We start from the raw sequence: 111,065 nt of genomic DNA on the forward strand, positions 1-111,065 counted from the left end.
TCGGCCGCCGCCGCCGCGCAGGCCAACGACGCGGCCAATGCCGCCCGTGAAACCGCGACCCGGGCCGAGACCGCCGCCAACGAAGCACGCGACACCGCAGGCCGGGCCGAAACGGCCGCAACCTCCGCCCAGTCCGCCGCGCAGAACGCGCAGCAGGCCGCGCAGAACGCCCAGACCGCCGCCAACGACACGCGCGAAGCCGTGAACGGCTTCGGCTCGCGCGTCCAGTCGATCGAGGAATCCAACCGCCGCGCCGCCATCGCGCTTTCGGCCGCCGGGCTGAAGGGGGCGATCGACAGCGGCCGGCCCTTCATGCAGGAGCTGGAAAGCTTCGCCGGCGCCAGCGGCAATGGCGGGGAATCCGTCGCCTCCCTGCGCAACTTCGCCGCCTCCGGCGTGCCCACCGTCTCGGCCCTCGCGGCCGAATGGAACGAGGCCGAGACGCGCATTCTCGCCGCGCTTCGCCCGGTGGATTCCACCGCCGATGTCGGCACGCAGGTCCTTTCGGGGCTTCGCTCGCTCGTCACCGTGCGCCCCGCCGGCTCCAGCGTCGGCACGGATGCGCCGGGGCCGGAATCGGCCGTCGCCCGCATGGACAAGGCCATCGAGGGCGGCGACTTCGCCGCCTGGCTGAAGGAATGGGACACGCTCCCGGAGGCCGCCAAGTCGGCCTCGCAGACCTTCGCCGACAAGGTTCGCGCCCGCGCCAATGCGGACGATCTGATTCGCCAGACCATCAACAGCGCCGTCGGCGCTTCCGCGTCGCAGGGCTGACATGCTGCGTATCCTCGCATTCTTCCTCGTCGTACTCGCGGGTGGCCTGGGCTTCGCCTGGCTGGCCGACCATCCCGGATCGGTCTCGATCCTCTGGCAGGGCCAGGAGGTCGGCACGAGCTTCACGGTCTTCGTGATCCTGCAGCTCGCGCTTCTCGTCGCCGCGATCCTCCTGTTCTGGCTGGTGCGCGGCTTCTTCAAGGCGCCGGACCGGGTTTCCCGTTTCTTCTCCGGCCGTCGGCGGGACAAGGGCTACCGCGCCCTGTCGGCCGGCATGATCGCGGCCGGGGCGGGCGATGCCGTCACCGCGCGCCGCCTCGTCAAGCAGGCGCAGAAGCAGCTCGCCAACCGGCGCGAGCCGATGGTGCGCTTCCTCGACGCGCAGACCGCCTTGATCGAGGGCGACCACGCCAAGGCGCGCTCGCTGTTCGAAACGCTGGAAGGCGATCCCGAAACCCGTCTCGTCGGCCTTCGCGGCCTTTATCTCGAAGCCGAGCGGCTGGGAGACCGGGAAGCGGCGCGCGGCTATGCCGAGCGGGCCGTCCGCATCGCGCCGCATGTGCCTTGGGCCGGCGGCGCCGTGCTCGACCTCAAGGCCGCGCAGGGCGACTATGACGGTGCGCTCGCCATCCTGGAAGCGCAGCGCGACTCGCGCCTTGTGGACAAGGCCGAGAGCCGCCGCCTGCGGGCCGTTCTGCTCACCGGCAAGGCACAGGAGCTCGCCGACAGCGATCCGACGGGCGCGCGCAACGCCGCGCGCGAGGCGCAGAAGCTGGCGCCCGATCTGGTGCCGGCAGCCGTGATCGCGGCGCGCGCCATGGTTCGCCTCAACGAGCACCGTCAGGCGCAGAAGGCGCTGGAGGCGGGCTGGAAGGCGCAGCCGCATCCCGAGCTCGCCGCGCTTTACATCCACCTGTGGCCCGGCGACGGCGTCGCCGAGCGGCTGAAGCGCGCGCGCCATCTGGCGAGCCTCAATCCCGGCCATGTCGAGTCGCGCCTGGCGCTGGCTCGCGCAGCGCTGGATGCGCGCGAGTTCGGCACGGCCCGGGTCGAGGCCATGGCCGCGGCCGAGGATGCGCCGCGCGAATCGGCCTATCTCCTGCTCGCCGACATCGAGGACGCCGAGACCGGCAACGACGCGCTGGTGCGCCAGTGGATGAGTCGCGCCCTTCATGCGCCGAAGGACCCGTCCTGGAGCGTCGACGGTGCCCCGGCCGAGGGCTGGCGTGCGGTTTCGCCCACCACGGGCCGGCTCGACGCCTATACGTGGTCGGTGCCCCACGAGGGCGACCCGGAACTGGTGCAGCGGGTCGGGCGCATGCTGCGCGGCATGCAGCCGGCGCCGAGCAACGACCCCGGCCGACGCGTCTTCATCGACGCCCGCCTGCCGCCGGAAGAACAGGCCGCCGCGTCCGCGCCGGCCACCGACCTCGGGAAAGACGAGCTTCCGCGCAAGGACGAGACGCCCCTGGAGCGCAGCCCCGCCGCCTGAAGGCGCAAGAGCCAGCCGCCCAGCGCGGCAGACACGACACACACGGCCCGGAGCGCAAACGCTCCGGGCCGTTTTCGTTTGCATGTGCGAGAACCCCAGGCGAAAGTTTTGAACTCGCTTCCGTTCAGGCCGTTTCACCGGGGCGAGGGCTTCTCCCGCCCGCTCGAATCCTTCGACAGCCAATCCGGACGCCGCCCATGCTCGACGCCTTCAAGGACTTCCTGCGCTCTCTCTCGGGCGAGCCGATCGGCCGGGGCGGCAACGAGGACGACCCGCTGGTCGCGGCGGCGGCGCTCCTGTTTCACGTGGCCGAGGCGGACGGGACCTTGAGCGAGGTGGAAGGCGCCAAGCTGCGCGATCTCCTGACCCGCGAATATGGGCTCGACCCCTGGCGCGCCGAGCAGGTGCGCCGCGCCGGGCGCGAGGCCGATGCCGAGGCGGTGGACCTCTTCCGCTTCACCAATGTCCTCATGCGCCATTGGAGCGCGGAGGAGCGCGTGCGCTTCGTGGAGCTTCTCTGGGAGGTCGTCTTCGCCGATGGCGAGGTGCACGAGTTGGAGGACAACACGATCTGGCGCGTCGCCGAGCTTCTCGGCGTGTCCGGGCGCGAGCGGATGCTCGCCAAGCGCGAGGCGCAGACAAGAGTGCAGACGCAAGAGCATGGCTGATCATCTTCCCTCCTTTCGGCCGGAATCCGCCCTTGAGGGCGGCGCCGACGCCGCGCCCGAGAGCGGTTCGAGGTCGCAGGCCGCAGCCCCTCTGAAGCGCTTCACGCTGCGCGATCCCGGCGAGGCGAGGCCGGTTCTGGTGGTCCTGCATCAGGAAACCTCGACGCCCGGCCGCATCGGGCAGATCCTGGAAGCGGCCGGCGTTCCGCTCGACATCCGCCGCCCGGTCCTGGGCGAATCGCTGCCCCGGACGCTGGACGCGCATCGCGGCGCCGTGGTCTTCGGCGGGCCGCCGAGCGCCAACGACCAGGAGCCGCATCTGCGCCAGGAGATCGACTGGCTCGACGTGCCGCTGCGCGAGGACCGTCCCTTTCTCGGCATCTGCCTCGGCGCGCAGATGCTGGCCAAGCATCTCGGCGCGACCGTCGCGCCGAACCCGGACGGGCTGGTGGAGGTCGGCTACTATCCCATGCAGGCGACGTCGGCGGGGCGCGCGCTCATGCCGGGCTGGCCCGGCATGGTCTATCAATGGCACCGCGAGGGCTTCACCCTGCCCCACGGCGCGACGCTGCTGGCGGAGGGCGGCGACGCCTTTCCCAACCAGGCCATGCGCTATGGCGATAAGGCGTATGGCGTGCAGTTCCATGCCGAGTTGACGCTCGCCATGCTGCATCGCTGGACCACGCACGGCCATTCCCGCCTGTCGCTGCCCGGCGCGCAGGCCCGGCGAGAGCACTTCACCGGCCGCGCCATCCACGACGCGCCGGTCAAGCGCTGGCTGGAGCAATTCCTCGCACTGATCTTCGGCCGCGAGACGAGCGGCGACACGCTGGCCGAGCCGCCGCGCGGCTAGACGAGGCCCGGTGGATCGGGAGCGGCCCGCCGAGCGGGCTCCCCATCCTCGGTGTTGCAGGTCTAGGGCGCCTGCCGCCTATTTCGCGGCGGGGCTGTTCGCTTCGGTGGGCAGGCTTTGGAGGGCGGGGCCGGCTCGGCCCGGGCCGTCAGCGGACCAGATCGGCCATCGCGCAGCCCAGCGCCGCCATCAGGTCGGCGGGGCGGAGGCGGATCTGGAGGCCGCGCTGGCCGCCGTTCAGATAGATCTCGTCATGGAGCACCGCCAACTCGTCGAGAATGGTCGGAACGGGCTTGCGCTGACCCAGAGGGCTGATGCCGCCGACCTTGTAGCCGGTCAGGCGCTCGGCCTCGGTCGGCTTCATCATATGCGCCGCCTTGCCGCCCAAAGCCGACGCGAGCTTCTTCATGTTCACCTCCTCGTCGGAGGGCACGATGACGCAGACCGGCTTGCCGTCGAGCTCCGCCATCAACGTCTTGAACACCTGCGAGGGCGGCGCGCCGATGGCCTCGGCGGCCTGCAGCCCCACCCGTTCGGCATCGGGGTCGTAGTCATAGGTCACGAGGGCGAAGGCGACGCCCGCTCGGGTCAGGGCCAAAGTGGCCGGGGTGCTCTTGGACATGGCGTTTCCGCTTGTGCTGCCGGGCGACGGGCTCTCAGCGAAGCCGCGTGCGCCGAGCCATGGCTTAAAGCCTGTCACGGACCCTCGGCAAGGCTTGGCGGCGGTGAAGCGGGATCGATCGTCGCACCCCACGGCCTCCCAGTTCCCCCACGCAGGGGCTTTCCATCGGACGGCTTGCGGCGAGCGGATCGGGTGCGTTCGGGAGCAGTGAAGCTGCTAGAGCCTTCACACGGCGCTCGGGCGCAGACGGCCATCATCGCGAGAAGGGCCAGCGCCTCGGCGTCCGACGCCAAGCGCCCGGGCCGGCCTTTACGCGTGCTTTGCACAAGCGGGTGTATGAAGGGACTTGAGAGAATGCGGACCAGGCCGGCCGGCGCGCACGCGGCCGCTTTTTGAGCAGAATGCGAGGCTTCATGTCGACCTACGACCTCATCGTGATCGGAAGCGGCCCTTCGGGTCGCCGGGCGGCCGTGCAGGCGGCCAAGCTCGGGCGCTCCGTGCTCGTGGTGGAGCGCAACCGCCGGGTCGGCGGCGTGTCCGTCCACACCGGCACCATCCCGTCCAAGACCATGCGCGAGACCGTGCTCAATCTTTCGGGCTGGCGCGAGCGCGGCTTTTACGGTCGGGCCTACCGGGTGAAGCAGGACATTTCCGCCGCCGACATCCGCGCGCGCATGGAGAAGACGCTGGAGCACGAGGTCGACGTACTCGACCACCAGTTCGCCCGCAACGGCGTGAAGGTCATGCGCGGCGAAGCGTCGTTTCGCTCGGCGCACGAACTGGTGATCCGCAGCGAGGGCGAGGACGAGCGTGTCGTCTCCGCCCATTTCATTCTGATTGCGGTCGGCACCAAGCCCTTCCGGCCGGACTACGTGCCCTTCAACGGCACCAATGTCTTCGATTCCGACGAGATCGTCGCGGTGCCCAAGCTGCCGCGCTCCATGACGGTGATCGGCGCCGGCGTCATCGGCGTCGAATATGCCACGATCTTCTCCGCGCTAGAGGTGCAGGTGACGCTGGTCGAGCCGCGCGCCACCTTCCTCGACTTCGTCGATAAGGAGCTGATGGAGGATTTCGTCCACGACCTGCGCGACCGCAACGTGTCGCTGCGCCTGGGCGCCGAGGTGACGAAGATCGAGTTCGACGGCGCCGGACGCCCGGTCTGCCGCATCGCCACGGGCCGCGACGTGACGAGCGACATGCTGCTCTTCGCCGCCGGCCGCATGGGCGCGACGGACGATCTGAACCTGGCCGCGGCCGGGCTGGAGGTGGACCGGCGTGGGCGCATCGCGGTGAACGAGAAGACGCTGCAGACCGCCGTGCCGCATATCTACGCCGCCGGCGACGTGATCGGCTTTCCCTCGCTCGCCTCGACCTCGATGGAGCAGGGGCGTCTGGCCGCCTGCCACGCCTTCGGCCTGGAGCCGCCCCCGGCGCCCGAGTTCTTTCCCTATGGCATCTATTCCGTGCCGGAAATCTCGACGGTCGGCATGAGCGAGGAAGAGGTGCGCAAGCGCGGCATTCCCTACGAATGCGGCATCGCGCGCTTCCGCGAAACCTCGCGCGGCCACATCATGGGCCTCGACCGGGGCATGATGAAGATGATCTTCTCCAAGAAGACGCGCCGGCTGCTCGGCGTCCACATCGTGGGCGAGGGCGCGACCGAGCTGATCCATATCGGTCAGGCCGTCCTCAACCTGAAGGGGACGATCGACTATTTCATGGACAACACGTTCAACTACCCGACCCTCGCCGAGGCCTACAAGATCGCTTCGCTCGACGCCTGGAACCGCGCCTTCGCGCCCGGCCCCGGCGTCGCCGCCCATGCGGTGAGCGAGGCGGAGGCGCATGAGCGCCAGGAGGAGCACGAGGCGCAGGAACTCGGCGAGGCCGTCCACTGACACGCGACTGAGACAGGCGAGCCCATCATGAAAAAGGCCGGAGCGGGGATGCCGCTCCGGCCTTTTTCGGTTTCTGGCGCCCTGAAGCCGAGACTCAGCCGAGCGGCACGGCGCCCGTCAGCACGGCGCCCACCAGCATGAAGCCGGCGAGGAGGGCGGCGAAGGGCAGGGCGAAGCGCTGCAGGGAGCCGGTCTCAACCTCCGAAAGGTTGGTCAGCACGTAGAGCGCCGGCACGAGCGGGCTCAGCATGTGCATGGGCTGGCCGACCAGCGAGGCGCGGGCGATGACGTCGGCCGGAATGCCATAGGCCCGCGCCGCTTCCGCCAGAACCGGAACCACGCCGAAATAGAAGGCATCGTTCGACAGGAAGAAGGTGAAGGGCCCGCTCACCACCGCCGTGATCAACGGGATATAGGTGCCCGCCGATTCGGGGATGAGATAGATCACGCTCTTGGCGAGCGCGTCGGTCATGCCCGTGCCCTGCAGGATGCCGGTGAAGACGCCGGCGCCGAAGATCACGGCCACCACCGACAGGGCGCTGCCGGCATGGGCCTCGATGCGCTCGCGCTGGTCGCGGATGCGCGGGAAGTTCACGGTGATGCCGATCGCGAAGGCGATCATGAACACCAGCGCCAGCGGCAGGATGTCGGCCACCAGAAGCACGAGAAGCGCGGCGGTCAGCCCCAGGTTGAAGAGCTGGAGCCAGAGCGGTCGGCTCACCACGGCGCGGCGCGCGGCAAGAATCTGGCTCATCGGCGTCTGCTCGTCCGAGACCGCCATGCCGCCGGCCCCGGCGAGGCGGCGGCGCTCCTTGAGGCCGAAATAGAAGGCGATCATCACCGCGCCGCAGCAGGCGAGCACGATGGCCGGGATCAGCGGCACGAAGACCTGGCTCGGCTCCAGATGCAGCGAGGCCATGACGCGCGCCGTCGGCCCGCCCCAGGGGGCGATGTTGATGATCGCGTTGGGCAGGATCGTCACCGCCGGCAGGATCAGCGGATTGATGCCGAGACTGCGATGCAGCGGCATCATGGCGGTGACGCAGATCAGGAACGTGGTGGAGCCGTCGCCATCGAGCGAAACCACCATGGCGAGCAGCGCCGAGCCGACAATGACCCGGAGCGGATCGCCGTGGCAGATGCGCACCACGAGCCGCACCAGCGGATCGAACAGGCCGACATCGATCATCAGCCCGAAATAGAGAATGGCGAAGAGCAGGAGCGCGGCGGTCGGCGCGATGCGGCGCAGCCCGTCCACCACCATGGTCGGAATCTCCGGCCCGAAACCGCCGATCAGGGCGAAGAGCATGGGAATGAGAATGAGCGCGATCAGCGCGGACAGGCGATTGCTCATGACCGCGGTCATGAACACCGCGATCATCGCATAGGCGAGAAGGGTCAACATATCCGGTTCGTTCGGTGCGCCGCCGAGGGGAAGGGTCCCCGGCGGCATCGGGTGAAAGGAAGCGTCTTTGGAACGTGTCCAGACTCCCTAGCCGATCCTGTCGCACCTATCTATTGCGCCGCACCATTTTGGAAGCGGGCGAGGCGTCCCGGCCACCCCGCGTCCGACCCGCCTCGCCGAGACAAACTCCTGCCCGACTTCGCCTGCGCCTATTCGCGCGCCGCGAGGCTGCGCGCCTGCCGCAGCTGCGGGAAGGCGGCGGACCAGACGGCGGCGACGGCGACCGTCGCCAAACCGCCGATGACCACCGCCGGCACGGCCCCGAGCCAGGCCGCCATGAGCCCGGCACGGAACTCGCCGAGTTCGTTGGAGGCGCCGACGAAGATGCCGTTCACCGCGTTGACGCGTCCGCGCACCTCGTCCGGCGTCCAGAGCTGAAGCAGCGTTTCGCGGATATAGACCGAGATCATGTCGGCCGCGCCCATCAGCGCCAGCGCGACCACCGACAGCCAGGGCGTGACGGAAAGGCCGAACAGGACGGTGAAGACGCCGAACAGGGCGACGAACAGGAACATCACATGCCCGGCGCGGTCGCGCACGGGATGGGCGGCGAGCCAGGCGGCGGTGGCGATCGCGCCGACGCCCGGCGCGGCGCGCAGAAGCCCCGCGCCCCAGGGGCCGACGGCGAGCACGTCATGGGCGAAGACCGGCATCAACGCCACCGCCCCGCCGAGCAGCACGGCGAAGAGATCGAGCGAGATCGCGCCGAGCACGACCTTTTCCCGGAAGATGAAGCGGAAGCCGGCGACCACGGTGCGAAGATTGGCCGGCTCGCCCGACACATGCTGCGCGGGTGCGGGGATCGACAGGACGAGACCCGAGCCGACCAGAAACAGAACCAGCGCCGTGCCGTATGCGCCGCTCGGCGACAGGCCGTAGAGAAGGCCGCCGGCGACCGGGCCGACGATCGAGGCGATCTGCCAAGAGGAGGAATTCCAAGCCACCGCGTTGGCCAGCTCGTCCCGGCTCACGAGATTGACCACGAGCGAGGAGGCGGCGGGGCCGAAAAAGGCGCGGGCGATGCCGAAGACCACGAGAATGGCGAAGACCGGCAGGGGCGAGACGAGACCCGTCAGCGTGAGGCCGAGCAGCACGGCCGCCCCGCAAGCCTCGCCCAGGATCGACAGGCCCATGATCCAGCGCCGTGAATAGCGGTCCGCCACCGGCCCGGTGACGAGAACCAGCGCCAGCGCGGGCAGGAACTGGCACAGGCCGACGAGGCCGAGGTCGAACGGATCGCGCGTCAGCGCGTAGATCTGCCACGTCACCGACACGGAGACGATCTGCACCGCGAAGGCGGCAAAGAAGCGGGCCAGCCAGTATCGAAGAAACCGGCGGTTGCGAAAGGCGGCGAAGCGATCCTCGACCGGCGCGTGGACCGGCGCTTCGGCCGGATCGGGAGAAAGGGTCTCGTCGCTCTGCATCAGCGGATTCCGGCCCGTTCTCTCGCGTTTCGGCCCGGCGGTTTGGCCGACCTCCCGCGCGCCCTTGGGGGCTCTTGCCGGGGTCGGGGCGCGGGCTTCATCGGAGCGGCCGCCTTTCGAAGAAAATGAGGGTCCGACAGCGCGGGCGAAGGGCGCCGGCTTCCGGGAGGGAAGACGACGGGGTGTTCTCGGGCGCGACCGCGCTCGCCCGAAAGGCGGACGCGGCTGCGGCACAAGCTCATAAGCTCACAGTCGGCGTCAAGTCTCGATGGCCCGTTCGATTCGGCGCCGACGCAATATCGAACGAAGAGGGAAACGCCGAAGGCGAGGAGGCTCCGGCGGACCGACTCGATTCGGAAACGTGGCCAAGGCTGAGCCCGTCCGGGTTGAATCGATTAGCCTTGAATCTGTGGTTCTACGCCAACTTCCTGCACTGGTTGTCGCCCGAGCAATTTGGCAATGAGTCAAGCCCAGCGCGACATAAGGAAGCATTCACCGCGTTCCGAGGTCTCGCCCGGGCTTCACCGATTGGCAGTCTTCTTGGGACTTCATGGGCCCAACAGAGGGGAGACTGCAGGCCGATGAGACTTTCGATCCGGACGAAGCTGGCGGGCGCCTTTGCGCTGACGGTGGGGATGAGCTTGGCGCTGGGAGCCGTGGGCGCCTATAATCTGACGGCCGCCAGTGCGCGCCTGGAAGAGCTGCGGTCCGGCCCGATGCAGCAGAACGAGCGGCTCATGACCGTTCGCGCCTATGTGTCCGACATCGGCCGTCTTCTCAACACGATGGACTCGGTCGATAACGACGGCGTCTTCAAGGACATGGAGTCCTCGGTCGCCGAGCGCGGCAAGTCCACCCTGGACATGCTGGCCGAGTATCGCGCCGCCGCGCCCAAGACCGAACTTCCCTCCGTGGATTCGCTCAAAGGCGCGGTGGAGACTTATCTCGGCATGTCCCGGCAGGTCATGGACCTCCTGCGCACGGCGCGCGCCGACCCGGCCGGGCAGGCGGACGCGGCGGCAAACGCCCGCTCCCTGATGGGCGGCGGCATGCAGCCGAGCATGGCCTCGATGATCAACCAACTGAAGACGCAGCTCGGCCGCGAGAAGAAGCGCACGGACGCGCTCGCAGCGCAGACCGATGCCAACTCCCGCCTCGCCTTGATGCAGATGTTGGCGCTGGTCGCCGGCGCGGTGGTGCTGGGTCTCGTCGTGGCGACCTGGCTTGGCCTGTCGATCTCTCGCGGCCTGAAGCGCTCGGTCGATCTCGCCCGCCAGATCGGCTCGGGTGACTTGACGCACACGATCCGGGCCAAGGGCTCGGACGAGATCGCCGAGCTGCAGCGCGCCATGAGCGACATGACCACCAAGCTCTCCGAGATCGTCTCGGGCGTGCGCGCCTCCTCCTCGCTGGTGGCCGCCGGCTCGGCCCGCTCGGCCGAAACCGCCGACCGCCTGTCGTCCGGCTCCACCGAGCAGGCCGCCGCCTCCGAGCAGGCGTCCGCCGCGATCGAGGAGATGACCGCCAACATCCGCCAGAACGCCGACAACGCCTCCACCACCGAGAAGATCGCCGCCCAGGCCGCCGAGCATGCCGGCACCACGGGCGCAGCGGTGGCGCAGTCCACCGAGGCCATGCGCGCCATCGCCGAGAAGATCGCCGTGGTGCAGGAGATCGCCCGTCAGACCGACCTCCTGGCCCTCAACGCCGCGATCGAGGCGGCTCGTGCCGGCCAGCACGGCAAGGGGTTCGCGGTGGTGGCCTCGGAGGTGCGCAAGCTCGCCGAGCGCAGCCAGACGGCGGCGGCCGAGATCGGCGAACTCTCGTCCCGCACGCTGGTCGTGGCGGAAGATGCCGGGGCGCGGTTGGAGCGGTTGGTTCCGGACATTCGCAAGACGGCGGAGCTGGTGTCGGAGATTTCGGCGGCGTGCCGGGAGCAGTCGATCGGCATCGAGCAGATCAACCAGGCGATCGGGCAGCTGGATCAGGTGACGCAGTCGAACGCCGGGGCGGCCAACGAGATGGCGGCCACCGCCGACCAGCTGTCGACCGAGGCGGGCCGGCTGGAGGAGCGGGCGGGCTACTTCCGCATGACCGACGCCGAGCGCGAGCGCCTGCTGCAGGACGAGGCGGTGGAGATCGAGGCGACGAACCGGCAGGCGGAACGGCAGAAGACGCGCGGCGAGGGCGGCGCGGCCAAGCCAGCCTCGGCCCCGGCAGCGGGCAAGGCGGCCCCGAAGTCCGCCCCGACGTCTGCCAAGCCAAACGCGCCCAAGACCACGCGGGTGCTGGGCAAGACCCCGGTGGCGGTGAGCGCGGAAACGGACCAGGACCTGTTCGAGACCGGCGCGGGCGAGAACCCCGTTCACAGCTTGCAGGCCCAGGCGGCCAGCGCTCTGGCGCGGCCGGCGCCAGCGGGCGCGGGCAAGGGCGGCTTCTCGCTGGATCTGGGCGGCGACGAAGGCTTCGAGCGCATGAGCCGCTGAGCCAAGGCTGCCTCAAATCAATCGACAGGAAAAAGCCCGGCGCGAGACATCTCTCGCGCCGGGCTTTTCGCGACTGGAGTCCAACAGGCTGAGGCTGCGGCCGCTGGGGCGATGCCTCCCCCTGCGCCAGCAAGGCAACTGGCCGATGTTTCCGCGTCCTCTTCCCAGCCTTTCGAGTCGGCACATCACATGGAGACCACGTGTGGTTGCCAAGCGTGAAGCCGAGCTGCGGCGCGGGGTTCATCTGGCCATGAGCGACCAATGGCGGTGACGACGTACAGGCTTTGCGTGCTCGCTATGATGGCCGAGGCACAATCTGCGACTTGCCGATGGTCGAGGGTTTTGCGGCTCGCGATGGAAATAGGTGCGGTCGACAACCGCAACTGCGCTTGGCCTCTGCGGCGAAGCGAGAGCGCAAACGACGCGATCGGCCGTTTTCTCGATTCTTATCGCGAGTTCCAAGCAACAGAGAGAGCTTGGCGAAAGCGAAACACGGTCTCGGGTGCTTGAGGCCGCGATTCAGCGACCACGGCCGAGCGAAGGCCGCAACGTCTGGCGCGGATCGCTCGCGACCAATAGCCGGGCAAGCGCGCGAAGGCTCGATAAAACCAATCGAAGTTTTACAGAAAACGCCGGTGATTGGTGGAGCTGAGCGGGATCGAACCGCTGACCTCGTCATTGCGAACGACGCGCTCTCCCAACTGAGCTACAGCCCCGTCCACCGGTGAGCGGCATTTAGATCGGCGGCGGGGTGGCTGTCAAGCGGGCGGTCTCGATTTGGGTCTACGCGGCGCGCACTCGTCAAATCAGCGGCATGGGGGTGCCAAACGTTAGGGAAATCCCCATCTCCCTGGCCGATTGTGCGATAGCACAGTGGTCCACCATCCAAAGGCTCCCCATGCTCGCCGTCGTTCAAGTCGTCCTCCTGGTCCTCAACATTCTCTGGTGGATCATCATCGTCTCGGCGATCCTGTCATGGCTGCTCGCCTTCAACATTCTGGACTATCGCAACAATTTCGTGCGCACGGTCAGCGATACGCTCTATCGTTTGACGGAGCCGCTCTACCGGCCGATCCGCCGCATTCTGCCCAATCTCGGCGGGCTCGATCTTTCGCCGCTCGTCGTGCTGATCGCGATCTTCTTCCTGCAGCAGATCATCTATCTTTATGTCGTGCCCGCGATCTACCGCGCCGGCATCTGATGCTCCTGTCCGTGCGCCTGACGCCTCGTGCGTCGAGCGACCGGGTGGACGGGATCGAGCTGTCGCCCGACGGCTGGCGGATCGAGGCGCGGGTCCGCGCCGTGCCGGAAAAGGGTCTCGCCAACGAGGCCCTGATCCGTCTTCTGGCCGAGGCGCTGGGCGTGCCCAAATCCACGCTCTCGCTCGCCTCTGGCTCCAAGGGGCGCGAAAAGCGCGTGCGCTTTGCGGGCGACGAGACTAGCCTCGGCCATGCTCTTCGCGCTCACCCTTGCTTCCGCCCTGCTGGGATCGCCTGACGCACTGCCCCCGCCGTCCCAAGCGCGCGCCGAGCCGACCGGGGCGGCAAGCCCCGTCATTCCCAGCCTCTGCGTCTCTTCGGGCGAGGGCGAGGGCGAGGTGCTGCGCTGCGCCGCGCTGCCGGGCGTCGATCTCTTCCTGAAAGGGCCGCCCGAGCGGCGAAGCGTGTCGCTGGGGTCGCCCGACGGTTTCATTTCACCACCGCCCGAGCCCATGGCGCTCGGCTCCACCGCCCGCTGGCGCATGCTCGGCTCCCGCCCGCTCGCCGCGATCCTGCGCTACGCGCTGCCGGGCGCGCCGGGCGAGGTTCTCCTCGTGGTGGTCAAGGCGCCGAGCGGCGAAGCGCCGGGTTGCCTCGTCGCCATTCTGGCCGGCATCGCAGGGGGCGAGAACGCGGAAGCCGACGCTGTGGCGGACGGGCGCGCGGCGGCATTCCGCTGCGGGGTCGACCGGCCGACATTCCTGGGCGAGCGCGCCGGCGCCGCTCTCCAGCGCGCGGGGCTGGCCTGGGTCGGCCAGCGATAGGGGCCGGCATTTCCGGCTTCATCAAGTTTATGATTTCGCTGCGTCACCCCAGGCGAAGCCGATCCGCTTCACCTGAAAATACCCCAGCCCAAACAAAAAGGCGCGGGTCCCTCGCGGAACCCACGCCTCTCATTCGTCCGGCCACGAGGACCGCAAGCCGTGGTGTCAGGCGTTTTCCTGGCCGACCGGCGTCTTGTTCTTTTCCTTCTCGGAGGCTTCGTCGTAGCGAACGACGGCCTCGAGGATCAGCCTACGCGCCTCGGCGGCATCGCCCCAGCCGCCGATCTTCACCCACTTGCCGGGCTCCAGATCCTTGTAGTGCTCGAAGAAATGCTCGATCTGCTTGGTCGTGATCTCGGGCAGGTCGGTGTATTCCTCGACCTTGATGTAGCGCTGCGTCAGGGCCGGCGAGGGGACGGCGATGACCTTCTCGTCCACGCCGCTGTTGTCCTCCATCTTGAGGACGCCGATCGGGCGGCAATTGATGACGCAGCCGGGGAAGAGCGGGCGCGTCGAGCAGACCAGGACGTCGATCGGATCGCCGTCGTCCGACAGCGTGTGCGGAACGAAGCCGTAGTTCCCGGGATAGGTCATCGGCGTGTACAAGAAGCGGTCCACGAAGAGCGCGCCGGATTCCTTGTCCATCTCGTACTTGATCGGGTGGCCGCCGACGGGCACCTCGATGATGACGTTGATGTCCTCGGGCGGATTCTTGCCCCGGGCGATGGCGTCGATGCGCATGGGAGGTCTCCTCGAAATCGTCGGGCGTGTCTAACCCGCTTGCGGCCTCCGAGGCAATTGGACGGCTCAAATTCCCTGACGAAGGGTTAAAACTTGTGGTGACAATCGACGGTGGATCGGAGCCCTATGCGCCGCGGGAGTCAGGGAAAGGTGAAGGCCAGCTTGCGCAGCGTCACCCCTTCAAATGTCTCGGTGCCGGTCGCAACGTCGATGCCCCCCGCGGCCTCGTAGAAATGCACCGCGCCGGGATTGTCCTCCAGCGCCCAGACCGCCGTGCCGTTCAATCCGCGCGAGCGGATCAGCATGCGCGCGGCGGAAAACAGGCGTTGGCCGAAGCCGATGCCTTGGAACTCGGGGCGCAGATAGAGCTCGTAGACCTCGCCCTCGACGCCGAGCGCGCGGGTGCGGTTGCGTCCCAGCGTGGCGTAGCCGCCCATTTCGCCGCCATATTGAAGGACGAGGATCGTCGCCTGGTTCGCGATCGCGCTTTCCCACCAGGCGGCGTTGCGCCGCTCGATCATGCGCGTCAGCGTTCGATGCGGGATAAGACCGGCATAGGCGCCCCGCCAGGACGCTTCGTGCACGCGGCTCAAACCCACCGCATCGCGGGCTTCGGCCAGTCGGATCTCTGCGGCGATCGTCTTCATGGCCGGTTAACCATGTTGGACGACTTCCGATCCAACGCGAGTGTAAAAATCACGCGGTGATTCGGCAGGGGCATGTGTCATTGGCACGGGTCGTACCCCCTCGCAGGCGTGGCGGCAACGTCTTGACGGGGGCGAAAAGCGCGTGATCGCGAATCGGTGTTCGAGCCCGGCCGAACGACAGCACGGGGCCGCGCCATCCGGGCCGGCCCAAGCGTAGCAAGTCCGCAGCGCAGGCGCCTAGCGGCCGAGGACGCCGCCGGCCAGGGCCTTCTGGATGCCGCTCAGATTGGCGCCGCGCGACAGGTTCTGAAGGAAGGGCTGCGGCTGGCCGGAGACCCAGATCCGCAGTTCGGCGTCCGTGTCGAAGGAGCCGGCGGTCTCCACCGAGAACATGGTGACGGCGCGATAGGGGATGGAGTGGTACTGTCGCTTGCGTCCGGTCATGCCCTGCTTGTCGATCAGGATGACGCGGCGGTCGGTGAAGACGATCTGGTCGCGCACCAGCTGGAAGGCGATCTCGATCCCCTCGTGGGGCAAGAGGACGGGTTCGAGTTCCGCCGCGAGCGCGCCGACGTCGAGGTCGCTGGCAAGGCCGAGAAGGCCGCTGAGAAATCCCATTCCCTTGTCTCCCAAAGCCCTCATCCCCGGCGAAGCGGGATCGCCTCGCCGGGAATGGGGCACAAATGCAAGATGTTCGAGTCTTCCCGGGAATCCGGGCTCAGGCCGCCGGCCAGCCGGCGATCACCAGCTTGCCGAGGCTGGCGCCGCGTTCGCTGATGCGGTGACCCTCACGCACCGTCTCGGCCGAGATCGGCGAAAGGGTCTGCGTCCGGGTGGAGTGGAGCCGGCCCGCGTCGACGAGGCGCGAGATCTCCGACAGGAGTCGGTGCTGCTCGATCATGTCGGCGGTCTGGAAGACCGGGCGGGTGAACATGTATTCGAAATGCAGCGACACCGACTTCTGCCGGATGGGCGCGAGATCGAGCGCCGCGCTGTCGATCACGCACAAGTCCCCGAAGGGGCGGATCAGCGCGCCGATATCGGCCATGTGCTGGGGCGTGTGGGTCAAAGCGAAGACATAGTCCACCGGCTTGAAGCCGAGGGCGGCGAGCTGCGGCGCCATGGGGCTGGAATGGTCGATCACATGGTGGCAGCCGTTGCGCAGCGCGAACTCGCGTGTTTCCGGCCGCGAGGCCGTGCCGATCACCGTCAGCGCCGTCAGCTGGCGGGCCAGCTGGGTGGCGATCGAGCCGACACCGCCTGCCGCGCCGATCACCAGCAGCGTGCCGCGCTCGGTCTCGTCGGGCTGGATGCGGAAGCGGTCGAACAGGGTTTCCCAGGCGGTGATGGCCGTCAGCGGCAGGGCGGCGGCCTCGGTGAAGTCGAGCCGGTCCGGCTTGCGCGCCACGATGCGCTCGTCCACCAGCTGGAACTCGGCGTTCGAACCGGGCCGGTCCACCGCCCCGGCGTAAAACACCGCGTCTCCGGGGCGAAACAGCGTCGCGTCGTCGCCCGCCGCTTCCACCACGCCGCTGGCGTCGAAGCCGAGGACGCGGGGGAAGCGCGCGGGGTCGGCCAGCGGCCCGCGCTGCTTGGTGTCCACCGGATTGATCGACACCGCCTCGACCCGCACCAGAAGGTCACGCCCCGAAGGGGTGGGGCGGGGCAGGTCGAGATCCGTCAGATGCTCCACGCCCGCGTCGGGCGGCGATGCCCGGTAGCCTACAGCCCGCATGTCCGCTCTCCCCGTCCTGACGGCGCGAGGCCTGATCTACCGCGCCGGCCCGCGCCATCAAGACGTGTCGACGGCTTGGCGCCTCAGGTGGCGAGGCCGAGCTCCTGGAGGAGCGCCCCGATCCGGGCCTGCTCGGCGGTGAGGAAGGTGCTGAACTCGGCCGCGTTCATGTAGAGATTTTCCCAGCCGCGCGTGCGGCAGACCTCGTTCCACTGGTCGCTGCGGGCCATCTCGCCCATCGCCTCGTCCAGGGCGGCGAGATCCGCGCCGGCAAGGCCCGGGGCGCCCATGAAGCCGCGCCAGTTCACGAGGTCGGTGGCCACGCCCTGCTCGCGGAAGGTCGGGATGTCGACGCCGGGCAGGCGCTGGGGCGAGGAGATGCCGAGCGCGCGCAGCGCCCCGGTCTTGATGAGATCGGCGAACTCGCCATAGCCGCCGGTCGCCACCGTCACGCGGTTGGTGAGCACCAGCGGCAGCATCTCGGAGCCGGCACCGACCACGATATAGTTCATCTTCGACACGTCGTTGCCGCTCGCCTTGATGACGAGGGCGCTGACGAAATGATCGGGGCTGCCGAGCCCGAAGCCGCCCCAGGAAACCGAGCCCGGATTCTCCCGGTACATGGCGAGGAGATCGTCCAGCGTCTTCAGCGGGGAGGCGGCGGCGACCACGAGCGGCTGATACTCGCCCTGGAGCCGAGCGACGGGCGTCACGTCGGCGAGCGTCACCGGGCTCTTGTTGATGGCGACCGCGCCGACCATGCCGAGGCCGGCGGTCAGAAGCTGGTCGCGGCGCGCGGCGTTGACGAACTGGGCAAGGCCCACCGTGCCGCCCGCGCCGGGCACGTTGGCGACCTCGACATTGTCGATGATTGCGCGGTCCTGAAGGATGGTCTGCGCGGTGCGCGCCAGCGTGTCGTAGCCGCCGCCCGTGGAGGCCGCCGCCAGGATGCTGGCGTCCTCGAGCTTCGCCGCGAGGGCCGGTCTAAGCGAGCCGAAGCCCATCGCGCCCATCGCTCCGCCAACCGCCAGCCATTTGGAAAGATCGCGCCGCGTCCAGTTCATTCGCATGCCTCCCGCTTGCGCCGCCCTCCCGGCGGCGGGCAAAGCTTAGGAAAGCCCGAGGGCCGGGTCGAGAAAGCGCACCAACGAAAAAGGGCGCGGCCGAAGCCGCACCCTTTCAACATGTCGTGACTGGAGCCTGCGATGGCGCCCGATCAGGCGACCTTGCGGCTCTTCTCGAAGCGCTTGCGCTCGTTCGGGTCGAGATAGAGCTTGCGCAGGCGGATGTTCTTGGGCGTGACCTCGACCAGCTCGTCGTCCTGAATCCAGGACAGGGCGCGGTCGAGCGTCATGCGGATCGGCGTGGTCAGGCGAACCGCCTCGTCCTTACCGGCGGCGCGGATGTTGGTCAGCTGCTTGCCCTTGAGGACGTTGACCTCAAGATCGTTGTCGCGCTGGTGGATGCCGATGATCATGCCGGCATAGACCTTGACGCCCGGGTCGATGACCATGGGCCCGCGATCTTCCAGGTTGAACATGGCGTAGGCCACGGCCTCGCCCGCCGCGTTGGCGATGAGAACGCCGTTGGTGCGGCCGGCTAGCTCGCCCTTATAGGGGGCGTAGGAGTGGAACAGGCGGTTCATGATCGCCGTGCCGCGCGTGTCGGTCAGGAGTTCCGACTGGTAGCCGATCAGGCCGCGCGTCGGCGCCAGGAAGACCAGACGCTGGCGACCGCCGCCCGAGGGGCGCAGCTCCTTCATCTCGCCCTTGCGCTCGCTCATCTTCTGAACGACGACGCCCGAATGCTCCTCGTCGACGTCGATCACGACCTCTTCGATCGGCTCCAGCGTCTCGCCGCTCGCCTCGTCCTTCTGCATGACGACGCGGGGACGCGACACGCCGAGCTCGAAGCCTTCGCGGCGCATGGTCTCGATCAGAACGGCGAGCTGCAGTTCGCCGCGGCCCGACACGAAGAAGGAGTCCTTGTCCTCGGACTCTTCGATCTTGAGCGCGACGTTGCCCTCGGCCTCCTTGAACAGACGGTCGCGGATCACGCGGCTCGTCACCTTATCGCCCTCGGTGCCCGCGAGCGGGCTATCGTTGACGATAAAGCTCATGGTCACGGTCGGCGGGTCGATCGGCTGCGCGACGAGCGGCTCGTTCACCTGCGGGTCGCAGAACGTGTCGGCGACGGTGCCCTTCTGCAGGCCCGCGATGGCGACGATGTCGCCGGCCTCGGCGTAGTCGATCGGCGTGCGCTCCAGGCCCCGGAAGGCGAGGATCTTGGAGATGCGGCCGCTTTCGAGAAGCTGGCCTTCGCCGTTCAGAACCTTGACGGCCTGGTTCGGCTTGATCGAGCCGGACTGGATGCGGCCCGTGATGAGACGGCCGAGGAAGGGGTTGGCCTCGAGGATCGTGCCGATCATCTTGAAGGGCTCGTCCTTGCCGGCGGTGTCCGGCTCGGGAACATGCTTCAGGATAAGGTCGAACAGGGGCTCCAGGCCCTTGTCCTGCGGGCCATCCGGCGCGTCGGCCATCCAGCCGCCGCGGCCCGAGCCGTAGACGACGGGGAAGTCGAGCTGCTCTTCGGTGGCGTCGAGATTGACGAAGAGATCGAAGATCTCGTTCAGAACCTCTTCATGGCGCTCGTCCGGGCGGTCGATCTTGTTGATCGCGACGATCGGCTTCAAACCGACCTTGAGCGCCTTGCCGAGCACGAACTTGGTCTGCGGCATCGGGCCTTCCGAGGCGTCGACGAGGATCACCGCGCCGTCCACCATGTTCAGGATGCGCTCCACCTCGCCGCCGAAATCGGCGTGGCCCGGGGTGTCCACGATGTTGATCCGCACGTCCTTCCACACCACCGACGTCGCCTTGGCGAGAATGGTGATGCCGCGCTCCTTTTCCAGATCGTTGGAGTCCATCGCGCGCTCTTCGGTGCGCTGGTTCTCGCGGAACGAGCCGGACTGCGAGAGGAGCTTGTCCACCAGGGTCGTCTTGCCATGGTCGACGTGCGCGATGATCGCGATGTTGCGGAGCTTCATAAAGGGTCACCGAAAGGAGTTGGAACGCGTGAGAGGGCACGTCTCAAGGGAAACGGCCCGGGAAATTCGCGGTCATTGGGCGGTCTCATAACGGATTTTTCGCAAAAGCGAAAGGGAGGGTCCGCAAAGACCCTCCCTTTTGGATTCGCAAACACCAAATTTTCAGCGCTCAGGCCGCAAAGCCCCGCTTGCGCATCATGGCGTCGGGGTCTGGCTGGCGGCCCCTGAAGCGCTCGTAGAGCTCGGCGGGGTCGCGGCTGTTGCCCGCCGAATAGACGAAGTCGCGAAGGCGCTTCGCCGTCTCGGGGTGGAACGGGTCGCCCGCCTCCTCGAAGGCCTCGAAGGCGTCGGCGTCCAAGACCTCGGACCACATGTAGGAATAGTAGCCGGCGGAATAGCCGTCGCCCGAGAAGACATGGGCGAAATGCGGCGAGCGATGGCGCATCACCATCTCGGCCGGCATGCCGAGCCGGTCCAAGATTTCGCGCTCGCGCGCCATCGGATCGGCTGGGACCTCGCCCTCCTGGTGGAACAGGAGATCGACCAGGGCCGAGGACGTGTATTCCACCGTGTTGAAGCCTGCGTCGTAAGTGCGCGCGGCCTTCAGCTTCTCGGCCTCGGCCTCCGGCAGCGGCTCGCCCGTCACGGCATGGAGCGCGTGGCGCTCCAAGATGGCGGGCACGTCCAGCCAATGCTCGAAGAGCTGCGAGGGCAGTTCCACGAAGTCGCGCGAGACGGCGGTGCCGGCGAGCGAGGGATAGGTCACGTCCGACAGAAGCCCGTGCAAGGCGTGGCCGAACTCGTGGAACAGCGTGCGCGCGTCGTCCACCGACAGGAGCGCCGGCTCGCCGCGCGCGGGCTTGGCGAAGTTGCAGACATTGTAGATCACCGGCAGCTGGCCGCCGTCGATTCCGTGCTGGGAGCGCAGCGCGCTCATCCAGGCGCCCGAGCGCTTGGAGGACCGGGCGAAATAATCGCCGACGAAAAGCCCGCGCGGGGCGCCGTCGGCATCCAAGACGCGCCAGGCGCGGGCGTCGGGGTGCCAGGCGGTCAGGCCGGGCAGCGGCTCGAACCGGAGGCCGAAGAGCCGGTTCGCCACGTCGAACGCGGCGTCGATCATCCGGTCCAGCGTGAAATAGCTCTTCAGAGCGCTTTCATCGATGGCGAACTCGGCATGGCGGCGGCGCTCCGACCAGTAGCGCCAGTCCGCCGCCGTGAAGGGGGCGTTGTCGCCACTCGCCGCCGCCAAGGCGCGCAACGTTTCGGCGTCCTGCAGCGCGGCTTCCCGTGCCTTGTCCCAGACGCGGGTCAGCAGTGCCTCGACATGGCCCGGAGTCTTGGCCATCGTATCGTCGAGCTTGTAGTGGGCGAAGCTCGCAAAGCCCAGAAGCCGGGCCTTCTCGGCGCGAAGGCTGAGCATCTCGGCTATGATCGGCCGGTTGTCGTGGGCGGGGTCCATCTCGCCGCGCCGCGTCCAGGCCGAGAACAGTTCCTCGCGAAGCGCCGCGTTGGGGCAGAAGGTTAGGAAGGGCACGATCACCGAGCGCGACAGGGTGACGACGGGGCCGCCGGCGCCGCGCTCCTCGCCCGCATCCCGCATGGAGGAGACGAGAAAGCCCGGCAGGCCCGACAGATCCGCCTCGTCCACGGGGCGCGCGAAGGAGCGCTCGTCGTGCAGGACGTTTTGCGAAAAGGCGGTGCCGAGTTCGGCGAGCCGGGCGTTGATGTCCGCAAGGCGCTCGCGCGCCGCGCCTTCGAGCTTGGCGCCCGAGCGCACGAAGCCGGCATGGGTGCGCTCCAGAAGCCGCAGCGCCTCGCCCGAAAGGCCGAGCGCGGCGCGCTTCTCGAACACGGCGTCGATGCGCGCGAAAAGGTCGGCGTTCAGCGTGATGCGAGAGGAATGGCGCGAGAGCTTGGGCGAGACTTCGCGCTCCACGCCCTGCAGCTCGTCGTTCGTGTGGGCGCCGGCCAGGGCGTAGAACAAGGAGGCGACGCGGCCCAGCGGGCGCCCGGCGCGCTCCATGGCCAGGATCGTGTTGTCGAAGTCCGGCTCGGCCGGGTCGGCGGCGATGGCCTCGACCTCCGCCGCGTGCAGCGCGATGGCCCGCTCGAAGTCCGCCGCGAAGTCCGCCGGGGTCAGGGCCTCGAACTGGGGCAGCGTCTCTTCCGATCCGAACGCCAGTCGGGCGTCGAATTGCGAAAGCTTTTGCTCGAGCGCGGATTGTTGTGGCATTTGCGGTCTTCTCTTTGTGAGGGAACACAGATAGGTGATAATCCGCCTTCCCTAGAGAAGTCTCGGGCAAACTGCCCGACTGGGGAAGACTAGAGCCATTCATACCTAAACCGGATCGTGATGGTCTGGAATAAAACCCGATCCCGTAGAGGCCAGTAGCGACGTGTCAGAGCTTACAACCGGAAATATGTTCGGCTTTCTGCTGACGGATACGTCGCGGCTATTTCGTCAGTATTTCGAACGAATGGTGACGGAAAACGGTTTTGGTCTGACGCCCGGCGAAATCCGGGCCCTGGGTTACGTCATCCGCTTTCGCGGCTCGCGTCAGGCGCTGCTGGCCGAGCGCATGGGCGTCGAGCCGATGACGCTCTCGGCCTATCTCGATCGCCTGGAAGGGCGCAGCCTCATCCGCCGGACGATGGACACCAGCGACCGGCGCGCCAAGCTGATAGAGCCGACCGAGGACGCCTACGCCGTGATGCGCGAGCTCGACCCGCTCTTCACGCGCATCTACCAGCAGCTGACGCAGGGGCTCGACGCCGACGAGATGGCCGTCGTCGCCCAGTCGCTGGAAAAGCTGCGCGCCAACCTGACCAGCGATCCGCAGATCAAGGCGCCGTTCAATCTGATCGACCCCAGCGACGCCGCGACCCGGACCGACGGTCCCTGCTGAGCGAACCGGGCATGGCGTCACCCGCGCCCGGCCTCGGCGAGAGCGTAGTGGCGCCTCGGCCGTAAACGCCACCGCTATTCCGCCGCCTGCGAATGCGACGACGCCTCGCCGCCGAGCGCCAACATGGCTTCGGCGGCAATCGCGAAGGAGCGAACGCGCGCCCGGTGATCGTGGATCTGCCCGGTCAGGATGATCTCGTCCGGCTGGTAGCGGGCGATCAACCCCGCCAACCCGGCGCGCACATTGGTGGGCGAGCCTACAACCGATACGCGCAAGGCCTCGTCGACGCCCGGCCGGAAGGCGGGGTCGATCACGTCCTCGATTGCCTCCACCGGGCGCGGCAGCGGGCCGGGGTGGCCGGAGCGCAGATTGGCGAAGGCCTGCTGCATCGAGCTCTGGAGTCGTTTGGCTTCCGCGTCCGTCTCGGCCGCGAAGACATTGGCCGCCAGCATGAAATAGGGTTTGTCCAGCGTTTCGGAGGGCCGGAAGGTCTGGCGATAGACCTCGATCGCATCGTCCAGCGCGCCCGGCGCGAAATGCGAGGCGAAGGCATAAGGCAGGCCGAGATGGGCCGCGAGCTGCGCGCCGTAGAGGCTGGAGCCGAGAATCCAGACCGGCACCTGCGTGCCCACGCCCGGCACGGCGCGAAGCCGCTGGTTGGGCGCGGCGTCCGCGAAATAGCTCATCAGCTCCACGACATCCTGCGGGAAGTTGTCGGAACTTTCCAGGTTTCGGCGCAGGGCGCGGGCGGTCAGCATGTCGGTGCCCGGCGCGCGGCCGAGGCCGAGATCGATGCGGCCGGGATGAAGCGTGGCGAGCGTGCCGAACTGCTCGGCAATCACCAGCGGCGCGTGGTTCGGCAGCATGATGCCGCCGGCGCCGACGCGGATGCGCTGCGTGCCCGCCGCCACATGGCCGATCACCACCGCCGTCGCGGCGCTGGCAATGCCGGTCATGTTGTGATGCTCGGCCAGCCAGAAGCGATTGTAGCCCAGCCGCTCGGCCTCTTGGGCGAGGTGGAGCGTGTTGCGAAGCGCGTCGGCCGCCGTCGCGCCTTCGGGGATGGGCGACAGGTCGAGAACGGAATAGGGGATCATCGTTCGGTATCCTTGGCTTTTTCCTCATCTGGTTGCCAGGATGCCAAAAGTGAAGGGCCGAGGCGCTCGGCCGCCCGGCGGATCGCCCCGCCGGGCCGTCTCGTCCAGCCGTCTTTTAGAGACCGTTGCGCTTGGCCAGCGTGCGCAGGCGCAGGGCGTTCAGCTTGATGAAGCCGGCAGCGTCCTTCTGATCGTAGGCGCCCTGGTCGTCCTCGAAGGTCACGAGCTTATCGGAATAGAGCGACTTGGGGCTGGCGCGGCCGGTCACCATGACATTGCCCTTGTAGAGCTTCAGCGTGACCTCGCCCTCGACATGCTCCTGGCTGCGGTCGATCAGCGCCTGCAGCATCTCGCGCTCGGGGCTGAACCAGAAGCCGTAGTAGATGAGCTCGGCGTAGCGCGGCATGAGCTCGTCCTTCAGATGCGCCGCGCCGCGATCGAGCGTGATGCTCTCGATGGCGCGGTGCGCGGCCAGAAGGATCGTGCCGCCGGGCGTCTCGTAGACGCCGCGCGACTTCATGCCGACGAAGCGGTTTTCCACGAGGTCGAGACGGCCGATACCGTTGTCGCGGCCGTAGTCGTTGAGCTTGGCCAGAAGCGTCGCGGGCGACAGGCGCTCGCCGTTGATCGACACGGCGTCGCCGCGCTCGAATCCGACGGTGATGACGGTCGGCTTGTCGGGCGCGGCCTCGGGCGAGATCGTGCGCATATGGACATATTCCGGCGCCTCGACGCTCGGATCTTCCAGCACCTTGCCCTCGGAGGAGGAGTGGAGAAGGTTGGCGTCGACCGAGAAGGGCGCCTCGCCCTTCTTGTCCTTGGCGACCGGGATCTGGTGCTTCTCGGCGAAATCGAGAAGGTCGGTGCGCGACTTGAAGCTCCAGTCGCGCCAGGGGGCGATGATCTTGATGTCCGGGTTCAGCGCGTAGGCCGAGAGCTCGAAGCGGACCTGGTCGTTGCCCTTGCCGGTGGCGCCGTGGGCGATGGCGTCCGCGCCGGTGCGCTTGGCGATCTCGATCAGGTGCTTGGAGATCAGCGGCCGGGCGATCGAAGTGCCGAGGAGATAGACGCCCTCATAGACCGCGTTGGCGCGGAACATGGGGAACACGAAGTCGCGCACGAACTCCTCGCGCACGTCCTCGACGAAGATTTCCTTGATGCCGAGCATCTCGGCCTTCCGGCGGGCCGGCTCCAGTTCCTCGCCCTGGCCGAGATCGGCGGTGAAGGTGACGACCTCCGCGCCCAGCTCCGTCTGGAGCCACTTCAGGATGATGGACGTGTCGAGGCCGCCGGAATAGGCGAGAACGACTTTCTTGATACCGCTCGGAAGGGCCATGCTTCGGAAAGTCCCCGAAAAAGAGAGGAAACGCTCCTGGAGCCTGGAGCCTGTTCGGGCACTCGGTCGGGTCGGTCCGACGGTGCTTTTCGCCGCCCCTTCGTCGCCTGTCCTCGCGGATGCGCGCTCGCATCGCTCGAGGCCGGCGCCTCGCGGCGTCGAAAAATCCCTCGACGGCCCCCCGCCGACGAATGTCCAATCAGGCTCTTAGCTCAGGCCGCCGCACGAAGAAAGAGTGCGCGCGCCTGCACCGCCGCATCGCGCCCGAACACCCGCAGCCGCTTGAGCGCGCGGGCGAGCGGCGCGCGCCAGCGCCCGTCGATGCCGCCGTCGATCGCCGCCGCATGCCGCGCGAAGACGCGGCCGAGAAGGAGCGCCGTCAGCGCGACGACGAGCCAGGACACCAAGACGTCGGACAGGAAATGGCTGCCGAAGGCCACGCGATTCAGCGAGAAGACCAGCATGGGAAGAAGCAGCGTGAGGCCGGCGCGAAGCCGCAGCCCGCGCGGCGCGAGCATCGCCAGCGCCATCATCGCCATGGCGGAGGCCGCTTCGCCGGAGGAAAAGGAGCAATTGGTCCGGCAGGCGTCGGAGAACTGCCAGGCGACGGTGAAGCGGTCCTCGCCGCCGAAGGCCAGAATGTGCTCGGGCCGGGCGCGGCCGACCGTGTTCTTCAGCATATGCACGATGCCAAGACAGGCGACGAGATAGACCGATAGGACATGCAGGATCGCATGGGGCGGGGGGAGGAAGCGCCGCGCGCCCCAGAGCCCGCGCGCCAGAAGAAGCAGGGCGAGCGCAGAGGCGATCCAGATCGGCAGCACCCGGTTGAGGTCGCGGATCGCCAGCAATCCTTCGTCGCGCGACAGCGGAAAGCCCTGGCCCGGCACCGCGAAAAGGCCGGACACGGCAAGGTCGAGATGCGGAAAGGCGGCGAAGGCGAGACTGACTAGAACGAGAAGCGCGAAAAGGGCGCTAGCCGGGCGGTCGCGCACAAGGCTCCGGCCGCGCGCCAAGGCATCCTCGAATCGGCCCGGTCGCGCCAAGCTTCGGCGCCGATCGAAATTCGAGGTCCCAGTCCAAACCACGCGCTGCTCCCACGTCATGTTCGATTCGCGCGCGGATCCATGGGGAGGGCGCACGTCCATTGCCGTATCGGCGCGGATGATGACGAGGACTTGTTGAATTTATGTCGCGGCTATGAAAATTATATTCCAAGGGGGAATGAAATTTAGGGTGTCTTACTAATAAGAATGCTTCGATACTTGGCGCCTTGCAGTCGATGCCTCGGAGATTGTTTGGCAACTCGCTCGGGTCGGTCCGCCGTCGCCCGTCCGCACGGACCGTTGCCGATCCTCGCCGATGGCATAGGCATCACTCAGGTTTGGCGCGCCGTGAACGCATGAAAAACTCCTCGACGGCTTTCCTCCGCCGGGTCGTCGAACAGTCTCTTGAAAACCGGCTTGTTTTCCTTTCGGCTTCGGGCGACATCGAAGGGCACGCGCCCGAAAGACGGTGGCCCATGACCTTTCTGCCCGACGCTTCCGCCCTCCTCGCCTTCACGCTCGCCGCGATCGTGCTCACGATCACGCCGGGGCCGGACATGACGCTGTTTCTGGGGCGCACGCTGGCGCAGGGGCGGCGGGCCGGGATCGCGGCCATGCTGGGGGCCTGCTCGGGCGTCCTCGTTCACACCACGCTCGCCTCGATCGGCCTGTCCGCCCTGGTGGCCGCTTCGCCGGAGGCCTTCCTGGCGCTGAAGGTGGCGGGCGCGGCCTATCTCGCCTGGCTCGCCTTCGCCGCCATCCGCAACGGCTCGTCCTTTTCGCTGGAGCGGGAGGCGATGGCGCCGCAGCCCTTTCTGCGAAATTGGCTGACGGGGGTCGGGATCAATCTTCTCAACCCGAAGATCATCCTCTTCTTCGTCACCTTCCTGCCGCCCTTCGTGGCGGCGAACGATCCCTACGCCGGGCAGAAGCTGTTCTTCCTCGGCGTTTATTTCATCGTGATCGCGGTGCCCATGTCGATCGGCATGATCTTCGCGGCTGACCGGATCGCCACGACCCTCAAGAAGAAGCCCAGCGTGATGCGCGCGATCGACTGGGTCTTCGCCTCGGTCTTCTCGGCCTTCGCCGTCCATATCCTTCTCGCCCGCGTCTGAGGCGGGGCGGGGATGATGCGGCAAAGGGTCAGGGCTAAGAGCCTGTTTGGAAACTCGGTCGGGCCGGTCCGACGGTTCTTTTTCGCCATCACTTCGTTGCCAATCCTCGCCGATGCCGCCGGCATCACTAAAGTTTGGCGCCTCGCGAACGGCGAAAAGTCGCTCGCCGGCCCTCCGCCGCCGAGTTTCCAAACAGCCTCCAAGCCGGCGGCGCTCTGATGGGCTGGCTCGGCTGGGCGCTCGCCTCGGCGGCGTTCGCCGCGCTCACCGCCATCTTCGGCAAGATCGGCGTCACCGGCGTCCAGTCCGACTACGCCACCTTTCTGCGCACGCTGGTGATCCTCGCTCTGATCGCCGGCATCGTGACGGTCGGCGGCCATTGGCGCAGCCCCGCCGGATTGCCCGGGCGCTCGCTCGCCTTTCTCGTCCTGTCGGGCCTTGCCACCGGCGCGTCCTGGCTCTGCTACTACCGCGCCCTGCAACTCGGCCAGGCGGCCGAGGTCGCGCCGATCGACAAGCTTTCCGTGGTTCTGGTCGCCCTGTTCGGCACGCTCTTTCTGTCGGAGCGACTGAGCCTCACGGGCTGGGCCGGCATCGCCCTGATCGCCACCGGCACGGTGCTCGTCGCCTGGCGCTGAGCCGTCTCACTCAGGCATAGGCATAGGGCCCGCCGCGCTCCAGCGCGCGGATATAGGCCGGGCGGGCGTGGATGCGCTCCAGGAAGGCCGCCAAGTGCAGCCGTCCGCCGAAGCCGACGCGCGAGCCCGCCGCTTCCAGCGGGAAGCTCATCATGATGTCGGCCAGCGTCGGCTCCGCGCCGGCGAACCAGCCGGTCTCGGCCAGCGCGCCGTCCCAATAGTCGAGAAGCTCGGCCAGCCGGGGCTGCAGCAGGTGCCGGTCGACGCCGCGCATCAGCGCCTTGGCCACCGGGCGCATGAGAAGCGGGGCCTGGCCCGGAATGCGGCGGAACACCAGCGTCATGAAAAGCGGCGGCATGGCCGAGCCCTCGGCATGGTGCAGGAAATGCTGCATCCGCCACCAGTCCGCCGAGCCGCGCTCGGGCTGGAGCCGGCCCTCGCCATAGGTGTCCGCGAGATAGGCGGCGATGGCGCCGGTCTCGGCCAGCGTCAGCGCGCCGTCGGTGAGGATGGGCGACTTGCCGAGCGGGTGGATGCGCTTGAGCTCCGGCGGGGCGGCGAGCGAGGGCAGGCGCTCGTAGCGCTTCACCTCGTAGGGAACGCCCAGTTCCTCCAGCAGCCAGAGCACGCGCTGCGAGCGGGAGTTTTCCAGATGGTGGAGCGTGATCATGCCAGCCTCGGCTTGCGGTTTTCGCCAGGCGTGACGGAAGGCCGGCGGTCTCGATGCGGCAGACCTAGCGCGGCAGGGGGCGGGGAACAGGCACCCGTCGTCTCTCCCACTGAGCGTCATCGCGTCGACGCTCGCGGCACCTGCGTCGGGGTGCCTGCATCTTCAGCGCTTGCGTCGGGGCGCGTTCCGGCCGATCCCTCGGACATGAGCGACCCCGCCCCCTTCCAGCTTCGCCCCGCTACGGATGCCGACCGCGAGGCGGTGAACGCGCTGTGGCACGCCAGCGCCGGCCTGCCCTCGGTCGGGGTTCCCGCCCTGCCGAGCCGCGAAGCGCTGCGCAAGCGGCTGGACGCGGAATGGGACGGCCCCTGGCGCGTGACGCTGGCCGTGCGGGACGCGGCGATCCTCGGCTTTGCCGCCTTGAAGCCGGCGGAGCGGATTCTCGATCAGCTCTTCGTCCACCCCGACGCGCTGGGGCGCGGCGTCAGCTCGGCGCTGCTGGCCCATGCCAAGGCCGAGATGCCGGAGGGTTTCACGCTTCACACGCTGTCGGCCAACGCGCTGGCGCGAGGCTTCTACGAAGCCTCGGGGCTGACGCTCCTGCGCCACGGCGCGCTGCCGGCCACCGGCACGCCGATCACCTATTATGGCTGGGGCGGCGCAGCGGGCTGAAACGGCGAGGGGCTCGGTCCTTATGTCATGGGCATCGCGAACGATCGGGCTTCGCGCCCGCACATTCCTCGAACTTCGCTTCTCGCGCCGGGGCAACCATCCATCGCCTGTGACAGCGTCGAGCGCTCTTGGAACGCGGAGCAAGACCTGCGGACGGAGGATGGGCGAGTTTTTCGTCCAGAGACGAGGAGCGAAGCTTAAGTGATGCCTGCGGCAGGCCTAAAGCATCGCGACGACGCCCTCGGCGAAAAGACCCCTCCAGCCGCACCACGACGTTTTGTTGGCTGCTTCGGGTGATGCCTGCGGCTTAGCTCAAGCCTTCGCGGCGAGGGGAGCGGGTAAACGCCCCATGCAGCCGACACCACAGCTTTTGTCGCAGGGTCTCAGTCGAGCCCGACCGCCTTGCGCAGGGCGGCGTTGATGCGGTCCTGCCAGCCCGGCCCGTCTTCCTGAAAGCGCTCCAGAACCTCGGCGTCGAGGCGCAGCGTCACGCTTTCGCGCGCGCCGGGAATGCGCGGCGCTTCCGCGACGCGGGCGGCTGGCTTGGCGGTGGCGGCCTTGAACGCGGCTTCCGCGGCGTCGCGCGGGTTGACGGGGCGTCGTGACATGGGATCAGTCCTTTGCCGGCTGGACCGGGATGGGCGAAGGGGACGGGCGCCGGGGGCGACCGGCGCGGTGGCCGGCCAGGACCCAATAGGTCAGCGCGAAGGCAAGGCCCGCGACGATCGTCGCCGTCTGCAGGCGCATGTCGCCCACCGCCGGCCCGGCATGGGCGGCCACCGCGCCGCCGACGAGCCCGGCGAGAAGGTGGATCAGCACCGAGCGCAGCCGCAGCGCCTCGCTCAGCACGAGAAAGATCAGGAAGGGCACGAAGGCCACCCAGCCGATCCCGGCGGCCATGGTGGTGAAGCCCATCGCCAGCTGGATCGTCTGCAGCGGGTCTGTGAAGGTCGCCCAGCCGATGTCCAGAAACGGCCAGAGCAGCGCGAAGGCCGCCGCGCAGCAGGCCAGCATGAAGCCGATCGGGACCAGGAAGAGGATGCGAAGAACGGTGCTCACACGGCGACCGCCGCCTCCAGAGCCAGACGATCGCCGCGCTTCATCCGCTCGGACTCCGATTTCAGCTGGCCGCAGGCGGCGAAGATGTCGCGCCCGCGCGGCGTACGGATCGGCGAGGCATAGCCAGCCTGGTTCACCAGCTCGGCGAAGCGCTCGATCTGCTCCCAGTCGGAGCATTCATAAGGCGAGCCGGGCCAGGGGTTGAACGGGATCAGGTTGATCTTGGCCGGAATGCCCTTGAGGAGCCGCACCAGCTCGCGCGCGTCGGCCAAAGAGTCGTTGACGCCCTTCAGCATCACGTATTCGAAGGTGATGCGGCGCGCGTTGGACAGGCCGGGATAGGTGCGGCAGGCGTCCATCAGCTCCTTGATCGGGTATTTCTTGTTGATCGGCACGAGCACGTCGCGCAGCTCGTCCGTCACCGCATGGAGCGAGATGGCGAGCATGACGCCCATCTCGTCGCCGGTCTTGCCGATCATCGGCACGACGCCGGAGGTGGACAGCGTGATGCGGCGGCGCGACAGGGCGAGCCCGTCGCCGTCCGACACCACGGCCAGCGCGGCCTTGACGTTGTCGTAATTGTAGAGCGGCTCGCCCATGCCCATCATCACGACATTGGACACAAGGCGCCCTTCGGAGGGCACGATCGCGCCCTGCGGCGTCGAGGCTTCGGGGAAGTCGCCCAAGCGCTCGCGCGCGGTCAGAACCTGCCCGACGATCTCGGACGGCTCCAGATTGCGCACGAGGCGCTGCGTGCCGGTGTGGCAGAAGGTGCAGGTCAGCGTGCAGCCGACCTGGGAGGACACGCAGAGCGTGCCGCGCCCTTCCTCGGGGATATAGACGGTCTCGATCTCCACCGGGCGCCCGGCGCCGCGCGAGGGAAAGCGGAACAGCCACTTGCGCGTGCCGTCCACCGAGATCTGCTCCTCGACGATTTCCGGCCGGCGGATCTCGAAGCGCTCGTCCAGCGCGGCGCGCAGGTCCTTGGAGACATTCGCCATCTGGCTGAAGTCGGAAACGCCGCGCACATAGAGCCAGTGCCAGAGCTGCTGGACGCGCATCTTGGCCTGCTTGGCGGGAATGCCGGCCTCGACCAGCGCCGCGCCCATCTCCTCGCGCGAAAGGCCGAGCAGCGAGCGCTTGGGCGCGGAGGCCGAGGTCTCGGGCGCCGCGGCCGGGCGCGGGCGGGTGGTGGCGTCGGAAAGGTCGATCGTCGCGCTCATTGGGCAAACCCCGTCGCGCGGCGTCGGATACGCCCCGCATGGTGCTGAATGGTCATTTGGCTTCGGATCGAAGTCAAATGAGCCCAAATGCCGGAAATCGCAACCCCTTGGCGGGCGGAAGGCGAGGGCGAACGGCGAAAATGCCGGCTTGAGGGCCGGCATGGAGGAGCGAACCTTCGCCCAGACGCCTCAGTGAGCGGCGCGGATGGGCGAGGCGGTGGGGCGGGCAGGAGGTCTGCCGCGCCGCCATCGGTCGATCGGTCAGGCGCTCAACGCCCGCCCGACCTCGCCGAGCCCCGTCTCACTTGCACTTGGCGATGGAGTTCAGCGCCGCCGTCACGCCGGCCAGCGAATAGGTGTAGTTCGTGGCGGTGCCGCGCTGCGAGGTCGCGTCCACCTTCATCGACTTGCCGTTCTTGAGCGCGGCGACGAGCTGAGGCTCTTCGGCGGCATTCTCCATCCAGGCGCTTTCGCCGCGCGTGAACATGGAGAACTTCTTGGTGTCGATGGTGACCACGACCTTGGAGCCGTCGCGCATGGGATAGCCCATCACCACCTGCGGCTCGTAGGTCGGCTTGGCGCCGGGCTTCTGCGACACGAGGAAGAAGATGTCGCCATGGTCGACGCTGGCCGGTTGCATGGTCTTGGGCGTCGACAGGACGTAGCAGACCTTGCCGCCGCTCGCGTCGTAGGAATAGCTGCCCCAATCGTTGAACTGGTTCATGCGCGTCGGCGTCTGCGCGGCGCTCGCCGCGCCCGAGAGCAGGAGCAGTGCCGCTGCAGCCGTCAGTACATGTTTCATGGAGATCCTCTCCCGTCGCAAACCCGATCGCCGCGCGCCTCGATCCCGTCGAAACCGCACGAATTCATGAGCGGCATGGTGAACGAAAGCCCTTTCCACAGGGTAAACGATCTGCAAACCAAACCGCTGGAATGCGCGGCAAATGGCTTTTCGATGCGTTCGGCTCGGTTCACCAGCCCGATCGCTGGAGTCTCGCGTCGAGGGCGGCAGTGGCCCGTGGAAACGGGTAAATGGGGCAGGAGTGTGTTGCCTACCGGGTCGAATCGCGGCCCGCGCCCAGCCAAGCCGTTCGAGCACGGCGCGGCGACGGCGCGATCACGAAACGGTTCACGCCTTGTGAGGCGGGGCGTCGGGCGTCGCCTCGGCGGGGGCGTCCGAGGCCACTTTGGTCTTCAACACTTCGCGCGCCCGGTCGTAATGCTCGGGGCGGATGTTGTTGCGCACCGCCGCCAGCGCGGCGAGCAGCACTGCCGCGTCGTCGGTATAGCCGAGCCCGGCGATGAAATCGGGAATCGCGTCGAAGGGCAGCACGAAATAGGCGAGCGCGGCGAGCAGGATGCCGCGCGAGGCGGCCGGCGTCTGGCGGTCCAGCGCGCAGTAGTAGGAGGCGACCACGTCCTCCGCGAAGGGAATGTGCCGGATGGCGCGCTTCAGCGTGGAAAAGAATCCGCGTCGGACCTTCTCCTCCTGCCGGCGCTGCTCGGTCTCGGTGCCGGGCAGCAGGATCTCGCCTTCCAGCCCCTTGGGCAGGGGCGCCAGGGCGGTCTCGCCCGCCGTCTCGCCGGCGGGGCTGTCCGACATCTCGTCGCGTCGATCCGTCATTCGGAGCGTCTCCATCGGGGGAACCGGCCCGATATGGGGCCGGTTCCGGCGTTTCGAAAGCGGGCGGAGCCCGTTCGCCCGGAAAACCCGTTCGCTCGAACCCGTTCGCCCGGAAAAGACGCGTCAGCGGAAGGCGGGTTCCAGCAAGGCTCCGGCCTGTGCGGCCTCGCGCGCGCCGGACGAGCCGATCAGCGGGAAGGCCTCTTCCAGGACATAGGGGCCGCCGCCCACCGAATCGCGCGAGGAGAACAGGACGAAGCGGCCGACCGTGAAGGGCGGCGTGCGGAAGTCGCCCCGTCCGGCGAGATAGCGCGCCACGTCCTCGGCCTTGGGGTTGCGCAGGCGCGCCAGCGTGACATGGGGCGTGAAGCGGCGCGGATCGGCCGGCAGGGCGATGCGCCGCGCCACCTTGTCGATCTCGGCATGGAGAAGGTCGAGCGGGCGTGAGGGCTCCACCCCGGCATAGACCGAATGCGGCTTCTTGGAGCCGAACGCGTCCACGCCGCGCAGCGCCAGCGTGAAGGGCGCCTGCCGCACCCGGTCGAGCCCGGCCACCAGCTCGTCGGCCGTGCGCGCGTCGACATCGCCGAAGAAGCGCAGCGTGATGTGGAAGTTCTCCGCGTCGATCCAGCGCGCGGAGGGCAGGCCGCCGCGCAGGAAGGACAGGCTCATCGCGGCATCGCGCGGGATCTCGAGGGCGGTGAAAAGTCGCGGCATGAGAGATCCTTCCCGCTATGGGCCCTCGCTCGCCAAGCCGTTCTCCGGCGTTCCGCGAGCCTTGGGACCGGGTGCCTTTACACGCTTATGATGTTCATCACATGGGGCTGACTTCAAGGTGACGCATGGCACCCATGCGTGTCCTCCCGTTGCTGTTGCTGCGCTGCACACTTAACCAAGGGTTGACCCGGCGATGACGCCGACGCCCCTCTTGTGCCGTTTGCGATGTCCCTCACTCATTCGTCCGACCGTTCCGCCCCGTGGGAGAACAGGAGCCACATCCGGCGCCTGCGCCGCTCCGATCGCGCCGACTTCGCCGCCCATCTCCTGCGGCTCGACGCCGAATCCCGGCGCATGCGCTTCGGCTCGGCTGTCGGCGACGCCGTGCTTGCGCGCTATGCCGAAGGCGCGCTTGGCGACGACAGCGTGCTGAAGGGCGTCTTCATGGACGGCACGCTGCGCGGCGCGGCGGAACTGCGGGCCATCCGCTCCCCGCTGCCCGAGGCCGCCTTCAGCCTGGAGCAGCCTTGGCAGGGGCAGGGGCATGGCGCGCGGCTCTTCGCCAGTCTGGTGGACACGGCCCGCAATTCCGGCCTGCGCCGCTTCACGCTTCAATGCCTCAGCGGCAATGTCGCGATGCAGAAGATCGCGCGCCGGTATCAGGCGCAGCTGCATTTCGAGGACGGCGAGGTGACGGCCGAGCTTCGCCATCCCGGTGGCGACATGGCCTCGCTCACCCGCGAAGCGGCCGAGGAGCGCTTCGCTCAGAGCCTGGCCGCTGCCGACCGTGCTCTCTACCGCCTCGCCACCGAAGTCGGCGTCGACCTGCGCTTGCGTCGGGTCTGAGGTTCACGTTTTGCTTTCCGCCACGTGAGGCGGAAAGGCGACCGGCCGTTTTCGAACTCGTGAGCGAGCCGACGCGGTTGTTCGCTCTGCGTCGTCGCAAAGGAGCCGGATCGAAAAGCAGGGGGGACACCCCGAAGCGGGAGGGCTTCGCGGTCGTCAGTTCCCGCGCGAGTCCGGGGTCGCGTTCGGTCCTAGTTTGACGGCCCTTCGAATGCCGTCCAAGTCCACGCTCACGATGGGACTGGGGATGTTGTAGAGGGATTCCGGTCCTGTCCCCGCGATGCTCTGGAACGTGCTGCCGGCACGGCCCGATGCCGACGCGGTGCGACCGCCGATCGTCGTGGCCGCGCCGAAATTCCCGGATCTCGCCACGGCATCGGCATTGGCACTGCTGACGGAACTCGATCCCTCGGTCGCTCGCTGCTGCGTCGAGCCGCGTTCGGAACCGACGACATTGGTGGCGTTCCCCAAGGAAGGGGGCCATGGCGATGGAGGCCAGCTGCCGCCGGGCGCGGAAGAGCCGGTAATGCTACTTTGAATGCCGCTACCGCCGGAAGAAGAGGTTCCGAGCCCGCTGGACGTTCCAAGCGCCTGAGCCTGTGCGGGGACGACGCCCGCACCCAAGGCAAACCCCAGCCAGACTATTGATGATGCCTGCATGCCTGCCTCCCACATCTTCATGGAACAGGTTCGGTCGGCAAATGCGGAAAGATGCAAAACCGGCTTTGCTGGATAGTTTCGCGGCACTATGAATTCATCTTACCGCATGACAGCAGTGCCATAGAAGCGACGTCGAACCTTTTGTCAGCAGACCGAGCGAAGAGGGTTCGAGACCCGCCGGTCGGCGCGCTCGCCCCAGCCCCTCAGCCCTTCGGCTTCGCCAGCGTCTCGCGCACCAGCGGCAGCATGCGCTCCACCACGATCGCCACGCCGTCCTTGTTGGGGTGCATGTAGTCGGCCTGGTTCAGCGCCGCGACGGAGGCGACGCCGTCGAGGAAGAAAGGGTAATAGGCAACGGCGTATTTCTGCGCGAGTTCGGCATAGATCGGGTTGAAGCGCTTGGCATAATCCTCGCCCATGTTGGGCGGGGCGATCATGCCGGCGAGAAGGACGCGGGTGCCCGGCCGCGCGCTGAGACGCTTCAGGATCTCGTCCAGATTGCGCTTGGTGACGTCGGGCGAAATGCCGCGGAGCGCATCGTTGGCACCGAGCTCCACGATCACGAGGTCGGCACTCTGGGGCACCGACCAGTCGAGGCGCGCGAGGCCTCCCGTGGTCGTGTCGCCCGAGACGCCGGCATTGGCGACCACGGCCTCGACGCCCGCCTTGCCGAGCGCCGCCTGCAGCTGCTCGGGAAAGGATTCGCCGGGGCCGACGCCATAGCCCGCCGAGAGGCTGTCGCCGAAGGCGACGATCTCCGCCGGCGCGGCCCGGGCGGGCGCGAGAGCGCCGCAGACCCCGAGGCCGATCGTCACGAAGGCGAGAAGCGATTGGAACCGACCCATCTGCCATCCATATCTTAGCAACTGCGAGATTTCGTCGAACGCGCCAAGCGGCCCCAAGGCGTTGGCTCGCATCGGCATATAGGAAGGCAAGGCGCGTGGCAGAACCGGCGATCCGATTACGAAAGGTTCATCTGACGCTCGGCCAGGGCCGGGGCGCGGTGCATGTGCTGAAGGGCATCGACCTCGACGTGGCGGCCGGCGAAAGCGTCGGCATCGTCGGCCCCTCCGGCTCGGGCAAGTCGACCTTGCTCATGGTGCTGGCCGGGCTGGAGCGCGCCGACGAGGGCGAGGTGGTGATTTCCGGCCAGTCGCTGCGATCCTTGAGCGAAGACAGGCTCGCCGCCTTTCGCGGCCGCCATGTCGGCATCGTCTTCCAGTCCTTCCATCTCATTCCCAACATGACGGCGCTTGAAAACGTCGCGGTGCCCCTGGAACTCGCGGGCCGGGCCAACGCCTTCGAGCGCGCCGAGGCCGAGCTTCGCGCCGTGGGTCTCGGCGCGCGCGTCACGCACTATCCCGGCGAATTGTCGGGCGGCGAGCAGCAGCGCGTGGCGCTGGCCCGCGCGCTCGCCCCCGAGCCGGCGCTCTTGATCGCCGACGAGCCGACCGGCAATCTCGACGCCGAGACCGGCGCTCAGATCGCCGACCTTCTCTTTGCCGAGCAGAAGCGGCGCGGCATGACCATGATCCTCGTCACCCATGACAAGACGCTGGCGGCGCGCTGCGGGCGCGAGGTCGCGGTGCGGTCGGGCGTCATCGAAAGCGGGGGCGCCGCGCCGGCCCGGCCGGAAGCCGCCGTCGCGGGGCCGGCCCTGTGAGCCGCGCGTACGTCGCCCCGGCGGGTCTTGCCGCGTCCGGGGAGAGCCGCCCGGCCGGCTCGCTGAAGCTCGCCTGGCGCTTTGCCCTGCGCGAGATGCGCGGTGGCGTGCGCGGCTTCGTCATTTTTCTTCTGTGCCTGACGCTCGGTGTCGCCTCCATCGCGGCGGTCAATTCCGTGTCCGAGATGATGACCACGGGCATCGAGCGCGAGGGTCGCACGATTCTCGGCGGCGACATGCGCTTCGGCCTCAACGGGCGTGAGGCCGGTGAGGCGGAGCAGGCGTTCCTCGCCCGCTTCGGCACCGTGGCGCAGAGCGCCAATCTGCGCTCCATGGCGCGGCTGCCGGACGGCACGAACCAGACCCTGTCCGAGATCAAGGCAGTGGACGCGCGCTACCCGCTCTATGGCGCGGTGGAAAGCGCGTCCGCTGCCCCCCTCGCCGATCTTCTGGCCGAGCGGAACGGGCGCTATGGCGCGCTCGCCGCACCGGAATTCTTCGATCGGCTCGGCATCGAGCCCGGCGCGACGGTGCTGATCGGCGGTCTCGAGGTCGAACTGCGCGGGCGGCTCCTGCGCGAGCCCGACGTCCTGTCGGACGGCTTCATCTTCGCCCCGCGCCTTCTGGTCGCCAACGAGGCGCTGAAGGCGAGCGGCCTGATCCAGCCGGGCTCGCTGGTGGAATACGACTACAAGCTGCGCTTCGCTGACCCGAACACCGACCCGGCCGATGTGGAAGCGCAGGCCAACGCCGCCTTTCCGCAGGCGGGATGGAGCATCCGCGACGCGCGCGAAGCCGCTCCCTCGCTTCAGCGCAGCATCGACCGCTTCTCGCAGTTCCTGACGCTGGTCGGCCTCACCGCGCTGATCGTCGGGGGCGTCGGCATCGCCAATGCCGTCTCGGCCTATCTCGACGGCAAGCGGCAGGTCATCGCCACGTTCAAGAGTCTGGGCGCCGGCGGCGGCTTCGTGGTCTGGATCTATCTCATCCAGATCGGGCTTCTGGCGGCGGTCGGCATCGCGGCGGGCCTCGTCTTGGGCGCGCTCGCGCCCTTCGCGGCGGCGGGCTTTCTGGAAGCCTATATCCCGGTCTCGACGCAGCCCTCGGTCTATCCCGGCGCGCTGCTGCTCGCCACCGCCTTCGGCTTCCTCACCGCCTTCGCCTTCGCCATCCTGCCGCTCGGCCGCACGCGCGACGTGGCGGCCACCGCCCTGTTCCGATCCAACGAGGGGCCGGGCGCGCTGCGCACACGCCTCATCTATGCGCTGGCGGCGGGCGTCCTGGCGCTGGGCCTTGCCGGTCTCGCCTTCCTGATGGCGAGCGACAAGCGCATTGCCGGCGTCTTCCTCGTCGCCACGGCCGTCGCCTTCGTGATTCTGCGCCTCGTCTCGGTCGCCATCCGCGCGATCGCCGCGCGCCTGCCGCGCGTGCGCTCCACGCCGCTGCGGCTTGCCATCGGCAATATCCACCGGCCCGGCGCGCTCACCCATTCCGTGGTCCTGTCGCTCGGCCTCGGGCTGACGCTGCTCGTCACGCTGGCGACGATCGACACGGCGCTGCGCCGCGAGATCGGCACGGGGCTGGCCGCGCGGGCGCCGAACTTCTTCTTCGTGGACATCCAGTCCGCCGAGGTCGATCCGTTCCGCCAGCGCATTCAAGAACTCGCGCCGGGTTCGACGCTCGACGCCGTGCCCATGCTGCGCGGGCGCATCGTGAAGCTGAACGGCACGGACGTGGCGCAGCTTCAGGTGCCGCCCGAAGGCGCCTGGGTCCTGCGCGGCGACCGGGGCGTCACCTATTCCGCCGCCCCGCCCGAGAACACGACGCTGACGCAAGGGGTCTGGTGGCCCGCCGACTATACCGGCGAGCCACAGGTTTCCTTTTCCGCCAAGGAGGGAGGGGAGCTCGGCCTGAAGCTCGGCGAGACGGTGACCGTCAACGTGCTCGGCCGAGAGATTACGGCGCGCATCGCCAATTTCCGTGCGGTGGAATGGGAATCGCTGTCGATCAACTTCGTCATGGTCTTCTCGCCCAACACGTTCGCCGGCGCGCCCCATGCGTGGCTGGCGACGCTGGACATGCCGCAGGCTTCCAGCGAGGGCGAGCGCGCCGTTCTGCGCGGCATTTCCAACAGCTTCCCGGCGGTGACGACGGTGCGGGTGAAGGACGCGCTGGACGCGGTGAACGCCCTTGTCGCACAGCTGGCGCTCGCCATCCGCGCGGCAGCTGCGGTGGCGCTGGTGGCCTCGGTTCTCGTTCTGTCGGGCGCGCTCGCGGCGGGCAACCGGACGCGCGTCCACGACGCCGTGGTTCTGAAGACGTTGGGCGCGACGCGCTCGGTCCTGATCCGCGCCTATGTCACGGAATATCTGACGCTGGGCGCGGCCACGGCCCTGTTTGCCATCGGCGCCGGGGCGCTCGCGGCCTGGTACGTGCTTGCCCGCGTGATGCAGCTGCCCTTCAGCTTCGACGGCGGCATCGCGCTCACCGTTCTCGTCGTGGCGCTGGTTCTGACCGTCGGCTTCGGCCTCGCCGGCACATGGCGGGTGCTCGGCCAAAAGGCGGCGCCCGTCCTGCGGGAGTTGTAGAATGCGCCGGTTTGGAGCCGAAACCAGCCGAATGACGGAAATTTAATGGCACTGGGGCGCCGAATCCGCCGCCCTGAGCGTTGCGTCTCTTGTGAGCGAGGCCGATGCTTCGCATATTTGGGGCCAAGGGCTTGCTGGGCGTCCCGCCAGCGGAGCCAGGCTTTTCGAGGCCGACCCCCACGGGACCCCGGACAACACGGGACACCGAAAAAGGAGACTGTCCATGGCTGACAAGTGGAACAGCGGCGTTCGCAGCGTCCCCCTGTCGCGGGGCCGCGCCGACGTCGCCATCGACCAGGGCCTCCGGAGCTACATGCTCCGGGTCTACAATCTCATGGCCATCGGCCTCGCCTTGACCGGCATCGCCGCCTACGGCCTCTTCTCCGCCGCGACCACGAGCGATCCTTCGCTGGCGGTCGGCGCGGTCAACGGCGTGATGCTGACGCAGCTCGGCGCCACCGTCTTCACCACGCCGCTGCGCTGGGTGCTGATGTTCGCGCCCCTCGCGCTGGTGATGTTCCTGTCCTTCCGCATCCACCGCATGAGCACGGGGGCCGCGCAGGCGACCTTCTGGTCCTATGCCGCGCTGGTCGGCCTGTCGCTCTCCACGATCTTCCTCGTCTACACGCAGGAATCGATCGTGCAGGTCTTCTTCGTCACGGCCGCCGCCTTCGGCGCGCTATCGCTCTTCGGCTACACGACGAAGCGGGACCTGTCGGGCATGGGCTCGTTCCTGGTGATGGGCCTCTTCGGCCTCATCATCGCCATGCTGGTGAACGTCTTCCTCGCCTCCTCGGCGCTGGGCTTCGCCATCTCGGCCGTGGGCGTGCTCGTCTTTGCCGGCCTCACGGCCTGGGACACGCAGCGCATCAAGGACATGTACTTCGAAGGCGACGACACGCTGGTCGCGGGCCGCAAGGCCATCATGGGCGCGCTGTCGCTCTACCTGAACTTCATCAACATGTTCATGTTCCTGCTTCAGTTCCTCGGCTCCAGCCGCAACTGAGCGGCTAAGTCGACAGGATCGATACGGTGAAAGGGCGGCTCTCGGGCCGCCCTTTTTCGTGCGCGTTCGACGCCCCAGCCTCCGTCATTCGACGCATTGAGCCGGCGGGCCGCCGCGCCTATGGTCGCGCCGTTTCGAATGAGTAAGGCATCCCCTCCATGAGCGCGTTCACCCTTCGCGAAGCCAGCCTGGCCGATATTCCCGCGATCTGCCGGATCTACGAGCACGCCGTCTTGCACGGCACGGCGACCTACGAGCTGGTTCCCCCCGACGAGACGGAGATGACGGCGCGCTTTCTCGGCCTGACGCGGCAGGACTATCCCTATCTCGTCGCCTGCGACGCGGCTGGCGAGGTCGTCGCCTATGCCTATGCCGGCCCGTTCCGGGCTCGGCCGGCCTATCGTTGGTCGGTGGAGGATTCGATCTATCTCGCGCCCGAGGCGCAGGGGCAGGGCATCGGCACGGCGCTGCTCGGCCGGCTCTTGGAGCTTTGCCAGGCGAAGGGCTTCCGCCAGATGATCGCGGTGATCGGCGGGGCCGACAATCATGGCTCGATCCGTCTGCACGAGAAGCTCGGCTTCGCGCGGATCGGCCTGTTCGAGGGCTCCGGCTTCAAGTTCGGCCGCTGGATCGACACGGTGCTGATGCAGTACCCACTGAACGGCGGCAAGAGCACGCTGCCGGACGAAAGCGTCTATCCCGGCACCCTGTCGTAATCCGAGAGGTTTTGATCGCCCCGGCCGCGCCTCGCGCGGCTTGAACCCCGCGCGCCGGATTCGCTCGCTGCGGGCGGGGGAGGCCGGGCGTCAGGCCGCGTCGGCGACGAGCGGTTGGCTCTCTCGCAGGCGCGGCTCGGGGCGGCCGAGCAGATACCCCTGGCCGGCGTCGCAGCCGATGCGGCGCAGGAGCGCCAGCTGCGTTTCCGTCTCGATGCCTTCCGCCAGCGTCGGGATGGACAGCGCCCTGCCGAGCTGGACGATGGCGGTGAGCACCGCCAGCGAGTTCGCGTCGGTGTCGGCGCTCGCCACGAAGGACCGGTCGATCTTGATCCGGTCGAGCGGGAAGTCGCGGAGATGGGCGAGCGAGGAGAAGCCCGTTCCGAAATCGTCCATCGCCACGCGAATGCCCATCTCCCGCAGCGAGGCGAGCATATGGGCGATGGCCGGACCGTCCTCGACCATGGCGGTCTCGGTCAGCTCCACCTCCAGCCGCGCCGCCGTCAGGCCGCTGGCCGCCAGCGCCCGCGTCACATGCGCCATGAGCTGCGGCGAGCGCAGCTGCACGGGCGAGACGTTGACCGAGATGTGCAGCGCGCTGTCCCAGGTCGCGGCCTCGCGGCAGGCTTCCCGCAGCACCCATTCGCCGATCCCGACGATGAGGCCGATCTCCTCGGCGAGCGGAATGAAGCGCGCGGGCGAGATGGGGCCGAGGGTCGGATGGTTCCAGCGGATCAACGCCTCGTAACCGATCACCGCATCGCTCGAAAGCGAAAGGAGCGGCTGGTAGGCGAGATGGAAGGCGCCCTGCGCCAGCGCCTGGCGCATGTCGCGCTCCAGCTGGTTGCGCTCAGCAACCGCCTCCATCATGCCGGAGAGATAGGCGACCGCGCAGCCACGGCCCTGGCGCTTGGCCTCGTAGAGCGCGATGTCGGTCTGCTGCATGAGAAGGTCGGCGTCGGCCGCCTCGTGCGCACCGCAGATGCCGATCGAGCAGCCGATGGACAGCATCGTGTCGCCCACCATGAAGGGCACGGACAGCGTGGAGACGACGCCTTCCGCCGTTTCGCGCGCCGTCGCGGCGTCTCCCGCCAGGAGGATGGCCAGCTCGTCGCCGCCGATGCGGGCGACGAAGTCGGCCTCGGCCAGGATCACCCGAAGGCGCCCGGCGACCTGCACGAGGAGTTGGTCGCCCATCGCATGGCCATAGGTGTCGTTCACTGGCTTGAAGCGATCGAGATCGAGAAGCAGGAGATGCCACCGCTCGGCGGGCTCCAGCCCCGCCTCCATACGCGCCTGCAGGCCGCGCCGGTTGGCGAGGCCCGTCAGCGGGTCGTGGAAGACCATATGCGAGATCTGCTGCTGCGCTTTTCGGGTGCTCGTCACGTCGTCGAAGATCAGCACCGTGCCGCCGCCCTGCACCGGGCGGCTTTCGATTTCCAGAATGCGCCCGCCGGACATGGCGCATTCCGTGCGCCGCAGCGTGCCGGAGCGAATGCGCTCCAGAATGCGCTGGTTCACGTCGGTCTGCTTGTCGGCCGACCAGTTGTTGGCCCGCCCGACCACGCTGAGAAAGGACAGGACCGACATGCCGTTGCTGAGGGAACGCTCGCCCAGGGCGAACAGCTCGAGGAAGCGCGTGTTGAACAGGCCGATCCGGTTCTGGTTGTCGATGAAGACCAGCCCGTTCGACATGTTGTGGAGCGCTGTGGAGAGAATCTGCGCATGCGCGAGCTTCTGTTCCTCGAAGCGCCGCGCCGTCAGAAGGGCCAGGATGGCGCCGACGAAAAGAACCACGGCGCCAGCGGCGGTGAAGATGCTGAGCGTGACGTTCTCGCCCGCGATCGCCAGCCGGTCGCCATGAGGCATGAGCGAGACGCCGGCGATCGAGATGAAATGCGCGCCGCAGACCCCGAGTGTGACGAGAAGGCAGACCAGGGCGGGATGACGCATCGCGCGGGGCAGGCCGCGAGCCGTCGCAAGGCACAGGCCGCCCATGCCGTAGGCGAGCACCACCACGGGTCCCGCGATCGCCTGCGAGCAGCCTTCGATCGCGGACATGCCGGCATAGTGCATGGCGCCGATGCCCAAGCCCCCGAGCGCGCCGAGGAGAACCCGCGCGCGGAGCGACGAAAAGGAGACCGAAAGCGCCAGCGGCACGCCCACGGCGAGAACCGAAATGAGCGCCGACAGGGCCGTTTCCGACCCGTTGTAGCTGAGCAGCAGATCGGCGCGGTAGCCGAGCATGGCGATGAAATGCGTGGTCCAGACGCCGAGCCCGGCCACGGTCGCCACGGCCCATTGCCAGCGGCGGCGAACCGCACCTTCGCCCGCCTCGGCCGCATCCAGAAGCACCGCCAGAAGCCAACCCGCCACCACGCAGATGGCGGCGGCCGTCAGGACGAATCCGAGGGAATGCTGCGATGCGAGAAGGGTGAAGGCTGCCATACCGAAAGCCATAGGGGACCAACGGTATCCACAGCCTCAATCCGGATGGTGAAGAAGCGTTGAATCTCACCCTCGGGAGAGCCGGCCTTGTGGGCCGGGATGACAGGCGCGCCGCCGAAACCCCGATTTCACTGCGGGTTCGGGCTCCCGGACCATTGGCCGGCATGGCCAGCGACATCGCGCCGCTCCCCGGCCGGGCCGGCGCGCGACCATCCTGGCCGAACCGGCCCGCCGACGAGACGTGTCTTCAGCTTTCCGTGAGCTTCAACGCCTTATCGAAGACGCGCAGCACCTGCGACAGCTCGTGGCCGCGCTTCATGACGAGGCCGCCGGCGGCATGCACGCTGTAGGCGCCCTGGCGCCGCGCGAGCTTGGGGTCCTTCTCGATGCGGAAGAGCGGCATTTCCGAGGCGCGGCGGAAGATCGAGAACACGGCGCGATCGCGCAGCGTGTCGATCGCATAGTCCCGCCATTCCCCGGCCGCCACCATGCGCCCGTAGATGCGAAGGATCTCTCCCAGTTCGTGGCGGTCGAAGCTGACGATCGGCAGGCTGTTGGCGCTGCGCACCTCCGCCAGATTGATCAGCGAGGCGGAGCGTTCGGCTGCAGGTTCGGTCAATCGCTGTCCCTCCGAGGCGCGGCGCGGGGGAGGCGCGGCGCTTCATCATCCTGTCATGGAAATGGGACCGGGCGAAGGGCGTTGCAACGGGACCGCCATGCCGGGGCAAGGCTTGCGGCGCGCCGGGCGTGGCTTGTGCGCAGCCGCGTCCGAGGGCGATTCAGGCCCCGGGTCTAGGAAGCTGGCGCTATCTTCTTGTGAAAAGGGATGTTTTCCAATTGGAGAGTCGCTCGAAGAAACGTCAGAAGCGCAGCGCCGCCGCCGCTAGGATGCGGCCCGGCCGGTCGTCCTTATCCATGGCCTGGATCAACGCCACGCAGCCGCCCGCCTCGGCGTCGGGATCGGCCAGGAGTCCAAGCGGCATGTCCACCGACAGGCGCCCGTCCGGGCCGATCACCCCGACCGCGCGCCAGTCGCGCACGGCATGGGTGTTGAGAAGCTGGCGGCCCTGGTTCTCGCCGCGCGCGACCTGCGTGCTGGTGGTCTTGGCATAGGTCGCAAGGATCAGCGCCGGGGGGCGGGCGCCTTCCGGTTGCGGACCGGCGGCGACGCGAAGGCTCAGCGTGTCGCCGGACAGGCGCATCTCGATGGTGGGCTGGCCGTCGGCGCCGGGCAAGGGCGCGGCGCCGACGGCGCGCTCGATCGCCGCCTCGTCCGCGCCGCCGAGCGCGGCCTGTCCGTTGACGATGGCCTGGGGCGTCGAAAGCCCGCCCAGCCGCATCGCCTTGCTGTATCCCTTCTGCCGCTCGGCGTTGCGGCGCGAGCCGAGCGGGTCCTCCCAGCCGATATAGTCCCAATAGTCGACGTGATAGGCCAGCGCCACGTAGTCCGGCCGCGCGGCAAGGCGCGCCAGAACCGCGTCGGCCTTGGGGCATTCGGCGCAGCCCTGGCTGGTGAAGAGCTCCACGATGCCGCGCACCGTCCGGCTCGTCGCCTCGGCGCCGCTTTCGTCCGCGCGCGCGCTGGGGGCGCTGACAAGCGCGGCGGCGGCGAAGGCCAGGGCGGCAAGGCTCGGCGGGGTCATGGGGCGGGGTCTCCTCGGCTTCGGGGCCTGCCCGAAAACAGATGGGACCATGCGGGAGGAACCCCAGGGAACGCGAGCCTTCCCCCGTTCAATTGAGGGTGAAGCTTGCGCGAGGGCGCGCGCATGAAAACGCCGCCGCCCCTGCGTGCAGGAGCGGCGGCGCAAAAAGTGGCCCGGCCCGCGAAGGGGCCGGGCGGATGGGACGTGACCTCAGGCGGCGAGCTGGCGCAGCACGTAGTGCAGGATGCCGCCGTTCTTGAAGTATTCCAGCTCGTCCAGCGTATCGATGCGGCAGAGCAGGGGAACGGTCAGCACTTCGCCATTGGCGCGGGTGATGACGGCGTTCATGGTCTGGCGCGGCTTGACCTCGGTCAGGCCCTCGATCGTCACCGTCTCGTCGCCGACGAGACCGAGCGTCTGCCAGCTCGTGCCTTCCTGGAAGACGAAGGGCACGACGCCCATGCCGACGAGGTTGGAGCGGTGGATGCGCTCGAAGCTCTGCGCGATCACGGCGCGAACGCCGAGCAGAACCGTGCCCTTGGCCGCCCAGTCGCGCGACGAGCCGGTGCCATACTCCTTGCCGGCGAAGACGACCAGCGGCACTTCGTCCTGCTGGTACTTCATCGCCGCGTCGTAGATCGCCAGCTGCTCTCCCGAGGGGAAGTGCTTGGTGATGCCGCCTTCCACGCCCGGAACCATCTGGTTCTTGATGCGGATGTTGGCGAAGGTGCCGCGCATCATGACTTCATGGTTGCCGCGGCGCGCGCCGTAGGAGTTGAAGTCGATCGGGCGCACCTGATGCGAGACGAGATATTCGCCCGCCGGGCCGTTCTTCTTGATCGAGCCGGCCGGGGAAATGTGGTCGGTGGTGATCGAGTCGAGGAAGAGCGAGAGGATGCGCGCGTTCTTGATGTCGGTAACAGCTTCCGGCGTCATCGACATGCCCTCGAAGTAGGGCGGGTTCTGCACGTAGGTCGAACGGTCGTCCCACTCGTAGGTCAGGCCGCCCGAGACGTCGATCTTCTGCCAGTGCTCGTCGCCCCGGAAGACGTCGGAATAGCGGCTCTCGAAGAGATCGCGCGTCACCGTCTTGCGGACGATCTCGCTGATCTCCTGCGTGGTCGGCCAGATGTCCTTGAGGAAGACATCGCGGCCGTCCTTGTCCTGGCCGAGCGGCTCCTTGGTGATGTCCACGAACATCGAGCCGGCGATGGCGTAGGCGACGACGAGCGGGGGCGAGGCGAGATAGTTCGCCCGCACGTCCGGGTTCACGCGGCCTTCGAAGTTGCGGTTGCCCGACAGCACCGAGACGGCCACGAGGTCGTTCTTGTTGATCGCCTCGGAGATCGCCTCCGGCAGCGGGCCAGAATTGCCGATGCAGGTCGTGCAGCCGTAGCCGACGAGGTTGAAGCCCATCGCGTCGAGATCGGTCTGGAGACCGGCCTTTTCGAGATATTCGGTGACGACCTGGGAGCCGGGGGCCAGCGAGGTCTTCACCCAGGGCTTCACCTTGAGGCCGAGCGCGTGCGCCTTGCGGGCGACGAGGCCGGCGGCGACCAGCACGTTCGGGTTCGACGTGTTGGTGCAGGAGGTGATGGCGGCGATCACGACGTCGCCGTCCGAGATGCCGTGGTCCGCGCCCTCGACGGGGTGGCGCACGGTCTCGGGCGTCTGGCCGGGCTGCGTGGCGCCCTCGTCCATGAAGCGCGAATCACCGGTGGAAGCGGGAAGCTCGCTCTTCTTGCGGCCGCCCTGCAGCTCGGTCAGCGCGGTGCGGAACTTCGGCGCGGCCTCGGTGAGGGCGACGCGGTCCTGCGGGCGCTTGGGGCCGGCGAGCGAGGGAACGACGGTGGAAAGGTCGAGCGAGAGCGTGTCGGTGAAGATCGGCTCTTCCGACGAGGCGTCGAAGAACATCCCTTGAGCCTTGGCATAGGCTTCCACCAGCGCGATGCGGTGCTTGTCGCGCCCCGTCGCCTCGAGATAGGCGATCGTGTCCTTGTCGACCGGGAAGAAGCCGCAGGTCGCGCCGTATTCCGGCGCCATGTTGGCGATGGTCGCCTGGTCTTCCAGCGTGAGGTTGGCAAGGCCCGGTCCGTAGAACTCCACGAACTTGCCGACGACGCCCTTCTTGCGCAGCATCTCGGTGACGGTGAGCACGAGGTCGGTCGCCGTGGTGCCCTCGGGCAGCTTGCCGTCGATGCGGAAGCCGATGACCTCGGGGATCAGCATGGAGATCGGCTGGCCGAGCATGGCCGCCTCGGCCTCGATGCCGCCGACGCCCCAGCCCAGAACCGCGAGGCCGTTGACCATCGTGGTGTGCGAGTCGGTGCCGACCAGCGTGTCGGGATAGGCGATCGTCTCGCCGTTCTCTTCCTTCGTCCACACGGTCTGGGCGAGGTATTCGAGATTGACCTGGTGGCAGATGCCGGTGCCGGGAGGCACGACGCGGAAGTTCTGGAAGGCGCCCGAACCCCAGCGCAGGAACGTGTAGCGCTCGCCGTTGCGGTCGTACTCGACGCCGACATTCTTCTCGAACGAATCGGGCTTGCCGAAATAGTCCACCATGACCGAGTGGTCGATCACGAGATCGACGGGCACGAGCGGGTTGATCTTCTTGGGGTCGGCGCCGAGATGGGCGGTCGCGTCGCGCATGGCGGCCAGATCCACCACCGCCGGAACGCCGGTGAAGTCCTGCATCAGGACGCGGGCCGGGCGATAGGCGATCTCGTGGCCGGCCGAACCCTTGTCGTTCAGCCATTGCACCACGGCGCGGATGTCGTCGGCCAGAACCGTGCGGCCGTCCTCGTTGCGCAGGAGGTTCTCGAGAATGACCTTCATCGAGTAGGGCAGGCGCGAGGCACCCGAAAGGCCGTTCCGCTCGGCTTCCTTCAGGTCGAAATAGACATAGGGCTTCCCGTCGACCGAGAGGGTCTTGCGGCTTTTGAAGCTGTCGGGGTGGGACATAGGGTTCTCGTTCCTTCTCGAACCAAAAAATGTCCGAAAGGCGAACGACCGCGGCACGCCAAAGCGTGCTTCGGAAAATGCGGGTGCGACCATTTCCGCCCGTCCGCCTCAGTCCTCGCCGGGGAGGCGGGGCACGTGAGATCGGCGCTATGTGATCCACGCCGGTCGCTGGAGTGGGTGAGCGCCTTATAGGCAAGTTTGTAATCGCTATAAAGGGGCTTCGCGCATTCGCCGCGTCGCAATCGACCCGGCGCTCCCGCCTCGCTCCATTTTCGCCGATCACGACCCCTTGCCCGGTGACGGACGATCCCGTGCTGCCGCTTGCCTTTCGTCTCCCGCCTCTCCACAACGAAGCTTCGGGATGTTCGGCGCCTGTCATAGCGCGGGAAGATTGAGGAGTGGTTCCGGCGTGGCGGGCAGGCTCGTGATCGAAGGGCTGGCCTGTGGCCGGGCCGGCCGGCTCGTGGTGCCGCCCCTGACCCTCGCGCTCGCCCCCGGCGAGGCCGTGCTCGTCACCGGCGAGAACGGCGCCGGCAAGTCGACCCTCCTGCGCACGCTGGCCGGCCTCCTGCCGCCGCTGGCGGGAGCGGTTCGCGTCGAGGGCTTCGCTGTAGCCAGTGGCGAGCCCGCCCGATCCGCATCCGAAATCGCCCATTATCTCGGTCATCGCAACGCCCTCAAGGGCGGGCGCACGGCGGGCGCCGAACTCGGCTTCTGGCAGGGCTATCTCGGCGGCCGGGCGCTGTCGCCGCAAGAGGCGCTGGAGGCAGTGGGCCTCCCTGGCGCTGCGCCCTTCCGCTGTCACGATCTGTCCGCCGGCCAGGCTCGCCGCGCCGCGCTCGCCCGGCTTCTCGTCGCGCATCGCCCGCTCTGGCTTTTGGACGAGCCGACCACGGCGCTGGACGCCAAGGCCCAGGACGATTTCGCCAGGCTTTGCCGGCTGCATCTCGCCGAGGGCGGGTTGATTCTCGCCGCCACGCACCAGCCGATCGATCTCGGACCCGACGCGCGAACGCTCCGTCTTGAGCCTCCGGCGCCCTCGACAGCGGCCGATCTCGAATCATCCATCGAGAGCGACGAGACCTGGGAGGCGATCGGCTGATGGGCGCGCTGTTTCGGCGCGACCTCGCGCTGCTTCTCTCCGGGTCGGGCGGCGGCGCGCCGGGCGTCGTGTTCTTTCTGGCGGTGGTGGCCGTCATTCCCTTCGGCGTCGGGCCGGATCTCCAGCTCCTGTCGCGCATCGGCCCGGCCTTTCTCTGGATCGGCGCGCTGCTTTCCACGCTTCTCTCGCTCGACCGCCTGTTCCAGGCCGATCGCGAGGACGGCACGCTCGACCTGCTGCTCGCCGGCCCGCTGCCGCTGCCGCTGGTGGTGCTGGCCAAATCCGCCGCGCTCTGGGTCGCGTCCTGCCTGCCGCTGGTGCTCGCCGCGCCTTTTCTCGGCCTGCTCCTGGCGCTGCCGCCGCTGGCGCTGGGCGCCACGGCGCTAACGCTTCTCGTCGGCACGCCCGCCCTGGTGCTGATCGGGGCGGTGGGCGCGGCGGTGGCGGCCAGCCTGCCGCGCGGCGGCGTGCTCGTTTCCGTGCTCACCCTGCCGCTCGCCATTCCCGTGCTGATCTTCGGCGTCGCGGCCACCAACGGGGCGATCGGTGACCTCGCGCCGTTTCGCGCGCCCTTCCTAATCCTTTGCGCCCTCACGCTTTTCTACGGCGTGCTCGGCCCGCTCGCAGCCGCGCTCGCCCTTCGCCAATCCGCCGACTGACCGACGAGAGACCCATGCCTCGCTTCGACCCCGCGCTCTATTCCTTCCATCGCGAGACGCCGGAGGCCGACGACTATCGCCGCCTTCGCGCCGTGTCCGGCCTCAGCCCCAAGAGCGAGGAGGCCGCGCGGCGCGGGCTGCCGAACACGCTCCACGCCGTGGTGGTGCGTTTCGAGGACCGGGCCGTCGCTATGGGCCGGGTGGTCGGCGATGGCGGCGCCTTCTTCCAGATCGTGGACATGGCGGTGGAGCCTGCGCACCAAGGGCGGGGGATCGGCAAGGCGATCTTCGCCGCGCTGATGGACTGGCTCCACGAAAACGCCCCGGACAGCGCCTATGTCAGCCTGATCGCCGACGGCGCCGCCCGGCATCTCTACGCCCAGTTCGGCTTCGAGCCCGTCATGCCCGCCTCGATCGGCATGGCGCTGCGCGTCCAGGCGCGCTGAAAGCGCACATCCGGGGGCAAGCGGGGCGGTTTGCCGCCGCCTGCGAACCGTTCTAGAAAGGCCCTATGAGCGATCTTGCCGCCCGCCCCTCGCGCTTCGCGCTTCTGGCCAACCCGACGCGGTTCCTGGACCTGTCGGGCCGCGTCCAGCCCTGGCTCTATGCCGTGGCGCTGGGCCTCCTGGCCGTCGGGCTGACGATGGGCCTCCGGGCGCCGGAGGATTATCAGCAGGGCGCCACGGTGCGCATTCTCTTCATCCACGTGCCCTTCGCCTGGATCGCGATGATGGGCTGGACGGTCATGTCGGCCTCGGCGCTCGGTCTTCTCGTCTGGCGCCATCCGATCGCCGAAGTCTCGATCCGCGCCGCCGCGCCGATCGGCGCCGTGTTCACGTTTTTGTGCCTCTTCACCGGCTCGGTCTGGGGCCGGCCGATGTGGGGGACGTGGTGGGTCTGGGACGCGCGGCTGACCTCGGTCTTCGTCCTGTTCCTGCTTTATCTCGGGCTGATCGCGCTGACCCGCGCCTTCGAGGAGCCCCAGCGGGCCGGCCGCATGGCGGCGGTCTTCGTGCTGGTCGGCTTCCTCCTGATCCCGGTCATCAAGTTCTCGGTGGACTGGTGGTCGACGCTGCACCAGCCCGCCAGCGTCCTGCGCCTAGGCGGCTCGACGCTGGACGCGGCCTATCTCCATCCGCTGCTCGTTTGCGCCGCCGGCTTCTCGACCCTCTTCTTCGCGCTGCATCTCACCGCCATGCGCACGGAAATCCGCCGCCGCCGCCTGCGCAATCTCGAGCGCCGCCGCCTCGGCCAGACGGGAGCCTGACCCCAGCATGCAGGCCAGCTATTTCGGCTTCATCGCCGCCGCCTATGCCATGGCGGCCTTGGCCCTCGGTGGGCTCGGGCTCTGGATCTTTCTCGACGCGCGGCAGGTGGCCCGCCGACTGAAGGGTTTCGAGGGCGAGGGGCGGGGCGCGAAGCGATGAGCGAGGCCACCCCCACGAGCCCCGAGGCGTCGCCCGCGCCAACCCCGGCCCCTTCCGCGCCGCGCCGCCGCCGGCCGCTTCTGGTGGCGCTGCCGCTTCTCGTCTTCGGCGGTCTGGCGGGCCTGTTCCTGACGCAGCTTCTGTCCGGCCACGACCCCGCGCAGATCCCCTCCGCGCTGATCGGTCAGGCCGCGCCCGCCACGGCCCTGCCGCCGCTGGCCGGCCTCCGCTCGCCGGACGGCCAGCCCGTGCCGGGCCTCGGCGGAGAGCGGGACGGCGTGCCGCGCCTCGTCAACGTCTTCGCCTCCTGGTGCGCGCCCTGCCGCGAGGAGCATCCGATGCTGCTGGCGCTGGCGCGCGACCCCGCAGTCCAGGCCTCCGGCCTGCGCATCGAGGGCCTGAACTACAAGGACAAGCCGGACCAGGCGCTCGGATTCCTTTCTGCCCTCGGCAACCCCTATGCCCGCGTCGGCACCGACGAGCGCGGCACGGCGGCGATCGACTGGGGCGTCTACGGCGTGCCGGAGACCTTTCTCGTCGGCGCGGACGGGCGCATTCTCTGGAAGCAGACCGGGCCGCTGAGCGAACGCGCCATTCGGGAAGGTCTGCTGCCGGCGCTGGCCGGCGCGCGCTGAGAGAATCGGAGCGCGGGCGGCGGACCTCCTGCGCCCGCCGAGTTGGGCCGATCGCCAACCCTCCGCCCACCGTTGAAGCGCCCCGCAGACACTGAAGAAGCTGAGCGCGTTGCCGCGGCAGGGAACACGCGCGCCATTGCTGCAAGACATCCAGCAGACGACATTCAACGAGCCAACGCCCCATAGAGAAACGGGCGCAGCGCCCTGCGTGGCGTCCTTTCATCCCTCTTGCGCGCTTCCGGCGTGACGGCGTCTCGAAATCGCCGGCCCATGTCCGAGTCTCCATTCTTCCCTTTGCCCGGCTCGCTAACCCAGCCTCCCTTTGGCCTCCGAACCGCCCTCTTCGCCGGCCAAACGGGAGGCAGACGATCAGCGGAGAAAAGCATGTCGCCCCTTCTCACCCGCCGCCGATTCGGTGCCCTTGCCGGCGCCGGTCTCGCCTCCGGTTTCCTCCCGGCCTTCGCCGGTCCGGCGAGGGCCGAGGACGCGTTGAACGCGCTTCTGGCCGATATCGAAAAGCGCTTCTCGGCCCGGCTCGGCGCCTTCGTTCACGACACCGGCTCGGGTCGGCGCTGGGCGCGGCGGGCGGACGAGCGCTTTCCCCTGTGCTCGACCTTCAAGGTCGTCGCGGCGGGGGGCCTGCTGGCACAGGTGGACCGGGGCGAGGCGGACCTGTCGCGCCGCGTGGTGATCGCGAAGTCCGACCTTGTCACCTATTCGCCCGTGACCGAGAAGCAGGTCGGCGGCGAGGGCATGACGCTGGCCGAGATCTGCGCGGCCGCGATCACCCGAAGCGACAACACGGCCGGCAACGTCCTGATCGACCAGCTCGGCGGGCCGGAGGGCGTCACGCGCTTCGCCCGCTCGCTCGGCGACGAGACCTTCCGGCTCGACCGGCGCGAGACCGACCTCAACGAGGCGACGCCCGGCGACCCCCGCGACACGACCAGCCCCGCCGCGATGACGAAGACGCTGCACGCGCTCCTGTTCGAGGACCATCTCAAGGACGTCTCGCGCTGGCGACTCGCCGAGTGGATGGTGGCCAACCAGACGGGCGGCGCCAAGCTTCGCGCCGGTCTGCCCAAGAGTTGGCACATCGGCGACAAGACCGGCGGCGGCGACCACGGCACGATGAACGACATCGCCGTGCTCTGGCCCCCCGAGGGCGCGCCGATCGTGGCGAGCCTTTATCTCACGGAAACCGAGGCTTCCTTCGACGAGCGCAACGCCGCCTTCGCCGAGATCGGCAACGCGCTGGCCAGGATCGTGCGGAGATAGGCGGCCAAAGGCGCCGAGCGGGACTGCCGTCGCCCGCAGAGCGCCGAGTGCGAAGGCGGCTCGATGCATGGGCTGGCATCGAGGTTGAGAGGGCCGGCAAAACCTTCGCCGTGCCCCGGCGGCGCTCGACCTTGTGAGAATACGGCCCAGCGCGAAGACGAAGAGGAATTGCGGGCCCCCTCCGACTTTGCCTTCGCGCTCCGGCCGCTCGCCTGCGTGCTCACGCCGCTCTTGAGTTCGGGGCGAGACGCGCCAGTTCCATGAAGCTGTCATGAACCAGCGACAGGCCTTGCGCCGGATCGGCGGATCGGGTTCCGAGGCTGCGGACGACGTCGCCCGGGCGACCCGTTGGCCTGTCCGCGCCGATCCGCCTTGGGGCGTCACTGATGGACCCGCCTGGGTGACGCGAGACCTGTCCCTGGTTCATAACAGCCTCAAGGCTCGATCGGAGAATCGCATTGGTGCAAGCAGGCAACGTCACCTACCGTTCGGAGACCGACCTCCCGGAAACGGTGGCCGTGTTTCCCCTGACCGGCGCGCTGCTTCTGCCGGGCGGGCAGATGCCGCTGAACATCTTCGAGCCGCGCTATCTCGCGCTGATCGACGATGCCATGACGGGCGCGCGGGTGATCGGCATGATCCAGCCGCGCCTCGACGGCGCGCTGCAGGCGTCCGGCGAGCCCGAGCTTTGCGCCGTCGGGTGCCTGGGGCGCATCACCTCGCTGACCGAGACCGGCGACGGGCGCTATCTCCTCAACCTACAGGGCATCGCGCGCTTCCGCGTGATCGAGGAGCACGAGACCGCCGAGCCCTTCCGCCTCTGCCGCATCAAGCCCTTCGCCAGCGATCTGGAGTCCGGCGAGGGCGAGGAGGAGGTGGACCGCGACGCGCTTCTGAAGGCCTTCCGCTCCTATCTTCAGGCCAACCAGCTGGAGGCCGATTGGGAAAGCGTGTCCAAGGCCTCCAACGAGACGCTGGTCAACGCCCTGTCGATGATGTCGCCCTATGGCGCGGCCGAGAAACAGGCGCTTCTGGAAGCCCCCGACCTCAAGACGCGGGCCGAGACGCTGGTCGCCATCACCGAGATCGCCCTGGTGCGCGAGGGAAGCGAAGACGGAAACGGCTCGCAGACCCTGCAATAGGCGTAACGGGAGCCCGTTCGGGCTCTTGGCCGGGCCGGTCCGACGGGGCCTTTTCGCCGTCGCCCGTCGGCCTGGACCGTTGCGGATAGGCCTTCGCATCGCTCAGGTCCGGTGCCTCGGGAAGGTCGAACAGGCTCTCGGGCCGAGCGCGGCGCTTCGAGCCCGAGACTTGGCAGGGTCCGGCCCGGCCTGTATCCAGCCGGCTGAACGCGGCGTTGCCGGAGGCGACGGCAGGCGACCCGGCGAAACGAGGAGACTGGCATGGTGGACGACGCGGAACGCAAGGGTCGCCCCGACCCCAAGCTCCTGGAACTCCTGGTCTGCCCGCTGACCAAGACGGGGCTGAGCTATGATTCCGAGCGCAACGAGCTGGTCTCGCGCGCCGCGCGCCTGGCCTATCCCATCCGCAACGGCATCCCGATCATGCTCCCGTCCGAAGCGCGCGAGATCGACTGAGCCCGTCCGCGCGGTCTTGACAGACAGAGCCCGTCTGGCCACCCTTCGCGTGTCCGAGGGGTGTCCCATGTGGGGCTGAGATGGCGCGAGCCGAACCCTTTGAACCTGATCCGGGTCATGCCGGCGAAGGGACGGAAAGGGTGCCGCCGCGCGGCATCGCGCCGCCGCTCATCGCAACAGATCCCGGATCTCCTTTTTGTTGGAGATCCTGATGTCCGCATCCCCCACCCTTCCCGCCACCGTGACCACCGGGCCGATTCGCGGCTCGCGCAAGGTCTATGCCGCGCCGCGCGGCGCGCCGGAAATCCGCGTGCCCTTTCGCGAGATCGCGCTGAGCGACCCGGCCGAGCTGCCTTTGCGCGTCTACGACGCGTCCGGCCCCTACACGGACGCCGACGCCGGCATCGACCTTTCGCGCGGCCTTGCCCCGGTTCGCGACGCCTGGATCGCCGCGCGCGGCTATCCGCTGGTGGAGCCCCGCGCCGTGAGGCCGGAGGACAACGGCCATGTCGGGGCCGACCGGCTGGTCGAGCCTTGCCCCGCCGCCCATGGCGTGCGGCGCGGGCGGGAGGGCGAGCGCGTCACGCAGCTGGAATGGGCGCGGGCGGGAATCGTCACCCCGGAAATGATCTATGTCGCCCATCGCGAGAATCTGGCGCGCGAGGCGGCGCTGGCGGAGGCGGCCGAGCGGCTGGGCGACGGCGAAAGCTTCGGGGCGGCGATCCCCGAATTCGTCACGCCCGAGTTCGTGCGCGACGAGGTGGCGCGCGGGCGGGCCATCCTTCCCGCCAACATCAACCATCTCGAGCTCGAGCCGATGGTGATCGGGCGCAACTTCCTGGTGAAGATCAACGCCAATATCGGCAATTCCGCCGTCAGCTCGGGCGTGGCGGAGGAGGTGGAAAAGCTGGTCTGGGCGATCCGCTGGGGCGCCGACACGGTGATGGACCTCTCCACCGGGCGCAACATCCACAACATCCGCTCCTGGATCCTGCGCAATTCGCCGGTGCCGATCGGCACGGTGCCGATCTACCAGGCGCTGGAGAAGGTCGGCGGCGATCCCCTGAAGCTCGACTGGGAGGTGTTCAAGGACACGCTGATCGAGCAGGCCGAGCAGGGCATCGACTACTTCACCATCCATGCCGGCGTGCGTCTCGCCCATGTGCCGCTGGCCGCCCGGCGCGTCACCGGCATCGTCAGCCGGGGCGGCTCGATCATGGCGCGCTGGTGCCTGTCGAAGCATCGCGAAAGCTTCCTCTTCGAGCGCTTCGACGAGATCTGCGAGATCATGCGCCGGTTCGACGTGTCCTTCTCGCTGGGCGACGGGCTGCGGCCGGGCTCGGTGGCGGACGCCAACGACGCCGCGCAGTTCGCCGAGCTGGACACGCTGGGCGAACTGACGAAAATCGCCTGGGATCGGGGCTGCCAGGTCATGGTCGAGGGGCCGGGCCACGTGCCCATGCACAAGATCAAAGCCAATATGGACAAGCAGCTGGCGACCTGCGGCGAGGCGCCCTTCTACACGCTGGGACCGCTCGCGACCGACATCGCGCCGGGCTACGACCACATCACCTCCGCCATCGGCGCGGCGCAGATCGGCTGGTTCGGCACGGCCATGCTCTGCTACGTCACGCCCAAGGAGCATCTCGGCCTGCCCGACCGGGACGACGTGAAGACCGGCGTCGTCACCTACAAGATCGCCGCCCATGCCGCCGATCTCGCCAAGGGCCATCCGGCGGCGCGCTCACGGGACGACGCGCTGTCGCGCGCCCGCTTCGACTTCCGCTGGGAGGACCAGTTCAACCTCTCGCTCGACCCCGACACGGCCCGCGCCTTCCACGACGAGACCCTGCCCAAGGAAGCACACAAGACAGCGCATTTCTGCTCCATGTGCGGGCCGAAATTCTGTTCGATGGAAATCTCCCGCGACCTGAAGCGCGAAGCCGAGGCGCTGGCCGGAATGGAGGCCAAGTCCGCCGAGTTCCTGGCCGGCGGCGCGCGGCTCTATGTCGAGCCGGCGACGGAGAGCGCCTGAGCGGAAGCGGCGGCGGGCGCGGTTTGCGCGCCCGCTCCTGCTTCGATTTGCGCAATGACACCGAGTCCTGTACCAATCGGTAAAATCATGACCGATTGGTACAGGAAGGCTCGTCCATGTCTCGTCCGCCCCTCCCGCCGTTCGACCTCGAAGCCGCCGTCCAGAAGGCGCGTCTGGCGGAGGACGCCTGGAACAGCCGCGATCCCGAGCGGGTGTCCCTGGCCTATACCGGGGATAGCCGGTGGCGGAACCGGGCCGAGTTCATCGCGGGGCGGAAGGAGATCGTGTCCTTCCTCACCCGCAAATGGCGCCGCGAGCTGGACTATCGGCTGATCAAGGAGGTCTGGGCCTATCAGGGCGCGCGCATCGCGGTGCGCTTCGTCTACGAATGGCGCGACGACAGCGGCCAATGGTTCCGCTCGCACGGCAACGAGAACTGGCAGTTCGACGAGGCGGGCCTCATGTCCGAGCGCCATGCCTCGATCAACGACGTGCCGATCGGTGAGAGCGAGCGCAAGTTCCATTGGCCGCTCGGCCGCCGCCCGGACGATCATCCCGGCCTCAGCGAACTCGGCCTCTAGAGCCCATCCGATGAATAGGGATTCACCCTTGTCCGAAGGTGAGGCGCATCCGCTTCGCCCGGAAAGGCTTTAGCCATGCCGCGCGTGGTGGCGGAGCGGGCCGACAGTCTGGCGCCCTTGGCCGAGGTGTTTCGCCGATATGGCTATGAGGGAGCCAGCCTCGCTCTGATCGGAAAGGCGACGGGCCTCGGCAAGGGAAGCCTCTACCACTTCTTTCCCGGCGGGAAGGACGAGATGCTCTCGGCCGTTCTGGCCGAGATCGAGGTCTGGTTCGAGCGCCATATCTTCGCGCCGCTGGAGAGCGAGGCCGCAGCTGGGCAGGCGAGCGAGGCCATGTTCGACGCGGTGTGGGACTACTTCCGATCGGGCCGGCGGGTCTGCCTCATGGGCACTTTGGCTTTGGGGGAGGGGCGCGATCGCTTCGCTCTGGCGATCGCCCGCTATTTCGCGCGGTGGATCGAAGCGCTCGCCAACGCACTGCGGCGAGAGGGCTTGGGCGAGGAGGAGGCCCTACTGCTGGCCGAGGAAACGGTCGCGGGCATCCAGGGGGCGATCGTCCTCGCCCGCGCCCTGGGTCAGCCCGCCGTCTTCGAGCGGGCTTTGGCGCAGTTACGAGAACGGTTGCGACGCATCGATTCCGTTTAGTCGCGCTCATTTTCGGTGGAGAAGAAAGAACGCGCCCGCTCCTCCCGATCCGCCCGTCAGATCAGCCCGCCCAGAAGCGCGGCGCAGAGGAGGAGCGAAGCGGCGAGCAGGGTTGCGTCGAGAACCGCGCGCGGGCGGCGCCAGGCCGCGACGCGCTCGGCTCGGGCGCGCAAGGTCGGCGCGCGCAAGGCCGGGGCCTCATGCCCCAGGGCGCCCTCGTCGCGGCAGCAGGGGGAGGCGGCCGACATCAGATGCCCTCCCCATCGCGCACGGTGGAGGGGTCCACTACCGGCACTTCCGTTTCGGCCGGCACCATGAGGCGGCGCAGCAGCGGGCGCAGCGCGAAGTCGAGCGCGCCGAGGATGATCGCCTTCCACAGGGCAAGGCCGAGGATCAGCGCCAGAAGAGCCACCAGCACCGCCGCCATGGCGCGGAAGATCGTGACGCCGCGCGCCCGCTCGGGCGAGGCGGCGAGCGCCGGTCCGAGCCATTCGGCCCGGATCGCCTCGAACCGGGTCTTCGGTGCGGCCGGTGCGGCCGGGGCCGCTCCGGGCTTCGAGCCAGGGCGCGAGGCCGTCGTGGCGGTGGCGGCCGGCGCCTCGCCCTCGCGCGGCAGCGCGGTCACGATGCCGAGCGCCACGGTCTCGTTGGTCAGCGGGTCGATCAGGATGAAGGCGCCGAGCTCGCGGCTTTCGGAATAAAGCGTCGCGACCGGCGGCTTGTCGAACTGCAGCGTGACGCGGCCGATCTCGTTCATGAGAAGGGCGTTGGCGGCGCGCGGCTGGTAGGAGTGGATGTCCACCGCCTCGTCCAGCGAGCGCACGTTGACCGGCGTCTGCGCGGTGGAAAGCTTGGCGACGAAGCGCCCGCCCGCGATCAGCGGCCGGTCCACCATCCAGAGAATTTCGGCATGCAGGATGCGGTGCGCGGCGATGGGGTCGCCGACCTTGACCAGGACGTCGCCGCGCGAGGCGTCGATCTCGTCGGCGAGCGTCAGCGTGATCGCCTCGCCGTCCTCGGCCGAATGAGTTTCGCCGTTCGGCCCGTAGACCGCCTTGACCGTGGAGCGCTGCCGGCTCGGCAGCGACAGGATGGCGTCGCCCTTGGCAATGCGCCCGCCCGCCACCGTGCCGCAGAAGCCGCGGAAATCGAGATTGGGGCGGTTCACCCATTGCACCGGCAGGCGGAAATGCGAAGAGCCCGCCGCGAAGGTCGTGGGCTCCACCACTTCCAGCGTTTCGAGGAGGGTCGGCCCCTTGTACCAGGGCGTGTGGGCCGAGCGCTCGGCGAGATTGTCGCCGTTCTTGGCCGAAAGCGGGATGTAGCGCACCTCGGTGAAGCCGAGCTGCGGGCGCAGCGCCTCGTAGCCCTTGACGATCTCGTCGAAGACGGACTGGTCGAACTCGACGAGATCCATCTTGTTCACCGCCACGATCACCGACTTGATGCCGACCATCGAGGTGATGAAGGAGTGGCGCCGCGTCTGGGGCAGGATGCCCTTGCGCGCGTCCACCAAAATGATGGCAAGCTCGGCCTGAGAGGCGCCGGTCGCCATGTTGCGGGTGTACTGCTCGTGCCCCGGCGTGTCGGCGATGATGAAGGCGCGGTTCTTCGTGTTGAAGTAGCGATAGGCGACGTCGATCGTGATGCCCTGTTCGCGCTCGGCCGAAAGACCGTCCACCAGCAGCGCGAAGTCGAGATCGCTGCCCGTCGTGCCGAACTTTCGGGAGTCGCGCTGCAGCGCCTCCATCTGATCGTCGAAGACGGAGTTTGTGTCGAACAGGAGACGGCCGATCAGGGTCGACTTGCCGTCGTCCACCGAGCCGCAGGTGATGAAGCGCAGCAGCGAAGCCTTGGCGCCGGCGGCCGCCACGGCGGCGGCGTTCTGGCGGAGCGCGCCGAGGCTGGGGTCGAGCGGCGCGTCGCCCGTCGCGTCGGACGCTGCATCGAGCGGCGCCTCGTCGGGGGCGGGGCCGGCGAAGGCCTGGTCCTCGGCAAGCGCGGACGGATTGGTGCTGCGGTCCAACGCCTCGTCTGCGGTGAGCGAAGCGGGGGAGGCGGAGGAAGGGCGGACGACGGACATCAGAAATAGCCTTCCTGCTTCTTTTCTTCCATGGAGGCGCCGCCGTCGCGGTCGATCACCCGGCCCTCGCGCTCGGAGGAGCGGGACGCGCGCATCTCGGCGATGATCTCGGGCAGCGTCGTCGCCTCCGAGCGCACCGCGCCGGTCAGCGGGTAGCAGCCGAGCGTGCGAAAACGCACCAGCTCGTCACGCGTCTCCTCGCCCTCGCTCAGCTTCATGCGCTCGTCGTCGCGCATGATCAGCGTGCCGTCGCGCGAGACGACGGGCCGGTGCTTTGCGAAATAGAGCGGCACGACCGGAATGTCCTCCAGCGCGATATAGTCCCAGACGTCGGCCTCGGTCCAATTGGACAGGGGGAACACGCGGAAGCTCTCGCCCTGGCGCTTGCGGGTGTTGAAGAGGTGCCAGGGCTCGGGCCGCTGGTTCTTGGGCTCCCAGCGATGCTCGGCCGAGCGCAGCGAGAAGACGCGCTCCTTGGCGCGGCTCTTCTCCTCGTCGCGGCGCGCCCCGCCGAAGGCGGCGTCGAACTTGTACTTGTTCAGCGCCTGCTTCAGCCCTTCGGTCTTCATCACGTCGGTGTGGAGGCGCGAGCCGGAATCGAACGGGTTGATGCCGGCCTTCAACCCGTCCTCGTTGGTGTGGACGAGAAGGTCGAGGTCCCATTCCCGCGCGATGCGATCGCGGAACTCGATCATCTCGCGGAACTTCCAGGTCGTGTCGACATGCAGCAGCGGGAAGGGCAGCTTGCCCGGCGCGAAGGCCTTGCGCGCCAGATGCAGCATGACCATCGAATCCTTGCCGATGGAGAAGAGCATCACCGGGTTCTCGGCCGTCGCCGCCACCTCGCGGATGATGTGGATCGACTCCGCCTCGAGGCTCTGGAGATGGGTCATGTGCTTCATGGCAGGGACCTTTGGCGCCCGAAGGGAAGGGCGCGGCAGAAGACAAGAAAGGGGGGGACGACCGGATCGCCGGGAAAGGCGACCCCTCAGGACGGGATCGTCTCGAAGGCGCTGTCGCCGGGGGCCGGGCGGCCATCCTCAGCGCGCACGGGCTGGCCCTCGCCGTCCACATGCAGGCCGCATTCGCGCTTGGTTTCCTCTTCCCACCACCAGCGCCCGGCCCGCTCGACCTCGCCGGGGCGGATGGCGCGGGTGCAGGGGGCGCAGCCGATGGAGAGGAAGCCCTGCTCGTGCAGCGGGTTGACGGGAACCTCGTGGTCGGCGGTGAAGACGCGGATTTCCTCGCGTGTCCAGTCGAACAGCGGATTGGCCTTGATGAGGCCGCGCGCGCCGTCGAAGGAGACGAAATCCAGCCGCTCGCGATTGGCCGACTGGTCGCGGCGAAGGCCCGTGATCCAGCCCGAGGCGCCGGCCAGCGCCCGGCCGAGCGGCTCCACCTTGCGCACGCCGCAGCAGGCTTTGCGCATTTCAGGCGCGAAATAGAAGCCGTTGATGCCCTGGTCGTCGATCAGTTCTTCCAGCGCCTCGGCCTGCGGGTACTTCGCCTTGATGCGGCGGCCGTACTTTTCTTCCGTCGCCTGCCAGAGCGAATAGGTCTCGGGAAACAGGCGGCCGGTGTCGAGCGTCACCACGTCGATCCTCAGCTTCTCCCGGAAGATCAGATGGGTGAGCATCTGGTCCTCGATGCCGAGCGAGGTCGTGAACACGATCCGGCCCGGCAGCGCCTCGGTGAGAAGCCGCAGCCGCCCGACCGGATCGAGCGTGGCGAAGCGCTCGTTCAGCTGGTCGGCCAGTTCCGGCGCCGAGACGTTGGGCTCCGATGCGGCGGCGGTGCTCACGCGAGGGCTCCGGCGCGGGCGGCGAGGCGCTTCTGCAGGATGCTTTGATCCTCGCCATAGCCGGTCTGGTAATGGTCGTGGACGATGTCCTTGGCCTTCATCCACTGCTCCAGCGGCTGGCGCTCGGCCATCGCATCGGGCAGCCAGACTTCGTCGAAGCCGCAGGCCAGCGCCTCGGCAAACTGGTCTGCGATCAGCGGGCCGCTGGCGCGCAGGCGCCCGGCGAAGCCGGCGCGGCGCAGCCGCTTGGCCAGCGAGAAGCCGCGCCCGTCCGAGAAGGAGGGAAAGCGCACCGCGATCAGCTCGACCTGCCCGAAATAGGGCTCGATGGCGCAGACCGGCGTGTCGCCGGCGACGCTGAGGCCCAGCGGGGCGTTGCGCCGGTCGGCGATCGCCTGGTCGATGACCGTGAGCGGCACGAGAACCGCGCCTTCGCTCAGCGACAGGTCGGCGATGTCTTCCACCGGGGTGAACTCGTCGGCGCGCTCGCCGGCGGGAGAGACGAGAAGGCTCATGCGTGCGCTCCTTCCGGCGTGGTGCCCGCGACATAGGCGGTGAAGCCCTGCTTGAAGGGCTCCAGGCCCGCGCGCTTCACCGTGTCGATGAAGGTCTCCGAACCCTGACGCTCGGCCATGTAGACGCCCACCAGCGCCTCGATGGCGCCGGGCACCTGCTCGGCGTCGATGCCGGGGCCGACGCGCTCGCCCAGCGCGGCCTGCTCCGAGGCGTCGCCGCCGACCGTGATCTGGTAGTTCTCGCGGCCGGACTTCTCGAGTCCGAGAATGCCGATATGGCCGACATGGTGGTGGCCGCAGGCGTTGATGCAGCCGGAGATCTTGATCTGCAGGGGGCCGACCTCCTGCTGACGCGCCTCGTCGGCGAAAAGGTTGGAAATGTCCTGCGCGATCGGGATCGAGCGCGCCGTGGCGAGCGCGCAATAGTCGAGGCCAGGGCAGGCGATGATGTCCGTCACGAGGCCGGCATTGGCGGTGGCGAGCCCTGCCGCCTTGAGCGCGGCGTAGACGGCCGGCACGTCGTCCTTCCGCACGTGCGGTAGAACGAGGTTCTGGACGTGCGTGACGCGGAACTCGTCGAAGGAATAGCGCTCGGCGATGTCGGCGAAGGCGCGCATCTCGGCGTCCGACATGTCGCCCGGCACGCCGCCGATGGGCTTCAGCGACACGGTCAGCGCGACGTAGCCGGGCTGGCGATGGGCAAAGCCGTTCTGCTCGACGAAACGGTCGAGCTCCGGGTCGGCCGCGCGCGCGGCGTCCAGCGCCGCCGATGTCTCGGGCAGGGTCTCGTAGGCGGGCGGGGCGAAGTAGCGGGCGATGCGCTCCACCTCTTGCGCCGGCGCGTTGATCGTCGGCCCGTTCAACTCGGCGTATTCCGCTTCGACGCGGGCCTTGAACTCGTCCGTGCCGATCTCGTGGACGAGGATCTTGACCCGCGCCTTGTACTTGTTGTCGCGCCGGCCTTCGGCGTTGTAGACGCGCATCACGGCTTCGAGATAGGCGAGCAGCTCTCCCTTGGGCAGGAAGTCGCGGATCACCTTGCCGACCATCGGCGTGCGGCCGAGGCCGCCGCCCACGATCACCTCGTAGCCGATCTCGCCCGTCTCGCCATGTCGCAGGATGCGCAGGCCGATATCGTGGACCTTGATCGCCGCGCGGTCGTGCTCGGCGCCGGTGACGGCGATCTTGAACTTGCGCGGTAGCCAGGAAAACTCAGGGTGCAGGCTCGACCACTGGCGGATGAGCTCGCCGGTCGGGCGCGGGTCCTCGACCTCGTCCGCGGCGACGCCGGCGAACTGGTCGGCCGTGACGTTGCGGATGCAATTGCCCGACGTCTGGATGCAGTGCATCTCGACATCGGCCAGAAGGTCCAGAATGTCCGGCACGTCGCGCAGCTTGGGCCAGTTGTACTGAAGGTTCTGGCGCGTGGTGAAATGCGCGTAGCCCTTGTCGTACTTCTCGGCGATCAGCGCCAGCTGGCGCATCTGCTTGGAGTTCATCGTGCCGTAGGGCACAGCGACGCGCAGCATGTAGGCGTGAAGCTGGAGATAGAGGCCGTTCTTCAGACGCAGCGGCTTGAACTCGTCGTCCGACAGGGAGCCGTCGAGCCGGCGCTCCACCTGATGGCGGAACTGCTGGACCCGTTCGCGCACGAAGCGCTCGTCGAATTCGTCGTAACGGTACATCTGTCGTCCTCGTTCGGGTTCCGGCTCAAGACCGCGAGGGGAGGGCGCGTCCGCCGTCCCCGACCGAAAAGCTCAAAATTCCGCCTGCTTGCCGTATTGGGTCAAAATGCTCGGCCCCTTCTGCCGGATCGCCTCGCGGAAATGCGTGGCGAGCGGCAGGCCGCCTTCGTCCAGCCTGACCTCGACGAGATAGGGATCGACGATCCGGTTGGCCTTGAAGCCCTTGGCACCTTCCGCTTCCATGAAGGCGACCGTCTCGGCGTCGTTCGCCACCAGCGCGGCCCTGGGGTCGAGGCTCCAGCCCTCGCGGGTCAGAAACACCACGTCGCCGTCCAGAAGGTCGTTGGCGCTCATGATGACGGGGAGCTTCGGCCCCTTGGTCTTCGCGCCCGCCTTCACGTCCGTCGCCATGGGGAGTGATCCTTGTTCCCGCACCGTTGCCGACCCTTGGGCGAAGGCCGGACTCGGCCGGACAGCGCAAAGGGCAAGGCACGGCCTGATGGCCATGCTGCCGGCTTGTTACCGTTCTAAATAATCCATGGCCAGTGCGGTTGCGCCGAAGAGGATTTCCTTCGGCGGCTCGCAAGCGGATGTTTTTGCTCTGAAGGCCCCCGACGGCGCAACGAAGCGCACGCGCCGGGCCCTATGGGTCAGACCGGCTCGCCGCGCAGGAGGCGGGGCGTGTTGGCGTTGAGGCCCGAGGCCTGGCCGATGAAGTAGCGCTTGGCGAAGGGCGCGCGGTCCACCAGCGACAGGCCGAAGGAGCGCGCCGCGCGCAGCATCGGATTGTCGTTGGAGAAGAGCCGGTTCAGGATGTCGGTGGTGACACCCATCTGCACCGTGTCGAACCGGCGCCAGCGCTCGTAGCGCTGCAGCGTGTCGAGCGCGCCGATGTCGAGCCCGAGGCGCGCGGCCTCCACCACCGTCTCGGCCAGCGCCGCGACATCCTTGAAGCCGAGATTGAGCCCCTGGCCGGCGATCGGATGGATGCCGTGGGCGGCATCGCCCGCCAGCGCGATGCGCGGTTTCACGAAGTCGCGCGCCAGCGTCAGCCCGAGCGGGAAGGCGCGGGGCTTGCCCTCGACGGTGAGCGCGCCGAGCTTCAGGCCGAAGCGCTGCTCCAGCTCCAACTCGAACACCATCTCGTCGGCGCGCAGCAAGCGCTCCGCCTCGGCGGTGGATTCGGTCCAGACCAGCGAGGAGCGGTTGTCCTTCAAGGGCAGGATGGCGAAGGGGCCGGCGGGCAGGAAATGCTCCTCGGCCCGGCCCTCGTGCGGGCGCTCGTGGCGCACCGTCGCCACGATGCCGCTCTGCCCGTAGTCGGTGTGGACGGTGCGGATGCCCGCCATGTCGCGGATGGCCGAGCGAACGCCGTCGGCCGCGATCAGAAGCTTGGCCTCGATCGTGCCGGTCGCGGTTTCCACCGTGACGGAGGCCGGCCCGACCTGAAGGCCCGTCACCGCCGCGCCGGAGCGGATGGCGACGCCAAGCTCGGCGGCGCGCGCCCGCAGCGCGCCGTTCAGCGCGACGTTTGGCACCATGTGGGCGAAGGGCTCGCCCGGCTCGGCCTCGCCGCCGAAAGTCAGGAAGACCGGGCGAACCGGATCGTTGTTACGCGAATCGGTGACGATCATCTCGCGGATCGGCTCGGCCTCGCCCCGGATCGTGTCCCAGACGCCGAGCCGGCCGAGCATGCGCACGGCGGCGGCGGCGATGGCCGAGGCGCGCCCGTCCTTCTGCCAGACCCCCTCGGGCGCTGCGTCCACCAGCACGACGTCGAGCGTCGGCGCCGCCTGGCGGATGGCGACGGCGATGCCGAGCCCGACATAGCCCGCGCCGGCCACGACGATGTCGGCCCGCTCGGGCGGGGTCTGCGAGGCGAGGTCGGACATGGGGCGGCTCCCGTTCGAGATGTGGGACGCGGCCGCTGGTGCGGCCGTTCTCCCTCCGCCTGATCTAGAGGGTGCGAGGGGTTGGGGACAAGGGTGGGGTCGCCGCGCGCCGCTTCAACCCGCCCGGTCCGGTCTCGGCGTCGCGCGGGGGGCGGGTTGGGGTCCGCGGGCCGACGAGAGAGATCATCAGTAAAACTGAGAATAATTCTCTGTTGACCACGGCGTGAAGACTTATCAAACGATCTATTCCAGCGGTGGAACGGGATCGCGAGGAAGGAAATGGTACGGGAAGCGCGCGACGATTCGGCTGATCACCTTCCATTTTGGCGTGGTTCCTCGACGGAAGGTCGAGGGTCCGTAGCGGAAGTAGGCTTTCCCTCAGCTGATCGACGACGCGGCAAGGCCGCTTTCCGACCCTCCAAGCCTCGTGTGCGAAGCGGCGCGACCGGACGGCTGCGCGCCGAGCCGTTCCTTTCGAGCCCGGGACGGGTGCCGCTGGGTTCCGTGTTCGACCGGGCATCGACCGGGAGGCAAGCGTGAACCGCCAGAACCCGAGTGCCGGTCCGAACGCCGAGTCGGAAGGTCTTTACACCACCCTCGTCGCCGGCCTTGCCCATAGTCTCGTCCCCAGCACGATCATGGGCCTGACATTGGTGACCGTCGGCGCCTTCGCCTATTCCATCTTGGAGTCTCTCGGCGTCCTGGCGGCCACCTGCATCGGCGGTCTGGCTTCCAGCGCCAAGGTCGCGCTCGTCGCGCTGCATCGCCGGCGGCTGCGCCGTCCCTTCGTCGGGCTGGAGGAGGCTCGGATCTGGGAGATCGCGCATCTCGTGACGACCTGCGCCGTGGCCTCCTCGGTCGGTGCCCTGGGAAGCGGCCTGTTCGCGCGCTCCGACGAGTCCCTGCACATGCTCGCGACCGGAGTGGTGTTCGGCTATGGACTGGGCATCGTGGCGCGCATCTTCATCCGGCCCAGAATCGCCATGGCGGCCCTGTTGATCGCCGCCTTGCCGACCGCCGCTTCGGCCTTTGCCTTCGGCGCTACGCCCGATCGCATCCTCGCCGTGATCCTCCTGGCCTTCCTCGGCGCGGGTCTCGAGAGCGTGCGCTATCTCTACAACGTCTCCGCCGCCGAGATCGCGTCGCGCCTCCAGATGGGCCATCTCGCCCGCACCGACGCGCTGACGGGCCTTGCCAACCGCTTCGTGCTGCAGGAGGCCGCGCAATGGTTCGACGTACGGCGGGAGGGTTTCACCGCCGTCCACTGTTTCGACCTCGACGCGTTCAAGTCCATCAACGACCAGTTCGGCCATGACGCGGGGGACGACCTCCTGCGCGAGGTGGCCTCTCGGCTGCGGACCTTTCTTGCGGAGGGGGACCTCGCCATCCGCACCGGAGGCGACGAGTTCGTGGTGCTGCAGATGGCGCTGGAGCGCGCGGACGACGCCGATGTCTTCGCCGGCCAGCTCGTGGAGGTCCTCACCCAGCCCTATCCGCTGAGCGGGCGCTCCGTCCGGGTCGGCGTCAGCCACGGCTATGCCGTCTCGCCGGCCGGCGCGGCCAGTCTCGACGCCCTGATGCGCTCGGCGGACGCCGCGTCCTACCGTGCCAAGTGGCGCGGCGGCGGCCTGGAACAGGCGGTCTGGTCCGCCGAGCCGGCCGGCGCCCTGAAGGCGGGCCGCTCGCTGAAGAGCAATTGACCGGCTTCTTGTCCCTGCGGCCTGCGGAGGTGTCGCCGGGCTTCGCTCGAAGTCGGCGCGAGGCCTGAGTGTCGCCCCGCCCCGTGCCCTTGCCGCACGCCGCCCCATAAAGCATGGAACGCCCGCGCCGCGCCGGCCCTTCGCCGGGGAAGCGTGCTTTGTCCTGAAACGAGGAAAACCGCATGAACGATCTGGTGGCCAAGCTGGTGGCGACGCTCGATCTGGAAAGGCTGGAGGAAAACCTCTTTCGCGGCACCAGCCCCGATATCGGCTGGCAGCGCATCTTCGGCGGGCAGGTGATCGCGCAGGCGCTTGTCGCCGCGCAGCGCACAGTGCCGGCCGACCGCCCGGTCCATTCGCTCCATGGCTATTTCATGCGCCCGGGAGATCCGCGCGTGCCGGTGATCTACGAGGCGAGCCGCCTGCGCGACGGCGGCTCCTTTTCCACGCGCCTCGTCACCGCGATCCAGCACGGGCAGGCGATCTTCACGCTGTCGGCCTCGTTCCAGCGGCCCGAGGAAGGGCTCGACCATCAGATTGCCATGCCCGCCGTGCCGGGGCCGGACGACCTGCCCTCGGGCGAGAGCCTGGGCGCCGACATCCTGCGCCACGCGCCCGAGCCGATCCGGCGCTACTGGATGCGGCCGCGCGCGGTGGAGTTCCGCCCGGTCTCGACCGAGCACTATTTCACGCGCGACAAGCTGGCGCCGGAGCAGCGCATCTGGGTGCGCGTGACGGCCGATGTCGGCGAGGACGCCGCGCTCAACGCCGCCGTCATGGCCTATCTCTCCGACATGACGCTGCTCGACACCTCGCTCTTCGCCCATGGCCTGTCGGTGTTCGACGAGCGCATCCAGGCCGCCAGCCTCGACCATGCCATGTGGTTTCACCGGCCGCTGCGCGTCAGCCAGTGGCATCTCTATGCGCAGGACAGCCCCTCCTCCTCCGGCGGGCGCGGGCTGACGCGCGGCTCGCTCTTCTCGATGGACGGAACGCTCGTCGCCTCGGTCGCACAGGAAGGGCTGATCCGCCCGCGACGCGCGCCGTCCTGAGGCCATTCCGCTCAAAAGGCAGGCAATTGCCGAAAAACCCGGCAATCGTTACGGGGCCTTCACCGTACCCCTGACCATCGCATCGGCAAAAAGCGCTTTCGCGCCGCACAATTACGGCTGAAATCCGGCCGTCGCTTAATTGGCACGCATCTTGAATAGAGTCGGGATAGTCCCGTCGGCCGCCCGGCCGGCACGGGCCCGTCTCTCGGTCGAACGCTTCGCAGGAAGGGTTCGATCCCTCCAGGTTCGAGGTGCTCATGAAAATCGTGATGGCGATCATCAAGCCATTCAAGCTGGACGAGGTGCGCGAAGCGCTCACCGCCGTCGGCATCCAGGGTCTGACCGTCACCGAGGTGAAGGGCTACGGCCGCCAGAAGGGCCACACGGAAATCTATCGCGGCACCGAATATGCCGTCAGCTTCCTGCCCAAGCTGAAGATCGAGCTCGCGGTTCCCACCGACATGGTGGACCGCGCAGTGGACGTGATCGCCTCGGCCGCCAAGACCGGCCAGATCGGCGACGGCAAGATCTTCGTGTTCGGCATCGAGCAGGCCGTTCGCATCCGCACCGGCGAAACCGACGCGAACGCGCTTTGAGGGGACCGAGAGTCACATGCGTTTTCTGAAATCCATCGTTCCGGCACTGGCGGCGGCGAGTCTCGCGCCCTTGGCCGCCTTCGCGCAGGACACCGGCGTCGCGCCGGCGCCCGAGACGGTCGCACCCGCCGTCGCCGCAGCCGCGGCCGACGTCATGAACAAGGGCGACGTCGCCTGGATGCTCGTCTCGACGCTGCTCGTCCTGTTCATGATCCTGCCCGGCCTCGGCCTGTTCTACGGCGGCCTGGTGCGCGCCAAGAACATGCTTTCCGTGCTCATGCAGTGCGTCACCATCACCGCCGTGGTGATGATCGTCTACGTGCTCTACGGTTATTCCTTCGCCTTCGGCGGCTCCACCAGCGCCTTCTGGGGCGGCACGGGCAAGTTGTTCCTGGCCGGCATCACCAAGGACACGATGGCAGCGACCTTCACCAAGGGCGTCGTCATTCCCGAATATGTCTTCATCGCCTTCCAGATGACCTTCGCCTGCATCACGCCGGCGCTGATCGTCGGCGCCTTCGCCGAGCGCATCAAGTTCGGCGCCGTGGTGCTGTTCACCATCCTCTGGGTGACGATCGTCTACTTCCCGATCGCCCACATGGTCTGGGACGCGAACGGCTTCATCTTCCTCGGCCATCATGCGGGCGGCGTCGCGGCGCTGGACTTCGCGGGCGGCACGGTGGTCCACATCAACGCCGGCATCGCGGCGCTGGTCGGCTCCTTCCTGGTCGGCAAGCGCACGGGCCTCGGGCGTGACAACATGGCCCCGCACTCCATGACGCTGACCATGGTCGGCGCCTCGATCCTCTGGGTCGGCTGGTTCGGCTTCAACGCCGGCTCCAACCTCGAGGCCAACGGCGGCGCGGCGCTCGCCATGCTCAACACGTTCACGGCGACGGCCGGCGCGGCGGTGGCCTGGGTGGTCATCGAAGCCATGGCGCGCGGCAAGGCCTCCATGCTCGGCGCCGTGTCGGGCATCGTCGCCGGCCTCGTGGCCGTGACACCGGCGGCCGGCGCCGTCGGCCCGATCGGCGGCATCGCGCTCGGCGCCATCGCCTCGGCCGCCTGCTACTTCTTCGTAGCGGTGGTGAAGCCCAAGGTCGGCTACGACGACTCGCTCGACGTGTTCGGCATCCATGGCGTGGGCGGCATCATCGGCGCCATCGGCACGGGCGTCTTCGCCTCCACCTCGCTCGGCGGCGGCGGCTATCTCGAAGGCGTCACCATGGGCACGCAGGTCTATTCGCAGATCGTCGCCGTGCTCATCACCCTGGTCTACAGCGGCGTCGTCTCGGCGATCCTCTACAAGATCGTCGACGCCGTGATCGGCCTGCGCCCGACCGTGGAAGCCGAGCGCGAAGGTCTCGACCTCACCTCGCATGGCGAGGCGGCGTACCACGCCTGATCATCATCAGGCCTCCTGATCCATCAGGCCATAGATCGACGGCAGGCGGAGCGATCCGCCTGCCGTTTTCGTTTGCGCACTCGTCAGATGCGGCCGAAGGGCTTCTCCTCGCGCACGGCGAGATCGGCGTAGCGCTCGGGATGGCGCTCGAAGACGCGCCGGACATAGGAGCAGGCCGGCACCACCGTCATGCCCTTCTCGCGGGCATAGGCGACGGCGCGCTCCAGAAGCGTCTCGGCGATGCCTTGGCCGCGCAGGTGCTCGGGAACATAGGTGTGGTCGAAGACCAGCGAGTTCTGGAGGCCGGCGGGCGAATAGGTCAGCTCCGCCCGGTCCTCGCCCTCGCCGGTGGTGAACAGCCCGCCCCGGCCGTGATCCTCGTGCCTGATCTCCATGATCGTCTCCTTTCCGGTTCGCAGATGGCTCCCGGCACTATGTCGCAGGGGGCGGCATCGGTTCCATCACGCTCGCGCCAGCGCCTCCCTTCACAGCCCGGTCCGGCCGCCTGTCAGCAGCCCGCTCGCGACCATGGATGGCAGGTCGGGCAGGGCTTTTCGGCCCTCCCTGTCGGCCACTTTCCAGCCTTCGCGCCTGCGATGAGCCTTGAGAAGGAGCCGAATTCGCGCCCGCTCTGCGCCTCAAACCTCGTCGCCTCGAGCGGGCCGAACGAGCCTGGAGGCATCGACGCGTCAGCTTGGTCTCGGCAGGCCCGAAGCGCGTCCCCAGGCAGGAACACCATCCCTGATCCGTCCTCGAACCGCTTGATGTCGTTTCGCGGCGGCGAGAGGGTTAAACGCGTCTTAACTAGCTTTCTTTACCTTGCCTGGATCAAGGCCGCGTTCCGCGCGGGCCGCCGCCTCGCGCCTTCGCGCGCCGGCGCGGCCCGCATCGTTCGGGCGCGGCATCGGGCACATGCGGGTTCGTCCCGCCGGACTTCAGGGCTCAAGGGCATGGCGATGGCATCGATCGACGCAAGGGATGAGGGCACGGGCCGGCTCGGCCGCCCGGCACAGGTGTTGGTGGGCCTGGCGCTGGTCGCCACGTCGATCTGGCTGGCCGTGTCCTTCGTGAGCTGGACGGTGGACGATCCGTCCTTGAGCTATTCCAACAGCAATCCGGTGCGCAATCTGGCGGGCGCGTCCGGCGCCATCGTGGCCGATCTCGCCATGCAGCTCTTCGGCCTCGGCGCCGTGCTCCTGCCGCTGCTTCTCACCGCGCGCGGGCTGCTTCTCGTCATGGGCCGGCGCGTCGGGCGCGCGGGCGCGCGCGCCTGGTGGGCGCTCGCCGGCATGGCGCTGGCCAGCGCGGCGCTCGGCTGCCTCCAGGCGCCGGGCGGCTGGCCGCTGCCGATCGGCCTCGGCGGCGTCGTCGGCGATCTCGTCCTGAAGATTCCCGCCATCGTCACCGGTTCCTATCCCGAGGGCTCGCTCGGCGTGGTTCTGGCCGCCTTGTTCTCGCTGCCGGCCGCCTGGTGCGTCCTCAACGGCGCCGGCCTCATCGCCCGCCAAGCCGACGAGTTCGAAGCCCAGGCCGGCGGTCGCCACGCATCCGGCCGCGACGACGAGTTCGAGCGCGAAGGCCCGCTGCAGCTTCTGGCGGGCGCTGCCGGCCATTGGCTCTATTCCGCCCGTTCCGCGCTGGGCCGCCGGGTCGGCGACATGGCCGAGGCGCGTCGTCGGCGCGAAGACCCGTTCGCCCACCGCGAGTGGGATCGCGACGCCCCCCTGATGCCGCCCGCCCCGGAGGCGCGCCTGCGCGATGCGCTGCGCGCCGTGGAAGAAGAGGAGCGCAGCCCCGCCGCCCGCGAGCCGCGCGTCGCCCGCGTCGTGCAGCCGCCCCGGTTCGAGGAGCCGGTGGAGTTCGGCGAGCCCGTCGAATACGACCCGCACGAGGAAGAGGCGTCCTTCGTGCCGCAGCCGGCCGCGCGCCCAGCGGCCCGCGCGCCCGCCGCCGGCACCCGCGCGACGCCGGTCGCCCCGCCCGTGGTGCCCGCGCCCGAAACCCCGGCGCGCCGCACGGTGGACACGAGCCGCGCCACGGTTCGCCACGGCCGCTCGGACTGGAACGGTTCCTACAAGATGGCCCAGCGCGAGGCCGCGCTCGCCGCCGCGGAAGCCGCCCGCACCGCCCAGGCCGCCGAGCCGAACGGCACCGCGGCCGACGCCTTCGAGACCGAGGCCGCCTACCAGGAGGCCGCCCGCCAGCTGGACGAGGCGCGGCTGGAGGAAGCGCGCTACGAGGACGAGGCGGGCTATGACGACGCGCGCTATGCCGACGACGAGGCGCCGTTCGAACTCGAAACCCATCCGACCTTCGGCGACGAGAGCCGGCCGACGCTGGAAGAGCGCATCGCCCTCGAAGAGGACGAGGACGACTTCGCTGTCGACGCCGACATGCGCCGCCAGCCGGAGCCCGAGCCGGAGGAACAGGGCGGCTGGCGCGGCTTCATCGCCAACAACATCGTGGCCTTTCCCGGCCTGAAGCGCGGCGGACGGGCCGAGCCCGAGCCGGCGCGCGCCCCCGCGCCCCAGCCCCGCATGACCCCGCAGGCGCCGGCGGCGGCCCGTCCCAGCGCCATCGACGCCCGCCCGGCCCGCGTGCAGATGCAGCCGGCGGCCGAGATGCTGTCGCGCCAGTCTTCCCGCGCGCGCCTTGCCGAGCTCGGCAACCCCGAGCTGAACGAGGAGTTCATCCTCCCGCCGATCGAGCTTCTGGCGCCGCCCAAGCCGCGTGGTCGCGACAATTCGCTGACGCCCGAGATCCTGCAGGAGAACGCGCGGCTGCTCGAAGGCGTGCTGGACGATTTCGGCGTGAAGGGCGAGATCATCGAGGTTCGCCCCGGCCCGGTCGTGACGCTCTACGAGCTGGAGCCGGCGCCGGGCATCAAGTCGAGCCGCGTCATCGGCCTCGCCGACGACATCGCCCGCTCCATGTCGGCCATCGCCGCGCGTGTCGCTGTCATTCCCGGCAAGAACGCCATCGGCATCGAGCTGCCGAACCAGCGCCGAGAGACCGTCTATTTCCGCGAGATGATCGGCTCCGACACGTTCGCCGGCTCCAAGGCCAAGCTGCCGCTGGCGCTCGGCAAGACGATCGGCGGCGAGGCGGTGATCGCCGATCTCGCCAAGATGCCGCATCTTCTCGTCGCCGGCACGACCGGCTCGGGCAAGTCGGTCTCGATCAACACGATGATCCTGTCGCTCCTCTACCGGATGACCCCGGCCGAGTGCCGCATGATCATGATCGATCCCAAGATGCTGGAACTCTCGATCTACGACGGCATCCCGCATCTTCTGGCCCCCGTCGTGACCGATCCGAAGAAGGCCGTGGTGGCGCTGAAGTGGACGGTGCGCGAGATGGAGGACCGCTACCGCAAGATGTCGAAGCTCGGCGTGCGCAACATCGACGGCTTCAACGCTCGCGTCGCCACCGCGATCGAGCGCGGCGAGACGATCTCGCGTACGGTGCAGACCGGCTTCGACCGCGAGACCGGCGAGCCGATCTTCGAGTCCGAGCAGTTCGACCTCGCGCCGCTGCCCTATATCGTCGTCATCATCGACGAGATGGCCGACCTCATGATGGTGGCCGGCAAGGACATCGAAGGCACGGTCCAGCGCCTCGCGCAGATGGCCCGCGCCGCCGGCATCCACGTCATCATGGCGACGCAGCGCCCCTCGGTCGACGTCATCACCGGCACGATCAAGGCCAACTTCCCGACCCGCATCTCCTTTCAGGTGACCTCAAAGATCGACTCGCGCACCATCCTGCAGGAGCAGGGCGCCGAGCAGCTGCTCGGCATGGGCGACATGCTCTTCATGGCCGGCGGCGGTCGCATCCAGCGCGTCCACGGCCCCTTCGTCGGCGACGACGAGGTGGAGGAGATCGTCAAGCATCTGAAGACCCAGGGCGTGCCAGAATATCTCGACGCGATCCTGGAAGACGAGGACGAGGAAGGCCCGGCGCCGGCCTCCGGCGGCGGCTCGGCTGGCGGCATGGAGGAAAGCGCCGATCTCTACGACCAGGCGGTGGCGATCGTCCTGCGCGACGGCAAGGCCTCGACCTCCTACGTCCAACGCCGCCTCCAGATCGGCTACAACCGCGCCGCCTCGATCATCGAGCGCATGGAGCGCGAAGGCATCGTCGGCCCGGCCAACCACGCCGGCAAGCGCGAGATCCTGGTGCCGACCGACAACGCCTGATCACGACGGCTCGCGCCCGGCAGGGACGCGCGCCTCGGGCGAGCAACATAAAGGCGGGCGCGAGCGATCGCGCCCGCCTTTGCGTTTGGGGCCTGCATGAGCCTTGCGTTGGGAAGATCGCTTCACCTCAACTGGGATTGGCGGGCGCATGATTGGTGAATGCTCGAATCGCCATTGGATGTGGCCGTCTCACATTGGCTCTCGGTCGGGGAAGCATGTCAAACTGCAGCGATGAATAAGAAGCCGAGCCATCGTTTCGACGATCAACTTATACAAGAGCTCATGGCCAAGATGAGCGCGCTCCGTATGCGTTTCGATGAGGAGCGCAACGACCGAGCTCCTTTCGACATGACGCTGAAATGCACACTTTGTTCGGACGGAGTTGTCACCGGATGGTATCGGGAGCCCCTCTACGGAGGAATGACCTGCAGCACGCCTGGATGCATGAAGTTGCACTTCTAGTCCCATGTGCCGGTCCGATCGCGTATATCTTTTGTGGACGAGTTTCATTCGCCGCGTGGGTTGAAAAGGACTGACCCCACCTCGATCACATCGGCGGGGGCTCTCGCATTCGGGCTTGGCATCGCTCGCGTGGCGCGCCATCTCGGCTATCAGGAAACGAACGCGGCCATGCCGCATTGCCGCCAGAGCGACGCGCTAGGCTGAAACGATACGGATCGGCGAAGCGCGCGGGGGAGGGGCCTGTCCCTGCGGCGGCGCCCAAGGCCAAGGACAAGGAAACGGACATGACGACGAGCTTTCCCCGGACCGCCCCCCGGATCGCCAAAGCGGCGCTTGCCGCCACGCTGCTTCTCGGCGCGGTCCTCGCGCCGGCGCTGACGGCGGGACCGGCCATGGCGCAGGCGGCCGGGGCGGCGGCGACGGCGCAGCGCGTCGCCGACCATTTCTCCGCCGTGCGCTCGATGAAGGGCAATTTCGTGCAGTTCGACGCCGCCGGCAACCAGACCGAGGGCACGTTCTTCATGGAGCGCCCGGGCAAGATCCGCTTCGACTACACCGGCTCGCCGGTGCGGGTGATTTCGGACGGCTCCCAGGTCGCGGTCAATAACCGCAAGCTCAACACCTGGGACCTCTATCCCCTGTCCAAGACGCCGCTGAAGCTTCTGCTCGACCAGCGCATCGACCTCTCGTCGGCCAATATCCAGAGCGTGAAGGAAGGGCCGGACCTCACCACGATCGTGATGGGCGACAAGTCGGTCTTCGGCAATTCGCGCATCACCATGATGTTCGACCCCAACACCTACGACCTGCGCCAATGGACGATCCGCGACGCGCAGGGCAAGGACACGACCGTCATGGTCTACAATGTCGAGGACGGCGCCTCGGTGAACAACGACCTCTTCGCCATCCCCTATTCGCAGATCGCCACCGGCCAGACCGGCGGCAAGCGCTGAGCCCAGGCGGGCGGGTCGGCCGTGCAACCGCGCGGCCTCGCCCGTCGTTGGGCGGGAAAACAGGGATGATCCCGATGCGCGCGATCCTTATGCTCCTGCCCGCGCTTGTCATGGCCAGCTGCACCACGGTGACGCCCGAGACGCGGCGAGCCGCCGACGAGGCGCGCTGCGCCGACTATGGCTTCCGGCGCGGCACGGACGGGTTCGCCGCCTGCCTCCAGCGGATCGACCTGTCACGCGAGGGCAACCGCCGCGCCCGCCTTTACGACGACCCGTTCTATGTCGGTGGCGTGGTGCCGGGCGGCGGCTATGGGCGGGTGTGGTGACACTCGAAGCTTAGGCCGAGCCGACCAATCCCGGCCTCTCCCGCTTGGCGAGGATGCGGTCGATCAGTCCCCATTCCAGCGCCTCCTCGGCCGAAAGGAAGCAGTCCCGGTCGAGCTTGCGCTCCACCTCCTCGTAGCTGCGCCCGCAATGCTCGGCATAGAGCCGCGTCATGCGATGCTTCACCTTCCGCGTTTCCTCGGCATGGATCAGGATGTCGGAGGCTTGGCCCTGGAAGCCACCGAGCGGCTGGTGGACATGAATGGAGCTGTTGGGCAGGGCGCAGCGCTCGCCGGCCTGACCCGCCATCAGGAGGAAGGAACCCATGGAGCGCGCCGTGCCCATGCAGAGCGTGTGCACCGGGGCCTCGATGAACTGCATCGTGTCGTACATGGCGAGCCCGCTCGTCACCACACCGCCGGGCGAGTTGATGTAGAGATGGATGGGCTTTTTCGGATTCTCCGCTTCCAGGAGCAGAAGCTGCGCGCAGACCAGCGCCGAGACCTGGTCGTTCACCTCGCCGTTCAGGAAGATGACGCGCTCGCGCAGGAGCCGGGAGAAAATGTCGAAGGCCCGCTCGCCGCCGCGCGACTGTTCGACGACCATAGGGACGAGTTGCATCGCTTCGCGCATCGGCGAATTCCTTGAGAATGGAGGGAAGGGAAAGGTGGCAGTGAACCGGAAAGACGATCCCGTGGCCCCCGAGGAGGTCACGCTATCGACGGTCGATGAGAGCCATTTCGAGCAGCTGCGCGAACTCTATGCCGTCACATGGCGCGCGACTTACGAGGATCTTGTCGGGTCTTCTGTCGTGTCGGACATGGTGGCGCAGCTTTCGGGGCCAGCCGTCGGTGGCATGGCGCCGGCAGGGGTTCAGGTCTTCGGCGCCTATTTGCCAAACGGCCGGTTGGTCGGCGCTTCGATCGTGCGTGAAGCGAAAGGCGTCGCTTACCTGTGGGGCATGTATGTTCTGCCGCCCTATCAGAGGTCCGGTGTCGGACGGCGCTTGATGACGGCCGCTACCGACTCGCTGACCACCGCGAAGGCGGTGGAAGTGCGAGTCCTGAAGAAGAGTCTCGGCGCGAGGTCCTTTTACGAGGCCCTGGGTTTCGTGGTGATCCGTGAAGAGGATGAGGAGATGTTTGCCGGTGTCGTCGAAAGGCTCCTCGTCATGGCATGCTCTCGAACGTGAAGGCCGTGGATCGGGGACGGGCCTTTCACGCCTTGGGAATAGACGTGACTTGCAGGCGAAAGAGTTGCAGCTAGGCCGCGCGGGCGCGCGGCGTCCGGTTGCCGTTGGCCGCCATCAGGCAGCGCCCGCCTCCACTGAGTCGATGCAAAATGCGAAGCCGCGTGCCGCCCGAGGGCGTTTCGCAGATGCGGAAGGTCACCGAGCTTTCAAGGAAAGGCGGCGTGTCCTCGCGCAGGCGATAGCTGATTTCCCGGCCGGGAACGGCGGAGACCGGTTCCGGCTCGGCCAGGGCCGCGTCAGGCAGCCAGGCGTCGCGGAAGGCGGGGATGCTGAGCGCCCGCCAGAGCTTTTCCGGCGGCTCGTCGAACTCGTAGGCAAGGTCCAGCCCGGGCTCGGTGGTCGCGCTCTCGCTCATTGGTCCATGTCCCGCAGAAGGGTCTTGAGATCGTCCATGCGCGCCGGCCAGACGCGGCGGTACTTCGCCAGCCATTGCGCCACACAGCCAAGGCCCGCCGGGTCCACCTCGTAGCGCACGAACCGGCCCTCCCGCGTTTCGCTGACGAGGCCCGCCCCTTTCAGCACCGAGAGATGCTGCGACATGGCGGGCTGGCTGATGCTCATGCCCTCGCGCAGGGCGCTGGCATGCGTGCCGCCGAGTGCCAGCTTCTCGAAGATCGCGCGGCGCGTCGGGTCGGCCAGGGCCTTGAAGATGTCGTCTTCCATCATGCCGATACATAAGCATCGGCTTATGTGATTCGCAAGTGGCGATTTCGCTGGGACTTCGATGGATCGACGGTGACGGGTCAGCCCTTGGCGAAGAAGCGCTCCAGCGCGGCCAGCGTCTCCTCAGGCGCTTCCTCCACCAGGAAATGGCCGGACTCGATGGCCTGACCCTCCACCTCGTCGGCCCAGCTCCGCCAGATGGCGAGCGGGTCGCCGTTCTTGGCGGGCGTGCCGTCGGTGCCCCAGAGGATCAGCGTCGGGCAGGCGAGGCGCCGGCCGGCCTCGCGGTCGGCCGCGTCGTCGGCGGGGTCGATCGTCGCGCCGGCGCGGTAGTCCTCGCAGGGGCCGTGCGCGCCGCCGGGCTGCGAGAAGCTCTTGCGGTATTCCGCCAGCGCTTCCGACGCGAAGGGCGCGGTGGATTTCGACTTGGTCCAGCTCGCCAGCGTGTGATCGAGATAGAAGACGGGGTCGCTGGCGATAAGTCGCTCGGGCATCGGATTGGGCTGGGCGAGAAAGGCCCAATGATAGGACGACAGCATGCCACTCGCGTCGATGCGCTCCCACATTTCCAGCGTCGGCAGGATGTCGAGAAGCGCGAGGCGCCGCACGCGATCGGGATGGTCGAAGGCGAGGCGATAGGCAACGCGCGCGCCCCGGTCGTGGCCGGCGAGGTGAAAGCGCTCGTGCCCGAGCGCGCGCATCACGGCCACCATGTCGGCGCCCATGCGGCGCTTGGAATAGCCTTCGCCACCGGAGGATTCCGGCGCGCTCGAGCGCCCGTAGCCGCGAAGGTCTGGCACGATCACGGTGAAGCGCTCGGCCAGCCTTTCGGCGATCGGCGCCCACATGGCGCCGGTCTGGGGATAGCCGTGGAGGAGCAGAAGCGGCTCGCCCGAACCCTTGATCCGGCAGAAGATCGTCGCGCCCTCGCCGGGCACGTCGCGCGTCTCGAAGCCTTCGAACATGCTTGGCCTTCCCCTCCGCCCACTTGCCGGGCTTCAACGCGTGAGATCGGCCATCCGTTGCCTTGCGAGCAGACGCCTTCTCCCTTACGCAGCCCTTGCCCCCGAATGCGAAAGCCGCCCATGCCCTTCACCATCGCCACCTGGAACATCAATTCGGTGCGCCTGCGCCTGCCGATCGTGGAAGACTTCCTGCGCCGCGAGGCGCCGACCGTGCTCTGCCTGCAGGAGACGAAGTGCCCGAACGAGCTCTTCCCCGAAGAGGCGTTCCGCGCGCTCGGCTACGAGCACATCGCGCTGCATGGGCAGAAGGGCTATCACGGCGTCGCGACGCTTTCGCGCCTGCCCTTCGACGACATCCTGCGCCAGGATTTCTGCGCGATCGGCGACGCGCGCCACCTCTCGGTGCGCCTCACGGCGCTGGGCGGCCCCTTGCGCATCCACAATCTCTACGTGCCGGCCGGCGGCGACGAGCCGGACCCGGCGATCAATCCGAAGTTCCGCCACAAGCTCGACTTCCTGGAAGAGATGCGCCTGATGCGGGCCGACAGCGAGCCGGGCGTTGCCTCCATTCTGGTGGGCGATCTCAACATCGCTCCCTACGAGGAGGATGTCTGGAGCCACAAGCAGCTTCTCAAGGTCGTCTCGCACACGCCGATCGAGACCGAGGGGCTGATCCGCATTCTCGATGAGGGCAACTGGCGCGATCTCGTGCGCCATCACATCCCTCTGCCGCAGAAGCTCTACACGTGGTGGAGCTACCGCGCCAAGGATTGGGACGGCGCCGACAAGGGCCGCCGGCTCGACCATGTCTGGGGCTCGGACGGCCTGCCCGCCATGGTGCGGGACGTGCGCGTCCTGCGCGAGGCGCGCGGCTGGGACCGGCCGTCCGACCATGTGCCGGTGATCGTGTCGCTGGAGAAGTGATCGTTCCGCTGAGGGGGGGCGTCCCTTCAGCCTTTGGAACCGCTCCAGAACCTGTGGCCGGGTTGCATCGGCGCCGGCAAAGCTGCGTGCGAAGCCCAGCGTGGTTTTCCTGTCAGTGACCATGCCAACGCTCATGAACGCCCAGCCGCACCGGGCTTTTGGATGTCGTCCACAGGCCGGGAGCCAGATCGTCATTAAGTTGACTCATATAGTCATCTTTACATAGCAAGGTGGGGACGACCGGCGCGAGGGGCGCCGGCACAATTCCGGTTCGCCCGCCATGCCTTCCAAGTTCCGTTCCCGGTTCGCCCGTGCCAGCAGCGCACTGACGCTCCTTCTCCTTATCGGTCCGGCCGGGGCACAGGAGATCCAGCTCGACACGGTGACGGTGGAAGGCTCGGGCGCCTCCGGCGAGGGGCTGACGGCGAAGGGGGGCGGCGTCGCCGGCGCCTCGGCGGGCGGTTTCCAGACGGAAGGCTATGTCGCCCGGACCACGCGCTCGGCCACCAAGACCGACACGCCGCTGGTGCGTGTGCCGCAGTCCGTTTCCGTGGTGACGGAAGAGCAGCTGGAGGACCGCAACCCGCAGACGCTGCAGGAGGCGGTGGGCTATACGCCGGGCGTGCGCATCGGCGCCTATGGGCTGGACCCGCGCTTCGACGCCTTCTTCATTCGGGGCCTGCCGGCCACCTATACCGGCATCTTCCGCGACGGGCTGCGCGAGTTCAACAACGGCTTCTCGACCTTCGACATCGAGCCCTACGGCCTGGAGGGGCTGTCGATCCTCAAAGGGCCGGCGGCCGGGCTCTACGGCTCGTCCAATGCCGGCGGCATCGTGGACCTGCGCTCCAAGCGGCCGACCGTGGCGGCGGCGCGCGAGATCGAGGCGCAGATCGGCTCCAACAACCGCTACCAGCTGAACGGCGACGCCTCCGGCCCGCTCGGCGGCTCAACCGCCGCCTTCTACCGGATCACCGCGGTCGGGCGCGACGGCGACACCGACTATCCCTTCGCCTCCGACGACCGGCTCACCGTTGCCCCGGCCTTCACCTGGACGCCGGACGGCGACACGTCGCTGACGATCCTGGGCGAGCTCCAGCGCTCGAAATCGGGCGGCACCTTCGCCTATGTCAACGAGAACAACCGCGTCACCGATGTGGCGGCGGGCGATCCGTCCTTCAACTATCTCGACCAGACGCAGGGGCGTATCGGCTTCGAGCTGGAGCAGAAGCTCGGCGAGGGTGTGACCTTCCGCCAGAAGGCGCGCTACCAGGCGCTCGACGTCTATGGCGAATATGCCTATGCGATCGGCGCGCCGGTGGGCGACATCGTGCGGCGCGGCTCGGGCAACGTGAAGCAGACGCTGAAGGGCGCGGTGTCCGACACGCAGCTTCAGGTCGAGGCCGAGACCGGCCCCTTGAAGCACACGATTCTCGCTGGCGTCGACGCTTCCTACGCGCTCTACACCAATCGCGAAGGCTACGGCTCGGCCTCGTCGCTGCGCTTCTCCGCCCCGGTCTATGCGAGCCCGATCGCGACGCCCGCCTATTCCGTCGCCGCCGACCAGGAACAGGCGCAGGTCGGCCTCTATCTGCAGGACGAGATCCGCTACGACCGGCTGACGCTGACGCTCGGCGGGCGGCACGACTGGGTGTGGACCGACACCGCCTCCGGCACGCCGGAGGCGCTGAGCGACGCGCCCGAGCAGCGCGACGCCCAATGGTCGGGCCGCGCCGGCCTGTCCTATCTCTTCGACAGCGGCATCGCGCCCTATGTCAGCTATTCCACCGCCTTCACGCCCAATATCGGCACCAGCCGCACCGGCGCGGCCTTCGTGCCGACCGAGGCCGAGCAGGTCGAGGCCGGCGTCAAATACGCCATTCCCGGCTGGAGCACGCTCCTCACCGCCGCCGTCTTCAACATCGACCAGAAGAACGGCGTGTTCTTCGACGTGAACCCGCTGACCGGCACCAACGAGCAGGTGCAGCGCGGCAAGCTGCGCTCGCGCGGCGTCGAGCTGGAAGGCACGGCGACGCTGCTCGACGGGCTCAACGTGACGCTCGCCTACGCCTATACCGATCTCGAAATCGTGGAAGGCACGGAGACCACCACCGGCAAGACGCTTTCCTCCACCCCGCGCCACACCGTCTCGCTCTGGGGCGACTACACCGTGCAGACCGGCGCGCTGCAAGGCCTCGGCTTCGGCGCCGGGCTTCGCTACCTGTCAAAGAGCTTCGGCGACGACGCCAACAGCTTCACCAACGACGCGCGCGTCTTCATCGACGCCACGGCCCATTACGACGTGCCCTCGGTCGAAGGCCTGCGGTTGCAGGTGAACGCCACCAATCTCTTCGACGAGGACACGCAGATCTGCTCCTCGGGCTTCTGCTACAAGGAGCCCGAGCGCAACGTCATCGGCTCCGTGCGCTACCGGTTCTAGCCTCGCCTTTTCCGCCCGGGGCATCTCCAGCCGGGCGGACCTGCGAAGGCGCCGGGCCACCCGCCCGGCGCCTTCGTCGTTTGCCGGGCAAGGCTCGGCTTGGCGGCGGAAAAACGGGTGGCGGCGGCGGGGCGGCGGGTTCAGGATGGCCCTTCGAGAAGGAAGCCGCGCCATGACCGCACTTGCCCGCATTCCCAGCGCCACGCAGTTTCAGGAACTGGCGCCCCCGGTGGACTATCCCCTGGTGCGCCGGACCATTGAGTTCATCTCGCAGCATTATCAGGTACAGCCGAGCCTGGGCGAAGTCGCCGAGGGCGTCGGCGCGACCGAGGCCGAGCTGGAGGCGGCGCTGCGGCGCTGGGCGGGGCTGAGCCCCAAGGCCTTTCTTCAGGCGGTGACGCTGGACCACGCCCGCCGGCTCCTCGCCGAGGGCCTGCCGCTTCTGGACGCGGCGATCGAGGTGGGCCTCAGCGGCCCCTCGCGGCTGCACGATCTCTTCGTCAAACACGAGGCGGTGAGCCCCGGCACGCACAAGGCGCGTGGCGAGGGGATGAACCTGCAGTATGGCTTCGCCGAAGGGCCGTTCGGCCGAACGCTCGCCATGTGGACGGAGCGGGGCCTCGCGGGCCTTGCCTTCAGCGACGAGGACCGGGGCGGCGACGACCATGCGCTGGCCGACATGCTGGGCCGCTGGCCGAGGGCGCGCACCGAGCGCGACGACGAGGGAGCGGCGCTTCAAGTGTCGCGCGTCTTCTCGCCCGAGCGCTGGCGCGCCGACCAGCCCTTGCGCGTCGTTCTGATCGGCACGGATTTCGAGGTGCGGGTTTGGCAGCGGCTTCTCGACATTCCGCTGGGCGCCGCCGAGACCTATTCGGCGGTGGCGCGCGATATCGGCCAGCCCTCGGCCTCGCGCGCCGTCGGCGCGGCGGTGGGGCGCAACCCCTTGTCCTTCGTGGTGCCCTGCCACCGCGTCGTGGGCAAGTCCGGCGCGCTTACCGGCTACCATTGGGGCCTGACGCGCAAGCGCGCCATGCTGGGCTGGGAGTTCGGCCTGAAAGGCGCCTGATCGTCGCGGCCGGGAACCCTTGGGCCGGGCTGCCCGTCCTCCCCCAAACGGGAACAGACGGCATGGCGCGAAAGCAGGTGGCGGCGGCAATCGAGGAAACGGCCGAGGCGCTCGTCGGCGAAGCGCCAACGGTCGAGGCGGACCACGGAACCTTGAGCGCGCCCGAGCGCGCGGAGGCGTTTCGGCGTCTCAGTGCTCACATGCCGGGTCGCACGAAAGGCGCCAAGGGGCCGAAGGACCAGCCCGACCCATTCCGCTCCGTGGTGTCCTGCCTCCTCTCGGCTCAAAGCCGGGACGTGAACACCGCTGCCGCCGTCGAGGCGCTGTTCGCCTTGGCCCGGACGCCCGACGAGATGTTGGCCCTCACCGAGGCGGAGATCGCCCGCGCCATCAAGCCCTGCGGCCTCTACAATATGAAGGCGCGCAGCATCGTCCGGCTCTGCCGCGAGCTGATCGAGCGGCACGACCGCGTGGTGCCGCGCGACCGGGCGGGGCTGATGAGCCTGCCCGGCATCGGGCGCAAATGCGCCGACATCGTCATGAGCTTCGCCTTCGACGAGGACGTGATCGCCGTCGACACCCATGTCTTCCGCGTCTGCAACCGCACCGGTATCACGAACGAGCGCACCGCCGACCGGACAGCCGCCGCACTGGAGCGCGACGTGCCGGACTGGGCCCGCCGCGACGGGCATTTCTGGCTGATCCAGTTCGGCAAGAGCGTCTGCCTTTCGCGCCGCCCGCGCTGCGAGACCTGCTTTCTCAACGATCTCTGCCGCTTCTTCACGGCGACGGGAGGGGTGACGCCCGCCTCGCCGTAGCCGATTGGCCGCTCAGGTCCCTCCGCCGGCCTATCCGCCACCGACCCTCTCACCGCGCGCCTCGACAATCCTCACCGCTGCAGGGCGATCTGAGGTAGGGTCGCTCTTTGCCGGAGGAACGCCATCATGAATTGCCCTGTCTGTGGAGATGCCGCCGCTTCGATCGAGCCCGTCAACGAAGGCGCCGTGGCGGTGAACTGCCCGACCTGCGGCGAATGGGAAGCCTCGCCGCCGGCCGCCGGGGCGATGCGGGATTTCTCCTCGCATCGGAGAATGCAGGCGCTGCGCTTCGCGCAAGTCGATTCGCGGGCAGGCCGCCGCCCCTTCATCCACGGGCTGGGCTGACATGAGGTGATCGCGCCCGCCGAGCGCCTCCCGGATGGGATCTGGCGTAGGGCGCAAAGCCCGCTCGCCTTGCTGCCGCCGGCCCGCCCTCCCGCCCTCCGTGGAGGCGCGCTCGCCATTCGGCCGCAGGGCGTGGCCCGGCTGAGGCTGGTCGCCTGTCCGCTCGGTCCAACGCCGCCGAACCGGGCTAGGGCAGTGCGGGTTCGGGCACGACGCGGGCGCGGATCGCTGCGCCGTCGCGGCCGGGCGGGGCGCCGAACAGCCGGCGATAGTCGCGGCTGAACTGCGAGGGGCTCTCGTAGCCCACGGCATAGCCGACGCTCGCCACCTCTTCGGCCGCCAAGAGGCGCCGCCGCGCCTCCTGCAGCCGGATCTGCTTCTGGAACTGCACCGGCGTCAGCGTCGTCACCGCCTTGAAGTGCCGGTGGAAGCTGGGAACGCTCATGCCCGCCAGCCGCGCCAGATCGGCGACGCGCAAGGGCTCGGCGTGATGGTTGCGGATAAAGGCGCTGGCGCGGGCGACGCGCGCGGCTTGGCTGTCCTTGGTGCCGATCTGGCGCAGGAGAGGTCCGAGCGGACCGCCGAGCAGCCGCCACACGATCTCGCGCCGGATCAGCGGTTCCAGAACCGGCCGGTCGCGCGGCTGGTCGAGAAGCGCAAGAAGCCGCCTGAGAGGATCGTACAAGGCGGGATCGACTCGGCCCGCTCCGAGCGCGGCGAAGGACGCGGGCTCGGACAAACTGTCGGCCTGTTCGCTGAGCAGCGCCGTCACCTCCGCTGGGGGTAGGGCGAGGCTGAGCGCGAGATAGGGCCGCTCAACGCTGGCTTCGAGGATACGTGCCGTCACCGGCAGGTCGAGCGAGGCGAGCAGGCCCTCTCCGGCGCGGTAGCGAAAGGCGTTCTCGCCGATCATCGAAACCTTGGCGCCCTGCACCACGAGGCAGAAGGACGGGCGATAAACCGAGCGGATCAGGCCGCTCGGCGCGTCGGCCCGGCTGAGGAGCAGGCCGTCGATCGGTGTTTCCCGCCCGAAGCGGGCGAACTGCCGTTCGATCAGGGGGGCGAGGTCGGCAAGTGTCGTCATGCCCGCAGTCTAGCCCGCCGCTCGCGCCCTTGCATCCGATCTTTCGCGGCTTTGAGAGGATCGGGCAAGAGCTTGAGAGGATCGGCGTCGCGCGGTGGGGGCCGGGCGCCCTAGCTTGGGTCCATCGCAACCTCCCATCAGGAGCCAAGACCCATGCGGATGCGTCAACTCGGCCGGAGCGGCCTCTTCGTCTCGGAACTGTGCCTGGGCACCATGACCTTCGGCGGCGGCGACGAGGGTATCTGGGGCCATATCGGCCGCCTCGACCAGCCGGCCGCCGACGCGCTGGTGCGCACCGCGCTGGATGCGGGCATCAACTTCTTCGACACGGCCAATGTCTATGCCGGCGGCGAGAGCGAGCGCATTCTCGGCCAGTCGCTGAAGAATCTCGGCGTGGCGCGCGACGATGTCGTGGTGGCGACCAAGGTTCTGGGGCCGATGGGCGCGGGGCCGAACGCGCGCGGCGCTTCGCGCTCGCACATCCTCTCCCAGGCCAAGCAGAGCCTCGCCCGCCTCGGGCTCGACCATATCGACCTCTACCAGATCCACGGTTTCGACAAGGCCGTGCCGATCGAGGAAACGCTGGAGGCGCTGGACACGCTCGTCCGCCATGGGCACGTGCGCTATCTCGGCCTGTCCAACTGGGCGGCCTGGCAGATCATGAAGGCGGTCGGCATCGCGGAGCTTCGCCGCCTCGCGCCGATCCTGTCGCTCCAGGCCTACTACACGCTGGTCGGCCGCGATCTGGAGCGCGAAATCGCGCCCATGCTCCTGTCGGAGGGCATCGGCCTCATGGTCTGGAGCCCGCTCGCCGGCGGCTATCTCTCCGGCAAATACGACGGCGAGGGGCAGGCGGCGGATGGGCGGCGCGCCAATTTCGACTTCCCGCCGGTGGACCGCACGCGCGGCGGCGCGGTGATCGAGGCCATGCGTAAGGTGGCCGGCGAGAAGGGCTGCACGGTGGCGCAAGTGGCGCTCGCCTGGCTCTTGCACCAGGAGGTGGTCACCAGCGTCATCATCGGCGCCAAACGGCCGGAGCAGCTCGCCGACAATATCGGCGCGGTGGAGGTGAAGCTGAGCACCGACGACCTCGCCGCGCTCGACGCCGCCTCGCGCCTGCCGGCCGAATATCCCGGCTGGATGCTGGAGCGCCAAGGCGCCTATCGCAGCTGAGGCTTGGCAAAGGGCGGGCCGAGCGGCCCGCCTTCCTCAAGCGCCGATGTCGCTTCCCTTGCGCATCTGGCATCCCGTGATCTTCAGGCTGCCGTCCGGCTGGCGCTCCAGCGTGTAGCTGGCGATCCAGCTCTGACCGTCCGCGTCCGACAGGAAGACCTCCTGCCGCAGGCCCGCGCCCTCCGTCCGCAAGGGGCCGAAGGTGACGTTGCTGGAGCGATGGACGGCGGGATAGCCCCTGGCCACCATGGCGAGGAAGATCTCGGGCGAGGGGAAGAGCCGCTGGATGTTGGGCGCGGCATAGGAATAGGCCCGCGCCCCGTCGTCGGCGCGCAGCGCGTCGAGCTGCCCGCCGATGGCCGTGCGGGCGTCGCCGGAATCGTCGGCCCAGGCCGGCGGGGCCAGAATCGGCAGCGGCAGAGCCGGCACGGCGAAGGCGGTGAAGGCGAGACAGGCAAGGAGAGCGCGGCGCATGCGATGCCTCCGTCCAAGGAAGGCACCAGCATCTGCCGCAAAGGGCCCCGGCCGCAAGCGGGATTTTGACGCAGGGCCAGCCTGCCTCGCGCGCTTCCCGTGATTTTCAGTTCACGGGAAGCGCGCGAGGTCTGAAGGCCTGGCCCATCGTCCGGCGGCGGAGCGGACCTGCTTTGCCTGGAAACGCTCCAGACGCCGCAGGCCCTGGGCTCGATGTCAGCCGGCGAGCACGTCCTTCGAGGCGACGGTGGAATCGGCGTTGAGCTTGTAGACGATGGGCACGCCCGTCGCGAGTTCCTGCGCCACGATCTCCTCGCCGCTCAAGCCGTCCAGCGCCATGATCAGGGCGCGCAGCGAGTTGCCATGGGCGGCGACGATCACCGTGCCGCCGTTCAGCACATGCGGCTGGATGCGGTGGATGTAATAGGGCCAAACGCGCGCGCCCGTGTCCTTCAGCGACTCGCCGCCCGGAGGGGGAACGTCGTAGGACCGGCGCCAGACATGGACCTGATCCTCGCCCCACTTGGCGCGGGCGTCGTCCTTGTTGAGGCCCGACAGGTCGCCATAGTCGCGCTCGTTCAGCGCCTGATCGCGGATCGTCTCCAGACCCTCCTGGCCGAGCTCGGTCTGGATCAGCTTCAGCGTGCGCTGGGCGCGGGACAGGGCGCTGGTGAAGGCGATGTCGAAATGAAGGCCCGCCGCCTTGAGGCGCTGGCCGGCGGCCTTGGCCTCTTCCACGCCGAGATCGGTCAGGTCCGGGTCGCGCCAGCCGGTGAAGAGGTTCTTGAGGTTCCAGTCGCTCTGGCCGTGGCGGACGAGCACGAGGGTGCGGGACATGAAGACGAACTCCCTTTGTGTGGACGAGATGGGGACGGGGTGTGGAAAACCTGTGGAGTGCCCGGAGAGGGCTCTCGGAAAAGCGTCAGAAGCCGAGCACCTGACGCATGGAATAAAGGCCCGGCGCCTGCGCGCGCGCCCAGAGCGCGGCCCGCAGCGCGCCACGCGCGAAGATGGCGCGGTCCTCCGCCCGGTGGCCAAGTTCGATGCGCTCGCCCTCGCCGGCCAGAATCACCTGATGATCGCCGACCACCGAGCCGCCGCGCAGTGTGGCAAAGCCGATCGTGCCGGCTTGGCGCGCGCCGGTGTGCCCGTCTCGCACCCGCACGGACTGCTCGTTGAGCGCCACCGCCCGGCCCTCGGCCGCGGCCTGCCCCAAAAGCAGCGCCGTGCCGGAGGGCGCGTCGACCTTGTGGCGATGGTGCATTTCGAGGATTTCGATGTCGAACGCGTCCGGCCCCAGCGCCCGCGCCGCCTGTTCGGCGAGAACGGCGAGGAGATTGACGCCAAGGCTCATATTGCCGGACTTCACGATCCGCGCGCCGGCCTCGGCGGCCTGCGCGATCGCCGCGTCGTCCTCGGCCGAACAGCCGGTCGTGCCGATCACATGGACGAGGCCGCGCCGCGCCGTCTCCCGCGCCACGGCGACGCTGAGCGCGGGGGCGGTGAAGTCGATCACGCCGTCGGCCGCGTCCAGCGCCTTGGCAAGATCGGAGGTGACGGGAACGCCGAGATGGCCGCTCGCGGCGAGTTCGCCGCAATCGGCGCCGAGCGCCAGCGAGCCTTCGCGCTCGATCGCGGCGACGACCTTGGCGCCCTCGCTGTCCTTCACGACGCGCACCAGCGTGCGGCCCATGCGGCCGGCCGCGCCGAGGATCACCAGCTTCATCGCCTCGCTCATCGCGATTCTCCCATGTCGGCTGTTTCCGCTTCGCCGCTTCCACCCTGGAAGCCGTGGAGCCGGGCGTAAAGCCCGTTCGACCGTCTCAAGAGGTCCCCATGCGTGCCGCTTTCGGCGATCCGGCCCCGGTCCACGACCAGGATCTGGTCGGCGCCGACGATCGTCGACAGGCGATGGGCGACCACCACCACGGTGCGGTCGCGCATCGCCGTTTCCAGCGCGCGCTGCACCAGCACTTCGGAGCGCGTGTCGAGCGCCGAGGTCGCCTCGTCCAGAAGCAGGATCGGCGCGTCGCGCAGAAGCGCGCGGGCGATCGACAGGCGCTGGCGCTGGCCGCCCGAAAGCGTCACGCCGTTTTCGCCCACCGGCGTCTCGTAGCCGAGCGGCTGGGCGAGGATGAACTCTTCGGCCTGCGCCTGCCGGGCGGCTTCCTCGACCTCGGCGTCACTCGCCTCCGGCCGGCCGAAGCGGATGTTGTCGCGGATCGAGCCCTCGAACAGTGTCGGGTTCTGCGGGACATAGGCGATGGCCGAGCGCAGCGAGTGCTTGGTGACGGTGGTAATATCGGTGCCGTCGATCAGGATGCGCCCGGCGCCCGCGTCGTAGAAGCGCTCGATCAGGGCGATGATCGTGGACTTGCCGCCGCCCGAGGCGCCAACGAGCGCCGTGGTGCGCCCGGCCGGAGCCGTGAAGGCGAGGTCGCGCAGCACCGGCTCCTCGGCGTGGTAGCCGAAGGAGACGTTCTCGAAGCGGATCTCGCCGGCCGAAACGCGCAAGGCCTGAGCACCCGGCGCGTCGGCCTGGCGCGGCGTCTCGTCCAGGATCTCGTAGATCATCTTGGCGTTCACCAGCGCCCGCTCCATCTGCACCTGCAGCTTGGCGAGGCGCCGGGCCGGGTCGTAGGCGAGCAGCAGCGCCGTGATGAAGGCGAACATCGAGCCCGGCGAATAGCCGTAGACGATGGCGCGGTAGCCCGACCAAGCAATCACGGCCGCGACGGCCAGACCCGCCACGGTCTCGGTGATCGGCCCCGAGCGCTCGGTGATGACGGCGATGCGGTTGTTGCGCTCCTCGGCCTTGCTGATCAGCTCCTCGGTGCGGGCGCGCAGCAGGTGCTCCATGGTGAAGGCCTTCACCACCTGGATGCCTTGCGCGGCCTCCTGCATGGAGCCGAGCACCCGGCTGTTGAGGTCGATCGACTGGCGCGTCGCCTTGCGCAGCTTGCGCGACAGGCGCGAGATCATGATGGCGATCGGCGGCCCGGCGGTGAGCGCGATCAAGGACAGGACCCAGTCCTGCCAGATCATGGCGAAGATCAGGAAGATCAGCGTCAGGAGATCGCGCGCCAGCGAGGTGACGGTGAGATTCAGCGTGTCGCGAATGCCGGAGACGTTCTGGTTGATGCGCGCGGCGAGCTGGGCCGAGCGCGTCTCGCCGAAGAAGTCCACCGACAGGTCGGTGAGATGGGCGAAGAGCCGGCGCTGGTAGCGCGCGACGACGTCGTTGCCGATCCGCGCCAGGATGACGCCCTGCCCATAGGAGGCGATGCCGCGTAGGAAGAATGCGACGAAGATCGCCACCGGCAGGGTGAAGAGCATGGCGCGGTTGCCGGCGACGAAGATCTCGTCGATCACGTCGCGCATCACCCAGGCCAGGAAGGCCGTGGTGAGCGCCACCACGACGAGGCAGGCGACCGCCACGGCATAGCCGCCGATATGCTCGCGCCCGTTCTCGGCGATCACGCGGCGCAGGAGCTGCAGCGCCTCGCCCCGCTGGCGGGGTTCGGACAGGGAAAGACTCGTCTTCTTCACGGGGTCGGCCGGCCGGTTCATCGTCGGCTCGCTCTATAGCCTTTGCCGCCGCCCCTGCCTACAGGGCGGCCGAAAGGCAGGTTTTCAGCGAGACCAGCGGCGATTGACGGTCTCCAGCCCGTAGAAGCCCGGGGCGCGGGCGAAGGTGGCAAGGCCCGCCAGCGCCGCCAGTGGCAGGGTGATGGCGTAGAGCGGCACCTCGCGCAAAAGGTCGGAATGGGGCGCCTTGTCCTCGAAGGCGGCGCGCATGGCGGCCCGGTCCACGTAGGGCGCGATATGGCCGAAAATGCCGCCCGCGATATAGACGCCGCCGCGCGCCATGAAGACCAGCGCCAGATCGCCCGCGACGCGCCCGAGATAGGTGCCGAACAGGTGGATCGCCTCCAGCGCCGCCTTGTCGCCAGCCCCGGCCGCCACTGTCACGGAAGCGGGCGTGTGGGGCTCGGGCTTTCGCCCGTCCGCCTGGGCGATGGCGTTGGTAAGATTGACGAGGCCGCGCCCACAGAGAACCTGCTCGGCCGAAACGCGCCCCTCGATGCGCTCCAGATGCGGCCAAAGGGCGAGGTCGCGATCGGTGCGGGGGCCGAGATCGATATGGCCGCCTTCGCCCGCCACCGGAATCCACATGTTCCGCGCCCGCACCAGGCCCGCGACGCCGAGGCCCGTGCCCGGTCCGACCACGACGCGCGCGCCGTCATTGGGGGCGCCGACCGGCCCGATCGCCTCGCGACCGGCTTCGGGCAGGGCGGAGACGGCGAGCGCCTGCGCCTCGAAATCGTTGACGAGAATGATCTCGTCGAAGCCGAGGTCGGAGATCAGCTTGCGTGGCCGCACCACCCAAGGGCAGTTGGTCAGCTCGATCTCCTCGCCGCTGATCGGCCCGGCCAGCGCCAGCACCGCCGAGCGCGGCTGGATCGAGGTCTGGTCGAGAACCGTCGCCTGGATCGCGTCGTCGATATTGGGAAAGTCGGCCGTCTGAACGACCGGAAAGGTCTTGGGGTCTGCAAAGGCGTCCACGAGCAGGGCGAACCGGGCATTGGTGCCTCCGATGTCGCCGATCAGGATCGGAAACTTCAGGCTTTCGGCGGATTCGTTCGTCGGAGTCATGCCGGTCCGGTTTCAATCGTGTGAAGACGCAGCGAGCCATAGCACCCTCGGATGCCGGGAAAAAGCCGGCAGCGGGCGGCCGCGCCGAGGGTTTCAAAAAGCCGGAATAACCCCCAGAAGGCGCCCGGATCGACGGGCCGCGTTTCATAGATTATTCCGGCTGGATGAAGACGATCCAAGACGACACGCTTGCGGTTCGCATCAGCCGGGCCCTCGCCGAGCGCATCATTTCAGGGGCGATCGAGCCCGGCGCAAAGCTGCGACAGGACCATGTGGCGGCCGAGTTCAACGCCAGCCATGTTCCCGTGCGCGAGGCCTTCCGCCGGCTGGAGGCGCAGGGCCTCGTGGTGAGCGAGCCGAGGCGGGGCGTGCGTGTGGCCGGGTTTAGCCCGCAGGAGGTGCGCGAAGTCGCCGAAATGCGCGCCTCGCTGGAGAGTCTGGCGCTGCGCCACGCCTTTCCGCATCTGACGCCCGCGATCCTCGATGCGGCCGAGGTCATGGTGCGGGCGGGCGATCAGGCGGGCAGCGTCCAGGCCTGGGAGGAGGCGAACCGCGCCTTTCATCGCACCATTCTCGCCCCTTGCGCCATGCCGCGCCTGCTTGGCGCCATCGACGATCTTCAGGCCGCCAGCGCGCGGTTCCTGTTTTCAGGCTGGCGGGCGGAGTGGGACGCGCCGACCGATCGCGACCACCGCGCCATTCTCCTGGCGCTCCGCGCGCGAGACGGAGAGAAGGCGGCCACGATCCTCGCGCGCCACGTTCAGCGGATCGGCCAGTCCGGTCATGCTCCGATGCCGCCGCGTCGTCCCATTGGTGTCAGATAATCTATAATAATTCGAGATGTTGATAGAATCAATCGAACCAGGAAAGATCGGAGGCAATCCTGCAGTAAATTATAGATAAAGAGGTTCCGATGGCATCGACCATCCTTCCCTCCGACCGGCTCCGCGACGGGCTAGCCTTTCAGTTCGCATCCATCCCGATCGGCGTTGCCCTGATGACGCTCGCGGCGAAGACGCAGATCCCTTTCTGGCCGGTGCCCATGACGCTGCAGACGCTGGCGGTCATGGGCTTTGCCGTTCTCCTTGGCCCGCGCCTCGCCCTCTCGGTCTTCTCCGCCTATCTCGCGGCCGGCGCGGCGGGCCTGCCCGTCTTTGCCGGAACGCCCGAGCGCGGCATCGGCCTCGCTTACATGATGGGGCCGACGGGCGGCTATCTGCTGGGCTTCCTTCTGGCGACGGGGCTGGTGGGTTGGCTGGCCGCCGGGCGCGGCTGGCTCGCGCGGTTCGGCGCCATGCTGGGAGGCCTCGCGCTGGTCTATGCCTGCGGCGCTGCCTGGCTCGCGGCCTTCGTGCCGGTGGACAGGCTCTGGGCGGTCGGCGTCGCGCCTTTCCTTCTCAGCGACGTGGTGAAGATCGCGCTCGTGGCCTTGGCCGGGCATGTGCTCGCGCGCCGGGGCGCCGCCGGGCGAGGCGAAGCGCAATGAGCGCCGCAGACGGCCTCAAGCGGCACGACTGGTCGGTGGACGAGATCCTGGCGCTCTACGAGGCGCCGCTGCTCGACCTCGTCGGCCGCGCCAACGCCGTGCACCGCGCGCATCACGACGCATGCGACGTCCAGAAGGCGAGCCTCCTGTCGGTCAAGACCGGCGGCTGCCCGGAGGATTGCGCCTATTGCCCGCAATCGGCCCACCACCGCGAGGTGGACCTGACGCGCCAAGGCCTCATGGCGCCGGTCGAGGTGCTGGGGCTGGCGGCGCGCGCAAAGGCGGCGGGCGCGACGCGCTTCTGCATGGGCGCGGCGTGGCGCGAGGTGCGGGACGGGCCTGCCTTCGACGCCGTCCTTGCCATGGTGGAGGGCGTGCGGGACCTCGGCATGGAAGCCTGCGTGACGCTCGGGATGCTGAAAGCCCATCAGGCCGCGCGTCTGGCCGGGGCCGGGCTCACCGCCTACAACCACAATCTCGACACCGGGCCGGACTTCTACGGGAGCATCGTCTCGACCCGCACCTACGCGGACCGGCTGGACACGCTGGCGCATGTGCGCGCGGCGGGAATCGAGCTGTGCTCGGGCGGCATCATCGGCATGGGCGAGACCACGCGCGACCGCGCCGCCATGCTGCAGGTGCTGGCGAGCTTCGATCCCCATCCCGAAAGCGTGCCGATCAACGCGCTCGTGCCCGTCGAGGGAACGCCGCTCGCGCGCCGGTCGCGCGTCGATCCGCTCGACCTCGTGCGCATGGTGGCGACGGCCCGGCTGGTCATGCCGGAGGCGCGGGTGCGCCTTTCGGCGGGGCGCTCGGGGCTGGGGCGCGAGGCGCAGATCCTCTGCTTCCTGGCCGGGGCGAACTCGATCTTCTTCGGCGACACGCTGCTGACGACGCCCAATGCCGGGATCGGCGAGGACGAGGCGCTGTTCGCCGCGATCGGCCCGCTGGCCCGGGCCGCCTCGAGCGCTGGCGCGTCGCCCGCCTGAGCGACGCCGATCTTCCCTTTCCCCCGGCGCTTTAGTTCGCCGGGCGGAAGCGGGGCATGGGCAGCGCCTCGGCGGGCTCCGGCGCATAGGCGGGGGCCGTCGCGGCTGCCGGGGGCGCCGGCAGGCGCGGGGCGGCGGGTGGGATGGGGGCGGCGCCCGTGTCGAAATCGTCCGACAAGGCGGCGGCTACCGGCTCGCGGCTCTGCGCGGGCGAGGCGGCCATCACGGCGCCGCCCTTGTCCGGCGCGTTCAGAACCGCGTTGCAGGCCTTGGGCAAGGCCGACATGAAGATCGGAGGCGGCTTCTTGTAGGGCTTGGCGCTCGGCTTGGGCGGGCGCAGCGCCACGTTGAACCAGTAGTCCAGCTTGTCGCAGCCGTCGCCCGTGCCGGTCGGCTCCTGCGGCTGGCAGTTGGGCGAGCCCGGCTGGCAGACGATGCGCACGTGGAAATGATAGTCGTGCCCGTACATCGGGCGCACCTTGTTCAGCCAGACGCGGTCGCGCCCCGCCGTCTTGCAGAGCTGCTCCTTGATGCCGGGATGCACGAAGATGCGCTCCACCTCCGGCTCGCGCGCGGCGGTGCGAATGAGCTTCAGCATCTCGGGGCGCCAGCGCGACAGGTCGATATGGTTGGTGCGCTTGTCGATCACCGAGGGCAGGGGCATCGTGTCGCGCTCGTGCGGGGACAGTCGGCGCGTCGGCATTTCGGTGAGATAGATGTCGGCGTCGAGGCCGATCTGGTGCGAGGCGTGGCCGTCCTTCATCGGGCCGCCGCGCGGCTGCGCCATGTCGCCGAACAGGAGCCCGCGCCAGTTCGCCTCGCGCGCCGCGTCGCCCGACAGGCGCTGCAGGAAGCGGATCATCGTGGGATGGGCGAAGGCGCGGTTGCGCGAGGGCTTCATGACCTGCCAGGTCGGCCCGTCCTTGGGCATTTCCATGCCGCCCGACAGGCAGCCCTTGGAATAGAAGCCGATGCTCTGGGGCGGCCCGGCATTGGGCCGCGCCTCCGCCCCGAACAGCTCCTTGGCGGGGGTCTGGGCTTCGGCCGGGGCGGAAAGGGCCGTAAGCAGCCCGAGCGCGAAGAGCGACAGGCGCGTTCGAGATCCAAGCGTCATCTGATCGTTCCTCCGGGCCGGCGTCGGCCACGCCGCCGGCGGCCAGAGCCAAGCCGGACGGATCGGCCGAAACTATGGCAGGGGGATGGATCGAAGCTTGCCGAGGCGCGCGAGCGCCAATGGAGAGGGACCCGCGACCTCTAGGCGAAACGCCGCAGCCGCGCCGGGTGCCAGCCTCGCGGCGGTGAGAACCGGCGACGCGCCGGCAGGCGGGGAGAGACGAAGCGGTCGCCGTCGATGGCAGGGAGCACAGGCTCCCGCCCGCCAGAGCCCGGCGGTGCCCTGTCTTGAAGCGCCTGACGAAAATCCCGCGGGGTCTGGCTGGCCGACCTTTTGTCGTGGACGTCGTTGCGAATGCTTGGGCCCGCGCCCTCGCATCACTTACGCTTCGCTGCTCTTCCCCGACGAAAATCTCTCGGCGATGCTCCGCCGAGAGATCCTGTTGAGCGCTCTCAGACCGCGACCGTGCCGCCGCCCGAGGCGTCGGAGCGGTAGAGCGCGTCGATCACGCGCTGGTTGCGAATGGAATCCTCCAGAGGGAAGATGTCGTCTCCGCCGCCCGCCACCTTGCGCGCGAAGGCTTCGGCCTGCAGCCGGTACTGATCCGCCCCGCCGAAGCGCGCCGTCTCGGCCCGGCCATGCGAGCGGTCGTGCCAGTGGACGGCGGCCTGGGCGTAGAGCCCGGCGTTGAAGGCGCCATCCACTTCGATGAAACCGTCCGTGCCGTGGAACACCATGGTCTGGCGCGCCGCCATCTGGGTCGAGACGTAGAAGTTCAGGCGGAACTCGGGAAAGTCCACCGAGCAGTCGGCGAACATGTCCGTACCGAAATTCGGGTCGCGCTCGATCGTGGCGCGTGCCGAGACGGCTTCCGTTCCGGTAGCGAGGCGCGTCGTGACCACGGGATAAACGCCGATATCGGGCAGCGCGCCGCCGCCGAGCTCGATCTGGTTGCGCATGTTGGCGGGGTCGACATTGTAGTAGGAGAAGGCGCCCTGCACATGGCGCAGCCGCCCGATGCGCCCGTCCGCGATCCAATCGCGCACCAAGGCCCATTGCGGGTGATGGCGCACCATGAAGGCCTCCGCCACCTCGACGCCGGCCCGGTCTCGCGCCGCGATCAGCGGCTCGATGTCGCTGGCCTTCAGCGCCAGCGGCTTTTCCACCAGGACATGCTTGCCGGCCTCGATCGCGCGGTGCGCCCATTCCACATGCTGACTGGTCGGCAGCGGGATATAGACCGCGTCCACCTCCGGGCTCTCGAGCAGCGCCTCGTAGGAGCCGAAGGCGTGGCGCGCGCCGAAATGCTCGGCCAGCGCCTGAGCGCGGCCGAGATCGCGGCTGGCGATGGCAGACAGGACGCAGCCTTCCGCCTTCACGATCCCCGGAATGACCTGCTCGCGGGCAATCTTAGCGCCCGACAGGATGCCCCAACGCAGCATGGCTTCGTCTCCCAATGAAAAGGCGAAGGCCCGCGCGGGGCGGGCCTTCGAAGAGGTGTCAGCCGCGCAGCGTGCCGCCGGTGGCTTTCGCGACGGCAGCGACGATCTTGCCCGACACGGCTTCCAGATCCTCGTCGGTCAGCGTGCGCTCGGCCGGCTTCAGCGTCACTTCGATGGCGATGGACTTCCGGCCCTCGCCCAGCGCCGCGCCTTCGAAAATGTCGAAGACACGCACCTCGCCGACCAGCTTCTTGTCCGCGCCCTCGGCGGCGCGCACCAGCTTGATCGCCTCCACCTCGGAGGGGACGACGAAGGCGAAGTCGCGCCGCACCGGCTGGAAGTTGGAAAGCTGCAGCACCGGCTTGGTGCGCGTCGGCTTGCGCTTGGGCTCGGGCGCTTCGTCCAGGAAGACCTCGAAGCCGGCATAGGTGCCCGCGAGGTCGAGGCTCTTCAGGACGCGCGGATGGAACTCGCCGAACTCGGCCAGAACCGTCTTCGGTCCCATCTTGATGCGGCCCGAGCGGCCGGGATGATACCAGGCGCTGGCCGGCGTCTCGAACTGGAGCCGGTCCGCCGGCACGCCGATCGCCTCCAGTGCGGTGATCGCATCGGCCTTGGCGTCGAACACGCCGACCGGGGCGGCATGGCCGCTCCAGTCGCGCCCCGCGCCGGCATGGCCCGCAGTGCCGCGCCGGATGCCGCCCGCAACGCGCCGCTGCCCGTCCGGCTCGACCGAGCGATAGATCGCGCCGACCTCGAACAGGGCCGTGTCGGCAAAACCGCGCTGGGCGTTGCGCTGCGCGGCCTGAAGAAGGTTCGGCAGGAGCGAGGGCCGCATGTCGGAGAGATCGGCCGCGATCGGATTTTCCAGCTTCAGCGCCGGCTGGCCGCCGCCGAAGGCCTCCGCCGCCGGGGCGGAAAGGAAGGAATAGGTGACGGCCTCGGCAAGGCCGCGCGCGGCCAGGGTGCGGCGCGCGGCGCGGTCGCGCAACTGCGCCTGGGTGAGGATGCGCGTGTTGACGCCCGACAGGCGCGGCAGCGGCTGCGGCTCGATATGGTCGACGCCGACGAGGCGCATGACCTCTTCCACGAGATCGGCCTTGCCCTCGATGTCCGGCCGCCAGGAGGGCGCTGTGACCTCGGCGCCGTCGCCCTGACGCTCGACCTGGAAGCCCAGCGTTTCCAGAATATCGACCTGCCGCTCGGGCGAGACGTCGAGCCCGGTCAGGCGCTTCACCTCGGTGAAGGGCAGGGCGATGCGCGCCATTTCCACCGGCTGCATGGCCTCCACCACGCGCTGGGAGGGCGTGCCGCCGCACAGATCGAGGATCATCTTCGTCGCGAGGTCGAGGCCGGCTTCCGTGAAGGCCGGGTCGACGCCGCGCTCGAACCGGTAGCGCGCGTCAGTGATGATGCCGAGCGTGCGGCCCGTGCGGGCGATCGCCAGCGGCTCCCAGAGTGCCGATTCCAACAACACGTCCGTCGTCGTCTCGTCGCAGCCGGAGTGCTCGCCGCCCATGATGCCGGCAATCGATTCCGGCCCCTTGTCGTCGGCGATGATGCAGGTGCCGGCGGGCAGCTTGTGCGTGCGCCCGTCGAGGCCGAGGATTTCTTCGCCCTCGACTGCCGCGCGCACGGTGAGCGCGCCTGCCACCTTCTTGGCGTCGAAGACGTGGAGCGGCCGGCCCCGGTCGAAGGTGACGTAGTTTGTGATGTCCACCAGCGTGTTGATCGGGCGCAGGCCGATGGCGCGAAGGCGCTTCTGCATCCAGTCCGGCGAAGGGCCGTTGGTGACGCCCGAGACGAGGCGGAGCGCGAAGCCCCTGCAGACCGGGCTCTCGATCTTGAGCGCCACCGGGCACGCGCCCTCGCCCTCGATGCGGGCGACAGTCGGCGTCTTCAGCGTGCCGAGGCCCGAGGCGGCGAGATCGCGCGCGATGCCGGCGACGCCTGTCGCGTCCGGCCGGTTCGGCGTCAGGTTGATCTCGATCACGGGGTCGGCGATGCCGGCATAGTCGGCGAACGCCGTGCCGACCGGCGCGCCCTCGGGCAGCTCGATGATGCCGTTGTGCTCTTCCGACAGTTCCAGCTCGCGCTCCGAGCACATCATGCCGAAGCTCTCGACGCCGCGAATCTTGCCGACGCCGAGCGTCACGTCGAGGCCCGGCACATAGGCGCCGGGCAGGCCGAGAACGCCAATGAGCCCCGCGCGCGCATTGGGCGCGCCGCAGACAACCTGCAGCGGCTTGCCTTCGTTGACGCCGGGGCCGGCATCGACGGTGAGAACCTGCAGCTTGTCGGCGTCGGGGTGGCGCTTGGCGTCGATGACGCGGGCGATGGTGAAGGGACGCAGCGCCGCCTTGGTGTCGAGGCTTTCCACCTCGAGGCCGATCGAGGTGAGGCGCTCGGCGATCTCCTCCAGCGTGGCGTCGGTGTCGAGATGGTCCTTCAGCCAGGACAGGGTGAACTTCATGACGGGCCTAACGGAATTGGGAACTGCGGCGGGAAAATGCGGCGAAGAGGGGGGGTGGCGAAGGTCAGGTCCGGTCCGCCGCGTCGGCGGCGGCGCGGCGCACGAGGCCGCTGGCATGCACGAAGCGGTAGACCGACAGGGCGACGAGGGCGAAGACGAGTTCCAGCGTCACCAGCGTTCCGAACGTGTCGGTCCGGTCGAAGGCGAAGCGCACGATCACGACCGGCAGCGCGACGCCGACGGCGAGCGACAGGAGCGTCGCCGGTGTGCCCGGCAGCTTGGCGTAGAACAGCGCGAAGAGCGCCACCGTGACAATGCCGAGGATGTAGAAGCCCGGTGAGGCGGCGATGGCGGCAAAGCCCACCGACAGGAAGAGCCAGCCGAACAGGGCGGTGGCGAGCGTGCCGATCACGGCGCCGGCGAGGACCGAGATCGTCTCCACCACGGCGAAGCGGGCGGTGTCTGCGGCAGTTCCGGCCATGGCATCCTGTCCTCGTCGGGTTGAAGCGTCTTCGGGGCGAGTGCGATTGACCCGCCCCCGTCAGAACTCAGCTGCTGAGCCCGCCGAACAAGGTCGGCAGATCGAGCGGGCGAAAACCGTAATGCTCGATCCAGCGCGAGTCGGCGTCGAAGAAGGCGCGAAGGTCCGGCATGCCGTATTTCAGCATGGCGATGCGATCGATGCCCATGCCCCAGGCGAAGCCCTGGTACTCGTCGGGGTCCAGCCCGACGCCGCGCAGGACGTTGGGGTGGACCATGCCGCAGCCCAGGATCTCCATCCAGTCCGTGCCCTCGCCGAAGCGCACCTCGGAGCCGGAGCGGTCGCACTGGATGTCGACTTCCATGGAGGGCTCCGTGAAGGGGAAGAAGCTCGGCCGGAAGCGCATCTTCAGCGAGGGCACCTCGAAGAAGCTCTTGCAGAACTCGGTCAGCACCCACTTCATGTTGGCGATATTGGCCGTCTTGTCGATGACCAGCCCTTCCACCTGATGGAACATGGGCGTGTGGGTGGCGTCCGAGTCCTGCCGGTAGGTCTTGCCGGGAATGACGATGCGGATCGGCGGCTTCTGGTTCTCCATGGTGCGCACCTGCACGGGCGAGGTGTGCGTGCGCAGCAGGCGGCGTTCGCCGCCGTCCGGCGCCTGGAGAAAGAACGTGTCGTGCATCTCGCGCGCCGGGTGGCCTTCGGGGAAGTTCAGCGCGGTGAAATTGTAGTGGTCGGTCTCGATGTCCGGCCCTTCGGCAATCGAGAAACCCATGTCGGCGAAGATCGCGGTGATCTCGTCCACGACCTGGCTGATCGGGTGGACGCGGCCGCGCGAGACGGGGCTGGGGCGCACGGGCAGCGTCACGTCCAGCCGCTCGGCGGCGAGGCGCGCGGAGATCGCGGCGTCGGCCAGCGCTTCGCGCTTTTCCGTCAGCCGCGTCTGGACGCGGTCGCGCAGGCCGTTCAGCAGCGGGCCCTGGTCGCGGCGCTCCTCGGGGCTCATCTTGCCGAGCCCCTTCAGAAGCTCGGAAATCTCGCCCTTCTTGCCAAGGGCTGCGAGCCGCACGGCTTCCAGCGCGGCCTCGTCGGAGGCGGCGTCGATGTCCTCGCCGAAGCGCCGTTCGAGCTTGTCGAGATCCGTCACGGCCGGTGAACTCCTTGAGGCATGAGCCGGGCACTGCTGAAGCGCGCCGGGGCAGGGGATGGCGCCGTAGGGGGCGCGAAGGCGATTTGGAGCCGCCTTCCTAGAGTGTGTCGGGCGGTGGAAGCAAGCCTTGGCGGCAAAAGCCGCCAGGCGCCTGCCGCAAAACGGCAAAAGGCCCGCGCGGAGCGATCCAGCGCGGGCCTTTTGGGAAGCTCAGCGAGGCTGGCCTGGAATCAGGCGGCCTGCTTCTCGCCGACGGCCCGCTCGTAGGCGTTCGGGAACTGGCCGTCCTTGATGTAGGCGAGCGCGGTCTTGGCCTGCTCGACCAGGGCCGTGAAGGCCTCGGGCTCGTGAATGGCGATGTCCGACAGGACCTTGCGGTCGACTTCGATCCCGGCCTTGTTCAGACCGTCGATGAAGCGCGCGTAGGTCAGGCCGTGCTCGCGCACGCCGGCGTTGATGCGCTGGATCCACAGGGCGCGGAAGTTGCGCTTCTTGGCGCGACGATCGCGCGTGGCGAACTGCTTGGAACGGTCCACCGCAGCCTTGGCGGCGCGGATCGTGTTCTTGCGACGGCCGTAGAAGCCCTTGGCGGCCTTCAGGACCTTCTTATGCTTGGCGTGGGACGTAACGCCCCGCTTGACGCGTGCCATGATCTATCTCCTTAAAAAATCAGTAAGCCTTGGAAACCGCTTAGCGGTTGTAGGGCATGTAGACTTTGACGATCTTGGCATCCGCTTCGGACAGGATCATCGTCCCGCGAGCGTTGCGGATGAAGTCGTTGGAGCGCTTGATCATGCCATGGCGCTTGCCGGCGGCACCCGCCTTGACCTTGCCCGAGGCGGTCATGCGGAACCGCTTCTTGGCGGCCGACTTGGTCTTCATCTTGGGCATTTTGCTCTCCTGGGTGTAGGACCGCGAAAAAGCCGGCATCCGGCCCCGGGAAGGGCCGCGCCAGCCACGCATCGAAGGGTTTCGAAGGTCGCGTCAGCATTCGAACAGGCACGGCATGCCCTGCCGGCCAGTTCATACGAACGGGCGGCTTATAGAGGCTGGCCGCCAACGATGCAACCACCTTTCGTCGGCCCGTCAGCTTCCCCCTTTGCGCCGAGGCGGGACGTCACCCATGAAAAAATGGCCATGGAGTCTCGCCATCAACCTTTGAGTCTCATAAGCCCACCCGTGCTCGTTGTGTGCCTAAGCGAAACATGGAACTTTTCTGCTTTATGAGAGTCAGTACGCCATCACCCATCGAGCAAGAGTTGTGTCTTGAACGCTTGTTCGACGTCGTGAGCCAAGCGTCCTATGATTCACGGGCGTGGAGCGGTCTGGTTCAGGCTCTTGCCGACGAATTGACGCCCGGTGGCTGCGAAATTGCATTCCACCCTCGGCACGGCCGCAGCCCTCAGATTCGGTTGAACGTCCTCAGCGCCGTATCCGGGTCTTCCACGACATCTCAGTCTGGTCGAAATGCGCGCCGCCCGGCCTTGCTGACGTTGGGCGAAGCGCCGAACGGCGTCTGGCGCATCGAGCTTTGGTCCAATGCGGAGTCGGACGGGGGCGGGCGCGACAGGGCGAAGGCGCTTCTAAGTCTTCTCGGCGCCTCGCTGTGTCAGGCCTTTCAGCTTTCGCTGGCCCTGCGGGCGGGCATGCAGCCCGCCAAGGCCATGTTGTGCGACCTGTGGGACCCGCTGCCCTTCGGCGTCATGCTCGTGGAGCCCTCGCTCCGTCTTCTCTTCGCCAACACGGCGGCGGAGGATTTCCTCCACACGGCCGCCCTGTTCCGTCCCGCCGGGATCGAGGGCTTCGTGCGGCCGGCGCGGCGCGAGAACTTCGCGGCGCTGACGCAGGCCTGCGAGATGGTGCTGGATGGCGCCGGAGACCGCGCGAGCTTTCCCATGCTGGACTATCGCGAACGCGGCTTTGGCGACGTCACCGTCTTCGCGCCGCCGTCCGGCCTGTTCGGCTGGTCCGGGCCCCGCGTGCAGGACGTTGCCCCGTCCCGGCTGGTGGTCACGTTGAGCCCGTTCGAAGCCTGCCCGGCAAGAGCGGATGAGGATGAGGCGAGCGTGACGAGCGGTGCCTCCTCCGCTTCCAAAGACGCTATGAGCGCGTCCAGCAACGGGGCCTGAGCTCAGGCCGCGCGGCGCTCTTCGAGTATCCAGTTCTTCGATCCGAGCGGATCGGCAAGCCCGGCGCTTTTGGCCGGGCTCGTTGATCGAAGCTTCAACCGGCCGCGGCGCTGCGCGTGATGCGCACGGGCACCGATTTGGCGGCCGGCACATGCGCCGTCTTCTCATGGTGCCAGAGCGGGATCAGCTTGTTCAACTCGGGATAGTAGCCTCCCACATCGCCCTTCGGCAGCTTGAACGAGTGGACGCGCAAGGCCTCCACGCGCCGCTCCACGCCGTCGTCGGCATGGGTTTCGAGATCGATCAGGTCCTGGTCCTTCAGGCCGAGGCGCGCCATGTCGTCCTTGTTCATCAGAAGCACCATGCGCGAGCCGGAAATGCCGCGCAGCCGGTCGTCATAACCGTAAATCGTGGTGTTGAACTGGTCGTTGGAGCGTAGCGTCATCAGCTTGAACACGTCGCGGCCCTCGACGTCGATGTCGGGATCGGTGTCGAATCCGTCCGGCACGATGAAATTGGCCTTGCCGGTCTTGGTCTTCCAGATGCGCTTGCAGGCCGGCAGGTCGCGGTGGAAGCCGCCCGGCTGGAGAAAGCGCTCGTTGAAGTTCTTGAAGTCGTTGGGATAGGCGCGTTCGATCTCGTCGCGGACGCGGGAATAGTCGGCCACCCAGTCGTCCCACGGGATGGTGGAGCGGCCGGGCACGGTGGCCTTGGCGAGCTCGGCCACGATCTTGGGCTCGGACAGGAGCTCGGGCGAAGCCGGCGGGCGCCAGCCCTTGGAGCCGTGAATGCAGGCGGTGGAATCCTCGATCGACACGGTCTGGTCGCCGGTCGCCTGCGTGTCGCGCTCGATGCGCCCGAGGCACGGCAGGATATAGGTGACCGCCCCCGGCAGGAGATGGTTGCGGTTGAGCTTGGTCGACACCTGCACGTGAAGCCGCAGGTTGCGCCAAGCCTTCTCGATCAGACCCGTTTCCGGCACGGCGCGCGAGAAATTGCCGCCGAAGCCGATAAAGGCCTTCACCGACCCGTCGATGATGCCCTCGCAGGCCTCCACGGTCGCCTTGCCCTTTTCGCGCGGCGGCTCGAACCCGTAGAATTCCTTGAACTTGTCGAGCGGGGCGAGTTCCGGCTTTTCGGTGATGCCGACCGTGCGCTGCCCCTGCACGTTGGAATGACCGCGAATGGGCGAGATGCCGGCGCCCGGCTTGCCGATATTACCGCGCATGAGCAGGAGGTTCACCAGCATCTGCACGTTCTGCACGCCATGCCGATGCTGCGTCAGGCCCATGCCGTAATGCGCGATCACCGCGTTGGAGCGGGCATAGACGCGCCCGACCTCCTCCAGATCCTCGCGCCCGAGGCCCGAGCAGCGCTCGATCTCGCTCCAGTCGGACGCTCTGACATAGGCTTCGAACTCCTCGAACCCATGACCGTGCTCGGCGATGAAGTCCACGTCGAGAACGCGCGGCGCGCCCGTATCCTTGGCCGCGTCGTCCAGCGCCAGCACGGCCTTGGCGATGCCGGTCATGGCGGCGATGTCGCCGCCGCAGCGCAGCTGGAAATATTCCGTCGACATCTTGGTCCCCTCGTCGGGGGACAGCATCTCGCTCGGCGCCTGCGGGTTCTTGAAGCGAACGAGGCCGCGCTCCTCCACGGGGTTGAACGTGTAGACCGGCACGCCGCGCTTGCGCGCCTCCTGCAGCGGGTGCAGCAGGCGCGGCGCGTTGGTGCCGGTGTTGTGCCCGAAGAAGAGCATCATGTCGGACTTGGCGAAGTCCTCGTACTGGATCGTGCCGACCGGCGAGCCGATCGACAGCGGCAGGCCGACCGAGGTCGACTCGTGGCACATGTTCGAGGAATCGGGCAGGTTCTGCGAGCCGTAGACCCGGGCGAAGAGCTGGTACATGTAGCTCGCCTCGAGCGAGGCGCGGCCGGAGGCGTAGAAGATCACGGATTTGGGATCGAGCCGGTTCAACTCCGCGCCGATCTCGCGAAAGGCGCTTTCCCAGGTGACGGGCACATATTGATCGAGCGAGGCATCGTAGCGCATGGGCGAGGTCAGACGCCCGTGCTTCTCCAGGTCGTGGTCCGTCCAGTTCAGGAGTTCGCTGACCCGGTGGCGCGAGAAGAAGTCGCGATCGGTGCGCTTCTTGGTCTGCTCCCAGATCGTCGCCTTGGCGCCGTTCTCGCAGAATTCGAAAGCGTGGCTGTCGGCGGGCTTGGCCCAGGAGCAGGACACGCACATGAAGCCGTCCGGTTTGTTCTGCTTGAACAGCGTGTTCCAGATGGTCGAGACCGCGAGCCCCTCTGCCACGCTTTTCTCGGCCAGCGACTTGACCGAGCCCCAGCCCCCCGTCGGGTCGTCATAGGGCTCCACCACCGGACGAGGTTGTTGTTCGCTGCGGTCCATGGCTCTTCTCCTGACGACGGACTAAAGACTGTTCGACAATCCGGCTGCGGAGGACCGTCGGGTGATTTTTCATGCGTTCGCGAGGCGCCAAACGCAGTCGATGCCGGGGCATCGGCGAGGATTGGCAACGAAGCGACGGCGGAAAAGCACCGACGGGGTGACCCGATCGGGTTGTCGAACAGTCTCTCGACTTAGAAAAGCTCCAAGCCGCGTCCGAGGTTCCCGCCCTCAACGTCGCACGATGAGCCGCAGTCCGGTTCTGAGATGTGGGGCCAGCCGATCGAGATCGCGGCGCGAGAGGGCGACGCAGCCTTCTGTCGGCGCGTAGCCCGGCCGCGCGACATGCAGAAAGATCGCGCTGCCGAGCCCGCGCCTGCGGTGCCTCACGTTCCAGTCCAGAACCACGACGCCATCGTAAAGCCGGTCGTCCCGGAGCAGCCGCTCGGCGCTGGCGGGAAAGGGCAGGCGAACGGGCCGATTGTAGCAGCCATGCTCCGGCGCGTCGCACCAGCCGGACCGGCGGCCGGGTGTCCGCGTCGGCAGCGCGAAGCGCGGGGCGCCGCGCCTGCCCGGCCGGCCGTAGGCCCAGAGCAGCGCCATGCTCGCCAGCGGCGTCGCGCCATCGCCCTCCCGCTTGAAACTGGAGACGCCGCCCTTGCCGAGCGCGCAGCGAAGGCGCAGCGGCCCGAACTGCAAAACCCCCTTGCGCAGGTCCAAAGCGCTGGCGCGAACGCTGATTTCGGCGGTTTTCGACGCTTTCCTGCGGGTTTGGACTGGAAAAAACGACATCGCGCTCACAAATTGTTTCAAACGGAACGTCGCAAACTATGGCAATCCATTCGCATCGTCATCTGCACAGGACCCCTTCATGAGCGCACGCAGCATTCTGATCGTGGACGACGACGACGATCTCCGCACCACGCTGGTCGACCAGCTATCCCTGCACGAGGAATTCCTCGTTTCGCAGGAGAACAATGCCACGAAGGGGATCAACGCGGCGCGCGGCGGGCTGACCGATCTCGTCATCATGGACGTGGGCCTGCCCGACATGGACGGGCGCGAGGCCGTGCGCGTGTTGCGCAAGTCCGGTTTCAAGGCGCCGATCATCATCCTGACCGGGCAGGACGCCGACGCCGACACGATCCTCGGCCTCGAGGCGGGCGCCAACGACTACGTCACCAAGCCCTTCCGCTTCGCCGTGCTTCTGGCGCGCATCCGCGCCCAACTTCGCCAGCACGAGCAGTCCGAGGACGCGACCTTCCAGGTCGGCCCCTATGTCTTCAAGCCGAGCCAGAAGGTTCTGGTGGACGACAAGGGCGGCAAGATCCGCCTGACCGAGAAGGAAACGGCGATCATCCGCTATCTCTATCGCGCCGACCGCCGCGTGGTAACGCGCGACGTTCTGCTCGAAGAGGTCTGGGGCTACAATTCCGGCGTCACCACTCACACGCTGGAAACGCATGTCTACCGCCTGCGCCAGAAGATCGAGCCCGAACCTTCCAACGCAAGGCTGATCGTCACGGAGTCGGGCGGCTACAAGCTGATGCCCTGACGCCGGCCTTCGCGCCGCTATCTGTGGCGTTAAGGAAACGCCGGGCCCGGCTTCGACGCCTGGAGGCCCCGGCCTGCGCGTCGGGGGCTTTCGTCCCGGCCGGTTTCTTGCCATGTCGGAAGGAGGTGCGACGGGCCCGATGGTCCGTTGCCCATCCATCCCGAAGACCCGCGCGCGCGACACCCGCGCGCCGCAGGAGAAACGAACCGCGTGGCATGAGCCTGGAAAGCGACATGGAGGTTCTCGGCGAGGTGCCCCTGTTTCAGGAGCTCTCGCGCGACCAACTCCGCCTTCTGGCCTTCGGCGCCGAGCACCGCGCCCTGCGCGCGGGCGAGATTCTGTTTCGCGCCGAAGCGCGGGCCGACGCCGGCTTCGTGGTCGCCTCGGGCGAGGTGCATCTGGTGGAAGGCGAGGGCGAGGAGCGCCGCATCGCCATGACCGTTGGCCGGGGCACGCTGCTCGGCGAAATGGCGCTCATGGCCGACACGCGCCGCCCCTCCTCGGCGGTCACCGCCACCGATTGCGACTTCATCCGCATCTCGCGTCCGCTGTTCCGCCGCATGCTGCAGGAATATCCCGAGATCGCCGTCATCCTGCACCAGCGCATTCGCGACGACTTCCTCGCCATGGCCCACCGCATTCTCGAACTCAACGACGTGTTCGACTACGACGAAGACGACGACACGCCGGCTGGTCCGCGCGAGTGAGGGCAGGGGACGCCGTCCCCTGCACCCTTGCCAGGGGCCGAGGCCCCTGAACCCCCGCCAGGGGCCGAGGCCCCTGAACCCCATTTCCTTTTGAGCCTATGTTCGAACTTGGGGAGGGCCCGTGGCCCTCCCCAAGTTCGAAAAGACGTTCCAAAAGAAAGGAAGGGTTCGGGAACTCGTTCCCGAGCGGGGTCCGGGGCGGCAGCCCCACCACCCTCAACCTCGCTTGGCGTCCGCCAGCGCGCGGGCGAAGGCCTTGGCGAAGCTGTCGCGATCGTCGGGGTTGAGGAAGGCGCCGAGTTCGGTGGCGCGGCCTTCGCCGGTGACGCTCATGTGGGTGACGCCGAATTCGGGGTGGCGGCGCACGAGGAAGCGCGCCCAGCCGGGATTGTAATGGGCCTCGCGCACGGCGCCGCGCGGCGAGATCTTGCGGATCGAAAGGTCGGTGCGCGAGACGGAGACTTCCTCGCGGGCCTGGGCGGAGCGGAACGAGGCGCGCAGCGCGAACCAGAGCAACGCCACGTCGAGGCCGAAGAAGCCGACGATGGGCCAGGCGCCGTTCAAGACGAAGGCGAGGCCGGATACGAGGCTGGCCCCGCCGAAGAGCGCCATGGTGACGTGGAAGCCGCGCCGCCCGAGCGAGCGATAGGGCGTCAGCAGCGCCTCGAAGAGGGGCGTGTCGGCTGGGCTCCGTTCGGCTGTGCTCATCCGCCCTTGCCTCCCAGGCTGGATTCGTTCCAAGAAAAAGCGATCCGGGCGCTGGGGCTCCCTGTCCGCCCGCCCCGTTCCGAAGGCCGAGCATGGCAGACAAAGACGCCTCCCCGAAAGCCCCCGCGCGTAAGTCGAAGGCCACCGCGACGAAACCACGCGCAGCCAAGGCCGCCAAGGATGGCGCGTCGGCCTCGGAGGGAACGGACCGCAAGCCAGCGGCGCCGAAGGCTGGCAAGGCCCCCAAGGCGTCTGCCCGACCCACTGCCAAGCCGAGTGCCAAGGCTGGCACCAAGGCCGCTGCCAAGTCCGGGGCGACGGTCGCACGTGCGACGAAGAGGAAGGCCGCGGAGAGCCATCCCGCCATTCCCTATTCGGCCGAGGAGATCGCCGAAATCTTCCGCCGCTTTGCCGTTCAGCGGCCTCACCCGACCTCGGAACTGGAGCATGTCAACACGTTCACCCTTCTGGTGGCCGTGGTGCTCTCGGCGCAGATGACCGACGCGGGGGTGAACCGGGCGACGCGCGGCCTCTTCGCTCGGGCCTCGACGCCCGAAGCCATGGCGGCTCTCGGCGAGGACGAGATCCGCGAGGCGATCAAGACGATCGGCTTCTTCCGCACCAAGGCCAAGAACGTCCAGCGCCTGTCGGAAATGCTGCGCGACGAGCATGGCGGCGAGGTGCCGCGCTCGCGCGAGGCGCTGGAAGGGCTGCCGGGCGTCGGCCGCAAGACGGCCAACGTCATCATGAACACGGCCTTCGGCGAGGAAACGCTGGCGGTCGACACGCATATCCTACGCATCGGCAACCGGCTGAAGATCGCCCCCGGCAAGACGCCCGAGGCGGTGGAGGAAGGCTTCCTCAAGATCATTCCCGAGGGCTTCCTGCGCCATGCCCATCACTGGCTGATCCTGCACGGGCGCTTCGTCTGCAAGGCGCGCAAGCCCGACTGCGAGCACTGCGTCATCGCCGATCTCTGCAAGGCCGACGAGAAATGGTGCGACCAGCCGGCCCCGCTCATCGCGCTGCCGGATGCTCCTCCCGGGCCGCAACCCTTGCCTCCCGGGGCAACGCGCCCAGGCGGGTGAACTCGGGCGAGGTTTCCCGCTGCGAGATGCGCTGGTGCAGATGCACCATGGTCGCCGCCGCGAAGAGCGGCGTCAGAAGATTGAGGATCGGGATCGACAGGAAGGCGGCGAGCACGAGGCCGGCGAGGAAGATCGTCAGCCCGTGCCGGTTGCGCAGCGCTCGCGCTTCCTCCTCCGAGCGATAGCGCAGCGCCGCGAACTCGAAATATTCTCGCCCGAGCAGATAGCCGTTCACCACGAAGAAGGCGCCGAAATTCACCACCGGCACCAGAAGCAGCGTGAAGGCGAGGAGATTGCCGAGGATCACCACGCCGAAGAACTTCAGCGAC

General features: G+C 68.3%; 107 protein-coding genes, 1 tRNA gene and 1 riboswitch (2 of these 109 running past the window's edge). Of the genes, 52 read left to right on the forward strand and 56 right to left on the reverse strand.

What is annotated here, in order from left to right:
* The 4 genes from M673_RS02810 to M673_RS02825 form a co-directional block, all read left to right on the forward strand.
* Positions 1–774: the 3' portion of a hypothetical protein gene (locus M673_RS02810; protein ID WP_061973415.1), read on the forward strand. 1,041 nt of this gene lie to the left of the window's left edge; the window shows 774 of its 1,815 coding nt (coding positions 1,042–1,815); the start codon falls outside the window, past its left edge; it ends in the stop codon at positions 772–774.
* 1 nt (position 775) lies between these two features.
* The gene (locus tag M673_RS02815) at positions 776–2,266 is read left to right on the forward strand and encodes a heme biosynthesis protein HemY (RefSeq protein ID WP_244493265.1); all 1,491 of its coding nucleotides are present in this window, start codon (positions 776–778) and stop codon (positions 2,264–2,266) included.
* Positions 2,267–2,463: 197 nt separating this feature from the next.
* A complete protein-coding gene (locus M673_RS02820; protein ID WP_061973417.1) occupies positions 2,464–2,934 on the forward strand; it encodes a tellurite resistance TerB family protein in 471 nt (156 codons plus the stop codon).
* Positions 2,927–3,787, forward strand: a complete 861-nt coding sequence (locus M673_RS02825) for a glutamine amidotransferase (protein ID WP_148639955.1) — start codon at positions 2,927–2,929, stop codon at positions 3,785–3,787. Before M673_RS02820 ends, M673_RS02825 begins: the two co-directional genes overlap by 8 nt.
* Before the next feature lie 148 nt (positions 3,788–3,935).
* On the opposite strand, the gene ybaK is transcribed toward M673_RS02825, so the two are convergent.
* Complete coding sequence (ybaK, locus tag M673_RS02830) at positions 3,936–4,409, reverse strand: Cys-tRNA(Pro) deacylase (RefSeq protein ID WP_061973419.1); 474 nt, start codon at positions 4,407–4,409, stop codon at positions 3,936–3,938.
* A 413-nt stretch (positions 4,410–4,822) separates the two neighbouring features.
* Here ybaK and sthA point away from each other — a divergent pair, with 413 nt between their 5' ends.
* Positions 4,823–6,310 (forward strand): Si-specific NAD(P)(+) transhydrogenase, encoded by a 1,488-nt coding sequence (gene sthA / locus M673_RS02835; protein ID WP_244493264.1) that lies wholly within the window; start codon positions 4,823–4,825, stop codon positions 6,308–6,310.
* Between the two features lie 94 nt (positions 6,311–6,404).
* Here sthA and M673_RS02840 read toward each other — a convergent pair whose 3' ends face one another.
* On the reverse strand, positions 6,405–7,715 hold the full coding sequence (locus tag M673_RS02840; protein ID WP_061973420.1) for a CitMHS family transporter: 1,311 nt from the start codon (positions 7,713–7,715) through the stop codon (positions 6,405–6,407).
* A gap of 209 nt (positions 7,716–7,924) precedes the next feature.
* A complete protein-coding gene (locus M673_RS02845) occupies positions 7,925–9,199 on the reverse strand; it encodes an MFS transporter (RefSeq protein WP_061973422.1) in 1,275 nt (424 codons plus the stop codon).
* Positions 9,200–9,780: 581 nt separating this feature from the next.
* Here M673_RS02845 and M673_RS25080 point away from each other — a divergent pair.
* A complete protein-coding gene (locus M673_RS25080) occupies positions 9,781–11,685 on the forward strand; it encodes a methyl-accepting chemotaxis protein (RefSeq protein ID WP_061973423.1) in 1,905 nt (634 codons plus the stop codon).
* A 640-nt stretch (positions 11,686–12,325) separates the two neighbouring features.
* On the opposite strand, the gene M673_RS02855 is transcribed toward M673_RS25080, so the two are convergent.
* Positions 12,326–12,401 (reverse strand) — tRNA-Ala (locus tag M673_RS02855).
* 182 nt (positions 12,402–12,583) lie between these two features.
* Between M673_RS02855 and M673_RS02860 the strand changes: the two genes are divergently transcribed.
* The 3 genes from M673_RS02860 to M673_RS02870 are packed head-to-tail and all read left to right on the forward strand — an operon-like array spanning position 12,584 to position 13,708.
* Entirely contained in the window at positions 12,584–12,886 is a 303-nt protein-coding gene (locus M673_RS02860; RefSeq protein WP_061973425.1) for a YggT family protein, read from the forward strand.
* Positions 12,886–13,182, forward strand: coding sequence for a DUF167 family protein (locus M673_RS02865; RefSeq protein ID WP_061973427.1), 297 nt, complete (start codon positions 12,886–12,888; stop codon positions 13,180–13,182). The genes M673_RS02860 and M673_RS02865 overlap by 1 nt, the downstream gene beginning before the upstream one ends.
* Positions 13,136–13,708: a hypothetical protein gene (locus M673_RS02870; RefSeq protein WP_061973428.1), complete on the forward strand. Its 573-nt coding sequence runs from the start codon at positions 13,136–13,138 to the stop codon at positions 13,706–13,708. Before M673_RS02865 ends, M673_RS02870 begins: the two co-directional genes overlap by 47 nt.
* Positions 13,709–13,873: 165 nt before the next feature.
* Here M673_RS02870 and ppa read toward each other — a convergent pair whose 3' ends face one another.
* From ppa to M673_RS02905, 7 genes are all read right to left on the reverse strand, one after another.
* Positions 13,874–14,449 carry an inorganic diphosphatase gene (gene ppa / locus M673_RS02875; protein WP_061973429.1) on the reverse strand — a complete coding sequence of 192 codons (576 nt, stop codon included), beginning with the start codon at positions 14,447–14,449 and terminating at the stop codon, positions 13,874–13,876.
* Between the two features lie 140 nt (positions 14,450–14,589).
* Positions 14,590–15,096: a GNAT family N-acetyltransferase gene (locus M673_RS02880; RefSeq protein ID WP_061973431.1), complete on the reverse strand. Its 507-nt coding sequence runs from the start codon at positions 15,094–15,096 to the stop codon at positions 14,590–14,592.
* Between the two features lie 237 nt (positions 15,097–15,333).
* Entirely contained in the window at positions 15,334–15,714 is a 381-nt protein-coding gene (locus M673_RS02885; RefSeq protein WP_061973434.1) for a PH domain-containing protein, read from the reverse strand.
* A 100-nt stretch (positions 15,715–15,814) separates the two neighbouring features.
* Complete coding sequence (locus M673_RS02890) at positions 15,815–16,831, reverse strand: zinc-binding alcohol dehydrogenase family protein (protein WP_061973436.1); 1,017 nt, start codon at positions 16,829–16,831, stop codon at positions 15,815–15,817.
* A gap of 83 nt (positions 16,832–16,914) precedes the next feature.
* The gene (locus M673_RS02895) at positions 16,915–17,895 is read right to left on the reverse strand and encodes a tripartite tricarboxylate transporter substrate binding protein (protein WP_061973437.1); all 981 of its coding nucleotides are present in this window, start codon (positions 17,893–17,895) and stop codon (positions 16,915–16,917) included.
* A gap of 152 nt (positions 17,896–18,047) precedes the next feature.
* Positions 18,048–19,877, reverse strand: a complete 1,830-nt coding sequence (gene typA, locus M673_RS02900; protein WP_061973439.1) for a translational GTPase TypA — start codon at positions 19,875–19,877, stop codon at positions 18,048–18,050.
* Positions 19,878–20,046: 169 nt separating this feature from the next.
* Positions 20,047–22,110 (reverse strand): M3 family metallopeptidase, encoded by a 2,064-nt coding sequence (locus M673_RS02905; RefSeq protein ID WP_061973440.1) that lies wholly within the window; start codon positions 22,108–22,110, stop codon positions 20,047–20,049.
* 187 nt (positions 22,111–22,297) lie between these two features.
* Between M673_RS02905 and M673_RS02910 the strand changes: the two genes are divergently transcribed.
* Positions 22,298–22,783: a MarR family winged helix-turn-helix transcriptional regulator gene (locus tag M673_RS02910; RefSeq protein WP_061973442.1), complete on the forward strand. Its 486-nt coding sequence runs from the start codon at positions 22,298–22,300 to the stop codon at positions 22,781–22,783.
* Between the two features lie 74 nt (positions 22,784–22,857).
* On the opposite strand, the gene M673_RS02915 is transcribed toward M673_RS02910, so the two are convergent.
* The 3 genes from M673_RS02915 to M673_RS02925 form a co-directional block, all read right to left on the reverse strand.
* Positions 22,858–23,880: an LLM class flavin-dependent oxidoreductase gene (locus M673_RS02915; RefSeq protein WP_061973443.1), complete on the reverse strand. Its 1,023-nt coding sequence runs from the start codon at positions 23,878–23,880 to the stop codon at positions 22,858–22,860.
* 115 nt (positions 23,881–23,995) lie between these two features.
* Positions 23,996–25,216: an argininosuccinate synthase gene (locus M673_RS02920; protein WP_061973445.1), complete on the reverse strand. Its 1,221-nt coding sequence runs from the start codon at positions 25,214–25,216 to the stop codon at positions 23,996–23,998.
* A 212-nt stretch (positions 25,217–25,428) separates the two neighbouring features.
* On the reverse strand, positions 25,429–26,232 hold the full coding sequence (locus M673_RS02925; protein WP_187301290.1) for a phosphatase PAP2 family protein: 804 nt from the start codon (positions 26,230–26,232) through the stop codon (positions 25,429–25,431).
* 506 nt (positions 26,233–26,738) lie between these two features.
* Between M673_RS02925 and M673_RS02930 the strand changes: the two genes are divergently transcribed.
* Complete coding sequence (locus M673_RS02930; protein WP_061973449.1) at positions 26,739–27,377, forward strand: LysE family translocator; 639 nt, start codon at positions 26,739–26,741, stop codon at positions 27,375–27,377.
* 218 nt (positions 27,378–27,595) lie between these two features.
* Positions 27,596–28,015 carry an EamA family transporter gene (locus tag M673_RS02935; protein ID WP_061973451.1) on the forward strand — a complete coding sequence of 140 codons (420 nt, stop codon included), beginning with the start codon at positions 27,596–27,598 and terminating at the stop codon, positions 28,013–28,015.
* Positions 28,016–28,025: 10 nt separating this feature from the next.
* Here the strand turns inward: M673_RS02935 and M673_RS02940 are convergent, their stop codons facing one another.
* Entirely contained in the window at positions 28,026–28,685 is a 660-nt protein-coding gene (locus M673_RS02940; protein ID WP_061973453.1) for a glutathione S-transferase family protein, read from the reverse strand.
* Between the two features lie 204 nt (positions 28,686–28,889).
* On the opposite strand from M673_RS02940, the gene M673_RS02945 reads away from it, so the two are divergent.
* Complete coding sequence (locus M673_RS02945; RefSeq protein ID WP_061973455.1) at positions 28,890–29,357, forward strand: GNAT family N-acetyltransferase; 468 nt, start codon at positions 28,890–28,892, stop codon at positions 29,355–29,357.
* Between the two features lie 383 nt (positions 29,358–29,740).
* On the opposite strand, the gene M673_RS02950 is transcribed toward M673_RS02945, so the two are convergent.
* The 6 genes from M673_RS02950 to thpR form a co-directional block, all read right to left on the reverse strand.
* On the reverse strand, positions 29,741–29,965 hold the full coding sequence (locus M673_RS02950) for a BrnA antitoxin family protein (protein ID WP_061973457.1): 225 nt from the start codon (positions 29,963–29,965) through the stop codon (positions 29,741–29,743).
* A 4-nt stretch (positions 29,966–29,969) separates the two neighbouring features.
* A complete protein-coding gene (locus M673_RS02955) occupies positions 29,970–30,416 on the reverse strand; it encodes a hypothetical protein (protein ID WP_061973459.1) in 447 nt (148 codons plus the stop codon).
* Positions 30,413–31,639, reverse strand: a complete 1,227-nt coding sequence (gene rlmN / locus M673_RS02960) for a 23S rRNA (adenine(2503)-C(2))-methyltransferase RlmN (RefSeq protein WP_061973461.1) — start codon at positions 31,637–31,639, stop codon at positions 30,413–30,415. Before rlmN ends, M673_RS02955 begins: the two co-directional genes overlap by 4 nt.
* Before the next feature lie 301 nt (positions 31,640–31,940).
* Positions 31,941–32,447: an invasion associated locus B family protein gene (locus M673_RS02965; protein WP_061977615.1), complete on the reverse strand. Its 507-nt coding sequence runs from the start codon at positions 32,445–32,447 to the stop codon at positions 31,941–31,943.
* A gap of 321 nt (positions 32,448–32,768) precedes the next feature.
* Positions 32,769–33,263 (reverse strand): YkvA family protein, encoded by a 495-nt coding sequence (locus tag M673_RS02970; protein WP_082639137.1) that lies wholly within the window; start codon positions 33,261–33,263, stop codon positions 32,769–32,771.
* 123 nt (positions 33,264–33,386) lie between these two features.
* Positions 33,387–33,980 (reverse strand): RNA 2',3'-cyclic phosphodiesterase, encoded by a 594-nt coding sequence (gene thpR / locus M673_RS02975; RefSeq protein ID WP_061973463.1) that lies wholly within the window; start codon positions 33,978–33,980, stop codon positions 33,387–33,389.
* A gap of 225 nt (positions 33,981–34,205) precedes the next feature.
* On the opposite strand from thpR, the gene M673_RS02980 reads away from it, so the two are divergent.
* The gene (locus tag M673_RS02980) at positions 34,206–34,826 is read left to right on the forward strand and encodes a GNAT family N-acetyltransferase (protein ID WP_061973465.1); all 621 of its coding nucleotides are present in this window, start codon (positions 34,206–34,208) and stop codon (positions 34,824–34,826) included.
* A gap of 280 nt (positions 34,827–35,106) precedes the next feature.
* Positions 35,107–35,364, forward strand: a complete 258-nt coding sequence (locus M673_RS02985) for a hypothetical protein (protein WP_061973467.1) — start codon at positions 35,107–35,109, stop codon at positions 35,362–35,364.
* Positions 35,365–35,689: 325 nt separating this feature from the next.
* Here the strand turns inward: M673_RS02985 and M673_RS02990 are convergent, their stop codons facing one another.
* Complete coding sequence (locus M673_RS02990; protein WP_061973469.1) at positions 35,690–36,331, reverse strand: arylesterase; 642 nt, start codon at positions 36,329–36,331, stop codon at positions 35,690–35,692.
* A gap of 95 nt (positions 36,332–36,426) precedes the next feature.
* Between M673_RS02990 and M673_RS02995 the strand changes: the two genes are divergently transcribed.
* The 4 genes from M673_RS02995 (at position 36,427) to M673_RS03010 (ending at position 41,459) form a co-directional block, all read left to right on the forward strand.
* Entirely contained in the window at positions 36,427–37,149 is a 723-nt protein-coding gene (locus tag M673_RS02995) for an ABC transporter ATP-binding protein (protein ID WP_061973471.1), read from the forward strand.
* Between the two features lie 95 nt (positions 37,150–37,244).
* The gene (locus tag M673_RS03000; protein WP_187301320.1) at positions 37,245–39,737 is read left to right on the forward strand and encodes an ABC transporter permease; all 2,493 of its coding nucleotides are present in this window, start codon (positions 37,245–37,247) and stop codon (positions 39,735–39,737) included.
* Positions 39,738–39,960: 223 nt separating this feature from the next.
* Positions 39,961–40,743 (forward strand): Bax inhibitor-1/YccA family protein, encoded by a 783-nt coding sequence (locus M673_RS03005; protein ID WP_061973475.1) that lies wholly within the window; start codon positions 39,961–39,963, stop codon positions 40,741–40,743.
* A 158-nt stretch (positions 40,744–40,901) separates the two neighbouring features.
* Positions 40,902–41,459 carry a GNAT family N-acetyltransferase gene (locus tag M673_RS03010; RefSeq protein WP_061973477.1) on the forward strand — a complete coding sequence of 186 codons (558 nt, stop codon included), beginning with the start codon at positions 40,902–40,904 and terminating at the stop codon, positions 41,457–41,459.
* 90 nt (positions 41,460–41,549) lie between these two features.
* Here M673_RS03010 and M673_RS03015 read toward each other — a convergent pair whose 3' ends face one another.
* The 4 genes from M673_RS03015 to acnA all read right to left on the reverse strand — a co-directional run bounded on the left by M673_RS03015 (position 41,550) and on the right by acnA (position 48,514).
* Entirely contained in the window at positions 41,550–43,907 is a 2,358-nt protein-coding gene (locus M673_RS03015; RefSeq protein WP_061977619.1) for a bifunctional diguanylate cyclase/phosphodiesterase, read from the reverse strand.
* Between the two features lie 247 nt (positions 43,908–44,154).
* Positions 44,155–44,493: a DUF2794 domain-containing protein gene (locus tag M673_RS03020; RefSeq protein WP_374700955.1), complete on the reverse strand. Its 339-nt coding sequence runs from the start codon at positions 44,491–44,493 to the stop codon at positions 44,155–44,157.
* A 274-nt stretch (positions 44,494–44,767) separates the two neighbouring features.
* Positions 44,768–45,550 carry a DUF1223 domain-containing protein gene (locus M673_RS03025; protein ID WP_061973480.1) on the reverse strand — a complete coding sequence of 261 codons (783 nt, stop codon included), beginning with the start codon at positions 45,548–45,550 and terminating at the stop codon, positions 44,768–44,770.
* 210 nt (positions 45,551–45,760) lie between these two features.
* Complete coding sequence (gene acnA / locus M673_RS03030; protein ID WP_061973482.1) at positions 45,761–48,514, reverse strand: aconitate hydratase AcnA; 2,754 nt, start codon at positions 48,512–48,514, stop codon at positions 45,761–45,763.
* Positions 48,515–48,875: 361 nt separating this feature from the next.
* Here acnA and ccmA point away from each other — a divergent pair, with 361 nt between their 5' ends.
* The 12 genes from ccmA (at position 48,876) to M673_RS03085 (ending at position 58,474) form a co-directional block, all read left to right on the forward strand.
* A complete protein-coding gene (gene ccmA / locus M673_RS03035) occupies positions 48,876–49,616 on the forward strand; it encodes a heme ABC exporter ATP-binding protein CcmA (RefSeq protein WP_061973484.1) in 741 nt (246 codons plus the stop codon).
* The gene (gene ccmB / locus M673_RS03040) at positions 49,616–50,275 is read left to right on the forward strand and encodes a heme exporter protein CcmB (protein WP_061973486.1); all 660 of its coding nucleotides are present in this window, start codon (positions 49,616–49,618) and stop codon (positions 50,273–50,275) included. The genes ccmA and ccmB overlap by 1 nt, the downstream gene beginning before the upstream one ends.
* 14 nt (positions 50,276–50,289) lie before the next feature.
* Positions 50,290–50,721, forward strand: coding sequence for a GNAT family N-acetyltransferase (locus tag M673_RS03045; RefSeq protein ID WP_061973488.1), 432 nt, complete (start codon positions 50,290–50,292; stop codon positions 50,719–50,721).
* A gap of 65 nt (positions 50,722–50,786) precedes the next feature.
* Entirely contained in the window at positions 50,787–51,542 is a 756-nt protein-coding gene (locus M673_RS03050; RefSeq protein WP_061973490.1) for a heme ABC transporter permease, read from the forward strand.
* A gap of 7 nt (positions 51,543–51,549) precedes the next feature.
* On the forward strand, positions 51,550–51,702 hold the full coding sequence (ccmD, locus tag M673_RS23465; protein ID WP_082639139.1) for a heme exporter protein CcmD: 153 nt from the start codon (positions 51,550–51,552) through the stop codon (positions 51,700–51,702).
* Positions 51,699–52,337, forward strand: coding sequence for a DsbE family thiol:disulfide interchange protein (locus M673_RS03055; protein WP_061973492.1), 639 nt, complete (start codon positions 51,699–51,701; stop codon positions 52,335–52,337). Before ccmD ends, M673_RS03055 begins: the two co-directional genes overlap by 4 nt.
* Positions 52,338–52,721: 384 nt before the next feature.
* On the forward strand, positions 52,722–53,615 hold the full coding sequence (gene bla / locus M673_RS03060) for a class A beta-lactamase (protein WP_061973494.1): 894 nt from the start codon (positions 52,722–52,724) through the stop codon (positions 53,613–53,615).
* Positions 53,616–54,076: 461 nt separating this feature from the next.
* On the forward strand, positions 54,077–54,757 hold the full coding sequence (locus tag M673_RS03065; protein ID WP_061977621.1) for an LON peptidase substrate-binding domain-containing protein: 681 nt from the start codon (positions 54,077–54,079) through the stop codon (positions 54,755–54,757).
* A gap of 261 nt (positions 54,758–55,018) precedes the next feature.
* Entirely contained in the window at positions 55,019–55,213 is a 195-nt protein-coding gene (locus tag M673_RS03070; protein ID WP_082639140.1) for a Trm112 family protein, read from the forward strand.
* A 46-nt stretch (positions 55,214–55,259) separates the two neighbouring features.
* Positions 55,260–55,362, forward strand: a riboswitch (TPP riboswitch).
* Positions 55,363–55,424: 62 nt separating this feature from the next.
* Positions 55,425–57,248 (forward strand): phosphomethylpyrimidine synthase ThiC, encoded by a 1,824-nt coding sequence (thiC, locus tag M673_RS03075; protein ID WP_061977625.1) that lies wholly within the window; start codon positions 55,425–55,427, stop codon positions 57,246–57,248.
* Between the two features lie 116 nt (positions 57,249–57,364).
* Complete coding sequence (locus M673_RS03080) at positions 57,365–57,829, forward strand: nuclear transport factor 2 family protein (RefSeq protein WP_061973497.1); 465 nt, start codon at positions 57,365–57,367, stop codon at positions 57,827–57,829.
* Positions 57,830–57,904: 75 nt separating this feature from the next.
* A complete protein-coding gene (locus M673_RS03085; RefSeq protein ID WP_061973499.1) occupies positions 57,905–58,474 on the forward strand; it encodes a TetR/AcrR family transcriptional regulator in 570 nt (189 codons plus the stop codon).
* Positions 58,475–58,530: 56 nt separating this feature from the next.
* Here the strand turns inward: M673_RS03085 and M673_RS03090 are convergent, their stop codons facing one another.
* From M673_RS03090 to M673_RS03125, 8 genes are all read right to left on the reverse strand, one after another.
* Positions 58,531–58,722 carry a hypothetical protein gene (locus tag M673_RS03090; RefSeq protein ID WP_061973501.1) on the reverse strand — a complete coding sequence of 64 codons (192 nt, stop codon included), beginning with the start codon at positions 58,720–58,722 and terminating at the stop codon, positions 58,531–58,533.
* Entirely contained in the window at positions 58,722–60,557 is a 1,836-nt protein-coding gene (gene cysN / locus M673_RS03095; RefSeq protein WP_061973503.1) for a sulfate adenylyltransferase subunit CysN, read from the reverse strand. Before cysN ends, M673_RS03090 begins: the two co-directional genes overlap by 1 nt.
* Complete coding sequence (gene cysD / locus M673_RS03100; RefSeq protein ID WP_061973505.1) at positions 60,557–61,459, reverse strand: sulfate adenylyltransferase subunit CysD; 903 nt, start codon at positions 61,457–61,459, stop codon at positions 60,557–60,559. Before cysD ends, cysN begins: the two co-directional genes overlap by 1 nt.
* A gap of 86 nt (positions 61,460–61,545) precedes the next feature.
* Complete coding sequence (locus M673_RS03105; RefSeq protein WP_061973507.1) at positions 61,546–62,358, reverse strand: phosphoadenylyl-sulfate reductase; 813 nt, start codon at positions 62,356–62,358, stop codon at positions 61,546–61,548.
* Positions 62,355–62,873, reverse strand: a complete 519-nt coding sequence (locus M673_RS03110) for a DUF934 domain-containing protein (protein ID WP_061973509.1) — start codon at positions 62,871–62,873, stop codon at positions 62,355–62,357. Before M673_RS03110 ends, M673_RS03105 begins: the two co-directional genes overlap by 4 nt.
* Positions 62,870–64,558, reverse strand: coding sequence for a nitrite/sulfite reductase (locus M673_RS03115; RefSeq protein WP_061973510.1), 1,689 nt, complete (start codon positions 64,556–64,558; stop codon positions 62,870–62,872). The genes M673_RS03110 and M673_RS03115 overlap by 4 nt, the downstream gene beginning before the upstream one ends.
* A gap of 72 nt (positions 64,559–64,630) precedes the next feature.
* Positions 64,631–64,969: a DUF2849 domain-containing protein gene (locus M673_RS03120; RefSeq protein WP_061973512.1), complete on the reverse strand. Its 339-nt coding sequence runs from the start codon at positions 64,967–64,969 to the stop codon at positions 64,631–64,633.
* Positions 64,970–65,208: 239 nt separating this feature from the next.
* Positions 65,209–66,450 carry a ubiquinone biosynthesis hydroxylase gene (locus tag M673_RS03125; RefSeq protein WP_061973514.1) on the reverse strand — a complete coding sequence of 414 codons (1,242 nt, stop codon included), beginning with the start codon at positions 66,448–66,450 and terminating at the stop codon, positions 65,209–65,211.
* 536 nt (positions 66,451–66,986) lie between these two features.
* On the opposite strand from M673_RS03125, the gene M673_RS03130 reads away from it, so the two are divergent.
* From M673_RS03130 to M673_RS03145, 4 genes are all read left to right on the forward strand, one after another.
* Entirely contained in the window at positions 66,987–68,150 is a 1,164-nt protein-coding gene (locus tag M673_RS03130; RefSeq protein ID WP_061973516.1) for a GGDEF domain-containing protein, read from the forward strand.
* 182 nt (positions 68,151–68,332) lie between these two features.
* Positions 68,333–69,202, forward strand: coding sequence for an acyl-CoA thioesterase (locus tag M673_RS03135; protein WP_061973518.1), 870 nt, complete (start codon positions 68,333–68,335; stop codon positions 69,200–69,202).
* A gap of 257 nt (positions 69,203–69,459) precedes the next feature.
* A complete protein-coding gene (locus tag M673_RS03140) occupies positions 69,460–69,798 on the forward strand; it encodes a P-II family nitrogen regulator (RefSeq protein WP_061973520.1) in 339 nt (112 codons plus the stop codon).
* A gap of 16 nt (positions 69,799–69,814) precedes the next feature.
* Entirely contained in the window at positions 69,815–71,203 is a 1,389-nt protein-coding gene (locus M673_RS03145; RefSeq protein ID WP_061973522.1) for an ammonium transporter, read from the forward strand.
* A gap of 83 nt (positions 71,204–71,286) precedes the next feature.
* Here M673_RS03145 and M673_RS03150 read toward each other — a convergent pair whose 3' ends face one another.
* Positions 71,287–71,598, reverse strand: coding sequence for a GNAT family N-acetyltransferase (locus M673_RS03150; RefSeq protein ID WP_061973524.1), 312 nt, complete (start codon positions 71,596–71,598; stop codon positions 71,287–71,289).
* A 555-nt stretch (positions 71,599–72,153) separates the two neighbouring features.
* On the opposite strand from M673_RS03150, the gene M673_RS03155 reads away from it, so the two are divergent.
* The 3 genes from M673_RS03155 (at position 72,154) to M673_RS03170 (ending at position 77,143) form a co-directional block, all read left to right on the forward strand.
* Positions 72,154–75,402, forward strand: a complete 3,249-nt coding sequence (locus M673_RS03155) for a DNA translocase FtsK (protein ID WP_061973525.1) — start codon at positions 72,154–72,156, stop codon at positions 75,400–75,402.
* Between the two features lie 746 nt (positions 75,403–76,148).
* Entirely contained in the window at positions 76,149–76,817 is a 669-nt protein-coding gene (locus M673_RS03165) for an outer-membrane lipoprotein carrier protein LolA (protein ID WP_061973527.1), read from the forward strand.
* Positions 76,818–76,891: 74 nt separating this feature from the next.
* The gene (locus tag M673_RS03170; RefSeq protein WP_244493262.1) at positions 76,892–77,143 is read left to right on the forward strand and encodes a hypothetical protein; all 252 of its coding nucleotides are present in this window, start codon (positions 76,892–76,894) and stop codon (positions 77,141–77,143) included.
* A 10-nt stretch (positions 77,144–77,153) separates the two neighbouring features.
* Here the strand turns inward: M673_RS03170 and M673_RS03175 are convergent, their stop codons facing one another.
* Entirely contained in the window at positions 77,154–77,774 is a 621-nt protein-coding gene (locus M673_RS03175; protein WP_061973529.1) for an ATP-dependent Clp protease proteolytic subunit, read from the reverse strand.
* A 61-nt stretch (positions 77,775–77,835) separates the two neighbouring features.
* On the opposite strand from M673_RS03175, the gene M673_RS03180 reads away from it, so the two are divergent.
* The gene (locus M673_RS03180; RefSeq protein ID WP_187301291.1) at positions 77,836–78,333 is read left to right on the forward strand and encodes a GNAT family N-acetyltransferase; all 498 of its coding nucleotides are present in this window, start codon (positions 77,836–77,838) and stop codon (positions 78,331–78,333) included.
* Between the two features lie 70 nt (positions 78,334–78,403).
* Here the strand turns inward: M673_RS03180 and M673_RS03185 are convergent, their stop codons facing one another.
* The 3 genes from M673_RS03185 to M673_RS03195 all read right to left on the reverse strand — a co-directional run bounded on the left by M673_RS03185 (position 78,404) and on the right by M673_RS03195 (position 80,021).
* Positions 78,404–78,748 (reverse strand): SRPBCC family protein, encoded by a 345-nt coding sequence (locus tag M673_RS03185; RefSeq protein ID WP_061973531.1) that lies wholly within the window; start codon positions 78,746–78,748, stop codon positions 78,404–78,406.
* Entirely contained in the window at positions 78,745–79,059 is a 315-nt protein-coding gene (locus M673_RS03190) for an ArsR/SmtB family transcription factor (RefSeq protein WP_061973532.1), read from the reverse strand. Before M673_RS03190 ends, M673_RS03185 begins: the two co-directional genes overlap by 4 nt.
* Positions 79,060–79,136: 77 nt before the next feature.
* Positions 79,137–80,021: an alpha/beta fold hydrolase gene (locus M673_RS03195; protein WP_061973533.1), complete on the reverse strand. Its 885-nt coding sequence runs from the start codon at positions 80,019–80,021 to the stop codon at positions 79,137–79,139.
* Between the two features lie 120 nt (positions 80,022–80,141).
* Between M673_RS03195 and M673_RS03200 the strand changes: the two genes are divergently transcribed.
* The 5 genes from M673_RS03200 to M673_RS03220 all read left to right on the forward strand — a co-directional run bounded on the left by M673_RS03200 (position 80,142) and on the right by M673_RS03220 (position 85,614).
* Positions 80,142–80,945, forward strand: coding sequence for an exodeoxyribonuclease III (locus M673_RS03200; RefSeq protein ID WP_061973534.1), 804 nt, complete (start codon positions 80,142–80,144; stop codon positions 80,943–80,945).
* Between the two features lie 280 nt (positions 80,946–81,225).
* Positions 81,226–83,385 (forward strand): TonB-dependent siderophore receptor, encoded by a 2,160-nt coding sequence (locus M673_RS03205; protein ID WP_061973535.1) that lies wholly within the window; start codon positions 81,226–81,228, stop codon positions 83,383–83,385.
* 172 nt (positions 83,386–83,557) lie between these two features.
* Positions 83,558–84,451 (forward strand): methylated-DNA--[protein]-cysteine S-methyltransferase, encoded by an 894-nt coding sequence (locus tag M673_RS03210; protein ID WP_061973536.1) that lies wholly within the window; start codon positions 83,558–83,560, stop codon positions 84,449–84,451.
* A 62-nt stretch (positions 84,452–84,513) separates the two neighbouring features.
* On the forward strand, positions 84,514–85,269 hold the full coding sequence (locus tag M673_RS03215) for an endonuclease III domain-containing protein (protein WP_148639958.1): 756 nt from the start codon (positions 84,514–84,516) through the stop codon (positions 85,267–85,269).
* Between the two features lie 126 nt (positions 85,270–85,395).
* The gene (locus M673_RS03220; protein ID WP_061973537.1) at positions 85,396–85,614 is read left to right on the forward strand and encodes a hypothetical protein; all 219 of its coding nucleotides are present in this window, start codon (positions 85,396–85,398) and stop codon (positions 85,612–85,614) included.
* Positions 85,615–85,801: 187 nt separating this feature from the next.
* Here the strand turns inward: M673_RS03220 and M673_RS03225 are convergent, their stop codons facing one another.
* The gene (locus M673_RS03225; RefSeq protein WP_061973538.1) at positions 85,802–86,698 is read right to left on the reverse strand and encodes an AraC family transcriptional regulator; all 897 of its coding nucleotides are present in this window, start codon (positions 86,696–86,698) and stop codon (positions 85,802–85,804) included.
* Between the two features lie 153 nt (positions 86,699–86,851).
* Here M673_RS03225 and M673_RS03230 point away from each other — a divergent pair, with 153 nt between their 5' ends.
* Complete coding sequence (locus tag M673_RS03230; protein ID WP_061973539.1) at positions 86,852–87,871, forward strand: aldo/keto reductase; 1,020 nt, start codon at positions 86,852–86,854, stop codon at positions 87,869–87,871.
* A gap of 36 nt (positions 87,872–87,907) precedes the next feature.
* Here M673_RS03230 and M673_RS03235 read toward each other — a convergent pair whose 3' ends face one another.
* The 5 genes from M673_RS03235 to M673_RS03255 all read right to left on the reverse strand — a co-directional run bounded on the left by M673_RS03235 (position 87,908) and on the right by M673_RS03255 (position 93,001).
* A complete protein-coding gene (locus tag M673_RS03235) occupies positions 87,908–88,345 on the reverse strand; it encodes a DUF4864 domain-containing protein (RefSeq protein ID WP_082639141.1) in 438 nt (145 codons plus the stop codon).
* Between the two features lie 216 nt (positions 88,346–88,561).
* Positions 88,562–89,182, reverse strand: coding sequence for a 2,3-bisphosphoglycerate-dependent phosphoglycerate mutase (locus M673_RS03240; RefSeq protein ID WP_061973540.1), 621 nt, complete (start codon positions 89,180–89,182; stop codon positions 88,562–88,564).
* Positions 89,183–89,267: 85 nt separating this feature from the next.
* Positions 89,268–90,083: a 4-hydroxy-tetrahydrodipicolinate reductase gene (gene dapB, locus M673_RS03245; RefSeq protein WP_061973541.1), complete on the reverse strand. Its 816-nt coding sequence runs from the start codon at positions 90,081–90,083 to the stop codon at positions 89,268–89,270.
* A complete protein-coding gene (locus M673_RS03250) occupies positions 90,080–91,915 on the reverse strand; it encodes an ABC transporter ATP-binding protein (protein ID WP_244493261.1) in 1,836 nt (611 codons plus the stop codon). The genes dapB and M673_RS03250 overlap by 4 nt, the downstream gene beginning before the upstream one ends.
* A gap of 63 nt (positions 91,916–91,978) precedes the next feature.
* Positions 91,979–93,001, reverse strand: coding sequence for a glucokinase (locus tag M673_RS03255; protein ID WP_061973542.1), 1,023 nt, complete (start codon positions 92,999–93,001; stop codon positions 91,979–91,981).
* A gap of 164 nt (positions 93,002–93,165) precedes the next feature.
* On the opposite strand from M673_RS03255, the gene M673_RS03260 reads away from it, so the two are divergent.
* The 3 genes from M673_RS03260 to bioB all read left to right on the forward strand — a co-directional run bounded on the left by M673_RS03260 (position 93,166) and on the right by bioB (position 95,476).
* Entirely contained in the window at positions 93,166–93,825 is a 660-nt protein-coding gene (locus M673_RS03260) for a GntR family transcriptional regulator (RefSeq protein ID WP_061973543.1), read from the forward strand.
* An 89-nt stretch (positions 93,826–93,914) separates the two neighbouring features.
* The gene (locus tag M673_RS03265; protein WP_148639959.1) at positions 93,915–94,487 is read left to right on the forward strand and encodes a biotin transporter BioY; all 573 of its coding nucleotides are present in this window, start codon (positions 93,915–93,917) and stop codon (positions 94,485–94,487) included.
* The gene (gene bioB / locus M673_RS03270; protein WP_061973544.1) at positions 94,484–95,476 is read left to right on the forward strand and encodes a biotin synthase BioB; all 993 of its coding nucleotides are present in this window, start codon (positions 94,484–94,486) and stop codon (positions 95,474–95,476) included. The genes M673_RS03265 and bioB overlap by 4 nt, the downstream gene beginning before the upstream one ends.
* 31 nt (positions 95,477–95,507) lie before the next feature.
* Here the strand turns inward: bioB and mepA are convergent, their stop codons facing one another.
* The 7 genes from mepA to rpmI all read right to left on the reverse strand — a co-directional run bounded on the left by mepA (position 95,508) and on the right by rpmI (position 103,030).
* Entirely contained in the window at positions 95,508–96,590 is a 1,083-nt protein-coding gene (gene mepA, locus M673_RS03275; RefSeq protein ID WP_061973545.1) for a penicillin-insensitive murein endopeptidase, read from the reverse strand.
* Positions 96,591–97,042: 452 nt separating this feature from the next.
* A complete protein-coding gene (locus M673_RS03280; RefSeq protein ID WP_061973546.1) occupies positions 97,043–98,032 on the reverse strand; it encodes a Gfo/Idh/MocA family protein in 990 nt (329 codons plus the stop codon).
* Between the two features lie 58 nt (positions 98,033–98,090).
* Positions 98,091–100,505 carry a phenylalanine--tRNA ligase subunit beta gene (gene pheT / locus M673_RS03285; RefSeq protein WP_061973547.1) on the reverse strand — a complete coding sequence of 805 codons (2,415 nt, stop codon included), beginning with the start codon at positions 100,503–100,505 and terminating at the stop codon, positions 98,091–98,093.
* A 64-nt stretch (positions 100,506–100,569) separates the two neighbouring features.
* A complete protein-coding gene (locus M673_RS03290; protein WP_061973548.1) occupies positions 100,570–100,986 on the reverse strand; it encodes a hypothetical protein in 417 nt (138 codons plus the stop codon).
* Positions 100,987–101,053: 67 nt separating this feature from the next.
* Positions 101,054–102,136, reverse strand: a complete 1,083-nt coding sequence (gene pheS, locus M673_RS03295; protein ID WP_061973549.1) for a phenylalanine--tRNA ligase subunit alpha — start codon at positions 102,134–102,136, stop codon at positions 101,054–101,056.
* A gap of 233 nt (positions 102,137–102,369) precedes the next feature.
* Positions 102,370–102,789 (reverse strand): 50S ribosomal protein L20, encoded by a 420-nt coding sequence (gene rplT / locus M673_RS03300; protein WP_061973550.1) that lies wholly within the window; start codon positions 102,787–102,789, stop codon positions 102,370–102,372.
* A gap of 40 nt (positions 102,790–102,829) precedes the next feature.
* Entirely contained in the window at positions 102,830–103,030 is a 201-nt protein-coding gene (rpmI, locus tag M673_RS03305) for a 50S ribosomal protein L35 (protein ID WP_061973551.1), read from the reverse strand.
* A 593-nt stretch (positions 103,031–103,623) separates the two neighbouring features.
* Here rpmI and M673_RS03310 point away from each other — a divergent pair.
* Positions 103,624–104,268, forward strand: coding sequence for a hypothetical protein (locus tag M673_RS03310; protein ID WP_061973552.1), 645 nt, complete (start codon positions 103,624–103,626; stop codon positions 104,266–104,268).
* A 94-nt stretch (positions 104,269–104,362) separates the two neighbouring features.
* On the opposite strand, the gene M673_RS03315 is transcribed toward M673_RS03310, so the two are convergent.
* Complete coding sequence (locus tag M673_RS03315) at positions 104,363–106,681, reverse strand: FdhF/YdeP family oxidoreductase (RefSeq protein WP_061973553.1); 2,319 nt, start codon at positions 106,679–106,681, stop codon at positions 104,363–104,365.
* Between the two features lie 228 nt (positions 106,682–106,909).
* The gene (locus M673_RS03320) at positions 106,910–107,470 is read right to left on the reverse strand and encodes a L,D-transpeptidase family protein (protein WP_082639142.1); all 561 of its coding nucleotides are present in this window, start codon (positions 107,468–107,470) and stop codon (positions 106,910–106,912) included.
* Between the two features lie 79 nt (positions 107,471–107,549).
* On the opposite strand from M673_RS03320, the gene M673_RS03325 reads away from it, so the two are divergent.
* Together M673_RS03325 and M673_RS03330 are read left to right on the forward strand one after the other, a co-directional pair.
* Positions 107,550–108,233 carry a response regulator transcription factor gene (locus tag M673_RS03325; protein WP_058636803.1) on the forward strand — a complete coding sequence of 228 codons (684 nt, stop codon included), beginning with the start codon at positions 107,550–107,552 and terminating at the stop codon, positions 108,231–108,233.
* Positions 108,234–108,448: 215 nt separating this feature from the next.
* Positions 108,449–108,940, forward strand: a complete 492-nt coding sequence (locus M673_RS03330; protein ID WP_061973555.1) for a cyclic nucleotide-binding domain-containing protein — start codon at positions 108,449–108,451, stop codon at positions 108,938–108,940.
* A 216-nt stretch (positions 108,941–109,156) separates the two neighbouring features.
* On the opposite strand, the gene M673_RS03335 is transcribed toward M673_RS03330, so the two are convergent.
* A complete protein-coding gene (locus tag M673_RS03335) occupies positions 109,157–109,648 on the reverse strand; it encodes a DUF2244 domain-containing protein (protein ID WP_061973556.1) in 492 nt (163 codons plus the stop codon).
* 365 nt (positions 109,649–110,013) lie between these two features.
* Between M673_RS03335 and nth the strand changes: the two genes are divergently transcribed.
* On the forward strand, positions 110,014–110,736 hold the full coding sequence (gene nth, locus M673_RS03340; protein WP_061977633.1) for an endonuclease III: 723 nt from the start codon (positions 110,014–110,016) through the stop codon (positions 110,734–110,736).
* Here nth and M673_RS03345 read toward each other — a convergent pair.
* On the reverse strand, positions 110,666–111,065 hold the 3' portion of the coding sequence (locus tag M673_RS03345; RefSeq protein WP_061973557.1) for a sulfate transporter family protein. It continues 380 nt past the right edge of the window; the window shows 400 of its 780 coding nt (coding positions 381–780); the start codon falls outside the window, past its right edge — the gene reads right to left on this strand; it ends in the stop codon at positions 110,666–110,668. The genes nth and M673_RS03345 overlap by 71 nt on opposite strands.

Origin of the sequence: Aureimonas sp. AU20, from assembly GCF_001442755.1 — a bacterium.
In the GTDB taxonomy this organism is placed as follows: Bacteria; Pseudomonadota; Alphaproteobacteria; order Rhizobiales; family Rhizobiaceae; genus Aureimonas.

What these genes read in the sequence shown, in the direction of transcription:
- M673_RS02945 (WP_061973455.1), top strand. Translation starts at nt 28,890, where the DNA reads ATGAGCGACCCCGCCCCCTTCCAGCTTCGCCCCGCTACGGATGCCGAC.
- M673_RS03330 (WP_061973555.1), top strand. Translation starts at nt 108,449, where the DNA reads ATGAGCCTGGAAAGCGACATGGAGGTTCTCGGCGAGGTGCCCCTGTTT.
- M673_RS03280 (WP_061973546.1), bottom strand. Translation starts at nt 98,032, where the DNA reads ATGCTGCGTTGGGGCATCCTGTCGGGCGCTAAGATTGCCCGCGAGCAG.
- M673_RS03150 (WP_061973524.1), bottom strand. Translation starts at nt 71,598, where the DNA reads ATGGAGATCAGGCACGAGGATCACGGCCGGGGCGGGCTGTTCACCACC.
- M673_RS03140 (WP_061973520.1), top strand. Translation starts at nt 69,460, where the DNA reads ATGAAAATCGTGATGGCGATCATCAAGCCATTCAAGCTGGACGAGGTG.
- M673_RS02930 (WP_061973449.1), top strand. Translation starts at nt 26,739, where the DNA reads ATGACCTTTCTGCCCGACGCTTCCGCCCTCCTCGCCTTCACGCTCGCC.
- M673_RS03165 (WP_061973527.1), top strand. Translation starts at nt 76,149, where the DNA reads ATGACGACGAGCTTTCCCCGGACCGCCCCCCGGATCGCCAAAGCGGCG.
- M673_RS03320 (WP_082639142.1), bottom strand. Translation starts at nt 107,470, where the DNA reads ATGTCGTTTTTTCCAGTCCAAACCCGCAGGAAAGCGTCGAAAACCGCC.
- M673_RS02845 (WP_061973422.1), bottom strand. Translation starts at nt 9,199, where the DNA reads ATGCAGAGCGACGAGACCCTTTCTCCCGATCCGGCCGAAGCGCCGGTC.
- M673_RS03090 (WP_061973501.1), bottom strand. Translation starts at nt 58,722, where the DNA reads ATGTCGGCCGCCTCCCCCTGCTGCCGCGACGAGGGCGCCCTGGGGCAT.
- M673_RS03155 (WP_061973525.1), top strand. Translation starts at nt 72,154, where the DNA reads ATGGCGATGGCATCGATCGACGCAAGGGATGAGGGCACGGGCCGGCTC.
- ccmB (WP_061973486.1), top strand. Translation starts at nt 49,616, where the DNA reads ATGGGCGCGCTGTTTCGGCGCGACCTCGCGCTGCTTCTCTCCGGGTCG.
- M673_RS02865 (WP_061973427.1), top strand. Translation starts at nt 12,886, where the DNA reads ATGCTCCTGTCCGTGCGCCTGACGCCTCGTGCGTCGAGCGACCGGGTG.
- M673_RS03255 (WP_061973542.1), bottom strand. Translation starts at nt 93,001, where the DNA reads ATGACTCCGACGAACGAATCCGCCGAAAGCCTGAAGTTTCCGATCCTG.
- ccmD (WP_082639139.1), top strand. Translation starts at nt 51,550, where the DNA reads ATGCAGGCCAGCTATTTCGGCTTCATCGCCGCCGCCTATGCCATGGCG.
- M673_RS02905 (WP_061973440.1), bottom strand. Translation starts at nt 22,110, where the DNA reads ATGCCACAACAATCCGCGCTCGAGCAAAAGCTTTCGCAATTCGACGCC.
- M673_RS03055 (WP_061973492.1), top strand. Translation starts at nt 51,699, where the DNA reads ATGAGCGAGGCCACCCCCACGAGCCCCGAGGCGTCGCCCGCGCCAACC.
- M673_RS02950 (WP_061973457.1), bottom strand. Translation starts at nt 29,965, where the DNA reads ATGTCACGACGCCCCGTCAACCCGCGCGACGCCGCGGAAGCCGCGTTC.
- cysD (WP_061973505.1), bottom strand. Translation starts at nt 61,459, where the DNA reads ATGAAGCACATGACCCATCTCCAGAGCCTCGAGGCGGAGTCGATCCAC.
- ccmA (WP_061973484.1), top strand. Translation starts at nt 48,876, where the DNA reads ATGTTCGGCGCCTGTCATAGCGCGGGAAGATTGAGGAGTGGTTCCGGC.
- M673_RS02870 (WP_061973428.1), top strand. Translation starts at nt 13,136, where the DNA reads ATGCTCTTCGCGCTCACCCTTGCTTCCGCCCTGCTGGGATCGCCTGAC.
- M673_RS02920 (WP_061973445.1), bottom strand. Translation starts at nt 25,216, where the DNA reads ATGGCCCTTCCGAGCGGTATCAAGAAAGTCGTTCTCGCCTATTCCGGC.
- M673_RS03120 (WP_061973512.1), bottom strand. Translation starts at nt 64,969, where the DNA reads ATGGCGACGGACGTGAAGGCGGGCGCGAAGACCAAGGGGCCGAAGCTC.
- typA (WP_061973439.1), bottom strand. Translation starts at nt 19,877, where the DNA reads ATGAAGCTCCGCAACATCGCGATCATCGCGCACGTCGACCATGGCAAG.
- M673_RS02890 (WP_061973436.1), bottom strand. Translation starts at nt 16,831, where the DNA reads ATGCGGGCTGTAGGCTACCGGGCATCGCCGCCCGACGCGGGCGTGGAG.
- M673_RS02940 (WP_061973453.1), bottom strand. Translation starts at nt 28,685, where the DNA reads ATGATCACGCTCCACCATCTGGAAAACTCCCGCTCGCAGCGCGTGCTC.
- M673_RS03240 (WP_061973540.1), bottom strand. Translation starts at nt 89,182, where the DNA reads ATGTCCCGCACCCTCGTGCTCGTCCGCCACGGCCAGAGCGACTGGAAC.
- M673_RS03250 (WP_244493261.1), bottom strand. Translation starts at nt 91,915, where the DNA reads ATGAACCGGCCGGCCGACCCCGTGAAGAAGACGAGTCTTTCCCTGTCC.
- pheT (WP_061973547.1), bottom strand. Translation starts at nt 100,505, where the DNA reads ATGAAGTTCACCCTGTCCTGGCTGAAGGACCATCTCGACACCGACGCC.
- M673_RS02820 (WP_061973417.1), top strand. Translation starts at nt 2,464, where the DNA reads ATGCTCGACGCCTTCAAGGACTTCCTGCGCTCTCTCTCGGGCGAGCCG.
- M673_RS03175 (WP_061973529.1), bottom strand. Translation starts at nt 77,774, where the DNA reads ATGCGCGAAGCGATGCAACTCGTCCCTATGGTCGTCGAACAGTCGCGC.
- M673_RS03025 (WP_061973480.1), bottom strand. Translation starts at nt 45,550, where the DNA reads ATGACCCCGCCGAGCCTTGCCGCCCTGGCCTTCGCCGCCGCCGCGCTT.
- M673_RS03125 (WP_061973514.1), bottom strand. Translation starts at nt 66,450, where the DNA reads ATGTCCGACCTCGCCTCGCAGACCCCGCCCGAGCGGGCCGACATCGTC.
- M673_RS03135 (WP_061973518.1), top strand. Translation starts at nt 68,333, where the DNA reads ATGAACGATCTGGTGGCCAAGCTGGTGGCGACGCTCGATCTGGAAAGG.
- M673_RS03215 (WP_148639958.1), top strand. Translation starts at nt 84,514, where the DNA reads ATGGCGCGAAAGCAGGTGGCGGCGGCAATCGAGGAAACGGCCGAGGCG.
- M673_RS03170 (WP_244493262.1), top strand. Translation starts at nt 76,892, where the DNA reads ATGCGCGCGATCCTTATGCTCCTGCCCGCGCTTGTCATGGCCAGCTGC.
- M673_RS03070 (WP_082639140.1), top strand. Translation starts at nt 55,019, where the DNA reads ATGGTGGACGACGCGGAACGCAAGGGTCGCCCCGACCCCAAGCTCCTG.
- M673_RS03205 (WP_061973535.1), top strand. Translation starts at nt 81,226, where the DNA reads ATGCCTTCCAAGTTCCGTTCCCGGTTCGCCCGTGCCAGCAGCGCACTG.
- cysN (WP_061973503.1), bottom strand. Translation starts at nt 60,557, where the DNA reads ATGTCCGTCGTCCGCCCTTCCTCCGCCTCCCCCGCTTCGCTCACCGCA.
- M673_RS03045 (WP_061973488.1), top strand. Translation starts at nt 50,290, where the DNA reads ATGCCTCGCTTCGACCCCGCGCTCTATTCCTTCCATCGCGAGACGCCG.
- mepA (WP_061973545.1), bottom strand. Translation starts at nt 96,590, where the DNA reads ATGACGCTTGGATCTCGAACGCGCCTGTCGCTCTTCGCGCTCGGGCTG.
- sthA (WP_244493264.1), top strand. Translation starts at nt 4,823, where the DNA reads ATGTCGACCTACGACCTCATCGTGATCGGAAGCGGCCCTTCGGGTCGC.
- M673_RS03015 (WP_061977619.1), bottom strand. Translation starts at nt 43,907, where the DNA reads ATGGCAGCCTTCACCCTTCTCGCATCGCAGCATTCCCTCGGATTCGTC.
- M673_RS03290 (WP_061973548.1), bottom strand. Translation starts at nt 100,986, where the DNA reads ATGGCCGGAACTGCCGCAGACACCGCCCGCTTCGCCGTGGTGGAGACG.
- M673_RS02990 (WP_061973469.1), bottom strand. Translation starts at nt 36,331, where the DNA reads ATGGGTCGGTTCCAATCGCTTCTCGCCTTCGTGACGATCGGCCTCGGG.
- M673_RS03200 (WP_061973534.1), top strand. Translation starts at nt 80,142, where the DNA reads ATGCCCTTCACCATCGCCACCTGGAACATCAATTCGGTGCGCCTGCGC.
- M673_RS03325 (WP_058636803.1), top strand. Translation starts at nt 107,550, where the DNA reads ATGAGCGCACGCAGCATTCTGATCGTGGACGACGACGACGATCTCCGC.
- M673_RS02895 (WP_061973437.1), bottom strand. Translation starts at nt 17,895, where the DNA reads ATGAACTGGACGCGGCGCGATCTTTCCAAATGGCTGGCGGTTGGCGGA.
- M673_RS03335 (WP_061973556.1), bottom strand. Translation starts at nt 109,648, where the DNA reads ATGAGCACAGCCGAACGGAGCCCAGCCGACACGCCCCTCTTCGAGGCG.
- M673_RS02985 (WP_061973467.1), top strand. Translation starts at nt 35,107, where the DNA reads ATGCTCTGGAACGTGCTGCCGGCACGGCCCGATGCCGACGCGGTGCGA.
- M673_RS02910 (WP_061973442.1), top strand. Translation starts at nt 22,298, where the DNA reads ATGTTCGGCTTTCTGCTGACGGATACGTCGCGGCTATTTCGTCAGTAT.
- thpR (WP_061973463.1), bottom strand. Translation starts at nt 33,980, where the DNA reads ATGCCGCGACTTTTCACCGCCCTCGAGATCCCGCGCGATGCCGCGATG.
- M673_RS03110 (WP_061973509.1), bottom strand. Translation starts at nt 62,873, where the DNA reads ATGAGCCTTCTCGTCTCTCCCGCCGGCGAGCGCGCCGACGAGTTCACC.
- M673_RS03185 (WP_061973531.1), bottom strand. Translation starts at nt 78,748, where the DNA reads ATGAGCGAGAGCGCGACCACCGAGCCCGGGCTGGACCTTGCCTACGAG.
- M673_RS03225 (WP_061973538.1), bottom strand. Translation starts at nt 86,698, where the DNA reads ATGACGACACTTGCCGACCTCGCCCCCCTGATCGAACGGCAGTTCGCC.
- M673_RS02915 (WP_061973443.1), bottom strand. Translation starts at nt 23,880, where the DNA reads ATGATCCCCTATTCCGTTCTCGACCTGTCGCCCATCCCCGAAGGCGCG.
- rpmI (WP_061973551.1), bottom strand. Translation starts at nt 103,030, where the DNA reads ATGCCCAAGATGAAGACCAAGTCGGCCGCCAAGAAGCGGTTCCGCATG.
- M673_RS03145 (WP_061973522.1), top strand. Translation starts at nt 69,815, where the DNA reads ATGCGTTTTCTGAAATCCATCGTTCCGGCACTGGCGGCGGCGAGTCTC.
- M673_RS03230 (WP_061973539.1), top strand. Translation starts at nt 86,852, where the DNA reads ATGCGGATGCGTCAACTCGGCCGGAGCGGCCTCTTCGTCTCGGAACTG.
- M673_RS02825 (WP_148639955.1), top strand. Translation starts at nt 2,927, where the DNA reads ATGGCTGATCATCTTCCCTCCTTTCGGCCGGAATCCGCCCTTGAGGGC.
- M673_RS02970 (WP_082639137.1), bottom strand. Translation starts at nt 33,263, where the DNA reads ATGACGGATCGACGCGACGAGATGTCGGACAGCCCCGCCGGCGAGACG.
- M673_RS25080 (WP_061973423.1), top strand. Translation starts at nt 9,781, where the DNA reads ATGAGACTTTCGATCCGGACGAAGCTGGCGGGCGCCTTTGCGCTGACG.
- M673_RS03080 (WP_061973497.1), top strand. Translation starts at nt 57,365, where the DNA reads ATGTCTCGTCCGCCCCTCCCGCCGTTCGACCTCGAAGCCGCCGTCCAG.
- M673_RS03260 (WP_061973543.1), top strand. Translation starts at nt 93,166, where the DNA reads ATGAAGACGATCCAAGACGACACGCTTGCGGTTCGCATCAGCCGGGCC.
- dapB (WP_061973541.1), bottom strand. Translation starts at nt 90,083, where the DNA reads ATGAGCGAGGCGATGAAGCTGGTGATCCTCGGCGCGGCCGGCCGCATG.
- M673_RS03195 (WP_061973533.1), bottom strand. Translation starts at nt 80,021, where the DNA reads ATGTTCGAAGGCTTCGAGACGCGCGACGTGCCCGGCGAGGGCGCGACG.
- M673_RS03235 (WP_082639141.1), bottom strand. Translation starts at nt 88,345, where the DNA reads ATGCGCCGCGCTCTCCTTGCCTGTCTCGCCTTCACCGCCTTCGCCGTG.
- M673_RS03115 (WP_061973510.1), bottom strand. Translation starts at nt 64,558, where the DNA reads ATGTACCGTTACGACGAATTCGACGAGCGCTTCGTGCGCGAACGGGTC.
- bioB (WP_061973544.1), top strand. Translation starts at nt 94,484, where the DNA reads ATGAGCGCCGCAGACGGCCTCAAGCGGCACGACTGGTCGGTGGACGAG.
- M673_RS02815 (WP_244493265.1), top strand. Translation starts at nt 776, where the DNA reads ATGCTGCGTATCCTCGCATTCTTCCTCGTCGTACTCGCGGGTGGCCTG.
- M673_RS02880 (WP_061973431.1), bottom strand. Translation starts at nt 15,096, where the DNA reads ATGAAGACGATCGCCGCAGAGATCCGACTGGCCGAAGCCCGCGATGCG.
- M673_RS02935 (WP_061973451.1), top strand. Translation starts at nt 27,596, where the DNA reads ATGGGCTGGCTCGGCTGGGCGCTCGCCTCGGCGGCGTTCGCCGCGCTC.
- M673_RS03315 (WP_061973553.1), bottom strand. Translation starts at nt 106,681, where the DNA reads ATGGACCGCAGCGAACAACAACCTCGTCCGGTGGTGGAGCCCTATGAC.
- M673_RS02980 (WP_061973465.1), top strand. Translation starts at nt 34,206, where the DNA reads ATGTCCCTCACTCATTCGTCCGACCGTTCCGCCCCGTGGGAGAACAGG.
- M673_RS03210 (WP_061973536.1), top strand. Translation starts at nt 83,558, where the DNA reads ATGACCGCACTTGCCCGCATTCCCAGCGCCACGCAGTTTCAGGAACTG.
- M673_RS03190 (WP_061973532.1), bottom strand. Translation starts at nt 79,059, where the DNA reads ATGATGGAAGACGACATCTTCAAGGCCCTGGCCGACCCGACGCGCCGC.
- M673_RS02860 (WP_061973425.1), top strand. Translation starts at nt 12,584, where the DNA reads ATGCTCGCCGTCGTTCAAGTCGTCCTCCTGGTCCTCAACATTCTCTGG.
- M673_RS03005 (WP_061973475.1), top strand. Translation starts at nt 39,961, where the DNA reads ATGGCTGACAAGTGGAACAGCGGCGTTCGCAGCGTCCCCCTGTCGCGG.
- thiC (WP_061977625.1), top strand. Translation starts at nt 55,425, where the DNA reads ATGTCCGCATCCCCCACCCTTCCCGCCACCGTGACCACCGGGCCGATT.
- M673_RS03010 (WP_061973477.1), top strand. Translation starts at nt 40,902, where the DNA reads ATGAGCGCGTTCACCCTTCGCGAAGCCAGCCTGGCCGATATTCCCGCG.
- M673_RS02840 (WP_061973420.1), bottom strand. Translation starts at nt 7,715, where the DNA reads ATGTTGACCCTTCTCGCCTATGCGATGATCGCGGTGTTCATGACCGCG.
- ybaK (WP_061973419.1), bottom strand. Translation starts at nt 4,409, where the DNA reads ATGTCCAAGAGCACCCCGGCCACTTTGGCCCTGACCCGAGCGGGCGTC.
- M673_RS03265 (WP_148639959.1), top strand. Translation starts at nt 93,915, where the DNA reads ATGGCATCGACCATCCTTCCCTCCGACCGGCTCCGCGACGGGCTAGCC.
- M673_RS03050 (WP_061973490.1), top strand. Translation starts at nt 50,787, where the DNA reads ATGAGCGATCTTGCCGCCCGCCCCTCGCGCTTCGCGCTTCTGGCCAAC.
- rlmN (WP_061973461.1), bottom strand. Translation starts at nt 31,639, where the DNA reads ATGAGCGCGACGATCGACCTTTCCGACGCCACCACCCGCCCGCGCCCG.
- M673_RS03000 (WP_187301320.1), top strand. Translation starts at nt 37,245, where the DNA reads ATGCGCGGTGGCGTGCGCGGCTTCGTCATTTTTCTTCTGTGCCTGACG.
- rplT (WP_061973550.1), bottom strand. Translation starts at nt 102,789, where the DNA reads ATGGCACGCGTCAAGCGGGGCGTTACGTCCCACGCCAAGCATAAGAAG.
- ppa (WP_061973429.1), bottom strand. Translation starts at nt 14,449, where the DNA reads ATGCGCATCGACGCCATCGCCCGGGGCAAGAATCCGCCCGAGGACATC.
- acnA (WP_061973482.1), bottom strand. Translation starts at nt 48,514, where the DNA reads ATGTCCCACCCCGACAGCTTCAAAAGCCGCAAGACCCTCTCGGTCGAC.
- M673_RS03220 (WP_061973537.1), top strand. Translation starts at nt 85,396, where the DNA reads ATGAATTGCCCTGTCTGTGGAGATGCCGCCGCTTCGATCGAGCCCGTC.
- bla (WP_061973494.1), top strand. Translation starts at nt 52,722, where the DNA reads ATGTCGCCCCTTCTCACCCGCCGCCGATTCGGTGCCCTTGCCGGCGCC.
- M673_RS03085 (WP_061973499.1), top strand. Translation starts at nt 57,905, where the DNA reads ATGCCGCGCGTGGTGGCGGAGCGGGCCGACAGTCTGGCGCCCTTGGCC.
- M673_RS02885 (WP_061973434.1), bottom strand. Translation starts at nt 15,714, where the DNA reads ATGGGATTTCTCAGCGGCCTTCTCGGCCTTGCCAGCGACCTCGACGTC.